The 115,343-nt window shown below is 64.4% G+C and carries 89 protein-coding genes and 2 tRNA genes (1 of these 91 only partly in view); 56 read left to right on the forward strand and 35 right to left on the reverse strand.

Annotation, left to right across the window (positions count from 1 at the left end; genetic code table 11):
* From gnd to KF886_11990, 8 genes are all read right to left on the reverse strand, one after another.
* Window positions 1-392, reverse strand: the beginning of a protein-coding gene (gene gnd / locus KF886_11955; GenBank protein ID MBX3178070.1) for a decarboxylating NADP(+)-dependent phosphogluconate dehydrogenase. It extends 1,066 nt beyond the left edge of the window; the window shows 392 of its 1,458 coding nt (coding positions 1-392); it begins with the start codon at window positions 390-392; the stop codon falls past the left edge of the window.
* Window positions 393-440: 48 nt separating this feature from the next.
* Window positions 441-656 carry a DUF4177 domain-containing protein gene (locus KF886_11960; GenBank protein MBX3178071.1) on the reverse strand — a complete coding sequence of 72 codons (216 nt, stop codon included), beginning with the start codon at window positions 654-656 and terminating at the stop codon, window positions 441-443.
* A gap of 18 nt (window positions 657-674) precedes the next feature.
* Complete coding sequence (locus KF886_11965) at window positions 675-1,961, reverse strand: diphosphate--fructose-6-phosphate 1-phosphotransferase (protein MBX3178072.1); 1,287 nt, start codon at window positions 1,959-1,961, stop codon at window positions 675-677.
* Between the two features lie 32 nt (window positions 1,962-1,993).
* The gene (locus KF886_11970) at window positions 1,994-2,824 is read right to left on the reverse strand and encodes a tetratricopeptide repeat protein (GenBank protein ID MBX3178073.1); all 831 of its coding nucleotides are present in this window, start codon (window positions 2,822-2,824) and stop codon (window positions 1,994-1,996) included.
* A gap of 45 nt (window positions 2,825-2,869) precedes the next feature.
* A complete protein-coding gene (locus KF886_11975) occupies window positions 2,870-4,123 on the reverse strand; it encodes a DUF2088 domain-containing protein (protein ID MBX3178074.1) in 1,254 nt (417 codons plus the stop codon).
* Window positions 4,124-4,265: 142 nt separating this feature from the next.
* A complete protein-coding gene (gene pdxB, locus KF886_11980) occupies window positions 4,266-5,399 on the reverse strand; it encodes a 4-phosphoerythronate dehydrogenase PdxB (GenBank protein ID MBX3178075.1) in 1,134 nt (377 codons plus the stop codon).
* A gap of 281 nt (window positions 5,400-5,680) precedes the next feature.
* Window positions 5,681-6,568, reverse strand: coding sequence for an HAD family hydrolase (locus tag KF886_11985; protein ID MBX3178076.1), 888 nt, complete (start codon window positions 6,566-6,568; stop codon window positions 5,681-5,683).
* A gap of 234 nt (window positions 6,569-6,802) precedes the next feature.
* Window positions 6,803-7,633: an SDR family oxidoreductase gene (locus KF886_11990; GenBank protein MBX3178077.1), complete on the reverse strand. Its 831-nt coding sequence runs from the start codon at window positions 7,631-7,633 to the stop codon at window positions 6,803-6,805.
* A gap of 213 nt (window positions 7,634-7,846) precedes the next feature.
* On the opposite strand from KF886_11990, the gene KF886_11995 reads away from it, so the two are divergent.
* The 5 genes from KF886_11995 to KF886_12015 all read left to right on the forward strand — a co-directional run bounded on the left by KF886_11995 (window position 7,847) and on the right by KF886_12015 (window position 12,951).
* Window positions 7,847-8,608 carry a carbon-nitrogen hydrolase family protein gene (locus KF886_11995; protein ID MBX3178078.1) on the forward strand — a complete coding sequence of 254 codons (762 nt, stop codon included), beginning with the start codon at window positions 7,847-7,849 and terminating at the stop codon, window positions 8,606-8,608.
* Between the two features lie 95 nt (window positions 8,609-8,703).
* Complete coding sequence (locus tag KF886_12000) at window positions 8,704-9,852, forward strand: glycosyltransferase family 4 protein (protein ID MBX3178079.1); 1,149 nt, start codon at window positions 8,704-8,706, stop codon at window positions 9,850-9,852.
* 81 nt (window positions 9,853-9,933) lie between these two features.
* On the forward strand, window positions 9,934-10,743 hold the full coding sequence (locus KF886_12005; protein MBX3178080.1) for a WecB/TagA/CpsF family glycosyltransferase: 810 nt from the start codon (window positions 9,934-9,936) through the stop codon (window positions 10,741-10,743).
* A gap of 106 nt (window positions 10,744-10,849) precedes the next feature.
* Window positions 10,850-11,902: a PAS domain-containing protein gene (locus KF886_12010; protein ID MBX3178081.1), complete on the forward strand. Its 1,053-nt coding sequence runs from the start codon at window positions 10,850-10,852 to the stop codon at window positions 11,900-11,902.
* The gene (locus KF886_12015) at window positions 11,899-12,951 is read left to right on the forward strand and encodes a peptidase M14 (protein MBX3178082.1); all 1,053 of its coding nucleotides are present in this window, start codon (window positions 11,899-11,901) and stop codon (window positions 12,949-12,951) included. Before KF886_12010 ends, KF886_12015 begins: the two co-directional genes overlap by 4 nt.
* A 34-nt stretch (window positions 12,952-12,985) precedes the next feature.
* Here the strand turns inward: KF886_12015 and KF886_12020 are convergent, their stop codons facing one another.
* Window positions 12,986-14,557 carry a DUF2851 family protein gene (locus KF886_12020; GenBank protein MBX3178083.1) on the reverse strand — a complete coding sequence of 524 codons (1,572 nt, stop codon included), beginning with the start codon at window positions 14,555-14,557 and terminating at the stop codon, window positions 12,986-12,988.
* Window positions 14,558-14,607: 50 nt separating this feature from the next.
* Between KF886_12020 and KF886_12025 the strand changes: the two genes are divergently transcribed.
* From KF886_12025 to KF886_12050, 6 genes are all read left to right on the forward strand, one after another.
* Complete coding sequence (locus KF886_12025) at window positions 14,608-15,588, forward strand: aldo/keto reductase (GenBank protein MBX3178084.1); 981 nt, start codon at window positions 14,608-14,610, stop codon at window positions 15,586-15,588.
* Between the two features lie 1,252 nt (window positions 15,589-16,840).
* A complete protein-coding gene (locus tag KF886_12030; GenBank protein MBX3178085.1) occupies window positions 16,841-17,800 on the forward strand; it encodes a MoxR family ATPase in 960 nt (319 codons plus the stop codon).
* A gap of 103 nt (window positions 17,801-17,903) precedes the next feature.
* On the forward strand, window positions 17,904-18,854 hold the full coding sequence (locus tag KF886_12035) for a serine/threonine protein kinase (GenBank protein ID MBX3178086.1): 951 nt from the start codon (window positions 17,904-17,906) through the stop codon (window positions 18,852-18,854).
* 14 nt (window positions 18,855-18,868) lie between these two features.
* On the forward strand, window positions 18,869-20,125 hold the full coding sequence (locus KF886_12040) for a L,D-transpeptidase family protein (GenBank protein MBX3178087.1): 1,257 nt from the start codon (window positions 18,869-18,871) through the stop codon (window positions 20,123-20,125).
* 163 nt (window positions 20,126-20,288) lie between these two features.
* A complete protein-coding gene (locus KF886_12045) occupies window positions 20,289-21,905 on the forward strand; it encodes a sensor domain-containing diguanylate cyclase (GenBank protein ID MBX3178088.1) in 1,617 nt (538 codons plus the stop codon).
* Window positions 21,902-22,441, forward strand: a complete 540-nt coding sequence (locus KF886_12050) for a hypothetical protein (protein ID MBX3178089.1) — start codon at window positions 21,902-21,904, stop codon at window positions 22,439-22,441. Before KF886_12045 ends, KF886_12050 begins: the two co-directional genes overlap by 4 nt.
* Window positions 22,442-22,444: 3 nt before the next feature.
* Here the strand turns inward: KF886_12050 and bcp are convergent, their stop codons facing one another.
* Entirely contained in the window at window positions 22,445-22,936 is a 492-nt protein-coding gene (gene bcp / locus KF886_12055) for a thioredoxin-dependent thiol peroxidase (GenBank protein ID MBX3178090.1), read from the reverse strand.
* Window positions 22,937-23,071: 135 nt separating this feature from the next.
* Between bcp and KF886_12060 the strand changes: the two genes are divergently transcribed.
* Window positions 23,072-23,932: an HDOD domain-containing protein gene (locus KF886_12060; protein ID MBX3178091.1), complete on the forward strand. Its 861-nt coding sequence runs from the start codon at window positions 23,072-23,074 to the stop codon at window positions 23,930-23,932.
* Window positions 23,933-23,942: 10 nt separating this feature from the next.
* On the opposite strand, the gene KF886_12065 is transcribed toward KF886_12060, so the two are convergent.
* Window positions 23,943-24,509: a hypothetical protein gene (locus tag KF886_12065; protein MBX3178092.1), complete on the reverse strand. Its 567-nt coding sequence runs from the start codon at window positions 24,507-24,509 to the stop codon at window positions 23,943-23,945.
* Window positions 24,510-24,672: 163 nt separating this feature from the next.
* On the opposite strand from KF886_12065, the gene KF886_12070 reads away from it, so the two are divergent.
* The 6 genes from KF886_12070 (at window position 24,673) to KF886_12095 (ending at window position 30,151) form a co-directional block, all read left to right on the forward strand.
* Window positions 24,673-26,211 carry a 2-isopropylmalate synthase gene (locus tag KF886_12070; GenBank protein ID MBX3178093.1) on the forward strand — a complete coding sequence of 513 codons (1,539 nt, stop codon included), beginning with the start codon at window positions 24,673-24,675 and terminating at the stop codon, window positions 26,209-26,211.
* 204 nt (window positions 26,212-26,415) lie between these two features.
* Window positions 26,416-26,676 (forward strand): type B 50S ribosomal protein L31, encoded by a 261-nt coding sequence (locus KF886_12075; protein ID MBX3178094.1) that lies wholly within the window; start codon window positions 26,416-26,418, stop codon window positions 26,674-26,676.
* A 118-nt stretch (window positions 26,677-26,794) separates the two neighbouring features.
* On the forward strand, window positions 26,795-27,862 hold the full coding sequence (gene prfA / locus KF886_12080; GenBank protein ID MBX3178095.1) for a peptide chain release factor 1: 1,068 nt from the start codon (window positions 26,795-26,797) through the stop codon (window positions 27,860-27,862).
* Window positions 27,862-28,704: a peptide chain release factor N(5)-glutamine methyltransferase gene (prmC, locus tag KF886_12085; protein MBX3178096.1), complete on the forward strand. Its 843-nt coding sequence runs from the start codon at window positions 27,862-27,864 to the stop codon at window positions 28,702-28,704. Before prfA ends, prmC begins: the two co-directional genes overlap by 1 nt.
* A 107-nt stretch (window positions 28,705-28,811) precedes the next feature.
* A complete protein-coding gene (gene radC, locus KF886_12090; GenBank protein MBX3178097.1) occupies window positions 28,812-29,513 on the forward strand; it encodes a DNA repair protein RadC in 702 nt (233 codons plus the stop codon).
* The gene (locus KF886_12095) at window positions 29,510-30,151 is read left to right on the forward strand and encodes a phosphatidylserine decarboxylase family protein (GenBank protein ID MBX3178098.1); all 642 of its coding nucleotides are present in this window, start codon (window positions 29,510-29,512) and stop codon (window positions 30,149-30,151) included. The genes radC and KF886_12095 overlap by 4 nt, the downstream gene beginning before the upstream one ends.
* A gap of 799 nt (window positions 30,152-30,950) precedes the next feature.
* Here the strand turns inward: KF886_12095 and KF886_12100 are convergent.
* Together KF886_12100 and KF886_12105 are read right to left on the reverse strand one after the other, a co-directional pair.
* Window positions 30,951-32,270 (reverse strand): AI-2E family transporter, encoded by a 1,320-nt coding sequence (locus KF886_12100; GenBank protein MBX3178099.1) that lies wholly within the window; start codon window positions 32,268-32,270, stop codon window positions 30,951-30,953.
* A gap of 134 nt (window positions 32,271-32,404) precedes the next feature.
* Complete coding sequence (locus KF886_12105) at window positions 32,405-34,606, reverse strand: alpha-L-fucosidase (GenBank protein ID MBX3178100.1); 2,202 nt, start codon at window positions 34,604-34,606, stop codon at window positions 32,405-32,407.
* A 321-nt stretch (window positions 34,607-34,927) separates the two neighbouring features.
* Between KF886_12105 and KF886_12110 the strand changes: the two genes are divergently transcribed.
* Window positions 34,928-35,797 (forward strand): hypothetical protein, encoded by an 870-nt coding sequence (locus tag KF886_12110; GenBank protein ID MBX3178101.1) that lies wholly within the window; start codon window positions 34,928-34,930, stop codon window positions 35,795-35,797.
* On the opposite strand, the gene KF886_12115 is transcribed toward KF886_12110, so the two are convergent.
* Window positions 35,794-35,943, reverse strand: a complete 150-nt coding sequence (locus tag KF886_12115) for a hypothetical protein (protein MBX3178102.1) — start codon at window positions 35,941-35,943, stop codon at window positions 35,794-35,796. The genes KF886_12110 and KF886_12115 overlap by 4 nt on opposite strands.
* A gap of 176 nt (window positions 35,944-36,119) precedes the next feature.
* Between KF886_12115 and KF886_12120 the strand changes: the two genes are divergently transcribed.
* From KF886_12120 to KF886_12185, 14 genes are all read left to right on the forward strand, one after another.
* Window positions 36,120-38,675, forward strand: coding sequence for a DUF2339 domain-containing protein (locus KF886_12120; GenBank protein MBX3178103.1), 2,556 nt, complete (start codon window positions 36,120-36,122; stop codon window positions 38,673-38,675).
* Window positions 38,668-39,978 carry a CCA tRNA nucleotidyltransferase gene (locus KF886_12125; GenBank protein ID MBX3178104.1) on the forward strand — a complete coding sequence of 437 codons (1,311 nt, stop codon included), beginning with the start codon at window positions 38,668-38,670 and terminating at the stop codon, window positions 39,976-39,978. The genes KF886_12120 and KF886_12125 overlap by 8 nt, the downstream gene beginning before the upstream one ends.
* Window positions 39,979-40,078: 100 nt before the next feature.
* Window positions 40,079-40,447, forward strand: a complete 369-nt coding sequence (locus KF886_12130) for a hypothetical protein (GenBank protein MBX3178105.1) — start codon at window positions 40,079-40,081, stop codon at window positions 40,445-40,447.
* Window positions 40,437-41,012: a prepilin-type N-terminal cleavage/methylation domain-containing protein gene (locus KF886_12135; protein ID MBX3178106.1), complete on the forward strand. Its 576-nt coding sequence runs from the start codon at window positions 40,437-40,439 to the stop codon at window positions 41,010-41,012. The genes KF886_12130 and KF886_12135 overlap by 11 nt, the downstream gene beginning before the upstream one ends.
* Window positions 41,012-41,533: a hypothetical protein gene (locus KF886_12140; protein ID MBX3178107.1), complete on the forward strand. Its 522-nt coding sequence runs from the start codon at window positions 41,012-41,014 to the stop codon at window positions 41,531-41,533. The genes KF886_12135 and KF886_12140 overlap by 1 nt, the downstream gene beginning before the upstream one ends.
* Window positions 41,520-42,737, forward strand: coding sequence for a type II secretion system F family protein (locus KF886_12145; protein MBX3178108.1), 1,218 nt, complete (start codon window positions 41,520-41,522; stop codon window positions 42,735-42,737). Before KF886_12140 ends, KF886_12145 begins: the two co-directional genes overlap by 14 nt.
* A gap of 5 nt (window positions 42,738-42,742) precedes the next feature.
* On the forward strand, window positions 42,743-43,870 hold the full coding sequence (locus KF886_12150; GenBank protein ID MBX3178109.1) for a type II secretion system F family protein: 1,128 nt from the start codon (window positions 42,743-42,745) through the stop codon (window positions 43,868-43,870).
* Window positions 43,871-44,167: 297 nt separating this feature from the next.
* Window positions 44,168-45,802 carry a TolC family protein gene (locus tag KF886_12155; GenBank protein MBX3178110.1) on the forward strand — a complete coding sequence of 545 codons (1,635 nt, stop codon included), beginning with the start codon at window positions 44,168-44,170 and terminating at the stop codon, window positions 45,800-45,802.
* Complete coding sequence (locus KF886_12160) at window positions 45,799-47,064, forward strand: efflux RND transporter periplasmic adaptor subunit (protein ID MBX3178111.1); 1,266 nt, start codon at window positions 45,799-45,801, stop codon at window positions 47,062-47,064. Before KF886_12155 ends, KF886_12160 begins: the two co-directional genes overlap by 4 nt.
* On the forward strand, window positions 47,061-50,222 hold the full coding sequence (locus tag KF886_12165) for an efflux RND transporter permease subunit (GenBank protein ID MBX3178112.1): 3,162 nt from the start codon (window positions 47,061-47,063) through the stop codon (window positions 50,220-50,222). The genes KF886_12160 and KF886_12165 overlap by 4 nt, the downstream gene beginning before the upstream one ends.
* Window positions 50,223-50,240: 18 nt before the next feature.
* On the forward strand, window positions 50,241-51,803 hold the full coding sequence (locus KF886_12170; protein MBX3178113.1) for an FAD-dependent oxidoreductase: 1,563 nt from the start codon (window positions 50,241-50,243) through the stop codon (window positions 51,801-51,803).
* Window positions 51,804-51,847: 44 nt separating this feature from the next.
* Window positions 51,848-52,018: a type II toxin-antitoxin system HicB family antitoxin gene (locus KF886_12175; GenBank protein ID MBX3178114.1), complete on the forward strand. Its 171-nt coding sequence runs from the start codon at window positions 51,848-51,850 to the stop codon at window positions 52,016-52,018.
* 273 nt (window positions 52,019-52,291) lie between these two features.
* Window positions 52,292-53,482 carry an exo-alpha-sialidase gene (locus KF886_12180; protein ID MBX3178115.1) on the forward strand — a complete coding sequence of 397 codons (1,191 nt, stop codon included), beginning with the start codon at window positions 52,292-52,294 and terminating at the stop codon, window positions 53,480-53,482.
* Window positions 53,483-53,581: 99 nt separating this feature from the next.
* Window positions 53,582-56,287: a hypothetical protein gene (locus KF886_12185; GenBank protein ID MBX3178116.1), complete on the forward strand. Its 2,706-nt coding sequence runs from the start codon at window positions 53,582-53,584 to the stop codon at window positions 56,285-56,287.
* A gap of 13 nt (window positions 56,288-56,300) precedes the next feature.
* On the opposite strand, the gene KF886_12190 is transcribed toward KF886_12185, so the two are convergent.
* A complete protein-coding gene (locus tag KF886_12190; GenBank protein MBX3178117.1) occupies window positions 56,301-59,096 on the reverse strand; it encodes a hypothetical protein in 2,796 nt (931 codons plus the stop codon).
* A complete protein-coding gene (locus KF886_12195) occupies window positions 59,093-60,949 on the reverse strand; it encodes a hypothetical protein (protein ID MBX3178118.1) in 1,857 nt (618 codons plus the stop codon). Before KF886_12195 ends, KF886_12190 begins: the two co-directional genes overlap by 4 nt.
* 173 nt (window positions 60,950-61,122) lie before the next feature.
* Between KF886_12195 and KF886_12200 the strand changes: the two genes are divergently transcribed.
* Window positions 61,123-63,171: an acetylxylan esterase gene (locus KF886_12200; protein ID MBX3178119.1), complete on the forward strand. Its 2,049-nt coding sequence runs from the start codon at window positions 61,123-61,125 to the stop codon at window positions 63,169-63,171.
* A gap of 383 nt (window positions 63,172-63,554) precedes the next feature.
* Here the strand turns inward: KF886_12200 and KF886_12205 are convergent, their stop codons facing one another.
* Window positions 63,555-64,874, reverse strand: a complete 1,320-nt coding sequence (locus tag KF886_12205) for a DEAD/DEAH box helicase (protein MBX3178120.1) — start codon at window positions 64,872-64,874, stop codon at window positions 63,555-63,557.
* A 229-nt stretch (window positions 64,875-65,103) separates the two neighbouring features.
* The gene (locus KF886_12210; GenBank protein ID MBX3178121.1) at window positions 65,104-65,874 is read right to left on the reverse strand and encodes a queuosine precursor transporter; all 771 of its coding nucleotides are present in this window, start codon (window positions 65,872-65,874) and stop codon (window positions 65,104-65,106) included.
* A 170-nt stretch (window positions 65,875-66,044) separates the two neighbouring features.
* Here KF886_12210 and KF886_12215 point away from each other — a divergent pair, with 170 nt between their 5' ends.
* Together KF886_12215 and KF886_12220 are read left to right on the forward strand one after the other, a co-directional pair.
* Entirely contained in the window at window positions 66,045-67,049 is a 1,005-nt protein-coding gene (locus tag KF886_12215; protein MBX3178122.1) for a DUF1080 domain-containing protein, read from the forward strand.
* 114 nt (window positions 67,050-67,163) lie between these two features.
* Window positions 67,164-68,288 (forward strand): hypothetical protein, encoded by a 1,125-nt coding sequence (locus KF886_12220; protein ID MBX3178123.1) that lies wholly within the window; start codon window positions 67,164-67,166, stop codon window positions 68,286-68,288.
* A gap of 51 nt (window positions 68,289-68,339) precedes the next feature.
* On the opposite strand, the gene KF886_12225 is transcribed toward KF886_12220, so the two are convergent.
* The 5 genes from KF886_12225 to KF886_12245 form a co-directional block, all read right to left on the reverse strand.
* Complete coding sequence (locus tag KF886_12225; GenBank protein MBX3178124.1) at window positions 68,340-68,939, reverse strand: type IV toxin-antitoxin system AbiEi family antitoxin domain-containing protein; 600 nt, start codon at window positions 68,937-68,939, stop codon at window positions 68,340-68,342.
* Between the two features lie 123 nt (window positions 68,940-69,062).
* On the reverse strand, window positions 69,063-69,209 hold the full coding sequence (locus tag KF886_12230) for a GIY-YIG nuclease family protein (protein MBX3178125.1): 147 nt from the start codon (window positions 69,207-69,209) through the stop codon (window positions 69,063-69,065).
* A gap of 125 nt (window positions 69,210-69,334) precedes the next feature.
* Window positions 69,335-69,604: a GIY-YIG nuclease family protein gene (locus KF886_12235; GenBank protein ID MBX3178126.1), complete on the reverse strand. Its 270-nt coding sequence runs from the start codon at window positions 69,602-69,604 to the stop codon at window positions 69,335-69,337.
* 58 nt (window positions 69,605-69,662) lie between these two features.
* Window positions 69,663-69,738: transfer RNA gene (locus tag KF886_12240), tRNA-Asn, on the reverse strand.
* Between the two features lie 89 nt (window positions 69,739-69,827).
* The gene (locus KF886_12245) at window positions 69,828-72,833 is read right to left on the reverse strand and encodes a heparinase II/III family protein (protein ID MBX3178127.1); all 3,006 of its coding nucleotides are present in this window, start codon (window positions 72,831-72,833) and stop codon (window positions 69,828-69,830) included.
* A gap of 552 nt (window positions 72,834-73,385) precedes the next feature.
* On the opposite strand from KF886_12245, the gene KF886_12250 reads away from it, so the two are divergent.
* On the forward strand, window positions 73,386-76,415 hold the full coding sequence (locus KF886_12250) for a DUF4861 family protein (protein MBX3178128.1): 3,030 nt from the start codon (window positions 73,386-73,388) through the stop codon (window positions 76,413-76,415).
* Window positions 76,416-76,804: 389 nt separating this feature from the next.
* Here the strand turns inward: KF886_12250 and KF886_12255 are convergent, their stop codons facing one another.
* Both KF886_12255 and KF886_12260 read right to left on the reverse strand, forming a co-directional pair.
* Entirely contained in the window at window positions 76,805-77,464 is a 660-nt protein-coding gene (locus KF886_12255) for a hypothetical protein (GenBank protein ID MBX3178129.1), read from the reverse strand.
* Window positions 77,465-77,934: 470 nt separating this feature from the next.
* Window positions 77,935-78,972: a Gfo/Idh/MocA family oxidoreductase gene (locus KF886_12260; GenBank protein ID MBX3178130.1), complete on the reverse strand. Its 1,038-nt coding sequence runs from the start codon at window positions 78,970-78,972 to the stop codon at window positions 77,935-77,937.
* A gap of 93 nt (window positions 78,973-79,065) precedes the next feature.
* Between KF886_12260 and KF886_12265 the strand changes: the two genes are divergently transcribed.
* From KF886_12265 to KF886_12280, 4 genes are all read left to right on the forward strand, one after another.
* A complete protein-coding gene (locus KF886_12265; GenBank protein ID MBX3178131.1) occupies window positions 79,066-80,256 on the forward strand; it encodes an alpha/beta fold hydrolase in 1,191 nt (396 codons plus the stop codon).
* On the forward strand, window positions 80,253-82,160 hold the full coding sequence (locus KF886_12270; GenBank protein MBX3178132.1) for a hypothetical protein: 1,908 nt from the start codon (window positions 80,253-80,255) through the stop codon (window positions 82,158-82,160). Before KF886_12265 ends, KF886_12270 begins: the two co-directional genes overlap by 4 nt.
* A 482-nt stretch (window positions 82,161-82,642) precedes the next feature.
* Complete coding sequence (locus KF886_12275) at window positions 82,643-84,970, forward strand: hypothetical protein (protein ID MBX3178133.1); 2,328 nt, start codon at window positions 82,643-82,645, stop codon at window positions 84,968-84,970.
* 174 nt (window positions 84,971-85,144) lie between these two features.
* Window positions 85,145-86,083 carry a hypothetical protein gene (locus KF886_12280; protein ID MBX3178134.1) on the forward strand — a complete coding sequence of 313 codons (939 nt, stop codon included), beginning with the start codon at window positions 85,145-85,147 and terminating at the stop codon, window positions 86,081-86,083.
* Window positions 86,084-86,124: 41 nt separating this feature from the next.
* On the opposite strand, the gene KF886_12285 is transcribed toward KF886_12280, so the two are convergent.
* Window positions 86,125-86,784 carry a lytic transglycosylase domain-containing protein gene (locus KF886_12285; protein ID MBX3178135.1) on the reverse strand — a complete coding sequence of 220 codons (660 nt, stop codon included), beginning with the start codon at window positions 86,782-86,784 and terminating at the stop codon, window positions 86,125-86,127.
* A gap of 546 nt (window positions 86,785-87,330) precedes the next feature.
* Between KF886_12285 and KF886_12290 the strand changes: the two genes are divergently transcribed.
* The 3 genes from KF886_12290 (at window position 87,331) to KF886_12300 (ending at window position 93,152) form a co-directional block, all read left to right on the forward strand.
* Window positions 87,331-87,777, forward strand: coding sequence for a CinA family protein (locus KF886_12290; GenBank protein MBX3178136.1), 447 nt, complete (start codon window positions 87,331-87,333; stop codon window positions 87,775-87,777).
* Window positions 87,777-91,301 carry a DNA polymerase III subunit alpha gene (gene dnaE, locus KF886_12295; protein ID MBX3178137.1) on the forward strand — a complete coding sequence of 1,175 codons (3,525 nt, stop codon included), beginning with the start codon at window positions 87,777-87,779 and terminating at the stop codon, window positions 91,299-91,301. The genes KF886_12290 and dnaE overlap by 1 nt, the downstream gene beginning before the upstream one ends.
* 165 nt (window positions 91,302-91,466) lie before the next feature.
* Complete coding sequence (locus KF886_12300) at window positions 91,467-93,152, forward strand: ADP-ribosylglycohydrolase family protein (GenBank protein MBX3178138.1); 1,686 nt, start codon at window positions 91,467-91,469, stop codon at window positions 93,150-93,152.
* A 65-nt stretch (window positions 93,153-93,217) separates the two neighbouring features.
* Here the strand turns inward: KF886_12300 and KF886_12305 are convergent, their stop codons facing one another.
* The gene (locus KF886_12305; GenBank protein ID MBX3178139.1) at window positions 93,218-93,406 is read right to left on the reverse strand and encodes a hypothetical protein; all 189 of its coding nucleotides are present in this window, start codon (window positions 93,404-93,406) and stop codon (window positions 93,218-93,220) included.
* Between the two features lie 298 nt (window positions 93,407-93,704).
* Between KF886_12305 and KF886_12310 the strand changes: the two genes are divergently transcribed.
* Entirely contained in the window at window positions 93,705-94,688 is a 984-nt protein-coding gene (locus KF886_12310) for a hypothetical protein (GenBank protein ID MBX3178140.1), read from the forward strand.
* A gap of 115 nt (window positions 94,689-94,803) precedes the next feature.
* On the opposite strand, the gene KF886_12315 is transcribed toward KF886_12310, so the two are convergent.
* From KF886_12315 to KF886_12330, 4 genes are all read right to left on the reverse strand, one after another.
* Window positions 94,804-94,956 carry a hypothetical protein gene (locus KF886_12315; GenBank protein ID MBX3178141.1) on the reverse strand — a complete coding sequence of 51 codons (153 nt, stop codon included), beginning with the start codon at window positions 94,954-94,956 and terminating at the stop codon, window positions 94,804-94,806.
* Window positions 94,957-95,069: 113 nt separating this feature from the next.
* A tRNA-Pro gene (locus KF886_12320) sits at window positions 95,070-95,148 on the reverse strand.
* A 12-nt stretch (window positions 95,149-95,160) separates the two neighbouring features.
* Complete coding sequence (locus tag KF886_12325) at window positions 95,161-95,511, reverse strand: MerR family transcriptional regulator (protein ID MBX3178142.1); 351 nt, start codon at window positions 95,509-95,511, stop codon at window positions 95,161-95,163.
* Window positions 95,512-95,666: 155 nt separating this feature from the next.
* Complete coding sequence (locus KF886_12330; protein ID MBX3178143.1) at window positions 95,667-97,244, reverse strand: sodium/solute symporter; 1,578 nt, start codon at window positions 97,242-97,244, stop codon at window positions 95,667-95,669.
* 296 nt (window positions 97,245-97,540) lie between these two features.
* Here KF886_12330 and KF886_12335 point away from each other — a divergent pair, with 296 nt between their 5' ends.
* From KF886_12335 to KF886_12350, 4 genes are all read left to right on the forward strand, one after another.
* Window positions 97,541-98,788, forward strand: a complete 1,248-nt coding sequence (locus KF886_12335; GenBank protein ID MBX3178144.1) for a Gfo/Idh/MocA family oxidoreductase — start codon at window positions 97,541-97,543, stop codon at window positions 98,786-98,788.
* A 105-nt stretch (window positions 98,789-98,893) separates the two neighbouring features.
* Entirely contained in the window at window positions 98,894-99,718 is an 825-nt protein-coding gene (locus KF886_12340; GenBank protein ID MBX3178145.1) for an enoyl-CoA hydratase, read from the forward strand.
* A gap of 15 nt (window positions 99,719-99,733) precedes the next feature.
* On the forward strand, window positions 99,734-100,972 hold the full coding sequence (locus KF886_12345) for an exo-alpha-sialidase (protein MBX3178146.1): 1,239 nt from the start codon (window positions 99,734-99,736) through the stop codon (window positions 100,970-100,972).
* A 79-nt stretch (window positions 100,973-101,051) separates the two neighbouring features.
* Complete coding sequence (locus KF886_12350) at window positions 101,052-102,197, forward strand: exo-alpha-sialidase (protein MBX3178147.1); 1,146 nt, start codon at window positions 101,052-101,054, stop codon at window positions 102,195-102,197.
* Window positions 102,198-102,210: 13 nt separating this feature from the next.
* Here the strand turns inward: KF886_12350 and KF886_12355 are convergent, their stop codons facing one another.
* Window positions 102,211-103,101 carry a hypothetical protein gene (locus KF886_12355; protein ID MBX3178148.1) on the reverse strand — a complete coding sequence of 297 codons (891 nt, stop codon included), beginning with the start codon at window positions 103,099-103,101 and terminating at the stop codon, window positions 102,211-102,213.
* Window positions 103,101-103,412 carry a DUF2089 family protein gene (locus KF886_12360; GenBank protein MBX3178149.1) on the reverse strand — a complete coding sequence of 104 codons (312 nt, stop codon included), beginning with the start codon at window positions 103,410-103,412 and terminating at the stop codon, window positions 103,101-103,103. Before KF886_12360 ends, KF886_12355 begins: the two co-directional genes overlap by 1 nt.
* Window positions 103,413-103,599: 187 nt before the next feature.
* Here KF886_12360 and KF886_12365 point away from each other — a divergent pair, with 187 nt between their 5' ends.
* From KF886_12365 to KF886_12375, 3 genes are all read left to right on the forward strand, one after another.
* Complete coding sequence (locus tag KF886_12365) at window positions 103,600-104,349, forward strand: arginyltransferase (GenBank protein MBX3178150.1); 750 nt, start codon at window positions 103,600-103,602, stop codon at window positions 104,347-104,349.
* 1,006 nt (window positions 104,350-105,355) lie between these two features.
* Window positions 105,356-107,002 (forward strand): mechanosensitive ion channel family protein, encoded by a 1,647-nt coding sequence (locus tag KF886_12370; protein ID MBX3178151.1) that lies wholly within the window; start codon window positions 105,356-105,358, stop codon window positions 107,000-107,002.
* Window positions 106,995-107,246, forward strand: a complete 252-nt coding sequence (locus KF886_12375; protein MBX3178152.1) for a hypothetical protein — start codon at window positions 106,995-106,997, stop codon at window positions 107,244-107,246. Before KF886_12370 ends, KF886_12375 begins: the two co-directional genes overlap by 8 nt.
* Here KF886_12375 and KF886_12380 read toward each other — a convergent pair.
* A complete protein-coding gene (locus tag KF886_12380) occupies window positions 107,232-108,164 on the reverse strand; it encodes a diguanylate cyclase (GenBank protein MBX3178153.1) in 933 nt (310 codons plus the stop codon). The two genes, KF886_12375 and KF886_12380, sit on opposite strands and share 15 nt — an antisense overlap.
* 40 nt (window positions 108,165-108,204) lie before the next feature.
* A complete protein-coding gene (nhaA, locus tag KF886_12385) occupies window positions 108,205-109,638 on the reverse strand; it encodes a Na+/H+ antiporter NhaA (GenBank protein MBX3178154.1) in 1,434 nt (477 codons plus the stop codon).
* A gap of 383 nt (window positions 109,639-110,021) precedes the next feature.
* Between nhaA and KF886_12390 the strand changes: the two genes are divergently transcribed.
* The 4 genes from KF886_12390 to KF886_12405 all read left to right on the forward strand — a co-directional run bounded on the left by KF886_12390 (window position 110,022) and on the right by KF886_12405 (window position 115,308).
* On the forward strand, window positions 110,022-111,287 hold the full coding sequence (locus tag KF886_12390) for a citrate synthase (protein ID MBX3178155.1): 1,266 nt from the start codon (window positions 110,022-110,024) through the stop codon (window positions 111,285-111,287).
* Window positions 111,288-111,466: 179 nt separating this feature from the next.
* Complete coding sequence (locus tag KF886_12395; GenBank protein ID MBX3178156.1) at window positions 111,467-112,372, forward strand: ankyrin repeat domain-containing protein; 906 nt, start codon at window positions 111,467-111,469, stop codon at window positions 112,370-112,372.
* A 25-nt stretch (window positions 112,373-112,397) separates the two neighbouring features.
* Window positions 112,398-114,569, forward strand: coding sequence for a heavy metal translocating P-type ATPase (locus KF886_12400; protein MBX3178157.1), 2,172 nt, complete (start codon window positions 112,398-112,400; stop codon window positions 114,567-114,569).
* Between the two features lie 103 nt (window positions 114,570-114,672).
* The gene (locus KF886_12405; GenBank protein MBX3178158.1) at window positions 114,673-115,308 is read left to right on the forward strand and encodes an AhpC/TSA family protein; all 636 of its coding nucleotides are present in this window, start codon (window positions 114,673-114,675) and stop codon (window positions 115,306-115,308) included.
* Window positions 115,309-115,343 lie beyond the last annotated feature (35 nt).

Raw genomic sequence — 115,343 nt, forward strand, 5'->3', positions numbered from 1 at the left:
CCGCCGGAGACGCCGGTGCCGATGAAGAGCAGACCCTTCTCTTCGAGGTACTTCGCGCGGCGGATCGTGTCGGGGAAGTGGGTGTTCCCGCCGTCGATGATGATGTCGCCCGGCTCCAGGTGCGGGATCAGCTGCTCGATGAAGTCGTCCACGGCGCTGCCGGCCTTGACGAGCATCATGACGCGGCGCGGCTTTTCGAGGCTCGCGCAGAGCTCCTCGACGCTGTGGCAGCCCTTGATGTTCTTGCCCTTGGCGCGTCCTGCGACGAAATCATCCACCTTGGAGACGGTGCGGTTGTAAACCGCGACGCCGAAGCCGTTGCGCTCCATGTTCAGCACCAGGTTTTCGCCCATGACGGCCAGGCCGATAAGGCCGATATTCATTTTGTCCATGTTCGCTCTTTCTATGGTTTGTCGCGCATGCCCGCGTATGTATCGGGGCTACGGCTGAAAGCCGACCTTGCGCGTCCGTTCTTCGTTGCGCCGAAAATGATGCAGCAGGGAGGCGGTCTTGCCTTCCACGACCAAGGGGGTCACCGCCACGAGTTCCCAGCCCTGGTTGCCGAGTTCCTTCAGCTGTTCGTCCAAGGTGTTGTCGTGGACATGCCCGTTAATCACATTGACCGACAGCGTCTTGTAATCCCAACCGTCCGGCATCGTCTGCCTCCTCGTTGTTCAGCCTCGCGCCGCCTGCAACGCGTACGCGGGCAGTTTCTTCTCGGCGAACAACGGCGCGAAGCGCGTAAAGCGCTGGCGTCCGTTTACCACGGGCACGCTGGGCCAGTCCTCGCCGATCAGGGGGGTCACATACTGCAGGAAATCATCGGTGACGTCGATCTTGCTCGGGGCGATCCACTGCCTGGGGAAGGTGCGCTCCGAGTTCGCCACCTTCTCCAAGGGTACCTTGTCGTATTCCACGTTGTAAATCAGGCCGGGTTTCCGGAGGATGGTGGACATCCAGCCGTTTTCGCCGCTTGCGGCGATTTCCGCGGCCTTCTGGCCCACGCGGTAGGCTTCGTCGAGGTCGACAATGGAGGCGTAGGCGCAGGTGTCACGCTGGTCGCAGCCGGGGACCTGGCCGCGCGCCGCGCCCCGGGCCGCGAGGCCTTTTTCGTTCAGCAGGTTGACGACTTTCTGCGCCACCGTCAGCTTTGACGCGCCGAACTGGGCGTGGCCGAACGAATCCTTCACCTCGCCCAGCTCGCCGACATCGAATCCTTCGCTGACCACAACCACGCAGCGGCCGTCCCGGCGGAGCTGGTCGTTGATGTTGTCGCACATCTCCTCGGCGGTCACATCGGATTCGCGCAGGTAGATCTGGAGGGGCAATTCGCGCTTCGGATCCGCCAGGCGCGCGGCCGCGGGGATGTAGCCGATCTTGCGGCCCATGGCCTGGAGCACGAGGACCGGGTCGGCGGGGCAGGAACCGGCGTTCTCCTCGTTGGCGTTCTGCACGATACCCATCCAGTAGCGCGCGACGCTGCCGTAGCCGGGCGTGTGGTCGATCAGCTTGAATTCGGAGTCGCCGACGTCGTTGTCGATCGTTTTGGGCACGCCCACAGCGACCAGGTCGAGCCCCTTCTCGTGCGCGAGCTTCGCCACCTTGTTCGCGGTGTCCATGGAGTCGTTGCCGCCGTTGTAGAAGAAGTACCCGATGTCGTGGGCCTTCATCACTTCGATGATGCGGTCGAAATCCTCGGTCTGGCTGTCTTTCAGCTTGTAGCGGCAGGTTCCGATAGCGCCGGCGGCGGGGGTGTAGCGCAGGAGCGCGATCTCTTCCTCACTCTGCGCGGAGAGATCGAGCAATTCCTCTTTCAGCACGCCCTCGATTCCGTGCCAGCCGCCGTAGATCGTGCCGAACTGATCCGGGAAGGCCTTGCAGCCGTCGATGACGCCGCGCAGCGAGCTGTTGATAACCGGGCTGGGGCCACCGGACTGCGCCACAATAACATTCTTACCCATGGTGTAACTCCTTTTCCGCAGACCGGGCGCGGTCACTCGCCCGGGGTATTGTTGCGGTCTTCCTCGGGTCCGCCGTCCGGGGGCGTTTCGCCGCCGCGCTCGGTGAACCACCGCAGGAGGAACCCGCGATCCTTGTTTTGCATGCAGGCCTTCAAATAGAGGGCGGCGGGATGATCCGGGAATCGCGCCAGAAACCGGTTCATGGCCTTCACGCCCTCCAGCTCGCCATGGCGGAGGTAGAATGCAAGCCCTTCCAGCAACATCGCGCGCGAATCCAGCGCTACCTGGTTCCGCATTCGCTCGTACAGGCGCAGGGTTTCGTCGTAGCACCGGTTCGCGGCTTCGCGATCACCCGATTGGTCCCATAGTATACCTTCCAGCAGATGGGCCTGTACAAGATCCGGCGAGCGGGCCGTCAGGGCTGTGCAGATGGCCAGGGCCTCGCCGTACTGCCCGGCCCGGCCCAGCAGCGTGGCCTGGAGCAGGGCGGCGTCGTCGAATTCCGGGTCGGCCTCGGCGGCTGCGCTCGCCTGGCGGATGGCCTCTTCAAGATTTCCCTGGCCGAGGGCGGATTCGGCGCGCTGGTAGTGGTGTTGGGCCGCGTTTGTGGGGTTGTAGGCGCGATCGACGCCGGCCTCATAGCATCCGGCCAGGAGCGGGATGGCGCACAGGGCGAAGCGCCTGACGGGAAGCCTTGGGGACCTGAGGGACGGCAGGGACGGCAGGGACGGCAGGGACAGCAGGGACAGCAGGGACAGCAGGGACGGCAGGGGCTTCAGGAAACTCCGGGAGCGCCGCGAATCTCGGATGGGATGGCCCCCGTTCCGTCGCCGATGTCTCTGTCGTCCCTGGAGTCCCTGCAACCCCGCGGTATCCGCGTGTCTCGCTGCGTCCGTGGCTCCCAATGCCTATTCGCCCTCGATTCGATAGAGGATCTCGCCCGCATTGTGGACCACCAGGATACCCTCGTCTTCGCGGTTTTCGAAATCGGCGATGTTAATCGAATCGATATCGCGGTAGCCGAGGTTGATGGCGTCGCAGACCTCTTCCGGGATGGAAGTCGCCAGGGTTGCCGTCACCCTGGGCGTCTCCACGCCGTTCTCAAACGTGCCCGCGCCTTTCACGTGCGTCGAATGCGCCTTGATCGTGCCGGGGACATCCTTGAAGCGCTCGGCCTGTTTGGTGAAGTAGTCGCGCACGTGGTAGCCGACCGCCTTGATGTGCTTGTCGTGCGTGATGCTCACTTCGTGGATATGGCCGCCGTAGATGATGAGTTCGCCGCCGTCCGCCACCACGGGTTCGAGCTTGTACATGCACTTGCCGGCGACCCAGATTTCGTCGTACATCGGCGGGGCGATGGCGAGGACCTGTTTGAAGGGCTTCTTCTTCCAGACGATGTGGGTTCGGGCCGAGAGGTCCGCGGCCGCGCTCCAGGCATCGAGGGGATGGCCGAAAAAGACCGCGCGGGTGTCCTTGCGGACCACGGTGAGGCAAAAACAGACCGTCTCCGTGGGGATGAGCTTCGCCGCCGCGTTGATCACTTCGCGGACTGGCGTGTTTTTCGTTCCGTTGATCTTGTAGTTTGTGATCAGTGCGCCGAGCCAGTGAAACACGTTGAGGATGGCCTCGCCGGCGACACCGGGGAAGAAGTACTTGTAGCCGCCGCTGAAACCGACCACCTCGTGCGGGAAAACGGGCCCCACGATGCAGATCAGGTCATACTCCAGCACGCGCTTGTTGATCGTCACTTCCACGGACTCGCGCAGCAGGCCGCCGGAAATCTCCGCGATCTGGTCCTCGGTGAGCGTGCCGATGGTGGTGAGGGCCTCCGGATCGCGCCAGGCATGGTTGAAGATTCCGACCTCCGCATACTTTCCGGCGCGATCTTGCGGCGTCAGGCCGAACATCTTGTTGATCGCCTCTTCGGGCATGGGGGGGTGCGTGCCGAGGGCGATGAGATAGTCCATCTTGGCGGCGCGCCCGTGCAGGGCGTCGAAGAGCGTCTCGAAAACCAGCGGGAGCGGCATGCTCCGCGTGCTGTCAGGCACGATGAAGAGCACCCGTTTGCCGTCGGCGGGCATCGTGGCGCAGGCCTCGGTCATGATGTCGCGGATTTCGCTCTCGCTCAGGAAGCCGTTCTCGGCGATCTTCTGGATTAACATGGTTGTCCTCGGTTGGCCGGCGGCCTGTGCTTTTTCGGTAATTTTGCGCCGCTCGCCGCAGGCCTTGTGATACGGCGCTGGCTCGTTCACAACGGGCACACGAACCGGCGTTGCCGGATCGCGTGGCACGCACTGCCTCTGTCTATTGTACGCGAAAACCGATGCCCCGCAGACTTTTCGCCAGTTCGGGGTTTGGCGCCGCCAGGGTGATCGCCGTATTCTGGAACTCGCGCCGGCGCGGGTAGGTCTTCCGGAGCATATCGAAATACGCGCCGCGATCGGCTTCCGGTTCGTCCGCAACACGCCGCATCCGGGCGTCGTCCTCGAGAATCGGGTATGCCGTGTCCACCGCCCGTTTCAGGTCGACATCGGACCCGTCCAGCGCCAGGACGGGATAATCCGGCGCGGGGAGGAGGGTGTCCGGCGTCCAGGCCGCGTTGACACCCAGATGGCGGCAGGCCGCTTCGTAAATCTGGCGCGTCCCGTTCACCTTGCCGTCGAAGGAATAACCCGCAATATGCGGCGTGGCGATATCCACCCGGTCCAGGAGGTCCGCGCGCACCAGGGGTTCGCCTTCCCAGACGTCCAGCACGGCGCCGCGCAACTGGCCGCTGTTCAACGCGTCCAGCACGGCGCTATTGTCGGCCACGGCGCCGCGCGCGGTGTTCAGGTAGAAGCCGCCGGACTTCATCCGCGCCAGGAAGGCCGCCTCCACCAGGTGGTGCGTTGGGTGCGGGCCGCCCTTTGTCAGAGGCACGTGGGTGGTAATGAAATCACACGCCAGAATCTCGTCGAGCGGGCGGTACTTCGGATCGCCCGTGGCTTCCTCAAGCGGGGGATCGTTCAGCACCACGCGCATGCCCAGGGCCTCGGCTTTCCGGGCCACGTTTGAGCCGACATTGCCGACGCCCACGACGCCGATGGAACGGCCCGCGAGCGGGGTGTTGTGCTTCTCGGCCAGGTGCAGTAGCGCGGCGACGATATATTCGCCCACGCTGTTGGCGTTGCAGCCGGGCGCACTCGAAAAGCCGATGCCCCGGCTGTCGAGCCAGACGCGGTCGATATGATCCTCGCCGATGGTCGCCGTGGCCACGAAGCGCACGGAGGAGCCTTCCAGGAGCGCCTGGTTTACTTTCGTAATGGACCGGACGAGGAGCATGTCCGCGTCGCGCACGTCTTCCGGCGTAATCGCGCGGCCCGCGCGCGTCACCACGTCGCCCAGGGAGGAAAAAGCCTCCCGGACGTAGGGGATGTTTTCGTCGGCGATGATTTTCACGGTAATGGCGCTTTGTTGCTTCAGACTATCCAGCGGATTAGATGCGTTGTAATACTTTAGCCGTCTGAAGTAAGGCGTTCGCCGATAGGAGATGCCTCATTTACACAGGATGTATTCGTCATTCCCGCGAAGGCGGGAATCCAGAGGGTTTGCGAGGTCAATGTTGCATGGTCTCTGGATCCCCACTTTCGTGGGGATGACGGTGTTCGAACACCGATAGCCGCTACCGTTGGGTGCGACGAGGGTGGCTACTTCAGACGGCTAAAGAATTGCGATGTGTTTTATTTCCAGGGCGGCGTTTCGGGGAGGTACGTTTCGAACTCGGCGATCACCTTCGCCTCGTAGTCGCCGGCATACTCGCCCGCGAAGAACTTATCGAGGGCCTCATCGTGGAAGCGCTTCCAGGACGCGTCTTCGTGGCCGGGATTGATCGGGTAGAAAAGCACGCCATTCGCCTCGGCCGCTTTCCGATCACCCGGGGCGTCGCCCACCATGATAATGTGCGACTTCGCGTAGCGGCCCTCGGAGGCGTAGGCGATGTGTTCGGATTTCTTGCCCTGTTCCTGACCCGCGATGGTGAAGACCAGGTGGGCCATGTTCTGGCCTTCCCACTCTTCGCGCAGCGCCACGACCGGCGTGGCCGAGCACACCATCAGATCGGCTTTCGGGCCCGCTTTTTCCAGGGATTCGCGCACGTAGGGGAAGGGGGGCAGCCCGGCGCCGACCACGTCCTTGACGGTCGCGTTGACGGCTTCGCTCCAGGCCAGCGTGCGGTGCATGTCGAGGTCGTGCAGGCGCGCGCAGTAGGCCTTCAGGGCGGGATTGCCGAGCATGGATTCGGTCTCGATCCACTTGCGGAGGTTGGGGACGTCCGGCAAGGTCACGCCGCGCGCCTTTACCTCGTCGCGTTCCGCGAGCAGGTCGAAGGTCTGGGTGAGCGCCGGGAAGCGGTTGATGCCCCGCCATTTGGAGTACAGATTGACGAACTCGGCGGCCTCGCGCGCGAACTTCGAGATCGGCTGGAGGTTCCAATACTTGATGATGTTCGGAATGAAGCATTCCTTGTGCTTCAGTTCCATCGTGTCGAAGGCGCAGCCGTCGGAATCGATGCAGATAAGGAAGTCGTGCTTCGGCTGGTGCTCTTTCAGGGGAGCGGCGGGATCGCTCATGTTCGTACCTTTCTTCGTATTGATGCGCACTGTTGTGGGTGCGAAGTTTCCAGTGCTGGCTCCAACCGCCCGCGTCGTGTTACAGGGACGACAGGGACGGCAGCGACTTCAGGGACCTTCCGAAAAACAGGGTCGCTGGCTGTTCAGGTCCCTGCTGTCGCTGGTGTCTCTGAAGTCCCTGTGGTCTGTGTCATGCGCTCACGGTCTTTGGGGATGAATCTCCTCCGGTCGGTATTACACGCCCGAGAAGGCCGAGAAGCCGCCATCCACGGGGATTAGTGTGCCGGACACGAACTTCGAGGCGTCGCTGGCGAGCCAGATGGCCACGCCCTTGAGCTCGTCGGGTTCGCCATAGCGCCCCATGGGGGTGTGATCGATGATGCTCTGGCCGCGCGCGGTCGGGGCGCCCGTCTTTTCGTCCGTAAGCAGGAAACGGTTCTGCTCGGTGAGAAAGAAGCCGGGCGCGATGGAGTTTACGCGGAATTTCGGGTTGTATTCCTGCGCCATGTGCACGGCGAGCCACTGGGTGAAGTTGTGGAGCGCAGCCTTGGCGGCGCTGTAGCCGGGGATGCGGGTCAGGGGGCGCACGGCGTTCATCGAGGTGATGTTGATGATGCTGCCGCCGTCCTCGTTTTCGAGCATGGCCTTGCCGAAGAGTTGCGTGGGGATAATGACGCCCCGGGAGAGGTTCAGGTCCATCACCTTTGTGATCGCGTCTTCCGGAATGTCGAAAAAAGACTGGTCCGGAGAGGTCGTCGCGGATTTCATGTTGCCGCCCACCGCATTGATCAGGATATCGACCCGACCGAAATCCGCGAGCACCGCGTCCTTGCAGGCGACGAGGCTGTCCCGGGAGTAAATATCGAGGGCATATCCCCTGGCGTCGCCTCCCCGGGCCTTAATGCGTTCGACGACGGCGTTGGATTCGTCGAGCGTGAGGCTGGTCACGGCGACGCGTGCGCCGGCCTCGGCCAGTCCCTCGGCCATGGCGCCGCCGAGAATGCCGCCGCCGCCCGTGATTACGGCATTTTTGCCCGTGAGGTCGAATAGGGGATGAGTCTGCATGTATACCTCGCTTGGTTCCGGCGCAACCCGCCCCGTGTGGTATTGGGGGGAACGCAGCTGCTGGTTACGGCTGTCCCGGCTTCCCGGGCCGCGCCGGACAGCCGTGTCGGGGCGCAACCAAAGCGGGACTGGTAGATGTGATAACCCGGAAAAGCGTAGCATATGGGCATCGGAAACGACAAGGCCGGTACCGGCCGAATTTCTGGAGCCGCGATGCCAATCAAGGTGGGAATGGGCCAAATGCTTGTCGAGGGCGGGCGGCCCGAGGCCAATCTGTTGCGCGCCGAGTCCGTCGTCGGCGAGGCGGTCGCCGCCGACTGTGATGTCGTGGTGCTGCCGGAATGTCTCGATCTGGGGTGGACGCATCCCAGCGCGCGGACGCTTGCGGAGCCGATACCCGGCCCGCGCGCCGACGAACTCTGCCGTGTGGCGCGGGACCATCGAATCCATGTCTGCGCGGGGCTGACCGAGCGGGACGGCGAACGCATCTACAATGCGGCGGTCCTGATCGATGATCGCGGTCGGATCCTGTTGAAGCACCGGAAGATCACGATCCTGAGCATTGCCCGGGACCTGTACGCTGTGGGCGATCGGCTGGGCGTGGTCGACACCCCGTTTGGCCGCGCGGGCGTTTTGATCTGCGCCGACAACTTTCCCGAGTCCCTGGAGCTCGGCCAGAGCCTCTGCCGGATGGGCGCAAACTTGATCCTTTCACCTTGCGCGTGGGCGGTCCCGCCCGAGCACGACAATGAGGCGGATCCTTACGGGAGTCTGTGGCGCGATGCGTACGGTAAACTGGCGGGCGACCGCGGTGTCGCGGTCGTCGGGGTGAGCAGCGTGGGCATGATCGAGGCCGGTCCGTGGACCGGATATCGGTGTATCGGCTGTTCGCTGGCGGTTGCGCGGGGCGGCGTTGAAGCGCTTCAAGCCCCCTATGGCGCGGAGGCGGCCGGGCTGTTCACCGTGGCGCTCTGATTGATTTCCTTGCGCCAGTACAGTAGGATCAGGCGCAATTCCGGGGAGCGGGGCGGGCAGATCGGGGGATTCAGCGGGTTTTGGAAGGATTTCGCATGAAAGTTCTGGTGACGACCTTTGGCGGCGACGGCGGCAAGTCTGGAATCAGCCAGTACATCATCCAGTTTCTGAAGTATTGCCGGGAATTTGGGCCCGACATGACCTTTGATGTCCTGTTGTATGAAGACGAAAAGCCGGTCTACACCGATCACGACCCGGGCCTGAACGCGATCTGCCTGGAACCGCGCTGGCGCCGGGCCGCCGCAAACATCCTCTGGCACCAGACACACTTTCCGGGATTCTGCCGCTGCAACGGGTACGATGTCGTGTTCATTCCCGGGGGCAACCGGCGTCTGCCGTGGCGCTCTCCCTGCCCGACGGTTGCCGCGTGCCACGACCTCGGCATACTTCACGTGCCCGACAAGTACGATGCGCTGCACAGCATCTACAACCGGCATGTGCTGCGGGCGCTGCTGCGACGCCAGTCCCACCTCGTGACAATCAGCGAGGCGAGCAAGCGGGATATCGTTTCGTATACGGGCGTGCCGGAGGAGTCCGTTACGGTGATCTATTGCGGCGCCGACACCGATTGCTACCAGCCGGGCGATAAAAACGAGGCGCGGGCGCATGTTTGCGAGAAATTCGGGGTGGACGCCCCGTATCTGCTCTACATATCCCGTATCGATCACCCGGGCAAGAACCACATTCGCCTGATCGAGGCATTCGGGCTGTTCAAGGCCGCGTCCGGGCTACCCCACAAATTGGTGCTCGCGGGCAGCGACTGGAGCCGCGCCGCGGAGGTTCATGCCGCCGCGGAAGCATCCCGGTATGCCGCCGACATTGTATTCACGGGCTTTGCGCCGGCGGCGGACCTCCCCGCGCTTTACCGGGGCGCGGATGTGTTTGTCTTCCCCTCCTTGTTCGAGGGATTCGGCATCCCCGTCGTGGAGGCGATGCGTTGTGGCGTCCCCGTGGCCTGCGCCGATATTTCGTGCCTGCCGGAAATTGCTGGCGACGCCGCGCGCCTGTTCGATCCCTATGACGCCGCGTCGATGGCGGGGGCGCTACAGGACCTGCTTGCGGACGAGGAATTGCGGTCCCGGTACGCCGCGCGCGGCCGGGAGCGGGCATTGCGGTATAATTGGCGAGACAGTACGAAGCAGACGGTTGAGGCAATTCGCCGGACCTGCCAGGGGCTTGCGTGAGGCCTCGCGGCTTTTCATGGCCTCCTGTTTCCGCAGACGGAGGCGCGCCTCCAGTAATTGAAGGAATCGAGACCCCTTAGTATGACGGACACATCCCAGAACGCGCCCGCGGCCCCCCGTTGCGCCGAAGACGGCCTGGACACGGTCAAGCTTTTCAACATGACCATCAACAACGTGGATCTCGACGAGTTTCTTGCGTCCCTTTCCGGGCAGATAGAAGCGGGGACGCCGGGGTATGCGGTTACGCCCAACGTGGATCACGTGGTCGAGTTCGATCTGAATCCCGAGTTCCGCGAAGCCTATCATGACGCCACGTATGTGCTTGTGGACGGCACCTATATTTTGTGGGCTGGCCGGCTTTTCCGCAAGCCATTCAAGCAGAAGCTCAGCGGCTCGGACATGATCTACTGGCTGAGCGAGTATGCGGCGAAGAAGGGCTACTCCATCTTCCTGCTCGGCGCGGAAGAGGGGGTCGCGGACGCGGCGGCGCAGGTGCTGCTTGCGAAGTATCCGGGTTTGACCGTGGCGGGCACGTACTCGCCGCCGTTCGGGTTTGAGAAGGATGAGGCGTCAAACAACCAGGTTATCGAGCGGGTTCGCGATTCCCGCGCCGATATTTGCTTTGTCGCGCTCGGTTCGCCGAAACAGGATCTATGGAGTTGGCGCCACCACCGGGCGTGCGGGGCGAAACTATGCATCGGGGTGGGCGCGTCTATAGATTTTGTCGCGGGTCGCGTCAAACGGGCGCCGGTGTGGATGCAGCGCGCCGGGCTTGAATGGGTCTGGCGGATCATTCAGGAACCCGTTCGAATGGGCAAACGCTATCTCGTACGCGACGCGCACTTTCTGGTGCTGCTGTGGCGGGAATTCCGGGGCGGGACCGGGACCTGAATGGGCCAGTTTCGTATGATGGCGATGATGCGGGAGGCGAGCCAGTTGTGGAATCCGGAGCATCTCCGGGGGCGATATACCAGGCAGCAGGATGGAGAATCGTGACATGGCTCACTGGGCAACGGCCTATGCGGCGCAGTTGGCGGAACATTCCGAGGACGGCATTATCGTGCTGGACGGATCGCGCCGGATACAGCAGGCCAACGCGCGGGCGGCGGAGATGGCCGGGGCCCGCGAGACCGGAGATCTGCTGGGGCTTCAGTTCGGGTGGGAAAGCGAAGCGGCGAGCGTGCGTCTGGACCGCCCCTTCGCCGTTTTGGAGGGCAACGGCAGTGTGCCCTGTACCCTGTCGTCGGAATTTGGCGCGGAGCTTCCGGTCGAGGTGAAGTCTTTCCCGGTGGAGGCGGGCGGGCTCCTGCTTTTGATTGCCGATCGTTCCCGCCGCATTGAACTGGAGCGCGCCGCGATTCAGGCGGAGAAGATGGCGGCCATGGACAATATTGTCGCGGGTATCGCGCACGAGTTGAACAACCCGATGACCGCGATTCTGGGTTACGCGGAACTGCTTCTGGCGACGGAGACCGATCCGAAGAGGAAGCAGCGCGCTTCGCTCATCGCCGAAGAAGCGGACCGGTGCGGCAAGATCATTACCAGTATGCTGACCTTTACCCGGAGTTACGGGAACACCCTGGAGCGCGGCAATGTGAACGCCATCCTCGAAGAAGTCGTCGAGCTCCAGTCCTACCAGCTTCGGGTCGATGGAATCCGGATTCACTCGTTCTACGATCAAGAGATTCCCGACTTCCCCCTGGTTCCCGCGGGGCTGCGACGCCTTTTCTTAAACCTGGTTCACAATGCCCACCAGGCGCTTCGAGCGTCCGCATCGGAAATCCGAAATCTGTGGGTGCTTACCGAGAGCCGGACGGAATCGGTCCTCGTACAGATCGCGGATGACGGCCCCGGCGTCCCGCAGGAGATTCGTGATCGCATTTTCGATCCCTTCTTCACCACGCGCTCACTCGGCGAGGGCATGGGGCTGGGTCTGAGCGTCGCGTATGGCATCGTGCGCGAGCACGGCGGTCGCTTGTGGTTTGAGCCGCGCGTTGGCGGCGGGGCGGCGTTTTGTGTGGAGCTGCCCATTCGAGTGGAGAGCCCATGAGCCGTCTCGACGACCTGTTGGCCGTGCGGTCGCGCGACCGGGATGTGGAGTTCCGTGATACCTGGGCGCTGGGACGCCATCTGCGTGACATCCCGGGGATCCGCGTATTCCCGATCGGCGAATCGCGCGATGGCGAGCCATTATTCGGCTATACGGCGGGGCACGGTCCCGAGACCGTTACCCTGACCGCCGGGTGCCATGCGGACGAGCCGGTGGGCCCGATGACGGCGCAGGCCCTGCCGTGGCTTCTTCAGGAATACGCCCCGGACTTGCTCGAAAAGTACACCTTCCGGGTTGTCCCGCAAATGAACCCGGATGGCGCGCGGCGCAACCGAATCTGGTTTGCGGACCCGCCTGATTTTGAAACGTACGTCCGCGATGCCGTCCGCGAGGCGCCGGGAGACGATATCGAGTTTGGATTTGCCGGGGACGATGGCGCGCGGCCCGAATGCCGCGCCGCGATGCCGTTTTTGTGGGGGGCGGGGCCGGTTGCGGCGCATTTCTCGCTGCACGGCATGGCCTGGGCGGAGGGGGCCTGGTTTCTTCTCAATCCGCCCTGGGCGGGCCGCGCGGCGGGACTGATGGATGCGCTCGCGGCGTTGTGCGGGATGCGGTCGCTGCCGCTCATGGAGATCGATCGCGGCGGAGAGAAGGGCTTCTCCCGGGTTCGAACGGGCTTTTCGACGACACCCAACAGCGTGGCGATGCGGGCGTTTTTCCTGGAACGAAACGACCCGGAAACCGCGGCGAAATTCCGCCCGAGTTCGATGGAGGCCGCGATGGCGGCGGGCGGCGACCCGCTGTGTATGGTCAGCGAATTGCCCATGTTTCTGCTCGATGTTCCCGCGTCCCTTTCCGACCCGGTGCTTTACCGGTTCAAAGCGGATCTGGACGCGGCGCGATCCGCTGGCGCACCCGATGCGCTTCGCAGGGTTGCGGAGAGCTACCGGCTGCGGCCCCTTCCCCTCGGCGAACAGATCGCGATGCAGTTCGCCATGATCGTTCTGGCGCTGGACGCGAGATCCGCGATCAACAGCGCCGGGGGCTGAATCGGGCGGCTGAACCGGGGCCCCGCCCGCACGATCAGCGTCGCCCCTCCAGAAATCCAAGCAGGGGGCAATGCCGGCAGCTCGGATTACTCGCGCACCAATCCTCGTGCATCTGCATCAGGCCCTGCTGGAGGTGAAAGTTCATGCGGGGCGGCTGGTCCCCGAGCACACGGGGCAGCATTCGCTTATACACGTAGTTGTCGGGCTCCATGGGGAGGCGGTGGTAGAACGCGCGTACACGCTCTTCCCACGCTTGATCACCCCGCATTCGGGCTTCGGCCATGGCCAGGGGGACAAATACGTTCCCGATGATGGATCGCACGCGCCCGCCGCCGATGGGGGCGCAAGGCCTGGCCAGCGCGGGGCCGTCAAAGCGGTAGTGTTGCGACCAGAACCCGAGGGGGCGCGGAAACAGGGCCTCGAATGCCCCACGAAGCCGGACGGGGTCCGTGTGTTCCATCCAGATCAGCTCCAGGCTTCTCGCGAGTCCCACCCGCGCGACACGCCCGACGAATCCGGCCAGGCCGGCGATCCGCCGGGCGGGGTAATTGTTGGGGCGCACGCCGGCCACGGGCCAGCCGACGGGAAGCGCCTGTAGGGACGGGAGGTGATCGCCGCGAAGCGCGGCCAGCCGCTGGCCGTGGGGCGGGAGGGCGTCGAGCGCCGCTTCGCCCGCCGGAAGCAGGCCCGCCAGGTGGAGCAGGGCGGCCTCCAGGAGGTGGGGCGCCTGTACGGCCAGATGGCGGGCGCGCTCAAACGGGAGTGCGCGGGCGAGGCGCATAAAGGGCTCCGTGAATGCGCGGTATCCGAGGGCGCGGCAGAGCATTTCGTAGGCGGCCTGGTCCGCGCCCGCCGCGCGGATGCGGGCCTCCATATCGCGCGCCTTGTTCAACAACCGCCAGTCTCCCGAGAGCCGTATGAAGCCATGCAGCGGGCTCTCGTCGCCCAAGGCCAGAAAACGGTTGCAGCTTCCGTGCTCCCGGGGCGCGAGCGCCGGCTGTTCCTCCACATCCGGCAACGTGCGCAGGCCGCCCTCCGCCAGCGCGGGCAGGCTGTCGAGGTTGAGGTGGGGGATGGCGCGCCCCGAGGCCGTTTCGACGCGATAATCCTCGCGGGCGGGCTCCAGCACCACGTGCAGGAGCACGCCGTCGTACCGCGGGTCCCGGTGGTGGCCGTGGGCGTACCAGCTGGGCTGGTCGAGGTGGACTTCCACATCGCCGTGGCACAGCTTGCCGTTGAAGCGGAGCTGGGCTCCCTGAAAATCCGGCCCCGCACAGTGGTTCCACCAGCCCGGCGAAACCACTTCCAGCTTGTGGCCCTCCACGGTGGCGAGCGTACCGCTTTCGGCCGCCCGATCGTACCAGAACTGCTGGATAACGACCTCCGGGACGGGCTCGCGCGCCCGCGCGGCGACCGGCTCACGCGTCCGCATCGCCAGCGCGGCCGTATAGTCGTCTATGGTGAAATGGCTGCCCATCCGGCGCCCCTCGGCGTTGGCCCGAACCGTGCGCGCGCCCGCACGGCGGCATCGGGTGGCGCCGTTCGCCACCCGCGCCAGCATACCGTATTTGTCGCGCCCGCGCCACACGGCTGGGCCTATGGGCATTGGCCCGCCCTGTGTGCTAAGGTAGTGCAGGTAAATCAAGGAGGATCCTTATGCAGTACAATCGACTGGGAAGGACCGGGCTGCTTGTGTCCGAGCTTTGCCTGGGAACCATGACTTTTGGGAACGAAGCGGACGAGCCGACCTCGCAGGCGCTGATGGAACGCGCGCTGGAGCGCGGCATTAATTTCTTTGACGCCGCGCACAATTACAACCTCGGTAAGACGGAGGAAATCGTCGGGCGCTGGATCGGGCCGCACCGGGACCAGATTATCCTGACGTCCAAGGTGTATTTCCCCTGCGGCGGCGGCATCAACGACGAAGGGTGCTCCCGGCGCAATATCATCCGATCGGTGGAGAAGTCCCTTCGCCGTTTCCAGACGGACTATATCGATATCGTTTACCTCCATCATTGGGACGACAACGCGGCCATCGAGCAGTCCATGGGCGCGATGAACACGCTGGTGGAGCAGGGAAAAGTGCACTACGTGGGCGTATCCAATTTTTCCGCCTGGCAGACCATGCGGGCGCAGGCGGTCGCGGAGCAGCGCGGCTACGCACCGATCTCGGTGGTGCAGCCGATGTACAGCCTCGTCAAGCGGCAGGTCGAGGTTGAGATCATTCCCATGTGCGACTACGAGGGCTTTGGCCTCGTGCCCTACAACGCGCTCGGCGCTGGGCTACTTACGGGGAAGTACCTGGAGGGGGGGAGCGGAAGGCTGAACGAGGCGGAGATGTACCGCCAGCGCTATGACAATCCGAACTACGTTGAGATCACCCGCAAGTTCGTCGCGCACGCGCGAGAGCAGGGCGTCTCCCCGGCGGCGCTGGCGCTGGCGTGGGTGATGAGCCATCCCAAGGTGGATTCGGCCCTGTTCGGCGCGCGAAACGTCGAACAATTCGACAATACCCTGACCTGTCTCGATCACCGGCTCAGCCCGGAGGCCCGCCAGGGCATTACCGCGCTCTCTATCGATCCGCCACGCGCGACGGACCGAGAGGATATGGCCGCCATGAAGCAGCGAGGCTGGTAACGCGCGCATCCAGCACGGCAAACGAAAACAGCGCCGCAATGCGCCGTTGGGCTGCGTCCGCTGGCGGGGCTGCGCATAGTACGCGTTGCCGATCGATGCTGGCGCTTCGCCCACGAGCCGGTCGTCAATGGTGGAGAACAACTCGCTGATGTTGCTGGTGGCCGTCACGTCGGCGCCGCCACCGCCGCCGCCAAATCCGCCCTGGCCGCCGAATCCGCCTCCCCCAAATCCTCCACCGCCAAACCCGCCACCGCCGAATCCGCCTTGGCCGCCCTGGCCACCAAACCCGCCGCCGAATCCGCCAGCCTGGACCCCGAACCCGCTACCGCCGACGCCGCCGCCAAACGAACTGCCGCCGAATCCGCCGCCGAACCCGCCGCCCGTCTGGCCGAGGCCGCCGGCGACGCTGAAGCGATTGCGGAGAACAATTTTATGCATGGTGTCGTGGCCTTTGAACTCGTAGAAGCGGGTTTCCACGGGCTCGAAGGCTTCCCGGTGCAGGATCGCGGGGGAACTGACGTATACGATGCCATTTTCGACACGGTAGTCGAGCCCCATCGGGCGCAACATCGCGTCCAGTGCGGAACCCAGCGGCACATCCTTCAGCCGGATGTAGGGCACGAATCCGTCCGAGCGGGGCGCGCCAAGTTCGGAATGACCCCCGTTGCCGCGCAGCCGCAAGGTGGGATTGGACAGGCCGGGGGCTTCCGAAGATGCCGCGAGCGCCTCAATTTCCTGTTTTCGCCGCTCCAGGTCCGCTTGTTCCCGGTGCCGGGGGCTGTTGCCCTTCCAGGCCGCCAGTATGGCTTCGCGCTCCGCCGGATCATCGGATATTTTGACGCTGGCCGGGTCCACCTGGCTCCGCAGCGCGGTAACGACCCGTCCATCGTCCGGCGTTTGCACGAAATACATCGAATCTGTGCTGCGCACATAAACGCCGGTATACAGGACACCATCCACTGTTATCTCGTCGGCTCCGACCGGCAGGCCCGGGCAAAGCGTCATTGCAAGCACGAGCAGGGCTATTCCAGGTTTTACGATGCGAATCATGGGGCGCCTCCAGCGTTTGGGGAATCGGCCATGGACTTTGTCGGCGGCTGCCGTGTATTCAGGATAGCAACGCCGGGGTGGGCTGTCAACCGCCCGCTCGGTCCCGGAACGTGTTTGCTACGTCGAACCGTGGATACAGTTTTGTTGTTTTTCGTGGCTTTCCGCGTTATCATCGGGGCGGGTCTTCCCGCAAGGAGTTGCCGTGGCCGGCTACCGACAGATTATCAAAGACCTTATCGCCAACGTCGAGCGGGTTGTGCTCGACAAGCCGGATGTGGTCAAAAGCGCCCTGGCCGCGTATCTGGCGGGGGGGCATGTGCTTCTGGAGGATGTGCCGGGCGTGGCGAAGACGATGCTGGTCCGCGCGTTGGCGGTGTCCAGCGGCTGCACCTTCAGCCGGGTCCAGTGCACGCCGGACCTGCTTCCCACGGATGTGAGCGGTGTTTCGATCTTTAACCAGAAGACCCAGGCGTTTGAATTCCGGCAGGGCCCGATCTTCTCGCAGGTGCTGCTGGCGGATGAAGTAAACCGGGCCACGCCGCGCACGCAGTCGGCGCTGCTGGAAGCCATGGCGGAGGGGCAGGTTTCCGTGGACGGGCGCACCTACAAGCTTACGCCGCCGTTTACGGTGTTCGCCACGCAGAATCCCGTGGAGCACGAGGGGACCTTCCCGCTGCCCGAAGCCCAGCTGGATCGTTTCATGATGCGGCTCTCGGTGGGCTATCCGAGCCTGCTGGCGGAACTTAAGATACTGGAGCACACGCGGCTGGATCATCCGATAGACCGCGTTGCGCCCGTTACCGATGCGGAGACGATCGTGCAGATGCAGCAACTGGTGCGGGAGATTTTCGTGCATGAAAAGGTGCGGGATTACATCGTCCGCCTGGTTCACCGCACGCGGGATTCGGCCCACCTGACGCTCGGAGGCAGCCCGCGCGCCTCCATCATGCTGTTTCGTGCGGCGCAGGCCCTGGCGGCGGTCCAGGGGCGGAGTTACGTGATTCCCGACGACGTGAAGGCGCTGGTCGTTCCCGTTTTGGAGCACCGGCTAATACTCAATCCCGAGAGCCGGCTGCGGCGGGTTACGACCAGTTCCGTGCTCGGTGATATACTGCGGGAAGTGGCGGTTCCGGCGGGGGTGGGCAGCTGGAAGCAGGGTTAGCCGCCGGGCCCGCGGGCGGTCGCCCGATTCCCCGCCGCGGGCGGGTTGCAAACGAGCCGCCCACGCCCCTATGATGGGGCGTCGCTGGAAGCTGGAGCAAGGCATGAAGTGGTTCAGTAGATTCAAACGCACGGCGGTCGCCGACGGTCACGGGTCCTCGGGAGAGGATAAGGAGGGCTACGACCCTACCGACGAGTCCCAGTTCGAATTGACGCACGTGGGCCCCTACGAGATCATCGCGCCTATCGGCAGCGGCGGTATGGGCACCGTGTACAAGGCGATCGACCGCGCGCACGACCGTACCATCGCCATCAAGGTGCTGGACCGCCGCTACGATCTGGACAAGAAGCGGCGGAAGCGGGACTATCTGGGCCGGGAAATTCTGATTGCCGCGGAACTGAACCACCCCACGATCATCAAAATGCACAAGGAGATCGTGATCCAGGAAGACCGCGCGGGCAACAAGCGGCGCTGCCTGCTCATGGAGTATATCGACGGGTATGACCTGAAGAAGCACATCCATGACCGCGATTTGAGCATGAACCAGATGGTCGATCTGTGCATCCGGCTTTGCCAGGGCCTCGATTTCCTGCATCAGAACAACATTGTGCACCGCGACATCAAGCCCGCGAACTTCCTGTTCTCCCGCGACGGCAGGCAGGTGAAGATCGTGGACTTCGGCCTTTCCAAGTCCAATGCGTCGTGGCGCACGCGCTGGATGAAGGAAAGCGGGGGCACGCGCCTCTACATGTCGCCAGAACAGCTCACCAAGCAGAAGCTGGACGCCCGATCGGACATCTTCTCCTTCGGGATTACGATGTACGAACTGTTCACCGGGCGGCACCCCTGCGATGGCGCCGATACGCGGACCATCCAGAAGCAGATTTGCGATCGGCGTTACAAGTTTGAATCGCCGTCGACCTTCAACCCAGAGATTTCGCCCCAGTTGGACCGTATTATCCTCAAGGCGCTCCGCCGCCGTATTGACCGGCGCTACCAGTCGGTCACCGAAATGCTGTTGGATCTGTCCCGGGCCGCGGAATCCAAGATCTAACCTGGTGGAGAACCATGGTTACGCAGTACTCCGCGCACCGCAATAACGACTCCGGCCTCTCTCGAACCATCCTTCGGCTCGCCATTCTGTTTGCCGTTGCCTTCGCCGTGTTTCAGGGCTATCCCTACCTCCGCGCGCAGTGGGATCAGTGGCGGGGAAACGCCGCCTCGGAAACGCCGATTGAGGCGGCGAGGAACAAGATCCACATGGGCGACGAACCCGCCGCCGCGGCGATTCTGGACCAGGCGATCGCGCGCGAGCAGCGGTCCGAGCCGCTGTACCGCCTCCTCCTGGAGCGGACCCGGCTTGCGCAGGTCGCGGGCGATTGGCCACTTGCCAGCGAACTGCTCAAGCGCGCGCTGGCGGCCTATCCCGCAAGCCCGGACTATCCCGCGGTGCTTGCCCAATACGGGGCGGCCCTGGAAAAACAGGAGCGCTTCGAGGAGGCCCGCAAGCAGTACGAAGAGGTGCTCAGAACCGCGCCGCAGGGTATGCACGCACCCGCGCTGGTCGGGCTGGGGAGGCTGGCGGAGCAGGGCGGGGACCTGGCGATCGCGCGTGACTACCACCGCGCGGCCTTCGCGGATGCCGAGCCCGAATCCGAAACGTGGGACGAGGCGCTCGAACAGATGGGTCGTCTCAACACGGAGCTGGTGTTCGCGCAGCAGGAAACGCCAGAAAGCAAGTATTACACGGTTGAGCCGGGCGACACCTTGACCAGTATCGGCATCAAGCTCAACACCACCCAGGGCCTCCTCACCCGCGCCAACGGACTCACCGACGCAAGCACGCTGCATCCCGGCCAGCGTCTCAAGTACACGCCTAAGGACTTTCGCGTCCTTGTCGAGCGCGATACCCGCCGGTTGTATCTGTTCGACAACCAGGGGCCGTTCAAATGTTACCCCGCGGGCCTCGGGAAGCCCGGTTATGAAACCACGCTGGGCAAGTACACTATTGGGAGCAAGCAGAAAGACCCCACCTGGTTCCGCCCGGACGGCCCTCCGGTGCCGCCGAACGATCCCGAAAATGAGCTGGGGACGCGCTGGATGCCGATGGTGCCGGCGGAGGAGGGCCTGCCCACGGATCTCGGGATACATGGCACCATTGCGCCGGAAACCATCGGGCAATATGCTTCCCGCGGCTGCCCGCGCCTGCTCAATGAATCCGCCGAGGAATTGTATGATCTCATTGTGCGCTCGACGCCGGTCGAGGTCGTCGAGAAGATAGATTGGAAGGCGTTGGGCGCGTTTCCGTGGCGGCGTCCGTCTTGACATGCCGCTCCGACAAAACCAATAATACTGCGCCTGATTGGGCGTGCTGAACGCTCGGGCCGGCCGGGCGGGTTTCCGATCCGTCTGGCTGGCGCGGGATCGCATGGGAAGCCGAACTCGCGTTTTTGGCCCCAGTTAACGAGAAAGCGTCATTTCGAGATCCATGGATTCCTCCCTCTTCGAGCGCGTGAGCAGCGCCACGACAACCGGCCTTTCCCCATTCATACCGCTGCACGACTATTCGGTCTTCGAAGCCCTCGTGGATGCGTGTGTCCGGCGGCTTGAGGGCGCGCAGGGGGGGGCGGCCCGCATCGTTGCGGATCCGGTCAGCGCGCAGCGCGTGGCCGCGACAAAGGCGACACTGCCCGATTCGCTGACCCTGACCATTCTGACGTCGGCCCGTTACGGATTGCCGCCGGGCGCGGGCGGAGACGAGGATGGCGCCATTCCCGTGGACCGTGTATTCGTGTGTCTTGCGCCCAACGTCACCCTCGTTCTGCTGGGGAAGGCGTCCAGCCAATCTGGCGAGCCGAGGTTCAGCGGCGGCTGGTCGTTGCGGCGGGGCAACGCGGGGGCGGTGATCGACGCCCTGGCGGAGAACAGCGAGATAACGCCCGCCGAACGCGACGCGGCGCAGAATCTTCCCGAGCCGGCGGATAGCGAGCTTTCCGCGCTCGCCATGGATTTCATGGCGGTTCACGCGCGCGCCCAGGCGGACCAGCAGGAGAACATCGCGAAGGACAAGGCCGATCTTTTTTCGGTGCTGGCGATACTCAAGGCGATCTCCGCGAAGCGCCGCGCGCACGATATACTTTTTGTGTTTGTGGAGCATATTTCGCAGGTGGTACAGTCCGACCGCTGCTCCATCGTGCGGATCTGGGGCGGCGATACGCAGGGCCACGTCATGGCGTCTCACGAGGACGCCAGCGTTGTGAACAAGACGATCGATCTTCACAAGTATCCCGAATTGACCCAGGCCTTGCGCAACCGGCAGAAGATCGCCATCAAGGACGCCCTGGACGAGTCGAATAGCGAGCCGTTCGCCGCGGGCCTCCGCGGGGCCGGCATGAACAGCCTGGTAGTTATTCCCATTGTGCTGTTCGACCAGCACGTCGGCTCGCTGCTGTTGCGGGCCGCGCGCATCGAGGGCAACTTCACGCCACGCGAGATCAGCTTTTTCGAGATCGTGGCGGAGGCGGCGTCGAACGCGCTGGAGCGCGCGCAGCTGTTTGAAAGCATTCAGATTGCGAACGAGCGCCTGGAGCGTCTGGCGATAACCGACGGCCTGACGGGCCTGTACAACCACCGCCATTTTCGCGAGCATCTGGAGAAGGAATTCGAACGCGCGAGCCGTTACCGGTTGCCGCTTTCGTGCCTGATCTTCGATGTGGACGATTTCAAGAAGTTCAATGACACCTTCGGCCACCTGGTGGGCGACGCGGTGTTAAAGGAAATCGCATCGCGCACGCAGCGCTGCGTGCGCAAGAGCGATCTCATCGCGCGCTACGGGGGCGAGGAATTCGTGGTCATCATGCCGCAGACCGGCGCGGACGGCGCCATGGTCGAAGGTGAGCGTATCCGCGAGATCATTGCCGGATCGCCGTTTGATGGAGCGCAATCCTCCCAGATTGTCACCATCAGCGGCGGAGTGAGCGTGCTGGATCACGACACAATGTTGAATGCCGAAGACCTGCTCCGCGCGGCGGATCAGGCCCTGTACGAAGCCAAAAGAAAGGGCAAGAACCGGATCGTGCTTGCCCAACCCGGGGATCAAGAATGAGAGCATTACCCGCCCTTTTCGCGCTGCTGGCCCTGCTGGCGGCGGGCTGCGCCACCACCACGAACGCGTTCGTCCATTTGCGGCCGGATTACAGCGACCTGCCGGCCGAGCCGTTGCGCGAGGTGGCCGCCGGGATCGAGGAGATCGTGGCCGAGGGGCGGCAGGAGTTCGCGCTGGATTTCGGCGGCGACATTGTCATCGATCTGCCGGAGATCCGCCAGGCCGTCCGGACGCGGGCCATCCGGTCGGAACTTGTATCGGACTTGTTGGATTCGGGCTTCGCCATTGAGAAGAACAACGGCCTGCTCGCGATACAACGATCCTCGGCATACAAGAAGGCCACGAACAGCCGCGAGCGCGACCGGGACGCGCTGATTGTAATGGGCGAGAACCAGAACCGGTGGACGATATACGAGGGGCTTCTGAAGGCCAATAATTGGCCGCCGCGCAGCCTGTCCGCCATCCAAGAGACCTTCTTCCTGGCGCGCGTCTCCTTGTTGACGCCGGGGCAGCAACACGAGGCGGCCGCACCGTAAGGTCTAGCCGGCGGCGCCCGCGTCGATCAGGGCCTTCAAGACCTGTTCCGCATGGCCCTGGGGCCGCACCTTGTGCCAGACGTGGGCGAGCTTCCCCTTCGGGTCGACGAGGAAGGTGGCCCGCTGCACGCCCATGAATTTGCGCCCATAGAGGCTCTTCTCCACCCACACCCCGTATTTTTCGGCGATGGCGTGGTCTTCATCGGACAGCAGTAGAAAATTCAACCCGAATTTCTCGGAGAATTTGCAGTGCGACTCGGCGGAGTCCGGGCTGACGCCAAGGAGGACACCGCCCGCGGCTTCGATCTCCGGGAGGATATCCCGGAATTCCTTCGCTTCGGTTGTGCAGCCCGGCGTATCGTCCTTCGGGTAGAAATACACGACGGCGAAGCGGCCCTTGAATTGGCTGAGACGCACCAGCGTCCCGTCGCTGGCCTTTGCGGAAAAGGCCGGCGCGCGATCACCCGGCTGAAGTCCGGCGTTTAATTCGGGCATGCAAGAACTCCCAACAAGTTACGGCGCAAGTAGTTAAAGGCGGGCTCCGATCCCGCTGCTTGCGTCCGGTAAATTCTTTACGTATTATGACTATAGCGGAGGGGCCGCGACGAACTCCAGAAGGAACCCCCCAACGTGAAGTCTACCGAAATCGAAGAAGCGCTGCGGGGTATCCGCGACCTGCCGACCCTGCCCGCGATCCTGGGCAAGATCCTGCACGCAGCGGCGGATCCGGATGCGTCGGCGATCGACCTGGGCCGGTTGATCGCCGCGGACCAGTCGCTTTCGGCGACCCTGCTCAAGCTGGTGAATTCATCCTACTACGGGTTCTACCGCCAGATTAAGACCGTTACGCAGGCGATCGTGGTGCTGGGCTTTCTCGAAGTGCGAAACCTGGCCCTTACCGCGACCGCGTTTCGCGCGTTTGACGCGTTTCCCTCCCGGTATGACCGGGAGCAGCTCTGGCGGCATTCGCTGGCCGTGGCGCTGGCCTCGGACCGCATCGCCAAGCTGACGCGCCAGAACGGCGACGGCTGTTTCGAATCCGGGCTTTTGCACGATATCGGCAAGGTCGTCCTGGACTGCCTTTATCCGGAGCAGTTCCGCCAGGCGGCGGTGCTCGCCGAATCGAAAGCGTGTTCGATTGCGGACGCCGAGCGGGAGACCTTCGGGCTGACCCACGCGGAAGTGGGCGGGCGTCTCGGGGAGCACTGGAATCTTCCCGAGGCGGTGGTTGAGACGATCCGGCATCACCATTCCGCCCGGGAGGCCGTGATCGATCCCGGGCAGGCGTACCTGGTTTCTGCGGCAAATGCGCTGGCCTACGAGGCGGGCCTGGGGGAGGCCAGCAGCGGCGCGGATCCGGGCCTCGATCCCGAGGTAGCGGATTTTCTAGGCCTCACGGAAGACCACCGGGCGGCGGTAATCGAGGAACTTCGGGAGAATGCCCCGAAGATTGAAGCGATGGTCAGCACGCTGAAGAGTAGCGCCGCGTAGGGGCGGGCGGCTATTCCGCGCGTAGTCCCAGAACGGTATCCACCGCCTGGCGCAACCGGGCCAGATTCACCGGAGCGCCGCGCCCCGACACGGCGGCGGCGGCGTCCAGCACCGCATGGATCAGGGGCGCGCGCCAGCGTTCCACCGGGCGACTGAGTTCGTCGCGCACGTATAGAATGTCGGAAAGCAGTTGGCGTCTGGCGTCGCCATGTATCGGGGCCAGATCGCCCTGGGCCACCAGTTCCTCCAGCAAGAGCGGTATGGCGCCGAGCGCGCCGGCCCCTTCGAGCGGCGCCGCCGGGAATTGCCGGTTGAACTCGAAGCGATTTTCGACCAGATCGATGCCCGCGGCCGTGATCCGCGCGGCGGAGAACATGGGTGGCCGGTATCCCATCATCATTTCGACCAGCTTGCGATCGGCCAGGTAGTGCATGTTCGGCACGATGGAAACCCGGTCGATGAGGGGTGATTCGAAAAAGCGCTCCGGCTCCACCATGCAGAGCGGGTCCGCGAGGTAGGTGTCGTAAAGGATTTCCAACAGTGCGCGGCGCACGGCTTTGTGGTTGATATCGGGCATGCCCCGAGTATAGCAACCCGGGCGTTGCGCCGGAAAACGCCATCAAATTGCGAAGGAACGGGGGCGGGCTTTATACTTAGGGGGCGGAAGGTCTGGAAGCGGCGCAGGCGGCCCGCGGTCCCGGGCGGACCGGGCCATCCCAGCAGCATCAGGAGAGCCTGAAATGGCGGAACGCGTAGAGATTTTTGACACCACCCTCCGGGACGGCGAGCAGTCGCCCGGCGCGAGCATGGACGAGCACGAGAAGGTCCAGATGGCCCTCCAGCTCGATCGGCTCGGGGTGGATATCATCGAGGCGGGTTTCCCGATCGCCTCCAGCCAGGAATTCGAGGCGGTCAAGGCCGTTTCCGCGGCGGTGGAGCGCGCGCGCGTGGCCGCCCTGGCCCGCGCGCTCCCCGGCGACATCGAGCGGGCGGCCGCCGCCATCGAAAATGCGAAGCGCCCCGTCCTGCACACGTTTATCGCCACGTCGGACATTCACCTGGAGCATAAACTGCGCATGAGCCGCCAGGAAGTGCTTGACGCGGCCGGGAAAGCGGTCGCGCTGGCCAAGAGCCTTATTCCCCGCGTGGAATTCTCCGCCGAGGACGCGACCCGCTCCGACTGGGATTTCCTCGTTGAAGTGGCGAAGGTCGCGGTTCAAGCGGGCGCGGATGTGATCAACCTCCCGGATACGGTGGGCTATACGACGCCCGGCGAAATACGCGGCATGTTCGAGCACGTCATCAAGCACGTGCCCGGTTCCGAGAAAATTGTGTTTTCCTCGCACAACCACAACGACCTCGGGCTCGCGGTGGCCAATGCCCTCGCGGCCGTCCTGGGCGGCGCGCGGCAGGTGGAATGCACGGTGAGCGGTATCGGCGAGCGCGCGGGCAACACCTCGCTCGAGGAGGTGGTGATGGCGATGCGCACCCGCAGCGAAATCTATCCCTTCGAGTGCGGCGTGGATTCGAAGGAACTGGTGCCCTCCAGCAGCCTGCTCAGCAAGATCACCGGGCTGGCCATCCCCTACAACAAGCCGATCGTGGGGCGGAACGCCTTTGCGCATGAATCCGGCATCCACCAGCACGGCATGATCGCCAACCGCCTGACCTATGAAATCATGACGCCCGAGTCGGTCGGGCGCAACCGGAGCGAGCTCGTCCTCGGGAAGCACTCCGGGCGCGCGGGGCTCGCCAGCCGCAGCGCCGAACTGGGCTACAAGCTCGACGAAGCGGCGCTGAAGCAGCTTTACGAGAAGTTCATCGATCTGGCGGACAAGAAGAAGGAGGTCTACGACGACGACCTGCGCATGCTCATTGTCTCGCTCCACAACGAGAGCTTTGAGGTGTACCACCTCAAGCAATTGCGCACGTCCGGGAACGACCCGGCCATGGCCCTCGTCACGCTTGGCAAGGGCAATGACACGTTTACCGACACGGCTACCGGCGACGGTCCCGTACACGCGGCCTGCATGGCCATCGAGCGCATAATCGACGTATCGGGGCGTCTCGAGCAGTTCGATATCCGGGCCACGACGCCGGGGAAGGACGCGCTCGGCGAGGCCTATGTCACCGTCTCTTTTGGCGACAAGACCTACAAGGGCAACGGCGCGAGCACAGACATCATCGAGGCCGCCGTACTCGCCTATCTCAACGCGGTGAACAAGTACCTGGCCCTTTCCGAGAGTTTCAAGGTGCTTCCCGTGCCGGCGGGGCCGTAATCCGGGCCTTCGTGTACATGGAGCGGTTTTTTCGCGGCGAATTTGCGCGGCGGCCCCGATAAATGGTATATTCTCGTGTTTTGTCCGGCGTTTCCGCAGGCCTGCGGGGCCCCGAGCGGGTTGTCCGGACCAAAACCGTAACCAATTGGCGCACAAGTGGCCTGAACCCGATTTCGGATGCGAGGCCCACGTAGGAGAGTTGCCGTGAAAGAAGGCATTCACCCGAAGAACTACCGTGAAGTCGTTTTCAAGGACGTAGGTGCGGATATCGCGTGGCTGACGCGGTCCACGGTTTCGACGGATCGCACGATCACCTGGGAAGATGGCAAGGAATACCCGCTGTACACCTTGGAAATCTCCAGCCACTCGCACCCGTTCTACACGGGCAAGCAGAAGTTCGTGGACAGCGAAGGCCGCGTCGAGCGCTTCCAGAAGAAGTACGCGCGTGTGCTGAAAAAGGACTGATTAATCGGGCGCACCTTGACCTGACGGGTCCGGTGCGCCCGGTTTCTGTTTTTCGTTCTCCCCTTCCCACCCGCATCGATCACCATGCGCCAGGCACCCTACATCTATGGATAAGACAATGCGGGAAAAGTTGCGGGCGGTCGCGGCGGAGTCCGACCGGCTCGGCGCCGCCATGGCCACGCAGGAAGTGGCTTCCGATCCGGAGGCCTACCGCAAGCACGCCAAGTCCCATGCGGAACTGGCGGATTTGGTCGCCTGTTTCCGGCGCTACCAGGAGCAGGAGTCGGGGCTTCGCGAGGCGGAGGCGGTCCTTCGCGAGGAAAACGACGCGGAAATGGTCGCCCTGGCGGAGGAGGAGCGGGAAAGCCTTCGGCTTTCGCTGTCCGCCCTGGAGCAGGAGCTGAAAATGCTCCTGGTCCCGAAAGATCCGAACGACGACAAGAACACGATCGTTGAAATTCGGGCGGGGACGGGCGGCGACGAGGCGGCGCTGTTTGTGGCGGACCTGTTCCGGATGTACGGGCGCTACGCGGAGCGCAAGGGCTGGAAGATTGAGGTCCTGAGCTCGCACGAGACGGAACTGGGGGGCTACAAAGAGATTTCCTTCCAGGTGTCCGGCGACCAGGTGTACAGCCAGCTCAAGTACGAGGGGGGCGTGCACCGGGTCCAGCGCGTTCCGGATACGGAAGCGCAGGGGCGCGTGCATACCTCGGCTGTCACGGTGGCGGTGATGCCGGAGGCCGAGGAGGTGGAGCTGGAAATCGATATGAACGATCTCCAGTTCGATGTGTACCGGAGCTCCGGGCCCGGGGGACAGAGCGTCAACACAACCGACTCCGCCGTGCGGGTGACCCACAAGCCCTCGGGTATGGTGGTGACCTGCCAGGACGAAAAGTCGCAGCACAAGAACAAGGCCAAGGCCCTGAAGGTGTTGCGGGCGCGCCTGCTCGATCTCAAGTTGCAGGAAGAGGCGGAGACCCGCTCGAAGGAGCGCAAGTCGCAGGTGGGCAGCGGCGATCGCAGCGAGCGCATCCGCACCTACAACTTCCCGCAGAACCGCCTCACGGACCACCGCATCAAGCTCTCCCTGAGTTCCCTTGATCGCGTCATGGCGGCCGGCGAACTCGACGAGGTCGTGGACTCCCTGATCGCCGCCGATCGCGCCGCGCGCCTCGCGGAAGAGTAATGCCGCCGGTTCGGGAGGCGCTGGCGGACGCGGCGGACCGCCTGCGCGCCGTCACGGATACTCCGGAATTCGAAGCCGCCCTGCTGGCCCGCCACGCGTGGGGCTGGAGCCGGGCGCGGCTCGTGCTGGATGCGCGCGAGCCCGCGGACACGGCATCCCTGGAGCCCCTGATCCGGCGGCGGCTTTCCGCGGAGCCCATTGCCTATATACTGGGCCGCTGGGAATTCTTCTCCATCGATCTGGCCGTGGAGGCGCCCCTGCTGGTCCCGCGGCCCGAGACCGAACACCTCGTCGAGGCGGCGATCAGGCATCTCGGCCAGCGCCCCGCGCGCGTGCTGGACCTGTGCACGGGCACGGGCTGTGTCGCCATCGCGATCGCGCGAAACGCCCCCGTGTCCGGAATCGTGGCTACGGACATCCATCCCGTGGCGCTGCGCGTCGCGGCCTCCAACGCGGCGGAATACGGAATCCCGCTGGACGTTCGCCCGGGCGATCTATTCGCGGCGCTAGCGGATGGCGCGGCTCCCTTCGATGTAATCGTCTCCAACCCGCCCTATGTCGCCGAGACCGCGTGGGACACCCTCGCGCCGGACATTCGAAACTTCGAGGATCGCGGCGCGCTCCTTTCCGGGCCGGACGGCCTGGATTGCATTCGCCGGATTGTGCGCGATGCCCCGTTGTGGCTCAGTCCGGGCGGCATGCTCGCCCTGGAAATGGGGGAGGAGCAGGGGGCGGTGGCCCGCGCGCTGTTCACCGAGCGGGGATTCCGGGACGTCTCAATTCGCCAGGATCTGGCGGGCCACGACCGCGTCATCACCGGTGTTTGGGGCGCGGGCGCGTAACGGCGGGCCGCGCGTCTTTCGACATGGGGTTTGCGCGGGTGCTACACTCAACCCGGCTGGCGCGGGCCGCGGGCCAGGGCGAGGGTAGCAACGAGCGGGGACCGTTTATGAGCGACTTGCCGGAATACCGGACGATGGCTGTGCGGGAAATGCCGGCATCCGACCGGCCGCGCGAGCGCCTCGAGCAGGTAGGCCCGGAAGCGTTGACGGACGCCGAGCTTATCGCGGTGCTTTTCCGCACAGGCACGCGCCAGCACGGCGCCGTGGGGCTGGCCCAGGTGCTGCTTCAGCATTTCGAGGGGTTGCGCCGGCTGAGCCGCGCGAGCCTGAGCGAGTTGCAGCGGGTGCCGGGCGTCGGGCGCGTCAAGGCGATTGAGCTGAAGGCGGCGATCGAACTGGGATTGCGCGTCGCGCGGCAGCAGTCCACGGGGCGCGTGAAGATCACCGGCGCGCGCGATGTGTTTGAGTTGTTGAAATACGATTTCAAGGCATACGAGACGGAGCATTTTAAGACGATACTCCTTAACACCAAGAACGAAGTGTTGCGGACCGTGCGCGTCTCCATCGGATCCATTCAGGAAACGCTGGCGGCGCCGGGCGATGTCTATCGCGAGGCCGTGCGGGATGGCGCCGCGTCGGTCATCGTCGCGCACAACCACCCGAGCGGCAATCCCGAGCCAAGCCAGGCGGACATCCGCCTGACGGCGCAACTGGCCGAAGCGGGCGAGATCCTGGGGATTCCCCTGCTCGATCATGTCGTTTTCGGCGATATGAGATTCGTAAGTTTGAAAGAAAGGCAATTGATGTGAATAAGCCGTTCAGCGGTTGGAAAGAAGGCCTGCCCTTCTACGGTTCCGTGCTCCTTTTTGCGGCCCTGGCCTGGTTTGTGCTGGGAATGGCGTGGCTCGCCACCGTCCTGGGCATCTTGGGCGTGGCCATGGCGTTGTTTTTCCGCGATTTCCCCCGCGCGATCACCGCGGCCCCGAACGAGGTCGTCTCGCCCGCGGATGGCAAGGTGGTGGCGATCGAGGACCTGGAGGAGACGCCGCACTACGAAGGCCCCTGCCGCCGCGTCTCGATATTCCTGTCGGTTTTTGATGTGCACGTGAACCGCGCGCCCTATGCCGGCGCCGTGACCGCGGTGAAGTATGCGCCCGGCCAGTTCAAGGATGCGCGCCTGCCGGAGACCTCCAAGATCAACGAGTCGAATGCGGTGTGGATGGCGACCGACCACGGCCCCATGACGGTCCGCCAGATTTCGGGCGCGGTGGCCCGGCGCATCGTGTGCCCGATTGCGGAGGGCGCGGTGCTGGCAAAAGGGGAGAAATTTGGTATGATACGGTTTGGATCGCGTACCGAGCTCTATTTGCCCGCCGGAACCGAGGTTACGGTTGAACTGAACCAGATGGTGCGCGCGGGCACAACCATCATGGCACGATTTCCGTGAACATCCGCCACTTCCGAACCCATAAGCGCCGCCACCTCGTCCGCCGCAAGCCGATCAACGTGCTGGCGAGCGTCATGACGACGATGAACCTGTATTGCGGCATCGCCAGCATTTTCGCGAGCATCGGGTTCGAGTTCCAGAAGGCCGCCATCTTCATTCTGGTGGGGATTATTTTCGATACGCTGGACGGCGCGGTGGCCCGCATTACCAAGAGCACCTCGGATTTCGGAAAGGAGCTTGACAGCCTCTGCGACATCGTCACGTTTGGCGTGGCGCCGGGAGTGCTGGTATTCACGTCGTACCTGCCGAACGCGCCACTTCTGCATATCGCGATGACGGAGAATACCGAATCCATTATCGGCCGGACCGGTTCGTACATGGCCATCGTGTACATCATCTGCGCCGCGCTGCGCCTGGCCCGTTTCAATACGTTCCAGGCGGATCGCACCGACTACTTCACCGGGTTGCCCTCGCCGGCCGCCGGCGGCACGCTCGCGTCGTTCGTACTGTTCCTGAATTACTTCGAAGATCGCCTCGACAACTACCAGATGGGCCCCTTCGCCTATTACCTGCTTGGGCCGATGGCGGTCATCATGGCCTTTCTCATGGTGAGTACGGTCCGCTACCCGAAGAACAAGTTCAAGTCCTTCGTGCTGGCGCCGCGGCGCGCCTTCATCGCGCTGGGCATGTACGCGATCCTCATCGTCGTCATCCATTATGCGGTGAGCAAGTCGCCGAATATCGTGCTGTTCCCCTTGGGCGCGGCGTACGTTCTCTACGGCATCGGCGACACCGTGTTCTACACCTTCTTCAAGCGCCGCCCCTTGCCCGCCGACGGCGACGTGGAGGAGGCCGAGGGCGGCTTGCGGCCCCTGGAGGCCTTCCCTTCCTCCGCCGGCGTGCCCTCGGAAAAGAAGGCGGATTCGCGGTAGAGGTCCAGCGCCTCGCCGGCGAGCACCTTCAAAACGGCCGCGATCGGTACGGCCAGGAGCAGGCCCACAAAGCCCAGGGCGCTGCTGAACACCATAATCGCCAGGATGACCCACACGGGGCCCAGCCCGACCTGCGACCCCACAATGCGCGGCGTGAGGAAGTTTCCTTCGAGGAACTGAGCGATGGCAAAGGTCGCGAGCACGCCCGCGACGTGCCAGTCGATTGCGCCGTGGTACAGCACCGTCAGCGCCACCGCCGGCCCGATGGTCAGGATCAGGCCCAGATACGGCACGAAGCTTCCCAGCGCGCCCATCAGGGCCAGCATCAGGGCGAAGGGGGCGCCCGAAATCATGAATCCGATCGCGTACATTGCGCCCAGACAGCAGCAGACCGTGAACTGGCCCCGGAGGAACGACCGCAACTGCCGGTCGATGTTCCTCATGATATCCCGGGTCTTGGCGCGGTAGCGGTGCGGCACCAACTCGTCGCACGCGGCCACGATGTGGTCGTAGTCCTTGAGCAGATAGATGGCCACAAAGGCGAACAGCACAAAGTTGCCTATAAAGAGAAAGAGGCGCAGGAAGGTGTCCCCGATGATGCCGAGCATCCGTATAACCGACGTGCTGGCGTCCCGCCACTGGGGGAAAAATGACTGGAACAGTGTGCCGGTGTGATCGGCGATCCGCTTTCCGACCTCGTGGCGAATAATCCCTATGGAGTCCGGATTTTCAGGCTCCAGGCCGTTCTCGTCCACCGGCACCCAGTTGAGGGTGCGCACCACGCTGTCGAGGGCGAGCAGGTCTTCCACTTTGGCGGCCACGCGGCGCCGGAAAGATGCGTCATCGGAAGGTTCCTCGCCTTCCGCCACGACCGGGGGCGGTGGATTGATCATGTTCTCCGCCTGCTCGATGACGCCGGGCAGCACGATGATGGGCAGCAGGATGGAGGCGAGGATCAGGCTGCCGACCAGGGTGACGATGGCCGCGACGCGGGAGACGTGGCGGCCGCGAACCTTGAATCGCTCGATCCGGTCGATGACCGGATCGAAGATGTACGCGACCGCGAACGCGAAGAACAGCGGCACCAACACCGAGCTGAGCAGGTACATGACCACGGAAAGCCCGATAACGGCCCCGAGCAGACCCACCGCGCGAACCCACTTGTTTTGAAAAACTTCGGAGACCATCCATCCAGCCCTCATGGTAGCCCAGACTCGCCCCCCGGAATCCGCGGGGCGAACCAGCAGCATACCGGCGGTATGAGGGGACATACAAGCGGGCTCGAACGATTATTCGTACCGTCCGGGTTCGAGCGCGGGTATTACGGGGCGTGCAGCCCGAAGATTGGGGTGTCCGGCATGGATCCGGACACTGGAGCGATTGCCGGCGTTCCCCGCCACGCGGGATCCGCAAGCACGATGGATTCGCCGGCGCGAAGCCCGAGGGAGTAACGCCCGGCGCCCGTTTCGGCCACGTGCGCTGGGTCCCCCCCAACCACGCGCGGCGGGCCGCTGAACTCCGCCCGGATCCGGCACGGCTCACCCGCAAGGCTGGAAATCCGAACCCAGGCGAGATTCCCGTCCTGCCGCGCCGCGCTCACGAGAAACGCGCCCTCCGCGCGCCACTGGTGGAAGATGATATCGCGCCAGGCGTCCGGGGGCGCGGGGAAGATGCGGATGAGCGGCCCGTCCGCCGCATCCCAACTCTGAAGCAGCATGTCGTGAATGGACTGCGCGGCGGACAGGGGTGTCTCGATGACGGGGCCGGCCTCGCGATACATCGTATTGGGCTCGATGAAGCCCTTGAATGCATTCAGGTAATCGAGCGCGCGATCGCCATCGCCGATGGCCGCCGAGATGGAGGCGCCCCCGGTGAAGGAATAGCCGAAGAGCGCGTCGGGGAAGCTGTGCCAGTGATCCAGCGAGCGCCGGATGCGCGTTTCGCCGTCCGGCTGCTCCACGTTCACCTGGTACAGCGGATAGATCATCAGCAGGTGCGAGTAATGGCGGTGGCTCGAGTCCATGGGGACCCCATCCGCGATAAGAAAACCGTTCTCGCCCTCCGGGAAGGGGGCGAGCCGGTCGAGGACGCGGCGCCATGCCGGGGCCAGGGGCTCATCGATGTCCAGCCGCTCCACCGCGCTCAGCAGGGCGTTCGCGCCCCAGCGCAAGAGCGCCAGATCGTAGTTGCAGTCGGGCCCGCTCTTGTACTCGGGCGACCGCGTGGGCGGCAGGTGGAGCACCCCGTCGGGACCCTCCTGCAGAAAGTGGAGGTAATAGTTCACGGCGCGCCGCAACACGGGGTACAGGGATTCCCGCAGGAGCGCCTCGTCCAGGCTCATGCGGTAGTGAAGCCAGACATTGTGGCAGGCCCAGAGGAGGTTGCCCATCTCATGATCGCCGGGCGTGCCGGGGGGCTCCACCAGGCTGGGGTAGAAGACGCCCCCGGAGAGGCGTGCGGTGGACGATCGGTAGATGGCGGCGGAGTCGTGGCGGTACTCGGGACGCACGCTCGCGATGAGATTCGGTAGATAGGTGCGCAGGCTGTCCGGCAGGGGGCGCGCGAGTTCCAGATGGTTGGCGGTGTACATGGGCCAGTAGGTCAGCTGAACATTCAGGTTCCACCAGATCCCCGGCCAGGGCGTTGGCTGGTCCCAGGGTCCCTGAATGCCCAGGACGACCCCGTCCGACCGCGTGGCGGCGCGCAGCTTGTAGATCTGGTTCCAGTAGAAGCTCTGCCAGTACGGATCCGGTATCGAGAGGTAACTTTGGGCGTAGTAGCTGCGCCACGCGGCCCGGTGGGCATCGAGGAATGTCGGCCACGGTGTTCCGGCCGCGGCCCCCGCCGCGCGCGCGGCCGCTTCCGCGACCTCGTCCGGGCTTCCGGGCCACGCATACTGCGTGCTGGCGAACAGGGTGTTCCAGCCGTCCTCCCGGGACACCACCCAGGCTGTGGCGTACGCGCCTTCGCTCAAGGGTTGTACCCACACCGGCGCGCCGTCCACTTCATTCAAATAGCCCGGCGGGTTGGGGGTCCAGGTTTTCTTTCGCTCGGGGTCCGGTTTAACCGCGAGCCGCGGATGCAGCGCTTCGGCGGGCTCCCATTCGAGCGTGGCGTCCGATTCCCCACCCTCACCCTTCCAGCGCACCGCGATGGCCATCTGATCGGCATGGACCAGCGTCTGTATGGAGATGGATCCCTCGGTGGTCCGTATGGCGCCCGCCGCTTCTGCGCGGAGCAGGTCGAGCCGCAGTGCGCAGCCCTCCAGATCGCCGCGGGTGTGCAGAAGGAAGCGTCCGATGGGCAAGCGACCCATCCCGTAGTTCATCTGGCGATGATCCTCCACATCGCTCCGGCCGACCTGCCATTCCACGGTCCGGTCCCCGGTCTGTCGCACCAGCGTGCCCATCATGCCATTCCCGAGGTAGGGCGCCTCCCACCAGTCACGCGGAAGGCGCGTCCATACGGGATCGGCGCCGGCGAGGAAGCCCTCCCATTCGATGCTGGCGTCCAAAGCAGCCACGGGCGAACACGGGGCGAGCAAAGCGAAAACAAGACAGAGAGCGGGTATCCAGCGACAGGCAGGCGGCGCCAGATGGGGGCGAAGCGAGTTCATGGCGAAATTCTCCCTGTCTGATAGACTGGCAAGTGCTCGGGTTGGTTGCGCCGGCGCTATCCCGGCTTGCAATTTCGCGGGATCCGGCGATATGCTCTGCGTGGGAGCCGCCCGCCTTTCCTGGAAGGCGAATCACGGCGCTGTTCGGACGGGCCCGCAGCCATGCGCGCCTGGATTTCCGCCCACAACCACGCAAGACACCGCCCAGCCGGGACAAAGGATATGCTCATGAAGACCCTCAAGGAAGTCACGCTCGACGCGTTGGATCTGCACGCGTCCTATGAACTGCCCGCGCTGGAGCTGGCGCCCGCGAAAAAGCGGCTCGTCGTGGCGAGCGGCAACGCGTTCCCCACCGCGAAAATCCTGTTTGCCGATGAGCCGGCCATCTTCAGGGGCGAGGGCGACTACCACGACGTTCTCGCCGGCGATCCGGATCTCGATTCGGGGGTCGTCATCTCCGCTTCGGGCAAGAAGCACGCCCCGATTCTGGTGGCTGACATGCAAAAGCGGGGGCTCGACACGTACCTCGTCACCTGCGATGGCGATTCGCCCGCCGCGAAGCTATTGCCGGCCAACCGGGTGCTCGTCACGAAGAGCAATCCGGAACCGATTACGTACAACACGAGCACCTACGTGGGCATGATGCTGCTGAAGACCCGCGAGGACGCGCGCGCGATCAAGACTCACATCGAGACGCAGGTGGCCCCGAGAATTCCCGACTTCACCCGGTACGAGGCGTTCTATATCGTGGTGGATCCCCGTTTCGACCTGGTGAAGGAGATGTTCGTCACGAAATTCGACGAGCTCTTCGGCGGGCGGGTCAACGGGCGGTGCTACACGAGCGAGCAGACGCTGCACGCGAAGACCGTGGTCCCCTGGGATAAGGAGTTGTTCATCAGCGTGGGTTATGACAACCAGCTCTTTGGATCCGAACGGCTCGCAATCCCGCTGCCCGAGGGCGCCGGTTTCGCCGCGATGGTGGCGACCACGTACTACGTCATCGGTTGCATCCAGGAGCAATTCCCGCCGTATTTCTTCGAGAACGCCGAGTCATTCAAGGCGATTCAAGAGAAGTGGTTTCAGGATCTGATGCACTAATTGTTCGGGCGGCGGTTGAGCATGACGATGAAGCCGCCCGCCGCGGCGATCGCGAGCCACCCCCACAGCGGCACGGGCAACGTGCCGAGTGCGACTGGCGCGATGCCGGTGAATATGGATCCGAACGCGACAATTCCGGCTAGCATCACCAACCATCCCAGCATCGACCACATTGGATGTTATCTCCCGTCGTGTTGTTAAGCGCTTCGGACAAGGCGCGAAAACCACAGTATAGGAAGGGCTCCGCCCGAGGCGCAACCGTTGGAATGGGCCGGCGCTTGGGGTAGAATGGGGTCAGCTGGCGGGGGCTGGAATGGCACGCATGGAACCGACATCGCGCATTCGCGAACTAGAGGGCCGGGTCGCCCAGTTGACTGCGCTCGTGAAGCGGCTGGGCGCCGCGCAGGCCGCCCAGCGCAGCGCGGCGCGCGACCATCGTGCCGGCGGCGGTACGGAGCGTACCGCCGCGGGCCCCCGGGGGCGCAAGGAGCACGAGTTCCACCTCGTGGAAGACGTTCGCCGGACCGTTGATCAGGTACTGCTCGCCGAGGAAGACGAGGCCATCGAGACCCACGTGGGCGCGGTGTGGATCAGCCGGCTGGCTGCCGTCGTGCTCATGATGGCGCTCGCGCTGGCGGCGCGCACGACCTTCGCCAACCAGGAAATCGAGGAAATCGGCAAGGCCCTGATCGGCTACGGGATCGCGGCGTTCTTCATCGGGTACGGGTTGATTTTCGAGCGTTCGCGGGATCTATTCGCGCAGGCGATCCTCGGCTGCGGCCTGGCGGTCCTGTACTTTACGACGTACGCGGTCTTCTTCATCGAAGAGATGCAGCTGTGGAACGCGCCGTTCTGGGGAATCCCCATAACCCTCGGGTGCCTGCTCGTCCTGGTGTTCATGGCGCATGTGCGCTCCAGCGAAACCGTAGCGGGCGCGGGGCTCTTCCTGGCGTATTATACGGTGTATTTCAGCTGCACCCGGCTGGAGGGGCTCAGCGGGCCGGTGCACGCCGCCGCCACGTGCAGCCTGCTCGCCGCCGTCGCCCTCGTCTACCAGGCGAGCCACCGCTGGCTGCTCTTCTCGTGGGCCGTTATGGTCGCCACCTACACCGTTCACGGCTATTATTACCTCGATAAGCCCGCCGCCATACCCCTGGACGGCGCGGCGTACTTCTGGGCGTCGAGCGCCCTGTTGACGGCCTTCTTTCTCATTTTTGCGGCGACATCGATCGCGGGGCGGCGCCGGCGCGGGTTTTACCGGCCGATGGTCGCGCCCATGGCGGCGCTGAACGTTGTGGCCTACTACCTGTTCATGTCGCATGCGATCGCGCGGTATTTCCCGGGTCAGTTCTGGTGCTTCCAGGCCGCCCTGGCGCTGTTCCTGTTTCTCTGCGCCTTTCTGTCGGAAACCCGTGGATCCCGGAGCAACCTGCTCTTCCAGACCTATATCCTGGGCGCGATTGCCGTCACCAGCCTGGCGCTTTACGAATCCTTGCCGCCGGAGTACTTCCCCATTGCGCTCGCCCTGGAATGCATCGTACTAACCCTGTTCTACCAGCGGTCGGCGGTCATCGGCTTCAAGTCCATCGAACTCTTTCTCATGCTTGCGACGGCCATCGCGGCGATTGGCGCGGTGGGTATGACCGGGCCGGTTCAGATCGGGGTGTGGCTGGCGCCCGCGAATCGATTCTGTGCGGGCAGCGTCGCGCTTCTGTTCATGTTGAACGCCTGGCTGTACGAGAAATTCACGCGCCACCGGACGCCCGCCGCGCGCACCCGGAGCGGACACTGGTTTCTGGCGGATTCGCGTTTGGATTGGACCGGCAACTCGATGGCGATGGCGCACGCCGCGTGCGGCGCGCTGGTCCTTATGGCGGCGACCATACTCGAACTGAGCGAGGCGCCGGAACTGCCCTTCATCCTTGGCGCCGAGGCGCTGGTTGTCTGGCTCTTCGGCATCATCCTGTTGACGCCGCAGGTGTGCGTTGCGGCGGTACTCCTGCTGGTGGCGGCGCACGTCTGTTTCCATGTCTTTCTCTGGTTGCCGCTGGAGGGCTTCGAGACTCAGCAGTACTACCTGGTATACAGCACGGGCCTCGCGGTGCTCACCTTCCTCGGCGGGCACGCCTGGGAGCGCTACCTCATTCGCTTCCGCCGCCCGGACATCGACTGGGAACACCACCTCATCGTGGCGGTGCCGTTTCTCGTGGGGACTTACCTGCTGACAGCCCTGCTCGGCCGGGAACTGAATCCCCTGCACGTGGCCGCCGCCCAGAGCGGGCTTGGGCTGGGCCTGCTTTTCCTCGGCGGTTTTAACCGCTACACCGGCGTGAAAACCGCCGGCGTCCTGGCGATGATGCTCGCGGTGAGCAGTTTCTACACCGGCCTGAACCACCCCGACGCCCCCCTCGACCGAGAGCCGCTGTTTCTGCTGTATTTCGGCATATTTCTGGGCGCATGCATGGGGGCCGAGCGCGTGTTTGCTTTTCTCAAGAAGCATGGCTCCGCAACGACCCGCATTGAGGATGTCCTCCGGACGGTGCTCGTCTGGATGGCGATGGTGCTGGGGCTGCTGGGCCTCTACCGGTGGAGCCCGCCGGAGAACCTGGTGTTTTATCTGCTTGTGTACGCGGTGATCGCGCTCGTGCTTGGTGTGGTCTTTCGGGAAAGCCGTTACCGCTGGGGCGCCCTCCTGCTGTTCGGCGTGGTGACCTACCGGGCCTTCACGCAGTTCCAGGACCTTACGCCGCCCTATCAGGTGCTGGTCTTCGGCGTTCCCGGTGTCGTGCTGATCGTCGTTTCCTGGGCCTACTCCCGCCGGACGCTCCGCAACAAGAAGCGCGGCCAGGCAGGCCCGCCGGCCCCGACGGATGGGTGACCGCGCGCAGGCCGCGCGCGAGATCTGCGCCGCGCTGAGGAACGCCGGCCATCGCGCGCTTCTGGCCGGCGGTTGCGTGCGCGACATGCTGCGCGGCGCCCCGCCCGAGGACTACGACATCGCCACGAGCGCGACCGCGGCGGAGGTTCAATCGCTGTTTTCCCACACGATTCCCGTGGGCGCGTCCTTTGGCGTGGTCATCGTGGTACGGGACGGCGCGCAGTTCGAAGTGGCGACCTTTCGGAAGGACGGCCCCTACCTCGACGGGCGCCACCCCGCGCACGTCGAGTTCCTGGACGAGATCGAGGACGCGAAACGCCGCGATTTCACGATCAACGCCATGTTTTACGATCCCGATACCGCGTCTGTTATCGACTATGTCGGTGGTCGGGAAGATCTGGCGAACGGCATTATCCGTTGCGTGGGCGATCCCGCCGCCCGTTTTCGGGAGGATCACCTGCGGCTGCTTCGCGCCGCCCGATTCGCCGCGCGCTTCGGGTTCGCGCTGGACCCGGCCACCCGCGACGCCATGGCCAGGCTGGCCCCCGCCATCTCGCGGACGAGCGCCGAGCGGATCCGCGACGAGTTCGTCAAGATGTTGTGCGAGGGCTATGCGCGCCGCAGCCTCGAACTCCTGGACGAAACGGGATTGCTGGCGCAGGTGCTGCCGGAAGTTGATGCGATGAAGGGCGTGGCGCAGCCGCCCGAGTTTCATCCCGAGGGCGATGTTTACGTGCACACCCTGCTGCTCATGGACGGGCTGCCCGCGCCCTGTTTCGCCACGCTGGCTTTCGGCGCGCTGCTCCACGATGTCGGGAAGCCCCGCACGCAGACTTTCGAAGACCGCATTCGCTTCAACGAGCACGAACGGGTCGGCGCCGAGATGGCCCGCCGCATCTGCCGGCGCCTGCGCTTCTCCAACGAGCAAACCGACCGCATCGTCTGGCTGGTCGCGCAGCATATGCGGCTCGCGGCGATTCCCGACATGCGGGAGAGCAAACGCAAGCGCTTCGTGCGGGAGGACGGCTTCGACGAACTGCTTGCCCTGTGCCGACTCGACTGCCAGGCGAGTCACGGAAACCTCGACACGATCGACTGGATCGAGGACTACCGCGCGAATCTGCCCGAGGAGGCGCTCCGCCCAACGCCCCTCCTGACGGGCAACGACCTCATCGCCATGGGCTACGCGCCCGGCCCCGATTTCCGCCGCGTTCTGGGTGCGATCGAAGACGGTCAATTGGAGGGGACGGTGCGCAACACGGAGGAGGCGAAAAGACTCGCGCGATCGCTCTTGGAGCCCTGATACGAACGTGGCCGCTTGTGGCTACTGATGCGATCGTTTGCACCATATGCCTTTCCCGTGCTATCACATCTATACAGCGCGCATGGCAGGGAGTGTGCACATGGCCATCACGAGGCGTACAAACCGAGGTTTTACACTGCTGGAGGTCACCTTTGCCACGGGTATCCTCTTCCTGACACTGGTGTTGATCCTCGGGGCGATCGCGCATGTTGCGCATATGCGCGAACTGGGGGAGCGGCGGCATCTTGCCACCGTCTGTCTCAACCACGTGATCGAGCGGGCGCGTGCGAACCCGGGATGGCAAGCGGACCTGGCTGCGCCGGCTTCCCTGCCGGGATCGTATCGCATCACGGTGGAATCCGAGGCGCCGGGTGTCGCCCGCGTCATTGTGACGACCGAGACCTCCCGCGGGAGCACCGTTATCGTGTCCGCGGTATGTCCAGCAGGGGAGGGGTCCGATGCGCCGTAGCGGGTTCACATTGATCGAGATGCTCGCCGCGATCTCCCTGTTGACCGCCGCGCTCGGGATGATCTGGGGCGCCTGGTTGCAGGCCAGTGCGACGGCGGATGTCCTGGAGCGAAAGACCGACGCGACGGATCGCGCCGTACACGCCATGGCCCGAATCTCCCGAGAATTGCGTGCGGCTTCCCGGGCCAGCCTGTCCGCCTTGCCCGCCGCCGAGATCGCCTACCGGATCCCGGAGGACCTTGACGCGAACGGATTGCCGATAGACGCGGACGGTATGCCGGAATGGAGCGGGCCTCGCCGGATCGGGCGCGACTACAACGACGCCAATGGCGATGGTTTCACCGCGAGCCAGTTGATATTGGAACACCCCGGCGGAGTCGACGTGATTGCAAACGGTCTTCCCGCAGCCGAGCCGCCTGGCGTCTCGCCGAGCGGCAACCCCGGCATCTGGTTCGAAGCGCGGGATGGCGGCATCCTCGTGCAATTGGAGGTGGTCTGCTTGACGCGCCGGGCGCGGGAGGTTCCCGCGCGCGTGGCGCAGTTTATTGCGCTGAGGAATCCGTGATGCGCGATGCCGTGATGGAACGGACGCGCGGGGCCGCGCTGCTGCTGTGTCTCGTATTCATTGCGGCCTCTATTTCGCTCGTGGTGGTGCTAAGCACCCGATCCGCCGCACATCTCCGGCAGGCGGTGTACGCCAGTTCGGGCGTGTCCGCGTTTTCCGCGGCGGAGACCGGGCTGGCGCTTGCCGTAGCGGACCTGGATGCCGGGGGGACCGGCTGTCTTGGCGGCGCCGGGCCGCCCCGTTGGGACGCGCGTGGGCGGGCCATTCTTCCAGAGATCTCCGATGCCAGACTTTCACCCCACGCAATTTCCGGGAGTCCTCCGACCGCATGGTACACCGTGGCGGGCCCGAGGGCGGACCTACCGGATGGCTATGTCGTGGTCTACAGCGTGGCGCGATCAGGCGGAGTCGAGCGGAGGCTGGAGTGCGTTTTGCGCCGCGAGAAGTCTGGCCACGAAATCGTGGTGTGGCGCGAGCTGACGCCATCGGATGCCGGGGAGCGCGCCGATGCCGCTCTTTGAGTACACAGGTGTCGACACGCGAGGCGCCACAGTGCAGGGCTCCGTCGAGGCCGAGTCGGCCTGGGCGCTCATCCCGGAATTGCGGGCCCGTGGGGTGATGGTCTACGCCGTGGCGCCAGAAGGGGGCGCGCGGGGCCTGGCGAATAGACCTCGGTCGATTGAGCTGGAAGATCTAAACCTGTTTGCGGAGCAGCTGTGTTCCTTGTCCCGCGCGGGCATGCCGCTGGCCACCGCACTGCGCGAACTCGCGCACGAGGTTCGGGGCAGGCGATTCCGCAACCTGATCGATACCGCCGCCCGTGAAGTCGCCGGGGGCCGTTCCCTGGGCGAGGTGTTCGAGCGCCATGGGGAGTCCTTTCCGCCACTGTACCTGGCGCTGATACGGGTTGGCGAGCACACGGGCAATCTCCCGGGCGTCCTGCAGCGGATGATCGCCATCGGACATCGCCGCCAATGGCTTCGTCAGCGGCTGATGGTGGCGGTTGCATATCCCGCCTTTCTGCTCGGCGCGCTGGCGGTGTTCTTCGGCCTTTTCGTCACGGAGGTGATAGGCCAGTTTGAGCATATGTATCTGCAGTTTGGGGCCGAGTTGCCGGCTCTTACGGAAGCGGCTCTTTCCTTCGGGAAACTTATGCGCGGCGCCGGACTCCCCGCGATCGCGCTGTTTGCGGGCCTGACCGCACTTCTATACTGGATTCGCGGGTATGTTCTTCCCGGTGACGCCGGCAGGCTTGCGGCGGAAGCGGCCCTGCTTCGCGCGCCCGTTGTGGGCCGTCTCTATCAGGCCATTCTTACGGCGCGGTTCGCCCGGGCGTTGGGCATGCTGCTGGAGAATGGCGCACCCATTCTGGAGAGCCTTCAGCTTGCTGGCATCGCCACGGCCAGCACGCGCTTCGCCCGGGGCATGGCCCGCGCGGCCACGCGCGTTGCGCAAGGGGATCCCGTGGCGCAGACCGTTGCGGCGACCGGTCTATTGCGCCCCATCGATGCCTGGATACTGAAGCACGGCGAATCGGCCGGCGATCTTCCCGGAGCGCTCGCGCGGCTGGCGGAGTCCTGTGATCGCGAGTCGGAGCGGGGGCAACAGTCCGCGCTTGGCGGGCTCGGGGCGGGTCTGGTGATCGTCTGCGGAATTCTAGTGGGATTGGCGGTGATCGCGTGTTTTCTGCCGGTCTTTCAATTTCCCCTGATGCTGCGAGGTTAGGACACATGGAATTCGGCGCACCAGATGAGACTTGGGATAACGGCGGGCGCCCGCTTCCGGATGGCCGCGCGCCCCGCTACCGCACCTGGCTGCTCCATTGGCGCGATCTTCTCATCGCGGTCCGCGCCATTCAGGTTCTCGTGGCGGCGCGCCTGCCGCTTGCCGCGGGCCTTCTGTACCTGAGCCACGATACGCCGAGCCGCCCGCTACGGTATGTGTTCTACGCGATGCATCGCGACATTCAAGGTGGCCTGGCGCTTCACGAGGCCATGGCGAACCGCCCCGAGTTCTTTCCGCCTTTCTGCACCAAGCTTGCCCGGGCCGGGGAAGAAAGCGGGCAGTTGGACGCGGCCCTGGACGAACTCCAGTCCGGCGTTTCGGATGCCGTTTCAATCCGCTACGTCACGTTCTGGCACGCCTGGATGCTGGGGGGTGTACTGCTATTCCCGATACTGCTTGCGGCTGTCATTCTCGTATTCGTCGCGCCACAATTGGAGTCCATCCTGACACATTTTGGAAAGCCGCCGGGGCGTCTGCTCTATTGGGGGCAGTTCGCCAGGGATAGCGGGCTTCTCGCGGGGCTCGCGCTCTTCGCCGTTGGGGTGTTGCCGGGTTGGATTGCGGTCGAATACTCCTGGCTGAAGGGCGGGCCCCTCTCGCGGATCGCGTCGGCGGTTTTCGAGCGGCTACCGCTTGTTGGCCGCCATTTCCGTAAGCGCCATCTGGCCACCGCCGCCGCGGTGGCGGGCCATCTGTTGCGCGCGGGCGCGCCGCTGCCGCTGGCGCTACGGGAGGCCGGAGAAGCGGCGGGGTCGCGGCGCTGCAACACAATCTTCGAGCGTCTGGCGGCGGCGGTGGAGGGGGGAGATGGAATCCGGGACGCGGTGCGCCGCGATCACGGCAATTTACCAGGTTCTTTCCGCGCGCTGGTGTCGCTCGGCGAACAGGGGGGAGGGTTGCCGGACGCGTTCCAGCAGATCGCGGCACTTTACCGCAGACAGACGGATCAATCCGCGCGCCTGGCTATTGAACTTGGTCTGCCGTTGCTCGTCTGTTTGAATGGCCTCATCGTCTTCTGGGTCTACGGGGCCATATTCAGCACGCTGAACGCGATCACCCTCTTGGGATTCTAGCCCACGCGCGATTGAACTGCCTTGGTGGAGGGGGCTATACTTTTCCGTAGTCTCTGGCGCCCGGGCGCTGGCTCACACCGCCTGTTTGTGGCGTCGCCATCCGTGTCCCGCGCGCCGGGCGTATTGTTCCTTCTCTCCTGGCAGCGGGGGACATCGCCGCGCGAGGCGGCGAGGCAGTTTTTCATTTGCGCGGCCCGTTGGGTGGCGGCCAGGCGCTGTGTAGTATTCGCCACGCAATTCAACGGAACGGCTTGCATCCGGAATGCTGGTGCACGCTCATTAGAGGTCCGTCCACGTATGCCCGTAGTACCGTCGCGCTGGATGCCCGTCACGCGCCTTTCCGGACCAATCGCCCGGTATGGCGTGATTGCCGCCGCCGCCGCGTCTCTCCTGGTTCTGCCCAGCTGCGCGCGCTTCACGCCGCCCGATAGAACCTCCACTGAACTTCCGATCCCGGCTGCGTTTTCGCTATACGAGACTGCCGGGGAACTCCCGGACGCGTGGTGGAACTCCTTCGATTCCGGCGACTTGAACGCGCTGGTGGATGCGGCGCTCTCGGGGAACTTCACCATTGCGCAGGCCGCCGCGCGAATACGGCAGGCCGGGGCCGTGGCGCGCCAGGCGGGCGCTCCCCTGCGCCCAACGCTCAGCTACGGCGCCGACGCCAGCCTCAGCCGCCGCCGGACAGAGCTGGGGGGCGGGGAGTCGGGGCTGGACGCCGCAACCCGGCGTCTCAACGCCCTGAACGCGCTGCTGGATGCCGCGTCGGGCGGCGGCGGGGGGACCGGTCCGCTGGGCGGTGCGGTCCGCTCGGCGCAACAGGGCCGGAACGCCGTCGAATCCCTCCTTCAACCTTCTCCGCCGGATTCGCTGACGGTGAACACGGACCAGTACGGTCTCGGCCTGACCGCCGGGTATGAGGTGGATGTCTGGGGGCGCCTGCGCGCGGACGAAGCGGCGGCGCTTTCGGCCCTGGATGCGACGCGGGAGGAGGCCCATGCCGTCGTGCACACGATCGCGGGCCAGGTCGCGCTCACGTGGTTCAATCTACTTGAAACCGCACAGGTGCTGGGCGTGGTGCGTGGACAACTTGAGACCAACCAGACCAATCTTGGTCTGATCGAGCTTCGCTATCGCAATGGTCTCGCCACGACGCTCGACGTATACCAGCAACGCCAGGCCGTGGCCGAAACGGAATCGGCCATCCCGCTGCTGGAAGCGCGGTACGAACTGCTTAAACATACGTTGAATATCCTGCTTGGCCGCGCGCCGCGCGATGATCTGGACCTGACCGAAGCGGCCTTTGCGGCGCCGGGCCCCCTGCCGCCCTACGGGCTGCCGGCCGACCTGCTGGCCCGCCGCCCCGATGTGCGCGCGGCGGGGCTTCGCCTGCGCGCCGCGGACTGGCGGGTGGCGGCGGCCCGCGCCGATCGCCTGCCGCGCCTCCAGTTGAGCGCGGGCCTCAGCAGCGACGCCGCCGCAATCGGCTCGCTGTTCGATAGCTGGATCGCGCAACTCGCGGCAAGCGTAACGGGTCCCCTGTTCGACGGGGGGCGGCGCGAGGCAGAAATCGAACGCGCGCGCGCCGAGGCCGACGAACGGCTCGCCGCCTACCGGCAGATAGTCCTGGAGGCCGTGGCGGAGGTTGAGGATGCGCTGGTCTTGATCGATCGCCAGCAGGCGCTGATCCAGGCGCTCGATCGCCAGCTTGAGGCCGCGCGGAATTCCCATCGCGAGGCGCTCGGCCGCTACCGCAAGGGCCTGACCGATTATCTCCCCGTGCTCACCGCGTTGCGCAATCTCCAGAGCCTGGAACGCGATGTGGTGGAAGCCGCGCACGACCTGCTGGTCTATCGCGTGCAATTGCACCTCGCCCTGGGTGGTGGCTGGATGGCCGGGGCGCTTGATGCCCGAGAAGGAAAGAACGAATGAAGGAATCCACCGTGCCCGCTCCAACGTCTCGGCGCAATCCGCTGGCGAGCGCGCTCATTTTTCTGGTGAAGGCGCTTGTGCCTGTCGCCATTCTGGCCGCCGGAGCCGGCGCGGTTTACGCAATGATGAAGACGGCGCCGCAGCCGCAGCGCGCGCCCCAGCAGCGGCAAGCGCGCCTGGTCGACGTGACGATGGCCGACCACACGTCGCAGCGGTTGCGTGTGGAGGCGGCCGGCAGGGTGCTGGCGGCCCGCGAGATCACGCTGAACCCGCAGGTGGCGGGCGAAATCGTCGAGATAAGCTCCGCGCTTGTGCCGGGCGGCCATTTCGACGCGGGCGACCTGATCGTGCGAATAGACCCGGCGGATTACGAACTCGCCGCGAAGATGCGCCAGGCGGAATTGACCCAGATGGAGGCCCGCCGCGTGCTCGAGCGCGCAAACCAGGATGTGGCCCGACGGGAATACGAAGTGCTGGGCGAGTCTCTGAACGATGAGGAGAAGTCCCTGGTGCTGCGCGAGCCGCAGCTGGCCGCCGCCGCCGCCGACGTGGCCGCCGCGCGCGCGATGCTGGAGGACGCGCATCTCGATCTTCAGCGCACCACGGTTACCGCGCCCTTCGACGCGCAGGTGGTGGAGAAGTTCGTGGATCGGGGAACTCGCCTGACGACCCAAACCCCAATTGTCCGCCTTGTCGGGACCGATGTGTATTGGGTCGAACTGGCGGTGCAGCAAGGGGACCTCCCCTGGATCGCCTTGCCCGAAGGGGATGCGCCCGGATCGCCCGTGGTGCTGCGCCAGCCCAGTGTCTGGGGGCCGGACGCGTCGCGCGAGGGGCGCGTAATCCGTCTGCTGCCGGCGCTCACCGAGCAGGGCAATATGGCGCGCGTGCTGGTCGAAGTGCACGATCCGCTTTGCCTGGAGCCGGAAAACGAGGACAAGCCCCGGATGTTGGTGGGGCAATTCCTGTCGGCGGAGATCGAAGGCCGGGTGTTGGACCATGTGGTCGTTCTCGACCGCGCCTACCTCCGTAACGGCGATTTCGTCTGGATTATGGACCAGGAGGATAAGCTGGACATTCGCCCCGTCGATATCGCGTACCGGGGCGTCGAGCGGGTGCTTATCCGGGGCGGCATCGAGGACGGGGAGCGCATCGTGACCACGGACATCGCGGCGGTCGCCGCCGGAATGAATCTGCGCGTCGCGGGTGAGGGTGAGAAGCCCGGTCGCGGCGGCCCTGACGGCCCGGGAGGCGCGTCATGAGCGCGAACATTCGAGGCCCGATCGCCTGGATGGCGCGCCACGGTGTTGCGCCGAACATCCTCATGGTGTTTCTTGTGATCGGCGGCCTGTTCATGACAACGCAGGTCAAGCAGGAGATCTTTCCAAATTTTGACCCGGATACGGTAACGATCATCGTGCCGTTCCCCGGAGCGAGCCCCGAGGAAGTGGAGGAGGGGATTGTCCTCGCCATTGAGGAGGAGGTGCGCGGTCTCGATGGCGTGGACGAAGTGCATGCCGTCGCCTCCGAGGGGCGCGCCTTGATCACGGTGGAAATCCTTCTCGGGAGTGACCCGCAAAAGGTTAATCAGGACATCCAGCAGGCCGTCGACCGGATCCGCGTGTTTCCGGAGGAAGCGGAAGATCCAATTATCGCGCTCAGCACCCGCCGCCGATCCGTTATCGAGATGCAGGTTTTCGGGCACATGGACGAATGGTCGCTGCGCCAGGCCGCCGAGCAGGTGCGCGACGGGCTCCTGCAGCACCCGGAAATATCGCAGGTCGATCTCGACGGCGTCAAAGACTTGGAGATTCATATTGAAGTGCCGCAGCACAGGCTCCGCGAGCACAACCTTTCCCTCGACACCATCGGGCGGATCGTCCGGCAGTCGGCTTTCGATCGCTCGGGGGGCAAGGTGGAGACGCGCGGCGGCGAGATTTTGCTGCGCGTCCAGGAACGCCGGGATTGGGCCCGGGATTTCGAGAACATCCCCATCATCTCCTCCGAAACCGGCGCCATCGTCCGGCTTGGCGACATCGCAACGGTCCGCGAGGGTTTCGAGGATAGCAATACCTACGCCACCTTCGAGGGCAAGCGCGCCATCGCGATGACGGTGTATCGCGTGGGCGCCCAGACGCCCATCGGCGTGGCGGACGCGGTTTGGGAGTCCATGCCCCGCATCCTGGCGTCGCTTCCGCCGGATGTGGACTTTGCAATTGTCGACGATGACTCCGAAATCTACCGGCAGCGCCTGGAGCTTCTCCTGAAGAATGGTTTATTCGGGCTGTGTCTCGTCATGGGCATTCTCTCGCTCATTCTGGAGTTCCGCCTGGCGTTCTGGGTGATGGTGGGCATTCCCACCGCCTTCCTGGGCACGTTGCTGTTCCTCCCCGGTCTTGGCATTTCGATCAACATGATTTCCATGTTTGCGTTCATCCTTGCGCTCGGTATCGTGGTCGACGATGCGATTGTCGCGGGCGAGAATATCTATGAATACCGCCAGCGCGGCATGAGCCACCTTGACGCCGCCATACTGGGCGCGCGCGACATGGCGGTCCCGATTTCGTTTTCCATTCTTACGAATATCGTCGCGTTTATGCCGCTGCTGTTCATTCCGGGGACCTTTGGAAAGATCTGGGGCGTGATTCCGCCCGTGGTGATCACCGCGTTCGCGCTCTCATGGATCGAGTCGCTCTTCATCCTCCCCGCGCACCTGGCCCACGTGAAGGAAGCCGGGAGCACCGGCATCGGCGGGCGACTCCATGCCTTTCAGCAGGCAATCGCGCGCGGGTTCACCGCCCTTGCGCGCCGCCTCTACGGGCCCTTCATCGATATCGCCGTCCGCTGGCGCTACGCCACCATCGCCGTGATGATGGCCATTCTCGCATTCGTGCTCTCCCTTCCAATGAGCGGGCGGATGGGCTTTATCCTGATGCCGCAAGTCGAAAGCGAGTACGCCCAGGCAACCGCGACCCTGCCCGTGGGCGCGCCGCGGCAGCGCGTGGATGAGGTTGCCGCGCGGCTTGTCGACAGCGCCCAGCGTGTCATGGACCGCCACGGGGGTGACAAGCTGGGCAAGGGGGTGTCCGCACTGGTCCGGGAGAACGCCATTGAGGTGCGCGCCTATCTGGTCGACGCCACCCAGCGCACACTGTCCACCGCGGAGGTCACCAACATGTGGCGCGAGGAGCTCGGCGGGGAAATGCCGGGGCTGGAGACGCTTCGCTTTGCGGCCGACGCCGGGGGGCCGGGCCGCGGGCCGAAGGTGTCGGTCGAGCTGTCCCACCGGAACGTCCGCACCCTGGAACAGGCCGCGGAAGCGCTCGCGGCGCGCCTCGAAGAGTTTGCGGTTGTCAAGGATATTGACGACGGCTACACGCCGGGCAAGGTCCAGTTCGATCTTCGCGCCACCGACGAGGCCCGCACGCTCGGGCTCGATGCCGAACAGATCGCGCGCGGGGTGCGTTCCAGCTTTTTTGGCGTCGAGGCGATCCGGCAGCAGCGGGGGCGCAACGAAGTCACGGTGCGCGTGCGCCTGCCCGAGTCCGAGCGCAGGAGCGAATCGGACCTGGAGCAGTTGTTGCTCGTGACGCCGGGCGGGGGAGAGGCCCCGCTGTACCAGGTGGCGGATGTGTCGCGGGGGCGCGCCTACACCGATATCAACCGGCGCAACGGGCGGCGTGTGGTCACGGTAACCACCAATGTCGAGCCCGTTGGCGAGACCAGCAAGGTGCTCGCGGCATTGCGCGTGGAGGTCATGCCGGAATTGATGGAGTATTTTCCGGGGCTTTCCTATTCCTTTGAGGGACGCCAGGCGGACATGCGCGATTCGCTCACGGCCCTCGGAAACTACTATATCATTGCGCTTCTGATTATTTACGTGCTCCTGGCGGTTCCCTTCCGCAGCTACATGCAGCCCCTCATCGTCATGAGCGCCATTCCCTTCGCGGGTGTGGGCGCGATTCTGGGCCACCTCATCATGGGCTTCAACCTCTCCGTGATCTCGATCATGGGGATGATCGCGCTCTCCGGCGTGGTCATCAATGACGCGCTTGTCATGGTGGACTACGCGAACCGGCGCCGGCGCGAGGGCGCGTCCGCCGAGGAGGCCATCGAGAGCGCGGGCATCCGGCGATTTCGCCCCATCTGGCTGACCACGCTTACCACGTTTTGCGGGCTTGCCCCGATGATTTTCGAAGCGTCGCGGCAGGCGCGCTTCCTCATTCCCATGGCGCTTTCGCTCGGTTATGGTATTCTGTTCGCCACAGCGATTACACTGGTGCTCGTCCCAGCTCTGTATATGGTGGTGGAGGACTTTACAAAAATATGGCAGCGTCTCTTTGGCGTCCTTCACCCCGATGCCACGCCGGCCGATCACGAAACGCCCGAGCACGGCGTAACGGATGCGAGCCTCTCTTGAACCGCGCAGGATCTCGACGTGTCTGACAGCAATCATTCCGCCGATGTATTCGTTTACGGCGCGACGCCCGCGGGCATCGCCGCCGCAGTGGCCGCCGCGCGCGTGGGACGCTCCGTCATCCTGGCGGAGTCGCGCGCCCACGCCGGCGGTATGGCCGCCAGCGGCCTCGGCAAGAGCGACGTGGAGAAGCCCGAATACATCGGCGGCCTGTTCCGCGAGTTCACGTCGCGCGTCCACCGCTACTACGGCGGGCGCTACGGGGCCTACGGCCCCCAGACCCAGCTCAGCAAGCGCGGGTACTACTACGAGCCCCACGTGGCGGAGCTCGTCTTCGACACGATGCTCGCGGAGTGCCGCAACCTCACCGTCCTCAAGCGCCACCGCCTCGAAAGCGCGCATCGGGACGGATCGGCCGTCGCCGCGGTGGCTTTGCGCGATACGGACTCCGGTTTCACGCGCCACATCCAGGCCCGCGTTTTCCTGGACGCCACCTACGAGGGCGATCTCTACGCCGCCGCCGGCGCGGCCTTTCGCCTGGGCCGCGAAAGCCGCGACGAATTCGGTGAATCGCTCGCGGGGCATATCTATTATGACTACGAGAACGGGATCATCCTGCCCGGAAGCACCGGCGCGGGGGATGGGCGGCTGCCCGCCTGGACCTACCGCCTCTACCTCTCCACGGACCCGCAGAATGCCGTTCCGCTTGAGTCGCCGCCCCCCGGCTACGATCGCGCGGTGTACACCCCGTATTTCGAGGATCTGGAAGCCGGGCGTCTCGGCGGCCCGAAAGTGTTCCACGAGGGGCGGGGCTACTTTCCCGAGCATTTCAACACCATGGTGCGCGCGCTCTCCGTCACGCGGATGCCCAACGGCACCGCCGACGTGAACATCAACCCGCGCCCGCTGGCCTTTCCCTTCCCCGGCGAAAATGAGGGCTATGTGGACGGGGATTGGGACGCCCGCGAACGCATCGAGCAGCGCCACCGCGACCTCTGTCTGGGCCTGCTCTGGTTCCTGCAGAACGACGAGGAAATCCCCGCCGATCACCGGCGCCTGGCTCGCGCCTACCAGCTTCCCCGGAGCGAGTTTGCCGACAACGGCCACTTCCCCTGGCAGCTGTACATCCGCGAGGCGCGGCGGCTGGACGGGTGCTACACCATCACCCAGCACGATGTCGCCTTGGGGGAGGGCGGCGCCCGCGAATTCCACCACGACGACGTCATCGCCATGGGCGAGTTTCCGATCGACAGCTTCCCCGCCCAGAGGCGCCAGCCCGGCGATTCCGTCGTGCTCGAAGGCTATCTCGGTATGCTGGGCCACCTCACGCGCCCCTACAAGATCCCCTACCGCGCGATGCTCCCCCGGGAAGTCGACGGCCTCATCGTGCCCGGCGCCCTCTCCGCCACCCACGTGGCCTACTCCTCCATCCGCATGGAGCCCACGTGGATGGCGCTCGGCCACGCCTCCGGCGCCGCCGCCCACCTCGCCATCCAGCACGCCTGTCCGGCCCGCGATGTGCCCATCGAGGAACTGCGCGGCCTCCTCCGCGCCCAGGGCCAGGTGGTCGACCCGCCGAAGTAACGCCGCTGTGGTATCCTTGAGGTAGGCCAACAGGAGGCAGATCGATGAAGACACAGTACACGTTGGAATTCTGGATGGACGGGGGCTGGTATGTCGGCCGCCTCAAGGAATTTCCCGGCGTTTTCAGCCAGGGCGAGACCCTGGCTGATTTGGAGTCGAATATTCAGGATGCCTATCGGATGATGATGGCGGACAGCGCGCCTTCTTTCACGTAGATTCCCCACCCGGAGGTTAGGCATCCCTGCCTGACACAACGCGCGCCCGAGGTTTAACACGGCCCACACCCCTCCCCAATCCACCTCATTCCACCAGCGAATGAGGGACTCAGGCATTCCTGCCTGAGAAACATACTCGCGCACGCCCCAATCCTCTCGCACGCGCCGCAGGCGGATTCGGCATCCCTGCCCGCCCCGCCGATTGATCTCGCCGCCGGTTCCCGGCTACAGTGGCTTCTCCACCGTGGCTTCATTCTCGAAAGGATTCCCGAAATGCTCCCCAGGCTGTCCGGCTGCCATATCTTCACCGCCCTTTTTTTCCTCGCCGCCTCTCCGGCCTTCGCCGCGGACGGTTACCCCCACCCGAAGGACAACCCCGAATCCCCGCTGATGCTCCAGGGCCCGTGGGTTCCCGAGAACACGCACGACATCAACTTCGACACGCTTCCGCGCATTCCCTCGCGGCAGGCCATCGTCAGCGACGCCCGCCCGCACGACGGCGTCAACCAGCACAACTACCTCACCTACTACGGCGGCAAATACTGGGCCATGTGGAGCGACGGGCCGGCGGTGGAGGACATGGCGGGCCAGCGCGTCAAATTCTCGACCAGCCCCGATGCGCTTGAATGGTCCGCGCCCGAATTCATGACGCCGATCCCGCCGAACTCCGCGCCCGATTCCCCCGTCTACAACACGCGATCGGAAGAGGGCTTCCGCTGGATCTCGCGAGGCTTCTGGCAGCGCGACGGCGAATTGCTCGCGCTCGCCTCGCTCGACGAATCCGCCGGCTTCTTCGGCCCGAGCCTCGAACTGCACGCGTTCCGCTACAACAAGGAAACCGGCGCCTGGGACGGCCTCGGCGTGGCCTACAAGAACGCCATCAACAACTTCGCGCCCAAGAAAATCCCCTCCGGCGAGTGGATGATGAGCCGCCGCACCTTCGACCGCCACGTCCACTTCCTCGTCGGCGGCGTCCAGGCCTTCGACCAGTGGGAGTCCTACCCCGTCGTGTTCTACGGCGACGAGCGCCTCAAGGCCGAAGAGCCCTACTGGTGGGTCCTCCCCGACGAGAACATCATGGCGCTCTTCCGCGACAACAACCGGAGCGGCTACCTCTTCCGCTCCTTCTCCACCGACAACGGCCGCACCTGGAGCCCCCCCGCGAAGACCAATTTCCCCGACGCCACCTCCAAATTCAACGGTCTCCAGATGAGCGACGGCCGCTACGTCCTCGTCTCCAACGCCAACCACCAGAAGCGCGACCCCCTCGTCCTCTCCCTCAGCGACGACGGCATGGTCTTCAACAAGATGGGCTACCTCACCGGCGGCCGCCACGTCGACTACCCCCACGTCATCGAACACGACGGCCACCTCCTCGTCGCCTTCGCTGGCTCCAGAAAACAGACCTGTGAAGTCCTCAAGATACGGATCGCCGACCTCAGCGTGCTCGATACGCAGGAATAGGCGGGCGGGGAACGCGGCTGGATTGCAGGCGAGAATTTTGGCACGATAGAGCAGGAATCGCATAGAGCGAATCGTAATCCCATTCAGGAGGGCAATACGATGGGCAATCGCGGCAGTGGTTTCGGGCCTTGGGGCCAATGGGTGGTGTGCTCGATGTCCGCCGGCGTCGTGCTGGTATCCGCCCTCGCGCCGGCGGATGGTGCGACGCCGATCATCCTCGTCGGCGAGCGGGCCGGGGATCAGGTCACGTTCTCGTGGTACGACGTGAACGACCCGTTGGCGGCGGCGCCGAATTTCCTCCTGCAACTGGAGCACGAGGAGGGCCGACGTATACTTGGCCTGCACAATGGCATGTTCTATTTTGTGTCATCCGATCGCGTACTCCAAGGCATCGATCTCGCGACGGGGTCGCGATACAAGCGTGCCGATCCCCTGCCCGAGAGGTACCAGATCCGTGGAGCCGCACTATATCTGTTCTCGGCGCGGGACGTGACTGGGCTTGTGTCGAGTATCGTGGACCTGAACGCCCGAGCGGCCATGGACGTGCCGATCCCCGAGCCGGAAGGAGGTTGGCGCGTACTTGCGCCCGCTGGCGGCGACCTGTACAGATTGCTGCACGGCGAGCTTGCCCAAGCCGGTGACAGGATTACGATACCGCTGCGGATTGAGAGTTTTCGCAGTCCTGGCGCCCTGCCCTTCGACTTTGAACTCGTGCTGCCGGCGCCCGGCTGGCGACTGGGCGGTGGACGCCCGGATGCGCTGGCGGACGATTCACCCATCGCGTTGCACCCCAATAGCCCGCTTCATTCCCTTTCTTTTCAGTGGCTGGGCGGCGGGCGATTTGCGCTTGTCGGTTTGGAGGTGGTGCTCCAGGACTTTCGCGTTCCCGATCCCGCCGGGGAGAGCGTCTGGAACGTCTTTGTCGGCGACGCGGACAAGCGATCCATTCGAAGTTTTCCACTTGCCGGCAACCTGAATGTCTCGCCCGACGGCGGAACAAAGGGAGGAGGCAGTGGCCTGCTTCTGGATACCCGGCGAATGGCGCTGGTTTCGGACAACGCCGATGAGCGATCAGTGTCTGGCGTACACTTCACCGTACCGCGCCGGGGAACGTCCGGCACTATCCTCCACGGATTCGAGTCGCTCCAGCTTGGCCGTCTGGACCCGGTCATATTCTGGAAGCTCGATCCCGGAGAGGAGCGCATTCTGCTCCGAACCCGGCGGGAGGCCGCCTGCTACGACATCTATTTCGGCCGTCACGCCACAGTCCGCGAGCCGGTATACTACGACTTCGCGGACATCGTGGATCTCCAGCATGCGCCTGCTGCTCAGAACTCACCCGGCGCAATACCGCTGTGGGATGAACCGGGCCCGGATCGCGCGGTTGTGGCGGGCGCGCATGCAACTGGCGTGACGGCGGAGATTCATGGTTGGCGTTCGGAGGCCTTCCAGTTCACAGCCATTACCGACCAGAACGCCTATCCAGAAGGGGCTACCGTCACCGTGCGCCTCGAACTGGGCTACACCGGGGAGCTTCCTGTCTGGACGGATCCGCCCGTTCCCGCATTTCCGTTCGTGACCGGTACGTTGCGCGGCCCCCGGGGGTCGGTGCAAATCGCGGCGATTCCAGGATCCACACCCCGTACGATGCCGGAGCCGGTGCTTCTCCGCGGCGGGGGTCGCCTTTCGCATACCCTGGAGTGGGCCGATCTCGGGGTAGGCGAATATGTACTTGCGGCGGCGTATGGCGGGGGCGATGGTTCGGACTGGCGAGGGCTCGCGCGCGCGCCGCTGGTAACGTTTCGGGTGGGCGACGCCGGCGAAGGGGAGACACGCTTGCACGTTGTACTCCGGAAACTAATGGATTCCAGGTCGCCGCATACCGTGATGCCGGAATACCAAGAGTTTCAGGAATCGCGGGATGAGGCGCTCCCGATCTTAATGGAGATGCTGCGAAACGCCAGGGCTTCGGAGTTTGGGTCGGAAGACTATCCCTGGGGAATGCGGTCGATCCTTCAGGAGATCCAGCGAATGAACAATCCGGAAGTGAAACCATTTTTTGAAGAAATGCTCCGATCCGATGAGGAGCCGAAGCGGGATGCCGGCTATGCCGCGTACAAGCATTTCTACCAAAAGGCCCAGAATGACGAGGAGCGCGCGGAACTGCGCGCCGTGGTGCGGGACGCCTTTGAATCGCAGCCGCCCCGCGAGCGCGCGCGTGCGATGGACGACTTCGAAGAGACTTTTTGGCCCGAGATTTATGAAGACGCGAAAGTCGCCGCGGTTGGTCCGCCAACCCTCGCTCAATCGGTGGCGGTAGACGTGCTAACGGCTTACTACGCCAAAACCTTTGATCGCTTCGAGGGAGAAATAGTAGCGATGGTTGAATTGCTGGCGGAGGAAGCCCCGGCGCGTAGCCGGTTGCGGGCGGGGCTGGTGGTTGAGGGTTTTTACCGGCGCAATCTTGATCGCCCCAGGGTGACGCGCGCGATCGACGACTACCGCGTCCGCTACCCCGACCTATTCGGCGAAGACCGGTTCTCCGACCACAACGAACTCTGGGATGTGGAATGGCTCGGTCGCGCCGCCGGGGAGCCCACGGAATCGCGCCTCGACCTGTTGCAGCGATCGCGCGCGGCGCTCGAAGCGCACTGCGGTCCGGCAAAGGAGGGATTTCCCGCGACCTGGGAAGAATTCAACGAACGCGAAGCCGCGCGGGAGGCCTACCGGGAGTCGGTGCGGGCGTGGGAAGAATGCATGAGGGCGCGACCGGCGCCATTCCGCGTCCCGGTGATTTCGCCTTAGCGGGCCGCCGGGCTTAATTGGCCGGCTGCGACAGCACGAGATCCGCGTAGGCATCGAGCACGACGCGATCGACTTCGCGCCCCGCGGTCACCTGGGCCCACAGCGTGTTGTTGCGTTTTGCGCGCATGTGGATACTTTCCGTCGGGCGGAGGTAAAACCCGAGCCCGTCGTGGAACAGGTTCCGCTCAATCGTGATTCCCCGCAGTTCCTGAAGCATTATAAGGAATGCGGAGCGCTCCTTGCTGCCGCCCGCGGTTGCATAGGCGCACATCACGTGCGCCAGAAAAGGTTCCTCGTCCGCCAGATCGCCCAGCGCGCGGCGGGAGACCTCGAGGTTCGCGTTCCAGATCGTCATGGCCTCGTCGAACGACGTTCCGCGCCGCCCGCCGCGGCCGTAGTCGGGCCGCTCCAGGATGCCCTGCAAGAGGCGAAACTCGGCCGCGTCGGGCATACCATTGGGCTTCGGGCTGTCGCCGTTTTTCGTGCTGTAGGCGATACTGTTGCGATCAAACTGGAGCGGGTTTTCCTCGGGGTAGTAGGTCTCCACGAACTTCGTTAGCGCATCCACCAAATCGATTGAGAGCGGCGAGCGAAGCGGTCGAAATTCAAAGTGCAGATTGCAGGATGACTGGAGTTTGAGCGTGAGTCCGTTTCCGGCTTCCGAACGCGCAACCAGGTCCGCGTCGAAATAGGAATCGTTCAACGGAATCAGTTCCCAGCCGGGCTCCGGTTCCGGTGTCAGCGTCACGGTGTGATAGTTCCAGGTCCGGTCCTCATTGAATACCAACCGCGCGAACGTTTGCTTGCCGGGGCCCGGATAGACGTTGCCCTGCCCCTTCACATTCAGGAAGATGTCCGTGGTCGGAATAACGGAAAGGGGAACTTTCCCGGAGGCGTCCGGACCCGCGTTGGGCGCCAGGGCGAGATACGAGGCCGGTGTTTCGGCGTCGGCGATGGCGTCGGCGTACCCTTCGCGCCGTTCGGCCTCGTTTGCGGTGAATAACGACACGAAGGTCCACTCTTCCAGATCGGAATACCCGTCGCCATCGGCGTCCTGGTCGTCGCGCGGCAGAATGGGATCTTCGGGAGGAAGATCACGGGTAACCGCTACGCCGCGGGCTGTAAGCGCCGGAATGTCCTCCCGCAGGGCCCGCGCGGATAGCGGGTTGCCCTCCAGCGCTATGGTGGCGCCGTCGGGCCAGTTCGGGTGCGCAAGCGCCTCCGAGACGTCCTGGATTTTATTTTTCTCCGCCCGCACCCGCTTCAGGTACGGAGAGGCCCCGGCCAGAGACGCGATACTGGTCACTTCGTTTTCTCGGATATCGAGCGACTCGAGCAAGGGAAGCGCCTCTACAAAGCGGATCGACGTAATGCCCGTATCGCGCATTTCCAGGTGAACGATCCCGGCGAGAAAGGCGAGCGAGTTCGCATTGTAGACTTTGGAGCCGTTCAACACCAGGCTGTTCAGCGGGGGCGCGAAGCCGGTATGGAGGGCGAGCAGGACTTTGTTCAACAGGACTGGATTTCCTGGCCAGGTGCTCACTTTGAGCGCGCTCTCAAACGCGGCGTGGGGGGAGAGGGAGTATAGCGTCCCGATCGGGCGCCAGCCGAGGTTCGCGTGCTCCAGGTAGCGCAAAGCTCGGAGATCTTCCAGGCGGTCGAATCGGCTCGCGGAAAGATCGATGCTTGTGATGGCGTCGAGATCGCTTGCGGTGATGGCTGTGTCCGGAATACCGGTCGCGTCGTGCAGCGCCACGCGAAGCAACGGGTCAATCCACAACTTGCCGTCGCCGAGCCGGCTCAAGCGGTAGTGCGCCGTCAGGCGAAGGTCGCGGTCCGGCTGAATTGTCAGCTGATCGTGCGCGCCGGACACATCGCCGGACCACCCCGCGAAATCATGGCGGGCCAGTGGCGGCGCGGTGATAGTGGCCGCAACCCCCGCAGGCAGGACGTACACACCCGCAAGAGGGGCCGCCAGGAGCCTGTGCGGCGTTGGGCGATCAGCCTGGGCTTCGCCCGGGGGAAGAAACGAGACTTCGACCGTGCAGGTGACCGTTCGCGGTGGCGTCTCCACCCCGCCGGCATGGTACTCGTCCCGCGGGGCGCCTTCGGGATCCCAGGTAAGCCGGCGGGCCAGGCGTCCGCCACCGTCCCACAGCGCGATCCGCTCCAGCACGCCATCGGGATACCAGGCGCAAGCCAGCGCGCGCCACTCGAGATCCGACCAGATCATCAAGACAAATTCGCGGAGCTCGTTTCGCTCGTCATACCGCGCGGCGTGAAGCCGCGGGGCGAAGCGGCGAACGACAATGAAATCGCTCCACGTTGCGGGGCGCCCCGGAATGGGCGTGAGGCATTGCACGCCGAAGTAGTTCGGCAGGCGCGGCATCCAGACCCGCGAATTCGGATATTGGATCGCGGCGCGATCCTGTAATGCCAAATGGGGGTCCTTTGGGGCCACGATGCTGGCGCCCCGCCGCGCGAGTTGCTGCGGCGTCCGCTCCCTGCTCCAGTGTTCCGGGTTGTACGCGTGGTGTGTACGCAGCGCGTCGCCGTACGTGTTGCCGAGCTGATCGGGTAATTCCGCCAGGGCTTCCAGCAGCGGGTCGAGCGCACCTTTGGGGGCGGGCCACAGCGTTTCGAGGCGATCCATCGCGGATTCGAGCGGGTACGGCAGCGCGCGCCTGATGTCCTCGTCCAGAACGTCCGCACGCGCGCCGGGCAGTACGAGGGCCGGCCCCAGCACTACAAGCGAACCCAGCGTCCAAAGCGCGCGCGCCAATGGCGGTACTTTCCGGGTCACTGTCATTCTTCTTGTTCCTCCAGAGGGGGCGTGATGTCAATTTTGGGTTGTGGAAGAAAGGGCCGGGCGTCGGCGTGGGCCATGATCTCGCCCATGTCCCGGGTTTCGCCGGGTTCGATCGGGGGGACGAGGCAGGACTCACCCCCCTGGATGAGCAGGCTCAACTCCAACCCCGGAGGCGCCACGTCAAAACGAAAACGGCCGCCCTCGCCGGTCCACGTCACGGCGCGTAACTCGTTTCCCTCGAGGAGGGCAACCTGGCGCGGCACGTTCGGCGTCTGGGAGAGATCCTCGATTCTTCCCACAATGGAACCCGCCTCGGCCAGTTGAATTGTCAACCCGCTGGCGGGGGACTCCGCCGATACATCCAGATGTCCGAACTCCGTCTCCGTCCAGGCGTGGGTTGCGTGGAACCGCTGTGACTGGTTCGGTGGGAGGGCGGGAATGCTCATTGTGAAATCGCCGCTCGCATCGGTCCTGACGTGGAATCCCATCGAGCGAACAGCGGCGCCGGTGGCCGGAGCGCCACCGGCCCGAATGACGCGGCCTGAAAACCGTGTGTGGGGAAGCACGGATATCGTAAAGTCTGGATAGTGCGCGCCGTGCGCCAGCAGCCATTGGGCTTTCGGCGCGTCGATTACGGTGCAGTTCAAGCCGCGGACGTGCACCGATACCACACCGGGTCTGGCCCGGAGATTGATATCACCCGCCTCGAACCGAACGGCAAGGGGCACGATTTCCTCTTGTTCATAGACGAGTTCGATCGCGAGCTCCGTTCCCTTCACCAAATCGCCCATTTCCGAGTGTACAGTACTGCCGGCTATCGTGGCGCCCGGCCCGACAACGATAACCTGGGCCTTCGTGTGTTCGCCCGGAGTTACTTCAACGTTCACCGGCGCCGAATTGTAGGGGCTGGAGTCGACGAAAATGCCCCAGGGGCCGGCGGCGAGGGGCTCGAGGCGAAACTCGCCCGTGGCGTCCGGTGTGGCGTGCACCGATTCGCCCCAGGGAAATCCCATCCGCATGGCTTTGATCCGGACGTCTTCCGGAAGTTCTGTTCCGTCGTAGTAGACGGCGCGCCCGACCACAGCGCCTGGCGCTGGCAGCTGGAGGTTGGGCGCCGCCTCTCCCCTTCGGTGGAGTAGCGGGGGGAATGCCTGCCCACCGGTGTCCAGCCCGCTTTCCACCGCGCCCGCATCCGGGCTCCAGGCGCGCAGCGCAAACGGCGCCCCGGCGGGCATACCTTGAATGGTGAAGCGACCGTCCTGGCCGGTCTGTGCCGATAGTATGGCGGCCAGATCGTATGGCAACGCGACCGGCTTGTCTATCGCGCTTTTCCCTCCGGGCGCAACGATGGCGAGTATAGGCATAACCCTGGCGCCTGCCGCCGGGGCGCCTTCGTGCGTGGTGACGGTTCCGAGAATTTCGGTGCGTTCAGGAAGCTTGTGAATGCTGAAGTGAACAGGCTCGGGATTCGGAATCGCAGCCAAGTCCGACTCTCGGCGCGCCCCCACGTACGGCCGCGCCGCGTAAGGCTCCCAATTGGTCAAGAGTAGCCCGGCGTCCGGATGCTGAATGGACAAAAATCCCGGGCCGTGGATGGGCGGTTGGCGGACGAAGTATCGGTAGCGACCTTCTTCGTCCGTGATTGCGGGCGGCCCTTCCGTTGGGATCAGCGCCCCGGCCCAGTTAGTCACTGGCATCCACCAGCACCGGACTTCCGCGCCGGCGGCCGGAGCGCCGTCCCGATCCCGCACCACGCCATGCAGCAGCAGCGACCGGTGCTCGTTCTGGGATTGCCCCGGGGCCGGCAGACAGGAGAGCGCCGCTGCAAGCAAAAGACCGGTCCACCTCGCCATTGTTGCCTCCCTGGTCAGGATAGTGCCGCATTATTCTTAATCAGCCTAGCCGAATACGGGAAAAACGTCAAGCCCCGATTTGGTTGGTTGCGGAGGCCTTGAATTCTCGTGGGCATGCCCGTAGTATGCAATATGTATCTGTGATTTCTTGTTAATCCAGGGAGTTTGGTCTGATGTTGGTTCTGTTTCGCCGGGTTTTGCTGGCGCTTGTTGTGGGTTTTTCCGGGGTGGCGGGGGCGGAGGATGCGTCGCGGTGGCGGGCGTATCCGGAGGGTTTGCCGGACGGGGCGAACCCGCTTGTGTTCAATATCGCGGCGGCGCGGGCGCCGCTGGCGGCGCATGGGGATCCGGCGGACGCGGCGGCGTGGGCGGCGCGGGCGCCGGGGGTGCGGTCGGCGTTGCGGCGGGGCCTGGGGCTGGCGCCATGGCCGGAGAAGACGCCGCTGAACGCGCGGATCACGGGGCGCGCGGAGCGGGATTTCTACACGGTGGAAAACCTGGTGTTTGAGAGCCGCCCGAACTTCTTTGTCACGGCGAATGTCTACCTGCCGAAAAACGCGGCCCGCCCGGCGCCGGCGGTGGTGGTGGTTCCGGGGCACGCGATGGAGGACGGGAAGAATTACGGGCTCTACCAGCTGGGCCAGCTGGGCCTGGTGAAGCAGGGGATTATCGTTCTGGCGTATGACCCGATCGGGCAGGGGGAGCGCCGGCTTCCGGGCTTCAAGCACGAGCTGGGCTACGGATCGCTGCTTTTGGGGCAGACGAACGAGGGGATGATCGTGTGGGACACCATCCGCGCGATCGACTACCTGACATCGCGGGAGGACGTGGACGCGGGCCGCATCGGGCTGGCGGGGAACTCCGGCGGCGGCGAGAATGTGTTTTACACGATGCCGCTGGACGAGCGCATCCAGGCGGGGGCGTCGTTTTCGTTTGTGTGCTCCTATGATCTCTGGATTGCGGAGGGCGGGAACCACTGCATCTGCAACCACCTCCCGGGCATAGTCCACGAGATGGAGGAATTCGAGATCATCGGGCTGAACGCGCCGCGCGCCTTCCTGGCGGGGAACGGGGAGGAGGACAAGATCTTCCCGGTGGCGGGCTTCCGCGACACGATGGCGCGCGCCGGGCGGATCTACGCGATGCAGGGCGCGGCGGACCGCATCGCCGGGGTGCTGGCGCCCGCGCCGCACGGCTGGAGCCCGCGCCTGCGCGAGGCGGGGGCCGGGTGGGTGGCGAAGTGGCTGCTGGGCGAGGGCGATGGCGGCCTGATCCCGGAGGAGGGGATCGAGGCGGAGGATCCGAAGTCCCCCGATTTCCAGGCGCTGAAGGAGGGCATGCCCGAAGGGGCGGAAACCGTGGTCACGCTGAACCGCCGGCGCGCGGAGGAACTCATCGCGGCCTACGACGCCCCGCCGGCGACCCCGGCGGAATGGGAATCGCGCGCGCCGGAATGGCGCGAGGAACTCTGGGCCGTGCTCGGAGGGCGCCCGGCGGCATTCACCCCAACCGCGCGGGTTGTGTCCCAGTTCGAGTGGGCGGGGATCCACGTCGAAGTGCTCTCCATCACCACGGAGCCCGGCATGGAAGTCGCCGCCGTTTTCGCGCGCTCCGGGAGTGAGGACGCCGCGAAACCGGCCACGATCTTCCTGGGCGGACACGAGGACAAGGGCGCGGCCCTGGAATCGGGCTACGCCCGCGACGCGATCGCGCGCGGCCCCGTGCTGATCCTGGATCCGCGCGGAACGGGCGAGTCCGCGCAGCATGAGAACCATTTGACGAGCGACAGCATCCTCCTCGGGCGCCCGCTCTTCGCGCAGCAGCTGTGGGATCTCGTGCAGGCCGCCCGCTACCTGGAGGGCCGTTCGGAGGTCGAGGGCGTCTCGGCGCACGGCGTGCGCGCGGGCGCGCTTCTCGCGGTCTACGCCGCCGCGCTGGAGGATGTCTTCGTTCGCGTCGAAGCGCGCGATATCCTTGCGAGTTACCGCTACTTCCTCGAAGACGAGCAGCCCCAGCCGATTTCGCTGTGCGTGCCGGACATTCTGAAGGTCGCCGATGTGCCGCAGATCGCGGCGCTCGCCGCCCCGACGCCGCTGGCGGTCGGTGGCCTGGTGGGCTATGGCAAAGCCGCGCTCGGCGATGCGGAGGCGGCTGACTCGTGGGCCTATGCCCGGGCTATCTACGCCGCCACCGGCGCCGCGGATGCGCTTCGGGTGGAGTGAGCCGGGCCGGACGCGGAAACAAAACAAAGTCTGCGGATTGGCGTCTGGGTTCGAGCGCTGTCCTGCGACGCGATTGTGATCCTGCAAGGAAATCTTGCAAGGCTGGGAGCGCAGGCGTCCCCGCCTGCAGTGCACCGAAGGTGCACTCAAGGAGCATCGCAATTGTTCCCGTACGGCCAGAAAACTAACTCGCGTGAAACCTATCCATGCGCCGGTGGCGCATGGAGCAGGCGGGGACGCCTGCGCTCCCAGCCTTGCGCGCTCTCGTTGTAGTATCGGGGCTTGCGGGTACGGGGCTGGACACGTTGTATGGCCAGCGAAAAAAGACGGGCTCCCGCTTGGTATTGCGGGAGCCCGTTTTGTGTCGTGTTGATGGGGCGGGGCTACGCCACCTGCGCGCCGCGACGTCCGCGGCGCGAGCGCCGGCGACCGCCGCTCGGGGCCGCGTGACCGTTGCCGCCGCCGTTTCCGTTGCTGGAGGCCTGCGCCGGGGCGTTGCCGCGTCCGCGGTTGCGCCCGTTGCCGCCGCCGCGGGGTTTGCGGGTGCTTTCGCCCTGCTCGCGCACGCGGAAGGTCCGCTCCACGTCCACCGCGCCGGACCAGTCGACTTCGTCGAAGCGCTTGCCCATGCCGCGCTCGAGGTTCGCCAGTTCCTTCGTGTCTTCCGGCGTCACAAAGGTGATCGCGTCGCCCGTGGCCTGGTTGCGCGCCGTGCGGCCGATGCGGTGGACATAATCGTCGTACTGGCCTGGAACATCGAAATTAAAGACGTGCGTGACGCCCTGGATGTCGATGCCGCGCGCCGCCACGTCCGTGGCCACGAGGATATTGCACTTGCCGGACTTGAATTCGTCCAGCGCGCGCTGGCGCTGGCCCTGGGTGCGGCCTCCGTGAATCGGCTGGGACTTGAAGCCGTGTTTTCGCAGCATCTTCGCAATGCGGTCCGCGCGGTACTTCGCGCGGATGAACACGATTGCGGAGTCCACGTTGGATTCGCCAAGCAGGTCGATGAGCAGCTGCGTCTTGTCGTCATTGCGCACGGTGTAGAGGTGCTGGGTCACGGCGTCCACCGGGCGGAACACGGCGCCGACCTCGATCCGCTTCGGCTCGCGCTGAAACTCGCGCGAAACCCGCGCCATTTCGTCGGCGAAGGTGGCGGAGAAAAGCAGCGTCTGCCGGTCGCGCGGGAGCACCGAAACAATGCGCCGGATATCGGGCAGGAAGCCCATGTCCAGCATGCGGTCGGCCTCGTCAAATACGAGGATGGAGAGCTTGTCAAAGCGGACCGTCCGCTGCTGGATATGGTCCAGCAGGCGCCCGGGCGTCGCGATGATGATGTCCGCGCCGCGGCGCAGGGCGTTGATCTGGGGCTGCATGCCCACGCCGCCGTAGACGCAGGTGCTGCGCAGCTTCATCGCCTTCGCCAGGGGCTCGATCACCTCGTGCACCTGGATGGCCAATTCGCGGGTCGGCGTCAGCACCAGCATGCGGCCGGGGCCGGGCTTGTAGCGCGAAAGCTCGCACACGGCGGGCAGGCCGAAGGCCAGCGTCTTGCCGGTGCCGGTCTGGGCGATGCCCAGGATGTCGTCGCCGCGGCTCGCGGCTTCGAAGGTTTTCGCCTGGATAGGCGTCGGATCCGTGATGCCCTTCTCGTTCAAAACGCGAAGGCACGGCTCGGGAATGTCAAAATCGTGGAAGGACACTGAGGCCCCTTTCATAGTCTGCCGGGATACGATCATTGCGTGTAGCGCGGCGGTTGCGGGTTTTTGCCCAGCTAAACACGCGGCGAGCAACTCGGAGGGGAGGGGCGTCCGGGGGAGAAGTGAGCAACTGCGGGAAATGGTCCCGCGGGCGGGCGTCGAGATACGTCTCAAATGGCCCGACTGCAAACGCAGTATACACGGGCGGCGGTGGGAAAGCAAATACAATCATTCAGCCGGCGCGTGCGTATTCGCGCGGCGTATCCACCCAGTCGCGATCGGACACATCCCAGGTGCGCGCCCAGTAAATGAACGGCGTGTCGATGGCGGCGATGATCACCTTGAAGAAATACTTGGCGAAGGCCAGCTCCAGCGCGGTCTGGAAGTCGAACAGTCCCCACCAGACCACGGTGGAGTAGAGCGCGGTGTCCACGAGCTGCGAGCTCATGGTGGAAGCGTTGTTGCGCAGCCATAGCATGCGCCCCTGCGTCTTCTCGCGCAGGTAGTGGTAGGTCCACACGTCGAGATGCTGGCTGATGAAATAGGCGAACAGCGACCCCAGCACGAAGCGTGGGGAGAAGCCGAAGAGCAGCGCGATCGCCTCGTGGACCGACGCGGCGAAGGCCGCCTTGTCGGGATCCCGCGTGGGGAGGAAGAGCAGGCTGATCGACATGATGGCGAACACGATAATGCTCGTCGCGAAGCCCATCATGACCGCGCGGTGCGCCTCGCGCTTGCCGTATTTCTCGCTCAGGAGGTCCGTGGCGAAGTAGATGCCCGAATAGATGATCATGCCCAGGCTCGTCTCCATCCCGAAGACGGTGGTGAGCTTCGGCCCCTGGAGGTTCATCAGGATGATATTCAGCACGATCACCGCGTAGAGCCCCTGGCGCCCGAAGAAGCGAAACAGCAGCAGGGTCATGCCGAGGTCCGCGCAGACCGTGAAGATCCAGAGCAGATTCTGCTGCTGGGCGAAAAAGTTGGCGATGGCTTCGGGTATCATGGTTTCTCCAGGGGCGGCGCCGGCGGGCCCGCGGCGCGCCCCCATTCTCTACCATATTCGCGGCGCGGATGTCGCCCCCGCGCCATCGGTTGCGGGTCCCTGCCCCGCTCTGTTATAAGTCGGGAGGCCTTGCCGCCGAAACGAACAGCAGTCAAAAGGAGCATACGCCCATGAAGTCGATTTTCGCCGCGATCGCCCTGCTCATTGCCGCGCTGCCCGCCGCCGCGCAGGATCCCGGACCGTTTCTGGGCCGCTGGGCCCTCACCATTCCCTCCGGCCACGCGGGCTGGCTCGAAATCACCCGGGAAGCGGGCTACCTCGACGGGCGCATCCTCTGGGGCGGCGGCAGCGTGCTCCCCGTGGACAGCGTCTACCTCGATGGCGACACGCTCTACGTCACGCGGCTGAACGAGGTTGAGCGAAAGGATTCCGATGGCAGCCTCGTCCGGACGCAGCACTACACCGAATCCATCACGGCCCGCCTGAACGGCGCGGATGCGCTTGAACTCACGCACGAGAAGGTCAATACCGACGGCCTGGGCGTCGTCCGGAACGCCTTTACCGGCAAGCGGATCCCCGAGCTTCCGCCCGCGCCCGATTTGTCGCAGGCGACTTACGGCGCGCCCGTCGTGCTCTTCAACGGACTCAGCCTGGACGGGTGGTCCCTCACCGATCCGGATGCGCACAACGGCTGGCGCGCCGAAGACGGCGTCCTCATGAACGATCCCGTCCAGGAGGAGGGCCAGCCGAAGAAGCACTACGGCAATCTCCGGACCGATGCGGAATTCGAGGACTTCAACCTGACGCTCGAAGTGAACGTGCCCGAGCGGGGCAACAGCGGCGTCTATTTGCGCGGCGTATACGAGGTGCAAGTCGTTGACAGCCACGGGAAGGCGCCGCACGTGCAGCACATGGGCGCTGTCTACAGCCGCATCGCCCCGAGCGAGGCGGCCGAGAAGCCCGCGGGCGAATGGCAACATCTGGACATTACGCTCGTCGAGCGCCACATCACCGTGAAGCTGAACGGGACCACGATCATCGATAACCAGCCCCTGCTCGGCTGCACCGGCGGCGCCCTCTGGTCCGACGAGTTCCGCCCCGGACCGATCTACCTCCAGGGCGACCACACCGGCGTGAAGTACCGGGAGATCGTGCTGCGCCCCGTGGTGAAATAGTTCCGTTACGGACGAGACTTGAGGCGATTCGTCGGAGCGAATGGCGCGGTTTATGGCGGCCATACGCCCGTGGTTGAGGCTGAGCTCGGGAATGCGAACGAGGGAGAGAATCCCATGCGTGTGGCGCCCAATATTTCGTTGTACACCTGGAGGCTGGTCGCGCGGGAAGAGAACCTTCTGCGCTTCCGGCCCACCCTCCACACCGCACTGCGCCGTTCGGCCTTCACGCTACTCTGTTTTCTTATCGCCGGGTTCCTCGAATGGAACCACCTGCGGCGCGATCATCGCCTGTTCGAGCCGGTCGACTTCACCCGGAGCTCATTGAGCCCCGAGGAGCGCGAAGCGGCGCAACGGGATGCGGAGGCCGCGTTCGAGGGCATCCTGGATGAGGCCGCCATGGCGCGGGTCCGCGAGGAGGCCGCCGCCCGGCAGGCGGCTCACCAGCGAAACCTGGCCGAAGAAACCGAGCGCTACAACACGGTCCGTCGCGGGCTGTTTTACGCGCACTATGGCGCGGTGGGCTTTCTGGTCCTGGCCGGCGCTGTCGCGCCGCTGAGCTGTCTCTGGAACCGGGTGACCATTCGCCGCACGCGCGAGGATGAGCTCGAAATCCGGAGTTTCGTCTTCCGCCCGCGGACCGCGCGCTGGCCGTTACACGAATTCTACGGCATCCGCACCTTCGTCAAGGAGCGCTACAGCTTCTACCGAAACGGGCGAATTGCCTCGCACCACTGGGAATGGATCGTGCAGATTGCCCTGCGCGGACAGCCGCAGATGCCCCTGGGCAGCGGGCTCAGCCTGGGGTTCGGCGGCGCCGCGCCGCAGTTCATCGTCTTTCGCGAGAAGCATCAGCCCAGCCTGATCGGGAAAGCCCCCGGGCCCGTCCGCGATCTGGTGAAGGGCCTGCGCGAACTAACCGGCCTCATGGCCGAGCCGCCCCAGATCGTCGAGGGCCAGGTCGTGGGACGCAGAAAGGTGGCCTACCGCGCAAGCATCGCGGAGACGGAAGAGACGCCCGTCGCCACCCGGCGTCACACCTTCCGCCCCGGCGACCCCATACCCGAAGACCTCCGCGCGCGGATTGCCGCCATGACCGGCGACCGGACCGAGGAACTGCCGGACGGCGGCCAGCGCCATTTCACCCAGGACATCGTCGTGACCGACGAGCAGGGCCGCAGCGTCCGCTACGCGAGTATCGACGACCTGCCGGAAGAGGTCCGGCGGCGGCTGGGGCTATGAGGGGCGAGTAGCTCAGCAGCCGTGCCTGAATCGAATGGGATCGGGATATGCTCAAAGAAGCGCCTCCAGATAGGGCTCCATGACGCGTTCCACGCGACAGACCCGAGCGTACTTCGTGAGGCCGTCGATCGGCCCTTTGCGCTGGCGCAGATAATCCCGGAGCGCTTCCGCGGCGATGTCCACCCCGATTTTGTTGCGGTACTTGAAACAATCCGCGACGGTCTTGGCGGCAGTGAACACACGGAGTTCCGTACCATCGACATCATGTGACTCGACGCCGGCCTTCAGCGACTCGCCGGAGAAACGGGCGATGCGAAGCGGCACGTGGCAGGTCCGGGGAATCCCCTTCGACTCGCCGATGGCCAGCCAGACTTCGAATGGATTCTGGGTGGTCATCCCGTGAAACTGGAGCGCGGAAAGCAGGCAGATAACACCATGGGGAATGAGCTTGCAGACTTCCACCAAGCTGCGATGCTCCGTCTGGAGCGCGCCGGGAACAGCGTAAAGACCACGGTCCAGACGTTCGAGCAGCCCCCGATCGCACGCGATAGACAGATACTGCCTCGGGATGCCATGGGCGGCCAGGTCGCGAGCACGGATTAACCCTTTGCTTTCCGCCACGCGCAGAAGGATTTCAAGATGTGTCGTCATCGTGTGTTGATTTTACAAAATCACTGGACTTATTGTCGATTGCATTGATTATGTCAAGCGAGGACGCGCCTTGAACCACCATACAATTCGCGTTTATTCGTGTTCATTCGCGGTTCAAGTCTATTAGGTCGCGGCCAAGGGCTGCCCTGTGTACATCGTGAACGTGTAGTCAGGATCGTTGTGTTGCGCCAGACGTTTTTCCAGGTGGGAGGTCTGCCCGATGTATATCTTGCCCGTTGATTCTGAGCGAAGTACGTACACGTAGTACACGATGAGCGCCCCGTGATAAAAAAGGCCATGCAGGATTACTGCATGGCCTGGGATTGGATGGCACCTCGGACAGGACTCGAATCCGCCTACGGCGGACCTTCGGCCTGTGATTCGCCGCAGGCGAATTAACAGCCACCGTCCTCCTGGAGGAGGTGGGCGCGAATCCATTCGCGGCCCTGGCCCGACTTGAGTTGCTTCTCACGCAGCATAGCCTGGCGGCGGGTTGGGAACATTTCGGTGTGGATGACTACCCATGGTCCCTGATTTCGTTTGGTGTACATGGTGAACGTGCAATCCGGATCGTTGTGTTGCGCCAGACGATTTTCCAGGTGGGAGGTCTGCCCGATGTATATCTTACCCGTTGATGCTGAGCGAAGTACGTACACGTAGTACACGATGGAGCGCCCCGTACCAAAAAAGGCCATGCAGGATTACTGCATGGCCTGAAGATTGTGGCACCTCGGACAGGACTCGAACCTGTGACAGGGTGGTTAACAGCCACCTACTCTACCAACTGAGTTACCGAGGTCTATTTTGGGCAAAGCACCGGCGCAGCCGCGCTTTGATGTCATTATTATGCCAAATGTACGCCCGGGCTTTCAAGTTCATTTTCCCCGCCTACTTCACCGCCCCAACATAAGCCACCGCAGGCACTTCCAGCGCGTCCGCCGCCTGCGCCGGGAAGCGATCCACGAGCACGCGGTCCCCATCAATGCGGTCTATCGGAAAACCGGTCCAGTCTCCGTCGATGCGCACCCGGGCGTAGGCCCGCGCGGGACCGGGGGAGAAGCGCCAATCGGCGGGCGGGGCAGCCTCCGCCCGGTATGCGTCCGCCGATACGTTCGCCACGCCGGTGCGCCATACAGGCGTCCTGTCCGAGATCGCCACACCATCCACCTCCAGCAGCGCCGCTTCGACGGCAAGACACTGCGCCGCGCCTTTCGCGGGGCGGAAGACCAGCGCGAAGCGCCCCTGAAAGTGGATGCCGTCCACTTCGCCCGTTTCCGCGAAATCGTTGAGGGCATAATATGTACCGGCGTCCGTGTCGATCCGGAGCGCGGTCGCCTCGGGCCCCGCATTGGTTGCGATGCGCCGCACCGCCGTAACCGGGAACGGCTGGTCGCCTTTCCGGGAGGCATGCACCGCCAGAAACCGGCTCGCAAGCCCCGCGTCGCCCCGGCGCACGGCGTCCACATAACGCACCCGGCGCCCGGTTTCGTCGTGCGTGCGCTGGCCCGGGCCGTTCGCCGCTTCCACCGCGTCGCACGGCGCGGCCATCCACAGGCGGTAGGCGGCGTCCGCCTGCGACCAGGTGGCATCCCACGCATCGCCCTCGGGCGCGCCCGACCGCACATCGCGGAGCCCGTAGATGTCCGCCTCGGCCAGACTTGCGCCGACGTCGGGCAGCGGCGCCTCCGGGGGCAGGGAGACGCCCCGGAACTCGAGCCGCCCGTCCGCCCCATCGCTCGCGGCGACTTCACTGTAGGCGCGGAAGCGGTGCTCCGAGCCGCCCTGAACCGAAAACAGGTCGATTGCGAAGGTCGCGTGCGCGCCGTGTTTGACCAGCGCGACCCGCCGCCGGTACTCGCCGCATTGGGAGTAGGCCGTCGAGCTCGCCTCCACGACCGACGCCAGGGGAGAAGTAACCATAAACTCAAATGAGGTCGTGCGTGCGCCGAACTCCTGCTCCGCGCCGTCCACAATCACCAGGTTGTGACTGGACGTAGCCTTGATCCATCGATTGACCGGCATATCGCCGAGGTAGCCATGATCGCCTACGATGGTCTGGTCCCCATCGGCGTAAAAGAGCGCCAGGTTGTCATAGTGCCGGTGCCCGCCAGGTGGGTTGAAGGCCAGCGTGAGGGTGTCGGTATCCGCGCCCGCGCCATGGCGCAGGATCGCCGTCTTCCACGCGGGAAAGTAGATTTCATTCAAAGGCAGCGGCTTCTCCTCGTTCAATTCCCCGTCGGAGAGATTGAATACGGCGTATTCGTCGCCGGTGCGCCGGTGGATATTGGGGAGCACCCCGGCGTAAATTTCGGGATAGTGCCGGGCGCCCATTTGAAGGATGTGCGCCGAGGGCTTCGAGTTCAGGCGCGTATCGCTCAGGGGCAGGTAGGCGCCGTCCGGCAGTACGGTGTCCAGCACGGCGCGGTACATCATGCGGAGCTGGGAATCCTGCGCATAAAGGTCGACCGTGCCGCCGCGGCCCGGAAAGCCGTCGGGCCAGGTGTAGCCATGGAGCGACTCCGGCACGATGAGCAGTTGGGCCAGGTACATGTTGGTATACGAGGGGCTCTCGGTGCTGAGGCCGTCATAAAGGAAGGACGCGTCCCGCACCCGCTCATAGCCCCGCAGCGCCACGTCGGCGTATTCCGGGATGCCCAGGCACTTGCCCAGCGCCGCCATGGCGTTGTAGATGCGCGGGGCCTTGTTGTTCTTCTCGTCGGCTCTTCCCGGCCCGCCGATGTAGGGCTCCGCGCCCATGGTCCACTCCAGAAAGAGGTCCCGAACCACCCGATCCCGCGAGGCGTCGTCCCAGATCGGGTTTCCGTCGGCGTCGCGCGCATTGGCCGTGAAATCATAGGCCTGCACCACGCCCGTCAGCCCGCTCACCGAGTCCGTGCTCGGGTGGAAGCGCCCCGCGCCCCAATAATTCTGGAGCATGCGCGCCTTTTCCACCGTATCCTTCGCATAGGCCCCTTCGGAGAGGTGGCGCTTCCATTCGATGGGCAGTTCGCGGTCGTGCCACGCCGCGTAGAGCGGATCGCAGTCCGCGTAGGTGTCCCAATAGTCCCGGTAGGGCCATTGCCGGTAGCACACGGCCAGACGCACGAGGATATCCCGCGCCGCCACCGCGTAGCGCGGCTCCCCGGTGAACAGATACGCAATTCCCAGCGATTGCACCGCATCGCGCATGAACGACACCTTACGCTCGCGGATAATGCCCGTGAAGCTGTTGTGGATGGGATAACCCACCCAGTGCCACGCCAGCTTTCCGCTCCGGTCGTCCGGGTTCGCCTGCTCCGCGGGGTTCAGGTAGTAGCGCACCTCGTGGCCCGTCCGCGGCAGGCGCAACACCTCCGTCTCGGGGTACGCCTCGTTCGGGAAGACCGTCCCACAGGCGCGGCAGCTGAACTGCTCCGGGTTGCGGTAATTCCAGCCCACGAGGGGATCGCCAACGCCCTCCTGGCTCTTCTCGCCCACGCACGCCGGGCAGGTGAAGCCGTAGGCGTGGGAGGGGGCCTCCAGCGGGATCATCTGCTCGATCCAGCCCGCCGGCATGCCAGCCACTTCATCCGCCCGGGCCACCTGGCCGGCGAGCCAATTCCGCGCCCACTCGTGGTTCGCCACGTTCTCCTTCGCGCGCGCGATCGCGTCCGCGCTGTAGTAGGCGGGGTGCGCGGGCCGCGCCCGGGCGATCAGTTCGTCCTTGCGCGCCTCGATCATCGCGCGGAACTCACGCTCCGCCTCCGACACCCCGGCTTCCTGCCAGGGCATCAGCCCCGCGCCGCGCACCACCGCGCGGACGTATTCCGCCTTGCGGTCTTCCTGGGCGTGGACAACGAAGGGAGCGGCGGCGAGCGCCGCGAGTACACATGGGACAATCGGGCTACGAAACATGGCGCTATTCCATTGTGGGGTCACGGGAATGTAGACTAGCACACGTAAAACCCGATTGCGAATGGAGCCCAGAATGATCCGGGAAGATCCCGGCGCATCCGCGGGCCGCAACCGAATTGTTGAACCACGAATGCACACGAATTGACACGAATAAGAGAATTCCGTGTCAACGGCGTAATCCGTGGTCAAAGAAAACACTGCCCCCCGAACGCTTAGCGCAGCCGACGACCGCCAAGAAAATTGGCGCCGCGAAGGCCACAAAGAGCACGAAGGAAGAGATTTTCATCTCGTTCCCAAGCTCAGCTTGGGAATGCAGTCTTCCAAGCTCCGCTTGGCGGGATAGGGAGAGTAAATCGTAGTTGCCAAGACAACTCGGCCGAAACCAAGTGACGTTCGAAGCAGCGCTTGGGAACGAGGAAAAAGCACGAAGGAAGAGAATAGAAGATTACACCCTATTGTAGACGCCGTCTATTCTTCGCCTCCCCCTCTTCTTCGTGTACTTCGTGCCCTTCGTGGTGAAAATCTTGCTTTAGATCCAGAGGAGAATTGACCGTGATAGTGCCCAGAATTTTTCGCCCGCAGGCCATCATTCCCGCGTTGTTGCTGCTCGCGGCGCCCCTCGCCGTTCACGCGCAGGGCGATGCCGTGGGCACGCCGCAGCACACCAGGACCTTCGAGCGCCTCTTCGGCATTTCGCGCCACATCGACCCCGAGCGCGTCGCCGAGGTCAAGGCCCTGCCGCCGGGCGAGAAACTGGAGATCGACACGACTGGCGACGGCAAAATCAACGAGGTCTGGTACATCGACAACGGCTACCGCCACGACAAGGAAATCATCCTCGTGCGTGCAGTGGACGAGGACGGCGACTACGCCGAGACCGGGCGCATGGACCTGGACAGCGACCTGTATTTCTTCGACTGGGACGCGGATGGCTACATCGACGTCGTGATTGACTATGTGGACGACGACGGCGACAACGATCTCGATCAGATGGGCCTCTTCTACAACAAGAACTGGCGCGACGGCAAGGACGACATGACCGTCTGGTGGGCCATGGACATCGGCGACGACAACCTGCTCTGGTACGACGTGAACGGCACCTACTACCAGCCGCTCTGCCAGTGGCGCACGCATTTCAGCGGCGACGAACTCTTCTACCAGTTCCGCCTCACCGTGGACGACGAAAAATGGGTGAACGTGTGGGAGGACCCCTTCGCCTTCTACGATCCGGACGGGGACCTGGCGAGCGAGGTGGTGGTGCGCATCAGCGCCGTGGGCGACCAGGTGAAAAACCTGCGCTACAGCATCGACGCGGACGACGACGCCTACGGGCGCGACACGCACAACTACGATTTCTCGATCACCGCGCTTCCGCCGGAGGAGGGCCTTTCCACGGAAGGCTGGCATTCGGAGGTCCTGACCATCCGCGGCGTGGAGACACTGCCGGTGCTCTCCTGGGACAAGACGAAGGAGTTCGGCCAGCAGGCCAACTGGGGCAAGGCCATGCTCACCTGGGACGAAATCAACAGTAACACCGACGAAAACCCCGCCCAGGACCCCCATGAGCGCTGGGAGGGCATCCTCAACGCCAAATCCAAACACGGCGACTTCGAACAGGTCGGCGGGCCGCCCTCCTCACCCTTCAACAAGCGCGTGGAGGTATCGGCGAATCCTGCTTCGCCGCTGGCACTCTATTTCGACGAAGTCGACCAGCGTTTTCACCTGCTCGGCGCGGACTACGGCTACATGGATGTGGATTATAACCTCGACGGCGTTGTGGACGGCGCGCAGACCTGGAAGGACACCGACGGCGACGGCAAGCTGGATGTGCGCGAGATTGACGTAAACAACGATGGCGTTGTGGACATTGTGCAGGCCCTGAAGCCCGGCGATCGGGCCTTTGCGCTGGAATTCGAGGCGTTTCCCGACACCTACAAGCCCGCCATCGCCCGCGCGCTCGAAGAGGGCCAGGCCTTCATCGACACCGCCGTGGGCGTCCTCGGCGAAACCCCGGCGGACGTACAGGAAATTATCGATTTCTACAGCGGTCCCCTGGCGGCTCACCACCCCGAGACGGAGATCGGATTGCGCATCCGCAACACCCCGGCGGGCGCGCGCTTCTACGTGGAGCTGGTGCGTGATCGCCTTTTTGCGCGCATGAAACGCGATCATGCGGACAAGCCCTACATGGAGGAAGTCGTGCGGCGCTATGAGGCGGGCGACTACGCCGGCGCGACTACCCACCTGCAGAACCGCGCCGGCGTGATTCCGTATCCCGCCGGAACGGCCCCGCTCGCCCGCAACGGCCAAACCTACACCCGGCGAATTCCCGTAACGGTGTCCGCAAGCGTGACGGACGAGGCGCCCCAGTTCTACCAGGATTATCCGGTCAGCATTCCCGTCGCGGACCTCCGCGCGACGGCCCCGGATTTCAATCCCGCAAACTGCGTCGTCGTCGACGGTGAATTCTGGCTGGATTGGCGCGCGGTCCCGCACCAGGTTGATAGCTGGCGGCACGCTGGCCACATCAGCAATTCAGCGAAGAACGACACCGCTCGACGAGGGCGGTCCGAAATACAGCTCGGTAGTGAATGGCTGGTAGGGAATAATGATAGCGCCGCAGGGTTCACAGGTCTGTCCTTCAACGGAGTCAGAACTTCAGGTGGTGCAATGGAACTCTCCTTCGTTGCCGACATTGAGCCGGGTGAGTCCCGTTTGTTCTATGTCTATTACAATCCTGAAAGCGCGCAAGCGCTGGCATACACGAAACTCACCAACGCCGTGCCCGAAAACCCCGGCTACGTGGCCTGGGAGTCCGACGCGGGCGCCTTCCGCTTCTACACGGGCCAGTTCGATTTCTTCGGGAAGCAGGTCCAGCTGCTACCGCGCGACGAGCGGCTGATTTACCCGCTTATCGACGTGAATTACCACGCCCAGCAGGATTGGGGCATTGACGCCCTCCACGTCGGCAAGACCAGCGGGCTCGGCGGCGTCACCGTGTATCGGGGGGATACCGCGTATCCCGTGCAGAGCCCCGCCGGCGAAGGCGATGTGACCTTCGAGTACAAGGTGCTGGGCTCCGGGCCCGTCCGCGCCGCCGTGGAAATGATCGCCACCAACGTATTCCCCGATCAGCCCGAGGCGCCCGTCTCGATTCGCGCGTTCATCTACGCGGGCCGCGCCGAGAGCGAGATCAACGTGCTGCTGCCCGAGGGCCTGGACGGCGCAAGCATCGCGGCGGGCCTCATGCGGCTGGAGGGCGGCGATAGTTTCTCCCGCGCGGGCGCGATCGGCGAATGGGGCTACCACGGCGACGACATCGGAGAGATCGGGCTGGCGCTGGCCTGGAAGCCCGAGCCCTCGGCCGGCGCGGTGCTGAGTCGCGAGGCCGAGCGTCACGTGGTGACCGGCCAGGGCGATCGCGCCACCTACTGGATCCGCGGCGGCTGGCGCCGCGGCATGCAATACCCCGTCAGCTACGATCACCAGAACTGGGAGCGCGAAATCCGCGAATGGGCTGCCGCCCTCCACGCCGACCTGGCCGTGAGCGTGGGGGAGAAGCAGGACACGGACCGCCAATGACGGAACACGACCGGCGCGGCCGCGAGGGGACGGACACGCGCTGACCACACAAAATCCGCGCACGTATACTGGCGTCCCGCGCCTGAGACCGCCGCCGTTCCCGAACACCGCGGGTGCGCGTGCCTGTCCCCATCGGGGTAGCCAGCGGAGGCGTGGTCATAGCGCAACCCGAACCAGCCCCGGTCGGGACGTTGACCCCCATCGGCGCCTCCAGTGGTTCCGCGACCAGGTCGTCATCCGGCGCGGGGTGTTGGGGCAGCCGCTGGCGACGGTCCTGCGCGCGGACAATGCGCCCGTACAGGGCACGGACCGCTTCATCCTGGAGGCGTCGAACGCGTGCCTGGTGGACGACGTGAACATCGGCGACGGGGTGTCGCGTTCGATCGTGGTTATTCCTGGAACATCCGCGCGTTGCGCAGCAGCGTTTCCTCCGAGGCGCGGAAATTGGGCGAGATGGCCTGGAGTTCGGCCAGGTGTTCGCGGGCCTGCTCGCGCGATCCAAACCGCGCCTCAACGCGCGCCAGCTGGAGCGTCGACTGCGCGACGAGCGTGCGGAGGCCCGTGTCGTCGGGCGCCTGGGCGTGCATTTCGCGCGCGACGTCCTTGACGTGCCGCCAGGCTTCGAGCGCGGGTTCCAACACCTCGGGATCCCGGAAAAGCGTCTCGTCCATCAGAATGATCGCGTATTCCCGCGCGCGGTGCAGGTTTGCAGGCTGGAGCGTCCGGCTTGCGTAAAGTTCGGTGCGGACCGCCCGCGCGAGCTCGATGCGCGGTGTCCCCAGGTCATTCAACAAACGGTGGCTTTGCAGGTAGCAGAACATGCCGTATTCATACCGGATCTTGGGGTTTTCCGGATGTGTTTCCGCCAGCTTTTGGTACTCCGCCAGCGCCTCCGCCAGTTTGCCTGTGACAGCGTAGTGTTCCGCGCGCTCGAGGGTCGGCGCCTGGCCGAACAGCTGGAGGCTGCGCGTCATGAGATAGTCCGCGGGCCGCGTCCAGACCGCAAAATTAACCAGCACGAGACTGGCGATGGAGAGGGTGCGCAACATACTGCTACTCCTTTGGCCGGCGTTGCGTGCCGGCCCGTGCGAACGGGGGTACTGCGGGGCGCCCGGTGGATTGGGGGGCAAACGACCGGATGCGCGTGGCCAATTGCCGCACCCGGCGGGCGCCGGGTCATGCGCCGTACTATCTTTGCCGCGCGGCGCGCAATTGAACCTTTCAAAATATTAGCAACTTTGATGCCAATAGTTCAAATTTATCGAAATTGACTGCTTGGAGCCGAATATCCCGCAAAATCGGCCGGTAAACCAATGGCAATGCTGCGCCTCAATCCTCCTGGCCTCCATGCGCACGGCGTTCGTGTGCGCAATCATGGTCATGGATGCGCACACCTCGACCCGGGAAGGTGTGCGGAACGCTCGGCGGCATACCGTGGTGTACGCGACGCGGTCCCCGGGCTACCGACCGGTAGGAATAGGGCCGAATGCGCCGACCAACGTGCGGACGGCGCGCCGCTCTACAGCGTTACCTCGCGGCCCGTGCGGCTCGATTCGTAGGCCGCCTCGGCGATGGCGACCGCCTGTCGCCCGTCCCATCCCGTGCCGTTGCAGTCCTCCGATCGAACGCCGTCCACGAGTTTCTGGAGGGTGGCCGCATAGGTTTTCAGGCGCACGGGATCGAGGAAGCCCTTGCCCTGCCAATCGATCTTTTCCTGCACGGCGCGGACCTCCCAGGCGCCGCCGTGCTCGGCCACGCGGAGCTCGCCATACCAGTCGGCGTCGATCTGGCCCTTTTCCAGGATCACCTGCGTGGAACCGCCGGTGCGCGGGATGCCCGGCGCGGGCGCCTCAAAGGAGCAGAAGACGGTGCACACCGTGCCGTCGTCCAGCGTGAGCATGAGATCGGAGGTGGAATCCACGACGTACGCCGGATCGAAGGCGCGCACCTTGGCGAACACCTTAACAACCTCGCGCCCGGTCAGCCACCGGATCTGGTCGAGGTTGTGGATCCCGTGGCCCAGGAGGATGCCCACGTTTTCCTTTTGCAGCTGCCATGCGGGGGTGGTTTTCATGCCATCGGGGACCACCTGGGTGTTCTGAATGCGCAACACGCGGCCGAGGGCGCCGCTGTCGATGATCCGCTTCATCTCCACGTTGCATACGCGCTCGCGCTGCGTGTAGGTGATATCGCAGCGCAGGTTGATTTCGCGGCAGGCCGCGAGGATCGCGTCGCACTCCGCCACGGTGCAGGCCATCGGCTTGTCGATGAGCAGGTGTTTCCCCGCGCGCGCCGCGGCCAGCCCCTGCGCGCCGTGGAGGCCGTGCGGAGTTGCAATGCAGACGGCGTTCACGTCATCGCGCGCGAGCAGCGCTTCCAGCGAGGTTTCCAGGGGGACGTCGTATTCATCCGCCAGTTCGCCGGCGCGGCTGCCGACCGCAACGGCCGCCAGGCGCGCGCCGCGGACAAGCGTTTGTACGGTCCGCGCGTAGGTTTGCCCCATGAATCCAGCGCCAACAATGGCTATACCCAGCGGGCGATCGTCTTGTGCTACCATGGTTCTCCCTCTACGGGTTCAAATGCGGGCCTCGCATGCGTATACTAGCCGATGGCGGGCCCGGTAGTGCAAGAACAGGAAAGGAAAGACGGGATGTTTCGTCTATGCACATCGCTGGCGCTGCTGGGCGCGGCGCTCGCTTGCGCGGAGAGCGCGCCGGCCTGGCCCGGCTTTGACTGGAACGACTGGCAGGCGCTTACGGGCGTGGAGCGCCCGGATATCGAGAGCCCGCAGGCCGGCCTGCCCGATCTGCTGCCGCTGCTTAAGAACGATCCCGCGGACGCGCGCGAGTTCCCCAGCCTGGTCGTCTGGAAGCGCAAGCGCGACCTGATCCGGCACCGGGTAAGCACGCTGATCGGCACGGGAACCGGGCTGCGCTTCGATGCCGCGGATCCGGAGATCATTGGCGAAGAGATTCTGCCGGAATACAAGCGGTTTCACATGCGATTGCCCGGCCTGCTTGATGAGCCCATTCCGGCCTATCTGCTCATACCGCACACCCTGGTCAGCCGGCCGGCCCCCGCCATGATTGTGCTGCACCAGACCCAGGCCCCCGGAAAACGCGAGGCGGTCGGGCTGGAAGGGGACCCGGAGATGGCCTTCGCCGACGAACTTGCGAAGCGCGGCTACATCTGCCTGGCCCCCGACGCGAAGGGCTTCGGCGAGCGCATCCCGGAGGGCGGCCAGCCCTACGACGGCGCCATGGATTTCTACCGCGCCCACCCCGAGTGGTCCTTTTTCGGCCAGATGAATATCGAGCTGGTACGGATGGCGCAGTTCCTGGCGGCGCGCGGCGACGTCGATGAATCGCGCATCGGCGTTATCGGCCATTCGCACGGGGCCTACGGCGGGATTGTGGGGGCCGCTTTAAACACCGATATTTCCCTCGTTGTGGCAAGTTGCGGCTTCACCACCCTGCGAACCGACCCCCGGCCGGATCGCTGGAGCCACCTGACCCCGCTGCTGCCCCGGCTCGGCTTTTATGTGGACGATATCAAGCAGGCTCCCCTGGACTGGCATGAAGTCGCCGCTATGATCGCGCCGCGCGCCTTCTACAACTACGCCACGCTCGATGACGATATCTTCCCCGAGACGGACAATCTGGCCGAGGTGTACGCGGACCTGGAGAAGCTGTACCGGCTGCACGGCGTGGAGGACAAGTTCCACGGCGAACTGGCGCCGGGAAAGCACCAGTTCCCCAAGGCGGCCCGCGAAGCGGCCTACGCGTGGATCGACCGCCAGTTCAAGGTTGAACGCGCGGCGGGCGGGGCGGCGGCGCCATGACCAGCCGCGCTGCGCACGCGAATGCCGGCATCCTCTGCGCCCTGGCGGCCTCCATCATGGCGTACGGCTGGGGCTATCGCGGCATTGTGGGCCATGAGGGCGGCGCCATGGTCCCGGGCGCGCTGTTGGGCCTGGCGATCTGCCTGGCCTCCGGGCGAGCCGACTGGTACCGCCGCGCGGCGGTTGCCGGTCTCTTCGGGGCGGCGGGCTGGGCCTGGGGGGGCTCCATAAGCTATATGGAGCAGACCTTCTACACGGTCACCGATTCGTTTCCCGATGTCCTCTACGGATACGCCGTGCTGTTCTTTGTGGGCGGCCTCTGGGCCGGCATCGGCGGGGCCGTGCTGGGCCTGGCCTTTACGCTCCCGCGATCGGCGCTCCAGCGTCTATCGGCGCCCTTCGCGGCTATCGGCGCGGTGTATCTGGCCTTATACCTCTACCTGTTTTTCGACCACGCCGCCCGCGATGTGTGGGAGCGGCTTTCGGCCCAGCACTTTCACGACGGCGATTTCCTCGCCGCGCTGATCGCCCTCGTTACCTGCGGGCTCTATGCGCTGGTCCGGAAGCAGGAGCGGGGGGAGGCGCTGCTCTACTGCGCCGTGTGTCTCGCGTGGTTCGCCGGCTATCTCGGCCTCACCTGGATCGGCGGGATTCAGCTGGCCCCGCCCTACCGCAACGAAGGCTGGGGCGGCGTGCTGGGTATGCTCGTCGCATTGATAGTCTATTTGCACAGAACACAGAACCGCGCCGCGCTCCTGCTGGCCTGCTACGGCATGCTCGGCGGCGGCCTGGCCTTCGCCGCCGCCGTGTTTATCCGCCATCCCGTGCGTGTGGAATGGGGGCCCTTCGCTTCCTGGGGCGGCATGATGCAGTGGAAGATCGCCGAAGAAAGCTTCGGCCTGCTCATGGGCCTCGCCATCGCCCTGGGCGCCCTGCGCTTGTTGCGGGGCGGCCTCGCGCCCGCCGAGGAGGATGCGCCGCGCAAGCCCCTCGACATCTTTTCGGTATTCGTGGTGATCGTCGCCCTGCTCTGGATGAACGCGCGGCGCGGGCCGGAGCGCTGGATCTACCGCTACAACCTGATGACCTCGGAACCCGCCGCCGGATTGCCCCCGTGGCTCTGGCTCGCTATCGCCGGTATCGTCATGTCCGGCCTGGCGCTGTACGCCCTGCGGCTCTACCAGCGCGACGCCCTGGCCATCGCACCCCCCACGGCCTTCGGCAAGGGCCAGTGGGTGCTCCTGTTTCTTCTCTGGTCCACCGTCGCCACCGGATTCGCGCAACAACTCCCCGAGGCGGGGTCCCGCGGCTACCCCCTCGTGGAGATGAGCTTCATCCTCTTCGCCGCCGCCGCCACGGCCCTGCTGCTCGGGATGGGGAACCCCGCGCCCGCCGCTTCCCCCGGGAGCGTGCCGCCCTCCGACGCCCGCTGGAAGCTGGGCAAAGGCTTCTATACGGCCTGCGCCGGCGCCCCGGTGATGCTGGTTGTCATTTCGCTGCTCAGCATCGCCATGCAGGATGGTCCGGTGGCGGGTGCGCGCCTGCGTTTCGGGCCCGAGGCATACTGGCGCGAAGCCGCCGCCGTCATGGGAACCTGGAATGTTTCGGGCGTCGCCGCGCGACCGGGCGCCGCCCCCGATCAGCCCGCGCCGGACGGGCTCCATACTATTGATTTCCTGCGCGATCGTTCCGCCATCATTACCTCCGCGGCTGGTGATCGTATCCCGGACGCGCACCGGTGGTATCACGCCGATTCACGCATTCACCTCGATTGGTACGGTCGCCTGCCCGAACACGAAGACAAGGAAACCCTGGTAATGGAGTTGACGGATGGCCGCCTGTACGTGCCCTGGCCGCCCGCGGGTGAACGCGCGGGCTACCTCGTGCTGGAACGCGCCCCCTGATCGCGCCTCGTTCCGCCCGATGGAAAGTGGCGCAGGCCGCCCTCACGCGAAATTGGCCTTGGAGGCCCGTACACGCTCGGTCAGTCGCCGGGCGGTTATTGAGTTTTAGTAACACTCTAGCGGTCTGAAGCGCGTAACAGTATGTGTTTTTGCTAATGGAGCCAGAGTGTATGGAGCGCCGGCGGCCCGCCGGCATTGCACCGAAGGTGCAAGAACTCGTTGCCGGAGTCCGTCGACGACACGCGGCTTCTGATGCAACGGTAACATGTCCAGAACGCTGTATTGCGCCGGCGTCGCAATCTGCCGGCGGGCCGCCGGCGCTCCATAGTTGCACGTAGCCTTTATTCAACGACTCGCCCTGCTCTGGCCACTGTACTTCGCTCGGCTAAAGTGTTCGCGAGTTTCAACGTTGCGTACCGCGGCCACCGCGCCGCGCATCGTCATTTGACGGAAGGAATACCATAATGCCCTTTTTTGGAAGCGTGTCCCGAAATCTTTTGCTGGCCATCGCCGCATGTGCGGGCGTCGCCGCACCGGCTCTCGATCTGTCCAGGGCCACCGTCGTTGTGCGCGGCGGGGACGTTCCCCACGTCGAACGCACCGCCGTCACCGTGCTCGTGGAGGAAGTCGAACGGCGAACCGGGATCGCATTGCCGGTCGCCGAATCCTGGCCCGCCAGCGGCCCCGCGATTGCCCTGCTCTCCGGGGCGGATGCCCAGCTTCAGGGCCGTCCGGCGCCCGCCGCCGAGCGGACGGCTGCGGCGGAAGGCTACGCCCTGGTCACGGCGGAGGACACCCTCTGGATCATCGGCGCGGACCCGAAAGGCGCGCTCTATGGCGTGGGCCGGCTCCTGCGCAATTTGGACTGGGCCCCCGGCAGACTTCGGCTGGCCGCGCCCCTCAATCTGACCACGGCGCCCGACGACTCCATCCGCGGCCATCAGTTGGGCTACCGCACGACGGCGAACAGCTACGACGCCTGGACCCCGGCGCAATACGATCAGTACATCCGGGAACTGGCCCTGTTCGGCGTGAATGCGATAGAGAATATCCCCTTTCAGGACGACGACAGCCCGCTGATGCCCGTCACGAGGCAGGTAATGAACCGGGCGCTCGGCGAAAGCTGCCGGAAGTATGGTGTGCAGTACTGGGTTTGGACGCCCGCCACGGTCGACCTGACCGACCCGGAGAAGCGCGCCGCGCACCTGGCGGAGCACGAAGCCTTCTACCAGGAATCCTCGCACCTGGACGCGGTCTTCTTTCCCGGCGGCGACCCCGGTCACAACCACCCGAAAGATGTGATGCCCTTCCTCGAAGATCTTTCGACAATCCTCGCGAAACACCACCCCGACGCGGGGATCTGGATGTCGCTGCAAGGCTTTGACGCGGAACAGGTCGACTATTTCTTCACCTGGCTGGAAGAACACAAACCGGCCTGGTTCAGCGGCGCGGTGGGCGGCCCGTCCAGCCCGCCCCTGCCCGTGCTTCGCGCGCGCCTGCCGGAGCAATACCGCCTCCGCGACTATCCGGACATCACCCACACGGTCCGCAGCCAGTACGCGACCCAGTGGATCGATCCCGCCTTTGCGTTCACCTCGGGCCGCGAGGGGACCAATCCGGAGCCGGTCTACTACAGCACCATTTTTCGCGCCTTCGCCCAGTACACCGATGGTTTCATCACCTATTCCGACGGCATGCACGACGATGTTAACAAGACTGTGTGGAGCCTGCTCGGCTGGGATGTTGACTACGATGTTCGCGACGGCCTCATCGAGTATTGCCGCGTGTTCTTTGGCCACGACGCCGCCGAGCGCGCCGCCGACGGCATCTACGCCCTGGAGCGGAACTGGGCGGGCCCGCTTGCGATCAACGGCGGGGTGGAGGCGACCCTGGCGCTCTGGCAAACCCTCGAAAAGGCCTACCCTGAACTCCGCGACAACTGGCGCTGGCAGCTGTGTCTCCTGAAGGCTCACTATGACGCCTACATCCGCGCGCGGCTCATCCACGAGGAGAAACTCGAGGCCGGTGCGAACGCCGCGCTTGCCCAGGCCGGAGAGGTTGGCGTGGAGCCCGCCATCGACCGCGCGCTGGCGATCCTGGCGAAGGCCGGGCCCGAATCCCCGCGCCAGGAGCTTCGCGCGGCGATTGAGAACCTTTGCGAGCGCTTGTTCCATTCGATCGGCTACCAGAGCAGCGTCCCGAAATACGGCGCGAACAACGCCCAGCGCAGCGCGGTCCTGGACTTTGTCGATCATCCGCTGAACAACCGCTGGTGGTATGAAGATCAGCTCGCCGAAATCCGCGCCCTGGGTAACGAGGCGGAACAGCTCGCCCGCCTCAAGACCATCTACACGTGGGAAAACCCGGGCCCGGGCAGCTTCTACGACGATATCGGCAACGTCGCCCAGTCGCAACGCCTGCTCCGGGGCGAATCGCTCTACACGGATCCCCTCATGCGCCGCCACATGAACCCCGATTTCATGTGGTGGGACGACGGCCTGACCCGGGTGCGCCAGTCGTGGATCAGCAAGATGGACTGGCCGATGGGCCTTCGCTACGACGGGCTCGACCCCGAGGCGGATTATGTCGTGCGCACAACGGGATACGGCCAGTGCCTGTTGCGCGTCAATGGCGAGCGGGTTACCCCCACCATCGACGGAAAGGACATCGGCGAGATCAAGGAGTTTCCCGTGCCCCGCAATCTCTACCAGGACGGTACCATCGTTCTTACCTTCGACGTGCCCCACGAACCCGGGATCAACTGGCGGCAGATGTCGCGCCTTTCGGAGGTCTGGCTAATCAAGCAATAGGCAGGTCCTGAAACGGACTCAGCATCGAGGGGATTTCCACGGTGGCGTTCCCGCGCGTCCACCGGCGCGCGCGGGCGCCCTGCCGCTCGTGGCCCCCCCGAATCCATTCCCAGCATATCCGCCGCGCTGCTATAATCAAGCGCCGCGACACCTCGAAAACGCGAAGGAGGCTCCATGCCTGTCAGTATCCACATCCAGCTTACGCACTGCATCAACAAAATCATCCAGCTGCAGCCGAAGTCGGTACTCGATGTGGGGTGCGGCTTCGGGAAGTGGGGCTATCTCTGCCGCGAATACCTGGACGTCTTTCCCGGCCGCCCCTACCCGGACCAGTGGATAACCCGGATCGACGGCATAGAGTTCTTTGAACCCTACATCATGCCCCACCAGCGCTTCCTCTATTCCAACATCATGATCGGCGACGTGCGGGACCTGTGCAAGGAGATCGACCACTACGACCTGATTATTGCCGGCGATGTTATCGAGCACATGTTCAAGGACGAGGCCGAATCGGTGCTCGAAACCCTCTATGCCCAGGCGAACAAACTCCTGATCGTGAACATCCCCCTCGGCGAGGGCTGGATACACCCCGAGGAGTACGGTAATCCCGCGGAGTTACACCGAAGCGAGTGGTATGTGGAGGATTTCGAACCGTTCCGCGCCGAATGCGCCAAGTACGGCCTGGAGACCGGCCTGCAATACGGGTCCTTCTTCTGCGAAAAGGGCGTGCCCGACGAGGAGCGCATCGCGGGATACTTGTTTGCGGCGGATTTTCACGCCAAGCGCGGCAATTGGGAAAACGCATCGCGCTACGCCCACGGCGCGATAGCCCTGCAACCGGGAAACGTCAACGCGATCTGTTTTCTGGTGGATCTGGAACTGAACCGGGGGAATCTACCGGCGGCGATCGGCGCGCTCGAAGCGGGATTTGCCGTAAATCCTTCCTTCGTGAAGGCGCGGCTCTATCTGGCGCAGCTGCTCGACCGCGCGGGGCGCAAGGAGGAGGCGCGGGGGCACGCCGAAGGGTTGCTTGCGGATCCGAAGGGCGACGCGACCTTGCGGTCCGAAGCGGAAGCGTGGATGCGGCAGCGCGGCTACACCGCCAGCGCGTGATCGAGAGAATTCGAGGCGCGCGTACGCCGCCCGCCCGGAAATCAGGACCGCTTCACTATTTCCTTCACCAGGTCCTTGCGCACAGAATAGGACCGGCGCCCGAACTCGATGTAGTAGTAAGGGTCCTTGTCCACGATGTTGTCCGCCGGCTGGCTAAGCCCGCTGTGGAACTGAACGAGGTACACGTGCGCGCCCTCAAGCGGCTGGCCGGGGCCGGGCCGCGACGGGGATTCCGGTCGCGCCGTACGGGACTGCACGCCGGACGCGCTTCCGGCGCCCTTGCGGGAAAACACGCTTCGCGACGCGGTCACCGTGCGCCCATCGAGCAGGGACTGCACCTTGACCACGTAGTTCTGGGTTTCCCTGAACGGGGGGATGCCGCCGTACTTCAAAACATTGCCCGGACCCGCGTTGTAGGCCGCCAGGGCCAGGTCGAGGTTGTCGTTGAACATGCCCAGCATCTTCGAGAGATACTGTGTGCCGCCCGCGATATTCTCATACGGGTCGAAGATGTCCTTCACCCCCATGTCCGAGGCGGTCCCGGGCATCAATTGCATCAAGCCGCTCGCCCCCGCACTGGAAACCGCCGTGGCGTTCCAGTTGCTCTCCACTTTGATTACCGCGGAGATAAGGTTAGCGTCCACATTGTACCGGCGTCCCTGTTCGGCGATGAAATCCCGGAGCTCCTCCGGCACGATCATGCGCTGCGTGCGGGATCGTGACGGTTTGCGCCATTTCGGGTCAATGTAGATCGGTTCGAAGTCGATCTCTACTTCCTTGTAGCCCTTCTTCTTCGAATATTTGGCGCCACGATTGGTCAGCGTGACCACGCCCTCGCCGCTTTCAAACTGGCGGAGATTTTGCTCCCGGTACCGTTCCATCGCGTTCTGGCGTCGATTCTGCGCGTGGTTATGCGCAATGGTCCGGGGGCTCATGGAAGAGGATTCCGCGGGTGTCGATTGCGCGGGGAGCAACCACGATCCCGCGGCGGTCAGCACGCTTGCCAGCACCACGCCCCGGAATCGCGCCACCGGGCGACCGTACGGGTGCACGGGCATTTCGGAGAATGCATTGTTCATTGTCAATAGTATACCCCTGGTTCCCGATCCGGGCAAGCCCTTTCTCGCCAGCGGAACGCCCGGATAACCCGGCGTCATCTTGCGTCGAGCCGGAAGACGGTGCTACGGTTAGCCCATTCACCAGAGGATCCCAGGGTGCCCGAGTCACCATCTCCCGAGTCGCAACTTATCCGGTATCTTATCGATACCGGAAAAACCATTGCAACCGCCGAATCGTGTAGCGGCGGCTTGATTGCCCATCGTCTCACGAATGTGCCCGGGGCGTCAACCCCTTTCCTCGGCGGGCTCGTGGCTTACAGCAACGCCGTAAAGGCCGCCATGCTCGGTGTCTCCGAAGCGGTGCTCGCGGAACATGGCGCCGTGAGCGATCCCGTGGCCCGCGCCATGGCCATCGGCGCGCGGGAGCGATTCGCATCGGACTACGCTGTCGCGGTGACCGGAATCGCGGGCCCCGGCGGCGGGACGCCGGAAAAACCGGTGGGCCTCGTATATATGGCGGTCGCCGCCCCCGATGGCTGCCGGGCGGCGCGTTACTTGTTTCAGGGCGACCGCGCGGCCGTTAAACAACAGACCGCGGACGCGGCGTTAACCTTGCTTTGGGAGACAGTTCAGTAATGAGTTCGGACTTTGTACATCTGCACGTCCATTCCGACTACAGCGTGCTCGACGGCGCCTGCAAGACGAAGGAACTGCTCGACCGCTGCCAGAAATACGGAATGGAGGCCTGCGCCCTCACGGACCACGGCAACCTCTTCGGCGCCGTCGAGTTCTACCAGATGGCGAAGTCCCGCGGCATCAAGCCCATTATTGGCTGCGAACTGTACGTCGCCCCCGGCAGCCGGACCGACACCCAGCAGAAGTTTCTCGGCTCCTTCAACAACCACTTTCTCCTGCTCTGTGAGAACGAAACCGGCTACCACAACCTGTGCAAGCTCAGTTCCCGGGGCTACCTGGAAGGCTTCTACTACAAGCCGCGCGTCGACGATGAATTGCTCTACAAGCACCGGGAGGGCCTCATCGCGACCACCTCCTGCCTGGCCGGGCGCGTGCCCCAGGCTATCCTGCAGGACAATATGGACCTGGCCGTCAAGGAGCTTGAGCGCTACATCGAAATCTTCGGCAAGGACAACTACCTCGTCGAACTCATGCACCATGGCATCGAGGAGCAGGACAAGGTCAACCCCGTCCTCTGCCAGTTCGCCGAAGATTACGGCCTGATGCTCATCGCGACCAACGACTGCCACTACATCGACCAGTCCGACGCGGAGGCCCACGAGGCCCTCCTGTGCGTGCAGACGGGCACGACGCTGGAGGACGAGAAGCGCTTCCGCTTCCCGACGAACGTATTCCATTTCCGATCGCCGGACGAAATGAAGGCGATTTTCAAGGATCACCCCGAGGCCATCACCAATACCGTGAAGGTCGCCGAGCGCTGCAACCTGGAGATCCCCCTCGGCGAAAGCCTCATCCCCGCCTACCAGCCCGAAGGCGGGTACCGGGAGGGTGAGACGCCGTTTTCGTACCTGACCGATCTGGTTATGCGCGGGCTCAAGGATCGCTACGGAGATACCCCCGACCCGGCCTATGTCGAGCGCGCGGAATTCGAGCTGGGCGTAATCGAGCGCATGAAGTTCGTCGACTACTTCCTCGTCGTCTGGGATCTCATCAATTTCGCCAACCAGGAGGGGATTCCCGTGGGGCCGGGCCGCGGATCCGGCGCGGGCAGCATCGTGGCCTATGCGCTCAAGATCACCAACATCGATCCCATGCGCTACCAGCTCCTGTTCGAGCGCTTCCTCAATCCCGACCGCGTCTCGATGCCGGATTTCGATATCGACTTCTGCTACAACCGCCGCGAAGAGATGATCGCCTACGCCTATCGGAAATACGGGCGCGAAAACGTCAGCCAGATCATCACCTTCGGCCGGATGCTCGCCAAGAACGTGGTCCGCAACGTCGGCCGCGTGCTCGGCATGAGCTATGGCGAAGTCGACCGCATCGCCAAGCTGATTCCCGATGAGCTCAAGATCAAGCTCAAGGACGCCCGGGAAAAGGTCCCGGAACTCGACCAGATCATCCAGGAAGATCCCCAGGTCGCGAAGCTGTGGCGCCTGGCCGAACGCCTCGAAGGCACCATTGGCAACTGCGGCACCCACGCCGCCGGCGTCGTCATTTGCGACCACGACCTCACCGACCACGTGGCGCTCTACAAGGCCTCCAATTCCGACACCGTGGCGACCCAGGTCGAAATGAAGTGCGTGGAGGAAGTCGGCCTCCTCAAGATGGACTTCCTCGGCCTGCGCACGCTGACCGTGGTCCACGAGGCCGTCCGCCTCATCCGCGAGAACCGCGGCATCCACATCGACATCGACAACCTGGAGCCCGACGACGACAAGACCTACGCGCTGCTCCGCTCGGGCCAGACCACCGGCGTGTTCCAGCTGGAAAGCTCCGGCATGCGCGATCTGGCGAAGCGCATCGGCCTGCAGAGCCTGGAGGAGATGAGCGCGCTGGTGGCCCTGTTTCGCCCGGGCCCCATGCAGTTCATCGACACCTATATTCAGGGCAAATACCACCGGGAGACCATCGAGTACGACCACGAGATCACCCGGCCTATCCTCGAGGAGACCTACGGCATCGCGGTCTACCAGGAGCAGGTCATGCAGCTCGTGCAGGCCTGCGCCGGATTCAGCCTCGGCCAGGCCGATATCGTCCGCCGCGCCATGGGCAAGAAGAAGAAGGACCTGCTCGACGAGCAGAAGATCAAGTTCGTGGAGGGCTGCGCCACCCGGGGCATCGACGCCAAACTGGCCAATGTGATCTGGGACAAGATCGAGACCTTTGCCGGCTACGGCTTCAACAAGTCCCACAGCGTGGCCTACGCCTTCGTGGCCTACCAGACCGCCTTCCTCAAGGCGAACTACCCCGTCGAGTTCATGTGCGCCCTGCTCACCAGCGAATCGGGCAACCTGGATAAGGTGGCGCTGTACGTGGACGAGTGCCGCCGCATGGGCATTGACGTGCTGCCGCCGGACATCAACCACAGCTGGAACCACTTTGCGGTGGAGGGCAACGCCATCCGCTTCGGCATGGGCGCCATCAAGAACGTGGGGGAGGGGCCCACCGCCGCCATCACCGAGGAGCGCACGAAAAACGGCTCCTACGACGACGTCTTCGACCTGTGCAAACGCCTCGACACGCGCCTCGTCAACCGGCGCTGCCTGGAAAGCCTCAACAAGGCGGGCGCCTTCACCGGGACCGGCTGGAACCGCAGGCAGGTCGAGGCGGTGCTCGATCAGGCCCTCGGCGAGGGCCAGAGCGCGCAGCGCGACCGCGACGCCGGCCAGTTTTCTCTTTTCGACATGGACGGCATGGAAGACACCATGGCCACCATGCACCAAAAGCCCGATCTGCCCAATTTTCCGGACCACGAGGTCCTGCAGATGGAAAAGGAGATGCTCGGGCTGTATATCAGCAGCCATCCGCTCGACCCCTACGACCGGATCATCGAGCGCTTCGGAACCGCCAACCTGATCAACCTTTCCGAATACAAGGATGGGGAAATCATCAATGTGGCGGGCGTTATTACCAGCGTGCGGATTCACGTGACCAAGAAGAACGACCGCATGGCCTTCGTCGCCCTCGAAACGCGGCAGGGCCTGCTCGAAGTCACCGTGTTCCCCAGCACCTTCGAGCAGAAGGCCGGGATTATCGCGGCGGACATGATTGTCATGATGCCCGCGCGTGTCAACTACCGGAACGACGAGCCCGGCCTGGTCGCGGAGGATGTCTACGCTATCGAGGACTCGGAGAAGCACCTCACGCGCGCCCTGCACGTGCGCCTGCCCCGCAACGTCATCCGCGACGGCGCCCTGGAGCGCCTGGCGGAACTGCTGGGCAACGCCAGGGGCAATTGCGACGTCTACCTCCACTGCCAGACCGCCGGCGGCGCCGAAGTCACGATTCACACCACCGAGGCCTGCCTCGTCCCCGCCGGGCGCCAGTTCGCCTACGCTGTGGAAAACCTGGTCGGCCCCGACAACGTCTGGTTTTCCGGAGGCATGGGCCTGCCCACGCACCGCCCGCCGGAGATCGTCCAGCGCGAAAAGAAGCCCTGGGAACGAAAACGCGCCGGCTGATCGGCGTTGCGCCGCGAACAGGTCCAGGGAATCAGGTATTCGGTCGGGCGCGCCTTGCAGATCACCACGCATTTCTGCTCCAATGCTGCTCGGAATTATTACACGCGCCCGCGTCCCGCTCGCCCGCCATTCGGCGCGCAGCCGCGCGGCCCTGGAGACCCACCCGTGAAGTACCTCATCGCGCCCCTTTGCCTCGCCCTTGCACCCCTGGCCCTGGCGGAAGACGCCATCCGCCAACTCCCCGCGTCCGAATACCTCAGCCGGATGACCGCCGGTTGGATCGGCCAGATGGCCGGCGTCGGCTGGGGCGCCCCCACGGAATTCCAGTACAACGGGCGGATCATCCCCGCGGAGGAGTTTCCCGAATGGAAGCCCGAGTTTATTAACCAGTTCTATCAGGATGACCTCTACGTCGAGATGACGTTCCTGAAGTCACTCGAAGACTACGGCTGGGACGTGTCCCTCAAGCAGGCGGGCATCGACTTCGCCCGGAGCGGCTACGCCCTCTGGCACGCCAACGCCGCCGGCCGCGCCAACCTCCGCGAGGGCATCGCCCCGCCCGATTCGGGACACCCCGAATTCAACAAGCACGCCGACGACATCGACTACCAGATCGAAGCGGATTTCTCCGGCCTCATCGCGCCCGGCCTGCCCAACGTGCCGATCCGCCTGGGCGAGACCTTTGGCCGCATCATGAACTACGGCGACGGCCTCTACGGCGGCCAGTTTGTCGGCGGCATGTACGCCGCGGCCTTCTTCGAAACCGACCCCGAAGCCATAGTCCGCGCCGGGCTCGAGTGCATTCCCGCCGAAAGCCAGTACGCCGAGTGCATCCGCGACGTCATCGCCTGGTGGAAGGCGCACCCGGACGACTGGGAAGCCGCCTGGCGCGAGATCGAGACGAAGTACAACGAGAACCTCGACTACCGCCGCGCTTCCTGCGGCGGGAAGCGCAAGGAATTCAATATCGACGCCAAGATCAACGGCGCCTACATCGTCATGGGCCTGCTCTACGGCCAGCGCGACCCCGACAAGACCATTGAAATCGCCACCCGCTGCGGCCAGGATTCCGACTGCAACCCCTCCAGCGCCGCCGGCATCCTCTTCACCACCATGGGCCTCGAAAACGTTCCCGAAAAGTTCACGTCCGCCCTCGACCGCGACGCCGTCTTCTCCCACACCAACTATTCCTTCACCAAACTCATCGAAGTCTCGGAAACGCTGGCGCGCGACGCCGTCGTGCGCGCGGGCGGCGAAATCATCCGCGATGGGGAGCGCGAAGTATTTCGCATTCCCCGCCAGAAGCCAGAACCCACGGCGCTGGAGCAGAGCTGGAACCCCGGCCCCATCGCCAACAGCCGCTACACCGAAGCCGAACTCGCCGAACAAATCCGGCCCCAGGAGCTCTCCGACGGCCGCACCGACATGAACCAGGTGATCGCCAGCTTCGCCCCCGGCTGGCAGATAAGAGATTGCGGCCTCGAAATGGACCCCGGCATCCGGCCCGCCTACCGCGGGCGCCAGAACGTGCTCGTAACCCACCCCGACGACGGCGCCACGCCCGCCGTCATCTGGCGCGAGGGCACGATCCCCCAGAATACCCGCGGGACGCTCCGCCTCACCGTCAGCCACCACGACAACGCCGACTGGCAGCTTATCGTCAAGATCAACGGCCAGGAAGTGCACAATCAGCCCGTAAGCGCCGAAACCGTCACCGACGGCTGGCTCACCGTCGACATCGACCTCGCGCCCTACGCCGGCCAGACCGTCAAGGCCGAACTGCTGAACCAGCCCACCGGCTGGTTCTGCGAAGCCGCGTATTGGGGCGAGATCGCCTTGCTCGGCCTGTGATAGCCGGCCCGTTCTTCAGCGAAGGAATCCGGCAGCGGGCGCCGGGACGTTACGGAATGCGCCCCTCAGCGAGACACCGCGAACGCCACCGCCAGCAGCGCAAGAAACACCACCGCCCCGGCAATGGCGAAAGGCCGTATGGGTGACGGCAGCGCAAACGTCGCCCCGCACGTAAAGCAGCGCCCCGTCTTCCGCTTGTCCCCCGGACCTACTTCAAAGACCGTTCCACACCGTTTGCACTTGATACGCCTCATGACCGCGCTCCACGCAGTCCCCTCCCCGAACTGCAACCACACGACACCGGCGCTCCCACCCCCGGGAATACCGCTCCCCGAAAGCCGATCCCTATGATGCGCCTCCCGGGGGTGGAATGCAACACGAAAAAAGGGGGCCGGGGGCATCGAGTGCAAGTATAGTCAGGCCAGGATGCGTCCGAAATTTCGGTGGCGCCCTTATGGTAGACTTGATGCCAAAGGAATAAGCCAATATATGTGTGCGATTCATGCTAATGCCTGGGCTGCGTTAACAAGAGGCAATGTGGGGTGATTTGTCGTGGGAAACAGGAAGCTTACGTATACCGAATTCTCGGTCGCGGCAGCGCTCATCGGCCTGGTGGCCCTGCTGATCTTGCACATGTTCGCAAATACGTACGCCAACCACATGCGCTATTCGTGCCAGCAAAACTTGAAGGCTTTCGGAACCGTTTTCCGTATGTATATGGAGGAATCGGAGGGGGAATTCCTTCCACCGCCGGCACCGTACGCGGATATCGGCGAAGGTGGCTGGTCCAACCTAATATGGAGTGCTCCAAAGGGAATCACCATTTACCCGGATTATTTGAATGACCTCGAAATCGCGCGTTGTCCCTCAGACGGACTGCAATACCCGTACGCGAAAGACCTGTCACCACGGCTCCCGCGAGATGGCGGCACGTATGACACATGGCAAACGAAGGCGCTGTCCGAGGGCGACACTGTTTCATACGACTACTTCTTGAGCGCCGAACTCGCCCAGTCCTATCTGTACACGGGCTATCTCATGTTCGATAGCCCGGCTTATTATGGCTACTGCGGAGCAAGCACTGCGATCGACGATGGGGTTGACGTCGATATTATGGGTGTCGGTGCTCTGGGGGCCAAAAAGTTGAACGATGACCTGCCTATTGACGGAAGCCGCTGGCCTCCCTGGGTCCCTTCGCCTCCCGAAGCAGTTGGATTTGACAACCGACAGTCAATTCTACGTTTACGTAGTGGAATGCAGCGCTTCTTTATTACGGATGGCAGCCGCTGGTACTGGAACCAGGGGAAAAAACCCATGGTCCCATCCTCAAGCAGTGCACCTGTCATGTGGGATGCCTTCGGTCGAAACGACCCGGCAGAAAGTGACCCGGGGCCAGTCCTTTTCAATCACAAGCCCAATGGTGGAAATATCCTGTTCCTGGACGGCCACGTGGAGTATATGCGCTACGGCGAAACGTTCCCGATAATCGACAACCCAACGACTGTCGATTTGTACACGCGCTATGGCGTTCGTTAGACACAACGCTCCTACCGTGACGGTCGTACCCATACGCTCTGGCATCCGCCACCGGCCTGGCGTACCTCGTCGGAAGAACTACGCCCGGGTAATTCACACTTTCGATCCCGCCCGACTACGTCCGCACGTCCAGCGCCTGCAAACCCAACTTATCAAGGAACGCCTTGTCGCGGTCTATGTCGGGATTCTTCGTGCTCAGGAGTTTTTCATCCGCGAAGATAGATTTCGAGCCGACGAGGCGGCGCGGCGGCCGGCTCTCGCAGGTCATGGCCGATCAGCCGGGCTCAGGCGAAACATGATTTCGTACACAGCGCCTGGTCCCAACGAAAAAAGCCCTTTCCGGACTACCCGGAAAGGGCTACAAACGTCGAAGTGCAAAAATGGTCGGGGTGAGAGGATTCGAACCTCCGATCTCTCGCCCCCCAGGCGAGCGCCTTAAGCCGGGCTAGGCCACACCCCGACCGAAACTTGGTCAGTCTTTTTTTTTGGGACCGATCAGCGCGAGCATCGCCCGGACTTCGCCTTCGATGCGATCGACGAGGTCTATCGCTTCCTGCTTTGTCCGGGGACGCCCCTCGCCGTGCATTTCCTGCGCGATGCGCAGGCGCACGCCGTCGAGCGCCATCTTTTCGTGCCGCACGAGATGCTTTACGCGCCGCACTATCTCAATGTCTTTTTCGAGGTAGTAGCGGCGGTTTGCGCGGTCCCGCTTGGGTTTCAACTGTGGGATTTTCTCCTCCCATTGCCGGAGCAGGTGGATGGCGACGCCGGTCATTTCGCTGACTTCGCTGATGCGCAGACGCCGCTCGGGAGAAGTTGGCATGGTACTGGATCTTCGGGGGTAATTTCAAGTTGTTTGCGCGCCGGATTGCTCCGGGCCGGCTGGAAAACACGCCACTTTGGGCGTGTTCGCCGCCAGTGTATGAAAAAACCGCGCCGGCCCGCAAGGGGGGGCGGCGCGGCCTGTATTCCGAGGCGCTACTGGATGGGCTCGTCGTCCTGGGTCCAAACGGTGAGGTTGTGGAGGTCGTCGCGCTTGCCCGGCCACAGGCACCCGACGGCATACCCGAGTACGAACATGATCAGGTGCCCGAAGAGGCCCGTATAGTAGTTGTGGTTGAACGAGAGGCTCTGGGGAACGATGCCGAGGCCAACGAAGGCCATGTAAATGGTGTAGCCGGCCGTGAAAAGAATCGCCACGATTATGCTGCGATCATCGCCCACGCGCGTGAAGAACCCCAGCAGGTACAGGCCGAGCAGGCCGCCCGAAGTCAGCGCGGTGAGCACCGTCGCGACGTCCAGCAGCGTCTTGCTCTGCGCGGCGTAGAGCACCGTGGCGCCGACGATCATGATCACCGCCATGAGGCCGCCCACGGACTTCGCCACGATCACGTAGTGCGCGTCGGACTTGTCCTTGGCGATGTGGCGCTTGTACACGTCGACCAGGGAGACGGCCGAGACCGCGCTGATGCTGGAGGAGAGGCTGGACATCGCGGCGGAGAGCACGGCCGCGATGACGAGGCCGGTCAGGCCCATGGGCAGTTGCTTCGTCACGAAGTAGGGCAGCACTTCCTCCGACTTGCGCGTGCCGTCGAGCATCTCCACGGCGGCGGGGTCGGGGAAGACCTGGTAGTACACGTAGAACGCGGTGCCGAGGAACATGAACATCGCCCAGGTCGGGACGCTGAAGCACGTGCACACCCACATGGCGATGCGGGCCTGCTTGATGCTGGCCGAGGCGGCGTAACGCTGCACCACGTTCTGGTTCGCGCTGTATTCCATCATCCAGTTGCCGAGGCCGACGAGGAGGAAGAGCCATATCGTCTTCTCGTGCACGCTCCCCCAGAAGGGCACGGGCGACATCACGGCGTCGGAGGAACTGAGGAAGTCGTAGATGCCAAATTTGTTATTTTCGGCGCCGACTTCAATGATCTGGCCGATGCCGCCGGGGAGCTGGTAAATGATGACGCCGAGGCAGATCACGGCGCCGCCCCAGAGCACCAGCGACTGAATGAAGTCGGTCCACATGACCGCTCGAATGCCGCCGAGAACGGTGTAGAACGAAGTGATCACGCCGCCGATGAGGATGGCCCAATACGGATTGAAGCCCGTAATCGTGTACAGCAGCACCGTCACGAGGTAGAGAATCAGGCTGACCCGAACGACCTGCATGATGATGAACGCGATTGCCGCATACATGCGCGTGATCGGCCCGAAGCGCGTTTCCAGGTATTCGTAGGCCGAGGTTACCCGCGCGCGCCGGAAGAACGGCAGAAAGAAGAACGTCGCCACCAGCACCGCGAGCGGCATCGTGTAGTTCGGCACCATCCGGTACCAGGCGGTCTTGAAGGAGTCGCCCGGATATCCCACGAAGGCCACGGAACTGATCGAGGTTGCGAACATCGAAAAGCCGACCAGCCATCCGGGGAAGGATCGGTCCCCGAGCAGGTAGCCCTCGGTGGTGCGCCCCTTGCTTGCGAAAAACGGTCCCAGCGCCGCCATCGCGCCGAAATACAGCACGAGCACGACATAGTCAACCCAGGTAAAGTGGTCCACGGTGACGATTCCTCTCTCCAAAATTCAATAAAAAGCCGGTCGCATGGTATCAGGCGCCCCCGGCGGGATCAAGTTCAGATTTCACAAGTTTCGGCCACCTCTTTCCGTATCATGCGCTTGAGGCTCGCGATATCCTCCTCTATAATGGCGTTGCGCGGGCCGGGCGCACCGTGTAGCGCGCGGTTCGCCTGTGGGGATGGGGGAGAAGGGGCCGCCGCCGCCCGCGGAAGCCCGCGTCCAGGGGTTGTAACCACCCGGGAGTTCCTTCCCGGATCGAGAAAGAAGGATATATACCCATGAGCAATTTCAAACTTGGCCTGATCGGCGCCGGTTTCATCTCCAAATTCCACGCGCGGGCGCTCCAGTTCGTTCGCGGCGTGGATCTCGCAGGCGTCTACTCGCTCCAGGGCGGCCCCGAGCTCGCCGCCTACGCCAAGGCCCTCGGCGTCGGGGACTGCACGGTTTACAACAGCATCGCCGAACTCTGCAACAATGTCGATGCCGTCTGCGTGTTCAGCCCGAACTTCACGCGGGTCGACGTGCTTACCGCGATTCGCGACGCGGTCAAGGCCGGCGCCGGCATCCAGGGCATCATCATCGAGAAGCCCCTCGGTCGCACGGTCGCCGAAGCCCAGGCCCTGGTCGATCTCGCGAAGGAAACGAAGCTGCCCACGGCCTATTTCGAGAACCAGATCCACATGAAGGGCATTCGCGCCGCGTTGCAGCAACTCAAGCCGCAGATGGACAGCATGGGCCCGATGACGCTCGCCCGCAGCGCCGAAGAGCACGCTGGCCCGCACGAGCCCTGGTTCTGGGATCCCACGCGCCAGGGCGGCGGCGTCCTCAGCGACATGGGTTGCCACAGTATCGCCGTGGGCTGGTATGTGCTTACGCCGCTCGGGAAGCCGGTGAATTTCCTCCAGCCCGTCTCCGTCACGGCGGAAACCAGCCTGCTTAAATGGGGCACGAAGCACGGCCAGCAGCGCCTGCTCGAAAAGATGGGCGTCGACTACGGCAAAACGCCCGCCGAGGATTTCGCCACCGGCACCGTGACCTTCAAGAACCCCGAAACCGGGCAGTTGGTGAAAGCCCAGTTCACCAATTCCTGGATGTACGACAAACAGGGCCTGCGCCTGCTCATGGACGGCATGGGACCCGGCTACGCCTTCGAGCTGAACACGCTCCAGTCGAGCCTTCAGGTGTTCATCGGTGATGAGGCCGCCGAGGCCGTGGCCGACGCCGAAACTGCGCTGGAGAAAGCCACCGCCTCCCGCGGCCTGCTCGCCGTTGAGCCCAACGAAGCCGACCTCTACGGCTACGTGGACGAAATTCAGGACGCGGTCCGCAGTTTCCAGCAGGGCAAGGACGCCCTGCTCAATTTCGAGTATGGCCTCGAGATCACCAGGCTCTGCCAGGCCGCCTACATGGCCGCCGAGCGCGGTGTGACGCTGGATCTCACCGACGCGAAGGTCCAGGAGGATCTGAAGACCTACACCTCGCTGATCGCACAGGGGCGTGGGCGGGAGATCCTGCACGTGATGTAATCCATCCGGGCGGGCCGCCGTGCGTATCGGTGGCCCGCCTTCCTGTTTGGTGGCCCGCCCGATTCATGCTATGCTCAGTCCCTGCACGGAGGAGACCGAGGATTCATGGAATATCGCGAAATCTTGTTTTCCGTGGCGGATTATATCGCCACCATCACCCTCAACCGCCCAGACAAGCTCAACGCGTGGACCCTCCGCATGGAGGCCGAATATCGCCACGCCATGGCGGATGCGGAGACCCGGAGCGATGTGCGGGTCATCGTCGTCACCGGCGCGGGCCGGGGATTTTGCGCGGGCGCGGACATGAGCCTCCTCACCGCGGTCCAGAGTGGCGAACTCGATTTGGAAGCCGCCCCGGCGCCGGCCGCCGATGCTCCGGGCGCCGGCGGCCGCGACGATTTCCAGAAGCCCTACACCTTCCCTCTGGGGATACAGAAACCCATCATTGCCGCCATCAATGGCCACGCGATGGGCCTGGGCCTCGTGCACGCCATCTATTGCGACATCCGCTTTGCCAGCGACCAGGCGAAGTTCGGCACGGCCTTCTCGCAGCGCGGCCTGATTGCCGAGCACGGCCTCGGCTGGATGCTCCCGCGCCTGATCGGCGTGGAAAATACGCTCGATCTGCTCTATTCCGCGCGCATTGTCGGCGCGGACGAGGCAAAGGCCCTCGGGCTGGTCAGCCGCGTTGTCCCCCACGAGGAATTGCTCCCGCGGGTATACGAATACGCCGCCCACCTGGCCACACAGTGCTCGCCGCGCGCGCTGGGAATCATCAAGCGCCAGGTGTACGATTCCCTGATGTCCGACCTGGGCCCCGCCACGGACATCGCCATTCGGGAGATGATCGACAGCTTCGGCACGGAGGACTTCGCCGAAGGCGTGGCCTCGTTCCTCGAAAAACGCCCGCCCCGATTCACGGGCAACTGACCGGAGATCGTAACCATGAGTCTGCTCTTCACCGCCGCCGTAATGGCCTGCGCCGTGTCCGGGACGCCCGGACTCGAAAGCGCGCTGATCTTCCCGCCGGAAAAAATGCACAACCACAGCGCCTCGATCGTCGAAATGCCGGGCGGCGATCTTCTCGCCGTCTGGTTTCACGGGCGCGGCGAGAAGAGCGACGACACGCTCGTCTTGCAGGGCGCCCGCAAGCCGAAAGGCGCCGCCGCGTGGAGCGCGCCCTTTGTCGTCGCCGACAATCCCGGCCTTCCCGACCAAAACCCGGTGGTCTTTATCGACCCCGACGGGGTGCTCTACCTCTGGTGGATATCCGCCCTGGCCAATACCCGCGAGACCTATTTCCTGCAATACCGCACCGCGACGAACTACGAAGGCGAGGGCGCGCCGAAGTGGGATCGAAGCGGATTCATTACCATTCCGCCCCCCAATCTCGCCGCGGCGATGGACGCCATGGCCGATACCGTGGACGCGAAGTTCGGTGCCGCCTTTGATTCCGAGAAGAAGTACCGCGAGCGCCTTATTCACGGCCAGCGCATGGCCCGGTTCGACGAGACCTACATCGACGACTGGGACGAACCCGTGATCGGGCGCCTTGCGCACATGCTCTCCTGGATGCCGCGCTGCCAGCCCATTATGCTTCAGGACGGCCGCCTGACGATCGGCCTCTATTCCGACGTCTACATGACCTCGCTCGCCTGCTTCACGACCGACGGCGGCGCCACCTGGACGTACGGCGAGCCTATGCCAGACTACGGGCTCATTCAGCCCGCCTTTTTGCAGCGGAAAGACGGGACCCTGGTCGCCTATGGCCGCGACAAGGGCCCGCTCAAGAAAATCCGCGCGGCCGAATCTTCCGACGCGGGTCAGACCTGGACCAAATTCTACGACTTGCCGATCGACAACCCCGACTCCAGCCTCTCGGCCATCGTCCTGGCGAGTGGTCGCTGGCTCATGATCGCAAATGACCTCACCGGACAAGATGGGCGCCATGGCCGCTCGCGCCTCGTGGCGTTGCTCTCCGAAGACGAAGGCGCGACCTGGCCCTGGAAGCGCGCCATCGAGGACAGCACCGCGCCGCCCGAGTTCAAGCCGCACGCCTCGTATCCCACGGCGATTCAGGCGCGGAATGGCGCCATTCACATCGTCTACACGTATACCCCGGTGGAGGGAGAATGCATAAAGCACGTAACCCTTTCCGAAGACTGGATTCGCGCCGCGGAATAATACGCGGGGAAGACAGTGCACGCCGGGACCTCCTCGGGTTCGCGGCACAGCGTAACGTTGGTCTACCAAGGAGAACCCCATGTTTGGAATCGGATTGGCCCTCGTGGCCCTCGGCATAACCTCCGGAGCGCCGGATCAGGTTATACTCCAGGATGTGCAGCACGTGACCGTGTATGGCGAGCCGGGACGCTTCGGCGGGTGGCCGGCGAATCACGGCATGTGGATCTGGGACAACGAAATCCTCGTGGGCTACAGTCGGGGCCACTACCTCGATCGCGGCGACCGGCACCATTTCGATCCCGAGAAGCCCGAAGAGCACCGGCTTGCCCGCAGCCTGGACGGCGGCCTCACCTGGACGCACGAGCACCCGGCGGACAACGGCGACCTCATCCCCGAGGACGGCGCGCTTCACGGGACGCCGCTGCCCGGCGTCACCGTGCCCGCCCCGACCGATTGCCCTGGCGGCATCAACTTCACCCACCCCGACTTCGCCCTGACCATGCGCATGAACAGCGTGCACGACGGCCAGTCGCGTTTCTACTACTCCTATGATCGGGGCAAGACGTGGGAGGGGCCCTTCAAGCTGCCCAGCTTCCATACGCCCGGGACCGCCGCCCGCACGGATTACATCGTCGAGGATGCCGATTCCTGCCTGTTCTTCAGCACCGCAGGCAAGGCGGATGGCCGCGAAGGGCGTCTCTTCTGCTTCCGCACCGACGACGGCGGTAAGTCGTTCCAGTTCGTTTCCTACATCGGTGAGGATCCCGGCCAGCCGGGCCATTTCGGCATCATGCCGTCGTCCGTTCGCCTCAATGAAAACGAGTTGATCGTCGCCGAACGCCACCGCGAAGGACCTATGCGGAACATCGCGCTGTACCGTTCCACGGATAACGGCAAGACCTGGACGCGCGAGGCGGACCCCGTGGATACGGTCGGCGCCGGCAATCCGCCGGCCATGATCAAGCTCGCGGACGGTCGCATCTGCCTGACCTACGGCTACCGCGCCGAGCCCTTCAGCATGTGCGCCAAAATAAGCGCCGATGGCGGCAAGACCTGGGGTCCCGAGCTCGTGCTGCGCAACGACGGCATCACCAAGGACATGGGCTACCCCCGCACCGTGCAGCGGCCGGACGGCAAAGTCGTCACAACCTACTACTTCGCGGACGGCAAGATCGGGCCGGAGCGAACCATCGAAGCCACCATCTGGATGCCCCCGGCGCCGTAAGGTGCGCGGCGCGTCACTGCAAATCCATCGCCTCCATCCGGCGCTGCTCCGCTTCGGCGTAGCGGCGCCGGATCATTATATACCCAATCCCGAAAATCGCGCCGATCAGTCCGCCGCCATAGGCCGTCGGATACCACGCGTCCCACGTCGCGCCCGCCGACCACAGGATCAGTCCCGCGAGCATCATCAGCGCGCCCAGAACCGCGAAAGCCGCCGTCCCCGCCAGCACCCCGCGGCGTCCCCGCCCGCGCGAAGCGAGCATGCCCGCCACGCCGCCCCAGATCCCGCCCGCGGCGCCGAGTATCCCAAAGACGACCCCGGCCCAGGCGCCGATGGGCCACGTTGAATCTGCTTCCCAGAGCGCCAGATTGCGAATCGTCACCGTGCCCGGGCCTTCGAAGCGGACCCCCAGCCGCGCGGCTTCCGCCTGGTCGCTGTCCTTGAAGAAGAACGGCGCAGATGTCGGTCGAAATGCCTGGGTCCCGCTAAACCGATCATTCAGCGCCCGCGAGAAATAGGCCTGCCCGCCCGAAACGACGTGCATCTCCAGGCAGGCGCCGCCCGCCGTAGACTCGCACGCCATCTCGGCTTCATAGACCAGCCGCCCGGGCAACGGCGCCGTAAGCGGCACTTCGGCAATCGTAACGGAGATCGACTCGCCGCCGGTATACGTCAGCCGCAGTGCTGGAATGCCGCCGGAATCGATCAGGTCGCTTTCGATGGCGTCCGGGGCCTCGAACGACGTCAAGTCCGCCTCGCCGATGCGCGCCAGAAGGTTTCCGTGCGAAAACGCGCCGGACACGGTCTCCGCGATCTGCGGGCGCCACGTATCGCCACCGCCGTTTGCGAGCGCCGCCGCGCACAGCATCAAGCTCCCGGTAATAAACGCGATCCTGGTTTTCATCACGTGTGCTCCTCTGTTTCCAGGCTTTCCCGGTGCGCGCGCAGCAGGCGCCGCGCCAGGTCCCGGTTCAATTCGCCCCCCGCGACCAACTGTCGAACCAGCTGCTGCATGGGGTCCCCATCGGATGCCTCTTCGAGCGCTTCGACCTTTGCGATGAGCCTATCGAGCCGGCTGCGCACGGTAGGGTACGACACCCCGTAGGTTTGCGCCAGGGCCTTGAGCGATCCGGACGCCAGGATGAAACGGCGTACGAAGTAGAGGTCTTCCTCCTCCAGGGCGAGAACCCAGGGGGGCGGGGTGGGGTGTTTCATACGATGCTCCATTAACTTTATTAACCTTCAATTCAATTATATTCAATATCACCAAATATGTCAACATTATTAAACCACGATTTAATAATATTTAAGCCCGCCGCCGGATCGGATTCCGGGGAGTGGGAATGGTATAGTACGAAAAGGGACGTGAATTCGCCTCCGAATACAGGGTTAAGGCCGCCAAATGAAGCTCGAAATCAACCGGGACGAACTCGAATCCATCATCCACCTCGGCGACATTACCGATCCCTGTCCCTATCTGTCCGATCGCGTCGCCACCTTCCGTTTCGGAAATGGCAAGCTCGCCGGCAGCCATTACGAACAGCTGCTGGACTGGGGCTATCGCCGCAACGGCAACTATGTGTATCGTCCCGTGTGCCGCCATTGCCGGGAGTGCTGGGTTTTGCGCGTGCCGGTGGAACAGTTTCGCATGAGCAAGTCGCAGCGCCGCGTATGGAACCGTGGACAGAAGCATTTTGAGGTTCGCTGGGGTTCCGCGCGGTACACGCCCGACAAAGCCGCCATGTACGAGCGTTACCTCGCCTGGCAGCATGGCACGAGCGAGGGCCCCATGGACCCCGATCGGTACCGTGCGTTTCTCGTGGACACCTGCCTCCGGCACGAGACCCTTGAAATGCAGTACCGGGTCGAGGGGCGCCTTGCCGGCGTCGGCATTGTGGACCGGCTCGAACACGCGCTGTCCACCGTGTATTTCTTCTTCGATCCCGATTTCTCGCACCTCAGTCCCGGCACCTGGTCGGCCCTCTACGAAATCCAGCAGGCCCGAGACTGGGGGCTGCGCCACTATTATCTTGGCTACTACATCGCCGGCTGCGGCTCCATGAGCTACAAGGCGCGTTTTCAGCCCTGCGAAATCAAACAGCCCGACACGCCCGGCTGGTCCCCCTACACGCCGACAGCAGTCCCGGAATGATACAAATCGGCGTCCCATTATAGGAATCGGGATTGGAATTCCCCGCCATATTCGCTCACGAACTTCCTTTGCGCATCGTGCGAACACCAGTCATGCCAGCCAGTTAGCCGGGCTGTCGCACCCAATATGGCGCTTCGGCGCGAAACTTGCTCCCTTGCTTCCGGGCAGTAGTCTCCGGTGAGGCGCGTCCAATCGCCTGGACGCCACGCAGGGTCCAGTTGCAGGGGAGGGGGCTCCTGCAACTGGACCGGGGGTGCGGACCATGCCGGCATTCATGACCGACCGGCGTTTTCGCCCGCCACGTGTCCCCGCGTAGCATCCCGGCTTGCATCACCCCGCAACGGTCCGTAGAATCCCTTGCAGGCGCAGCGCCAGCGGGGGCATTGATACTACCGACCGTGCGACAGGAGCCGGGCAGGCCTTGCATAATCACCTACCACGCAACATATTCCTTTTTTCGCTTTTCCTGCTCGCGGCGTTTGCGCGCGCGCAGGCCCCCGAGCGCGCGGATGCCGCCCCCGATTCCGTGGCGGAGGCTGCGCAACCGGCCCAGGGATCGCCCCGCGCGACGGTCCGCACCTTCTTCGAATCCATGCAGGCCTTCAGATCGGGGAATGAACTGCGCCTGCTTGATGCGGTGAATTGTCTCTATCTCGGCGACGGGCTCACGGATGACGTGCGCGTGAACCAGGGGGCGAGCCCCGCGCAGACGATTTACGCCGTGATGGAGCAGGTCCAGTTTGACCTTGGGGCCATCCCGGAGGCGCCCCAGGGCGACGACTATACCCTGCGGCTGGGCGCGGGCGATGGGGCGCCCGTGCTCTACCTGCACCGCTACGAAGACGATGGGCTCTGGCGTTTCAGTTCCCGCACCCTGGACCCGGCCCACCTCGATCGGCTCGCCGCGCACGCCGCGGAGCGCGCCAGCGCCAGCGAGCCGGAGTTGGCGCGTTTTGTTCCGCGGTTCCGCTCCCCGCGCGCGGCGCTGGAGGTTTTTATCAAGGGGATGCGCGGCGAAGACGGCTACACCCGCGCGGACGCGATCGGCGCCCTCGATCTTTCCGCGGTAAACCCGGTCGATCGGCCGGCGGTGGGGGAGAGCAAAGCCTCGGATCTCCTGGCGGTCATCGAGCGCACCCGGCCGGTCATTCTTGCCGAGATCCCGCCGGATTCGAGCGGCGAAACCTACGTCTATTTTCAGGATCCGTTGGGCGCGGGCAGTATCGTGCTGGCGCCATTGCCCGATCTGGACGAACCGGAATTGCGGGCCTGGCGCTTCACGAAGGGCACCCTCGAGCGCCTGGAGGCGCTGTACCTGAACTACCGGGACCAACCGCCGCTGGCCGGAGCGGGCGCGGCCTCCGCGCAGCGCCCCTGGTCCAACCGGATCCGGGACTGGATACATCAGTACAACCCGGCGCTCATGGAGTCGCCCCTGTACCTGCGGAACTACCAGTGGCTGGGCCTGCTGCTCCTCGTGGGGCTCGGGGTGCTCGTCAGCCGAATGCTCACACTCCTCGTCGGGGTGTTTCTGCGCTACTGGTTCCGGCGCAAGGGCTACGCCTACGACCGTCGCCTCGAGCGGGAATTCATTCTGCCGATCCGGATCTCGCTTATGGTCTGGGTCTGGCTCCTGGGCCTCACCCTGCTCGGCTTGAACCCCGCCGTGCTTCAGTATCTTCGCGTCGCCGCGTTCTTCGTGACCGCCGCCGGGGCCGTGTGGGCCAGCTACCGCCTGGTCGATATCGTCGGGCGCTACCTTTCCCAGCGCGCGCAGGCCACCCCCAGCAAGTACGACGACCTCCTCGTCCCCATTGTTGTGCGGACGCTCAAGATCTTCATCATCGTTGCCGGCATTGTCGCCTTCGCCTACCAGTTCACCACCGATCCGGCCGGGCTTATTACGGGCCTCGGCCTCGGCGGCCTGGCCTTTGCGCTTGCGGCCAAGGATGTCGTCGCCAACGTCTTCGGCTCCATCACCATTTTGATGGACCGCCCATTCCGCATTGGCGACTGGGTCACGATCGGCACTATAGACGGGACCGTGGAGGAGGTGGGTATCCGGAGCACCCGCATCCGGACCTTTTACAACTCGCTGATAACCGTCCCGAATTCCGCCATAACCAATACCCATATCGACAATATGGGCCGCCGCCGCTACCGCCGCATCAAGACAACGCTCGCGATCGCCTACGATACGCCGCCCGATGCCATTGAGGCGTTCTGCGAGGGCATCCGGGAGCTGATCCGGCAACATCCCTACACCCGCAAGGACTACTATCACGTCTATCTGAACGATTTCGGCGCATCGTCGCTCGACATCCTGCTATACTGCTTCGTCGAGACGCCTGATTGGGGGACCGAGCTGCGGGAACGCCATCGCCTGCTGCTGGATATTGTCCGGCTCGCGGCGGACTTGCGCGTGGAGTTCGCGTTCCCGACGCGCACGCTGTACATGCGCGAGGATGCCGCCCCCCAACGGGATATAACCTCGGATGAACGCGCCGCTTCCGGCGCGGAAACCGGTCTGCGCGCCGCGCGCGGCATTCTGCGCCGCCACGGCGGCCCGCCCGGCGTGATTCCGCCGCCGGTCTCCTACGAGCATCCCGAGTTCAATGCGCGCCCACAACATGGAGAAGACGACGATGAGTGACCCCGCCGACAAACAGCATGAAACGGCTCCGGAATGGCCCCCGCCGCCTTCCGTTCCGAAGGACGATCCCTACCCGCGCATGATTCTGGTTTGCTTCGCGCTGTTCCTATTGATCGGCATGGTGATCTTTGGGGTGCTGGTCGTGGACATGACCCAGCGCACGCAACGGCGTGTTGGGCCGCCGCCTCCCGCGTCCCAGCCCGCCGTGGAGGCGCCCGCCGCCGAAGGCTCAGGCCCCGGCTGACTCTTCCGCCGGAGCCAGGCCGATGCCCCACTGGTACACCGAACCCGGGCCGGATTCCGCTTTCGCCTGGTTTAACGCCTGTTCCAGCCGCGGGAGGAGGGTGTCCAAATCGCCGCCGTCCTCCGGAAGGCCCACAATGCTCGCGCTGAACGTCAGCTCAATGCCCGCGACCGCGGTGGCGATCGTCGCCAGTTGCTGCTGAATGCGGCGCGTGAGAATCGCGGCCCCCGCGCGGTTCGTCTCCGGGAGGAACAGGATGAATTTTCCGCCTTGATGCCGTCCCGCCGTATCCATCGCCCGGATGCTCGTCAAGATGACGCCCGCCAGGCAGGTCAGCAGCAAGTCGCCCATCGCCACGCCGCCATCCTCGTTCACAATCGAAAATGAATCGACATCCAGCATGACCAGGCTTGCTTCGCGCTTGTAGCGGGCGGCCCGAAGCAGCTCCTCCTCCAGTTCCTTTTCCAGCGCCGGCCGGTTCAGCAGCCGGGTCAGCGGGTCCACCCGCACCATCTCCTCGTAGGACCGGCGCCGTTCCAGCACGGCCTGAACCCGGGCCACGAGAATCACGGGGTCGAATGGCTTCGTGATACAGTCGTCCACCCCGCTCCGCAGCGCGCGGACGTGGCTCTCCGTCTGGCCTCCTTCGACCAGGTACAGGAACGGAATCTCGCGGGTCACGGGATTCATCATGCACTTCTCGCGCAATCGGGCTCCGTCCATATCCACGATTGCGTGTTCGGTTACGATGAGATCAACGGGCCCGTCCTTCAGCCGTTTCAGCGCCTCCCAGCCATCCGAGGCGGAACGCACCCGGAAATTGGCCCGCGTGAGATAATCGCGCATGAGGTGCAGCGCATTCGCATCGCCTTCCACTACCAGAACACTGCGCTGGCGGGCGTCGGGTATACTTGTCATTGGGTACTTCCTGTTACGCGGGGCGCGCCGCGCGCAATTCCTAATGGTGATCGTGACCGTGCGTCTCCGATGAGGCGCGATCCGCCGGGCGTCCCGCCAGCAGAAGCACCGCCGAGCCGCAGACGCCCGCAACCAGACTGGCCGCAAGCGTCCCTACTTTCGCTCCGGTAAGCATCTCCACCACGTGGCTCGCGGTCTCCACGGAGCCGTGGCCCGCGTCGTGGCCCGCCGGGAAGGCCAGCCCCCCGATAAACAGCGACATCGTAAATCCGATGCCCGCAAGCCACGACACGCCCCAGAGCTGTAACCAGCGGACACCCTGGGGCAATTCGGCCAGGCCGGACCGCACCGCAAGCCACGACGCCCCCATGATACCCGCCTGCTTGCCAAGCAGCAACCCCGCCGCGACACCGAGGGTTACGGGCTCCAGCAGCAGCGACCCAAGCTGTGAAAACTCGAGATGCACCCCGGAATTTGCGAAGGCGAAGATCGGCATGATGATGAAAGCCGTAATCGGGTGCAGCTTGTGTTCGATGCGTTGCAAGGGAGCCTCCACGTGCACGCACTCCTCCTCGATCGCGCGCACGACGCGCTGCTGCTTTGAATTGACCTGCAATGCGCTTTCACTTCGCTCGGCTTCACGGAACCGGTCGAGCAATTGGCCCACCCGGCTGATAAACAGGGGCGACTCGTAGCGGGCATCGGCCGGAATCGTGAAGGCGAAAAGCACACCCGCGACCGTCGCGTGTACGCCCGAGAGGAAGAACTCCACCCAGATGACAACAAACATAAGCGTGAACACGAGCGCGTTGCGCACCCCGATCCGCGCAAAGAAGAACGAAAGCACGATCATGCCCAACCCCACGAGGAGCGGGCGCGTGGCGATTGTATCCGTGTAGAACAGCGCGATTACCGCCACGGAACCGAGGTCGTCCACGATGGCCAGCGCGATAAGAAACACCGCCAGGGAGGGCGGGACGCGCCGCGTCAGAAGCCCCAGGATCCCCGCGCAGAAGGCGATGTCCGTGGCCATGGGAATGCCCCAGCCCGGCGCGCCATCGCCTCCGATGTTGATCGCGCTATAGATGATCGCCGGGCACGCCATGCCCCCGATCGCCGCGAGAATCGGGAGTAGCGCCTTCCGGAACGACGCCAGTTCCCCCACCAGCAGCTCCCGCTTGATTTCCAGCCCCACCATGAAGAAGAAAATCGCCATGAGCCCGTCGTTCACCAGGTGGTGGAGCGATTTCGCGATTACTTCCCCGTGAATATAGAAGCCGAGGTTGACATGCCAGAGTTCCGCGTACCACTCGTATACCGGAACACCGAGGACCTTAATGCCGCAATTCGCCAGGAAAAACGCGCTGGCCGAGGCCGCCAGCAGGAACACCGCCGCCATCGCGCCGTGGTGCAGCAACTTCTGCAGCGTGGAGACCTGGTCAAGCGGCGGCGGATTCGGGGACTTGGCTCTCATTCCAATAAGGTTCCTGACTGGTCGGGTATCGCCGGCTGAACCGCCTGGCCGCCACGGATTGCGGGCCGGGCCGTAAGCCTGTGGCTCGACATCGGCTGAGGCGCGTATTCTTGTGCATTCAATGGAGTAGTGTCAAGCTACTTTTGCGTTCCATGCGTGTGCGGCGGGGTCTGTCCGCGCCGCACCGTTGCGCCGGCCCGGCCATTGGCGGAGGCCGCCGCGCACCCGTTGCACTCCCTCAAATGCTTGGTATATACTGGGGCTCCCATGGCGGGTACAGCAGTTCGATCGCCGCCTGGCGGCGTACGGTACGGCTCCAGGGCGCGGCGATTCAGGTTCGGGGATGCTGCTCTGGGGGGCCCGCATCACGCACGGAGAATGTCATGAGTAGTGCCACAATAACGGTGGGCGATAAGGAAAACACCTTTCCTTCTTTCGTCGGGTCGGAGAACGAGGTCGCCATTGATTGCACGCACCTGCGCAAGTCAACCGGCGCCATCACCTACGACCCCGGTTACGGCAACACAGGATCCTGCAAGAGCGCTATCACATATATTGACGGCGAAAAGGGAATCCTGCGGTACCGCGGCTACCCAATCGAGGATCTCGTCGGGCGGCTTCGATTCTCCCAGGTCGCGTACCTCCTCATTCATGGCGAATTGCCCGATGAGGCCCAGTTCCGAAGCTGGCGCGACGAACTCACCCGCAACAGCCTCGTGCACGAGAGCCTGCTGAAGTTCTTCGACCACTTCCCGGTCACCGCGCACCCCATGAACATTCTGGCCTCGATGATTTCGTCGATGTCGTCCTTTTACCCCTATGACGCCGAGGACGAACAGCACATTAACCTCAACGTCATGCGCCTGCTGGGCCAGGTAAAGACCCTCGCCGCGTTTTCCTACAAGAAATCCGTCGGCCAGCCCGTGGTCTACCCGCTCAACGAACTGAGCTACGCCGGCAATTTCCTGCGCATGATGTTTGCCCAGCCCACCGAGGAGTACGTTGTCTCGCCCGTGCTTGAAAAGGCCCTCGACGCCCTTCTCATCCTGCACGCGGACCACGAGCAGAATTGCAGCACATCCACCGTCCGCATGGTCGGCAGCAGCCGGGCCAACCTCTACGCCTCGATCTCGTCCGGCGTTAACGCGCTCTGGGGGCCGCTGCACGGCGGCGCCAATCAGGCCGTGCTCGAAATGCTCGAACAGATCCAGGCCGACGGCGGCGACTACAAGAAGTACGTTGAAAAGGCCAAGGACAAGGACGACAGCTTCCGGTTGATGGGATTTGGCCACCGCGTATACCGCAACTTCGATCCGCGCGCCAAGCTGCTTCGCGCCTCCTGCGACGCCGTGCTCAATGAACTCGGCATCAACGATCCGCTCCTCGATATCGCCAAGAACCTCGAGGAAATCGCCCTGCACGACGATTTCTTCATCGAGCGAAAGCTCTACCCGAATGTCGATTTCTACAGCGGCATCATCTACCGCGCGCTCGGCATCCCCACCGAAATGTTCACCGTGCTCTTCTCGATCGGGCGCATGCCCGGCTGGATCGCGCACTGGCACGAAATGCGCGCCGATCCCGACTTCCGCATCCACCGCCCGCGCCAGATTTACGTCGGGCCAACCCTGCGCCGCCTGGATTCCTGACCCCGCCCCGCGCAATAGCCATCGAAGTACTTGCCGCCCGGTAGCGACGAACACGCTGCCGGGCGTTCTTGTATGGCGCGCCCCGCGCATAGCCCGCTTGAACCGGCGCGGCCGCGCGCGGCACACTCTAAGCACAGGCCATAGCGCCGCGCCCGCGGCAAACGGAAAGGCAGCGCAACGTGTCCCTGAAAAACCGCCTGGCCGCCTGGTTCGGCAAAGAGAATCCCGCCGGCGCGGAAAGCTCCGTTGCGGCCGGAACCGAGGAAACCGAAGCAGCCCCGCCGCCGCCCGCCTCCGAAGCAACCGATGGCCCGGCCATGCCCGCGCAGGATTTTCCCGAGCCCGCCTCCCTGCACGAGCTGGCGGCGATTACGGGATCCGCCGGGCGCATCGAGGCCGCGTTGGAGAAGGGCGCGGATCCGGCGCTCCGCGACAGCGAAGGGAGGACCCCGCTGCACATCGCGGCCATGAATGGGAACGCCGAGTTAATCGATTTGCTCAGCGGCCACCTGATTTCGGTGGACCCCTACGACAACTACCGGATATCGCCGCTCCTCTACGCCCTCCGCTCGCCGCATCCCGGGGCGCCGGAAGCCGCGACGCGCCTCATCGCGAAGGGCGCCGTGCTCACGCTCAATGTGGCCTTCCGCATGGGCGACCTGCACCTGATCAACCGCCTTTTCTCCGAAAACAAAGACGCCCTGAAGTCCTGCAAGGCTCCCGAGGAACTCCTCACGGACCTGGTGGCGGCGATTCGCGGCGCGTGCGACGAGAAAATCGCCGCCAGGAATGCCCGGGGCGACGACGCGGCCGTGGAAGCCATCGAATCGGAGGTAATCGAACGCTACCTGCCCGTCATCCACCGCGTCGCCGATCAGGGTGTTCACCCGGATACCTTCGATATGGCCGGCCGTCCCGCGCTGTTCGAGGCGATCCGGTTTTCGAGCACCGTCCTCGCGGAATTCCTCCTGAAACTCGGCGCCGATCCCGATTTCGAAGCGGCGGACGGCCAAACACCGGCGCAGGCCGCCGGCGGCGCGCACCCGCGCATGCAGGCCCTGTTTCAGGAGTGTGGCGCGGAGTAGACTTAAGGATTCGCGGAAAGTCGCCATGAGCAAGATAGCCCTCAAAATCCGCGGCATGGACTGCGCCGAGGAAATCGCCATCATCAAACGCGCGCTCGCGGGCCAACTCCCCGAGTCTTCTCTCTCCTTCGATCTGATGAATGGCCGCCTCTTCGTCGAGGCCGGCGGGGAGGAGGTCCCGGCGATCATTGCCGCCATCAACGGGACCGGCATGCGGGCCATCCCCTGGGCCGATCATGTGGCGCGGCAGCAGGCCGGCGATTCTTTTTGGGAGGCCCACGGGCGAAGCCTCAGCGCCGCCGCCAGCGGCTTGTTGATCACCGCCGGATACCTCGCGCACGCCGCGCAGGCGGGTCCCCTTGCCGCCTTGGCTGGTGGGGGCGACGAAGGCGGCTACCCGGTATTCTCCATCGCCGCATTCGTGTTTGCCATCGCGACCGGGGGCTGGTTCATCTTCCCCAAGGCCGTATATGCGGCGCGCGCGATGCGCCCCGATATGAACCTGCTCATGGTAACCGCCGTGATCGGGGCCGGCATCCTCGGCGAGTGGTTTGAGGCCGCGACCGTCACCTTTCTCTTCGCGCTGGCCCTGCTCCTCGAATCCTGGAGCGTCGGCCGCGCGCGAAGGGCGATCGGGGCACTTATGGACATGGCGCCCGCCACCGCGCGCTACATCTGCCCGCATGACGGCGATATTGAGACGAAGCCCGTCGCCGATGTGCCGCCCGGCGTCACCGTGCTGGTGCGGCCCGGCGAGCGCATCCCGCTGGACGGGACCGTGACCCGGGGCGAGACCACCGTGAACCAGGCCCCAATCACCGGTGAGTCCGTTCCCGTTTCCAAGGGCCCCGGCGATACCGTCTACGCCGGCACAATTAATGAGGACGGGGCCATTGAGTTTCGATCCACGGGAGCGGCGGAGGACACCACCCTCGCGCGCATCGTGCGCATGGTGGAGGAGGCGCAGCAGCGCCGGGCCCGGTCGGAACAGTGGGTGGAGACCTTTGCCCGCTACTACACGCCCATCATGATGGCGCTCGCCATCGCCGTCGCCGTGCTGCCGCCCCTGACCTTCGGTGGAGACTGGAGCGCGTGGTTCTACCAGGCCCTCGTGCTCCTCGTAATCGCTTGCCCCTGCGCCCTCGTCATTTCGACGCCGGTCAGCATCGTCGCCGGCCTCAACACCGCCGCCCGGGCGGGCGTCCTCGTCAAGGGCGGCGTTTTCCTCGAGGCTCCATCGCGTATCCGCGCCATTGCGCTCGACAAGACCGGAACCCTCACCCGGGGCCGCCCCGAAGTCCAGCGGATCGTTCCCCTCAACGGCCACACCGAGAAGGAAGTCCTGGAACGCGCCGCCGCGCTGGAGCAGGGCAGCGAACATCCGCTTGCCCGCGCCGTGCTCGCGCGCGCGCATGCCGCCGGCGTCGCGCCACCCGCCGCCACGGGCTTCCAGGCGCTCCGGGGCAGGGGCGCCGAGGCCCAGATCAACGGGCGTGATTTCTGGATTGGAAGCCACCAGCTGCTGCACGAGAAGGGCGCGGAGACGCCCGGCATCCACGACGCCGCGCTCGCCATGGAGGATGCCGGGCACTCCGTGATCGCCCTCGGCAACGACGACCACGTATGCGGCCTCATCAGCGTGGGCGACGCCGTGCGTCCGGATGCCGCCGAGGCCGTGCGCGCCATGAAGGACGCCGGGATCGATCACGTCGTCATGCTGACGGGCGATAATCGCGGAACCGCCCAGGCCATCGCCGAGCTCGCTGGCGTGGACGATTTTCGCGCGGAGTTGCTTCCCGAGGAGAAAGTCGCGGCCGTTCGCGACCTGGTGGCGCGGTATGGCCAGGTCGCCATGGTGGGCGACGGCGTGAACGATGCCCCGGCCATGGCCGAAGCAAACCTCGGCATCGCCATGGGAGCCATGGGGACCGACGTCGCCATCGAGACCGCTGATATTGCCCTCATGGCCGACGACCTGGAAAAGATCGCGTGGCTCGTGCGCCATTCCCGCCGCACCCTGGCGGTCATCAAGCAGAACATCGCCTTTGCGCTCGGGCTCAAGCTGCTGTTCGTCCTGCTGGCCATGGGGGGATGGGCGACGCTGTGGATGGCGATCGCGGCCGACATGGGCGCTTCCCTGCTCGTGATCTTCAATGGTCTGCGCCTGCTTCGGGATCCGGCCGCGACCTCCTCCTGACCCGCGATGTTTGGCGAACTTGACTCCGGAGAGGACGCCCGGCGAATATACCGTCGGAGAGCAGCGGGCAGAGTCGAGGCAGTGTCCGCCGAGGAGATCGCCCATGTTTGGCAGGACCGGTCTGTACAGCATCTTATTTGTGGCGCTTGTTGCCGCGGCGCTCGCCATCGCCGCCAGTTCCGACAACCGGCCTGACCCCGCCGCAAGCGCGGAAGAGGCCAAACCAATCCAGCCCGGATCCGCCCTGCCCGATGTGGACGTGCGCACGGAAAGCGGGGAAACCGTCAAGATTACGGCGGCCCTCGCAGGCAAACGCGCCGCCATCGTCTTCTACCGCGGACACTGGTGTCCGTTCTGCGTCAAGCACCTTGCCGAGCTGCGGAAAATCGCCGCCGAACTCGCCGGCATGGACGTCCAGTTGGCTGGCATATCCCCCGACAAGCCGGAATACCTTGTGGAGGCGAAAAAGAAGGCCGATCTCGACTTCCCGATCTATTCGGACAGCCGATTGGACCTGGCGCGGGCCATGGGCGTCGCCTTCAAGCTCGATCCAGAAACCGCAAGCCGCTACCGGGATCACCTCGTGGAAAGCACCGGCCACGATACCGGCCAGCTGCCGGTTCCCGCCGTGTTTCTCATTGATGAATCGGGCAAGGTCGCGTGGGTCTTCTCCAACCCGGACTACAAAGTGCGGCTGTCCAACGAGGATCTCATCGCCGCCGTGAAGAAAGCGTTCTGACCCAGTTCGAGGCTCCGATTCTCCGCCGCCAGCGC

The sequence above is a fragment of the Candidatus Hydrogenedentota bacterium genome (assembly GCA_019637335.1).
In the GTDB taxonomy this organism is placed as follows: Bacteria; Hydrogenedentota; Hydrogenedentia; order Hydrogenedentales; family JAEUWI01; genus JAEUWI01.

What these genes read in the sequence shown, in the direction of transcription:
- KF886_11960 (MBX3178071.1), bottom strand. Translation starts at nt 656, where the DNA reads ATGCCGGACGGTTGGGATTACAAGACGCTGTCGGTCAATGTGATTAAC.
- KF886_11965 (MBX3178072.1), bottom strand. Translation starts at nt 1,961, where the DNA reads ATGGGTAAGAATGTTATTGTGGCGCAGTCCGGTGGCCCCAGCCCGGTT.
- KF886_11975 (MBX3178074.1), bottom strand. Translation starts at nt 4,123, where the DNA reads ATGTTAATCCAGAAGATCGCCGAGAACGGCTTCCTGAGCGAGAGCGAA.
- KF886_11985 (MBX3178076.1), bottom strand. Translation starts at nt 6,568, where the DNA reads ATGAGCGATCCCGCCGCTCCCCTGAAAGAGCACCAGCCGAAGCACGAC.
- KF886_11990 (MBX3178077.1), bottom strand. Translation starts at nt 7,633, where the DNA reads ATGCAGACTCATCCCCTATTCGACCTCACGGGCAAAAATGCCGTAATC.
- KF886_11995 (MBX3178078.1), top strand. Translation starts at nt 7,847, where the DNA reads ATGCCAATCAAGGTGGGAATGGGCCAAATGCTTGTCGAGGGCGGGCGG.
- KF886_12000 (MBX3178079.1), top strand. Translation starts at nt 8,704, where the DNA reads ATGAAAGTTCTGGTGACGACCTTTGGCGGCGACGGCGGCAAGTCTGGA.
- KF886_12005 (MBX3178080.1), top strand. Translation starts at nt 9,934, where the DNA reads ATGACGGACACATCCCAGAACGCGCCCGCGGCCCCCCGTTGCGCCGAA.
- KF886_12010 (MBX3178081.1), top strand. Translation starts at nt 10,850, where the DNA reads ATGGCTCACTGGGCAACGGCCTATGCGGCGCAGTTGGCGGAACATTCC.
- KF886_12015 (MBX3178082.1), top strand. Translation starts at nt 11,899, where the DNA reads ATGAGCCGTCTCGACGACCTGTTGGCCGTGCGGTCGCGCGACCGGGAT.
- KF886_12020 (MBX3178083.1), bottom strand. Translation starts at nt 14,557, where the DNA reads ATGCCCATAGGCCCAGCCGTGTGGCGCGGGCGCGACAAATACGGTATG.
- KF886_12025 (MBX3178084.1), top strand. Translation starts at nt 14,608, where the DNA reads ATGCAGTACAATCGACTGGGAAGGACCGGGCTGCTTGTGTCCGAGCTT.
- KF886_12035 (MBX3178086.1), top strand. Translation starts at nt 17,904, where the DNA reads ATGAAGTGGTTCAGTAGATTCAAACGCACGGCGGTCGCCGACGGTCAC.
- KF886_12040 (MBX3178087.1), top strand. Translation starts at nt 18,869, where the DNA reads ATGGTTACGCAGTACTCCGCGCACCGCAATAACGACTCCGGCCTCTCT.
- KF886_12045 (MBX3178088.1), top strand. Translation starts at nt 20,289, where the DNA reads ATGGATTCCTCCCTCTTCGAGCGCGTGAGCAGCGCCACGACAACCGGC.
- KF886_12050 (MBX3178089.1), top strand. Translation starts at nt 21,902, where the DNA reads ATGAGAGCATTACCCGCCCTTTTCGCGCTGCTGGCCCTGCTGGCGGCG.
- bcp (MBX3178090.1), bottom strand. Translation starts at nt 22,936, where the DNA reads ATGCCCGAATTAAACGCCGGACTTCAGCCGGGTGATCGCGCGCCGGCC.
- KF886_12065 (MBX3178092.1), bottom strand. Translation starts at nt 24,509, where the DNA reads ATGCCCGATATCAACCACAAAGCCGTGCGCCGCGCACTGTTGGAAATC.
- KF886_12070 (MBX3178093.1), top strand. Translation starts at nt 24,673, where the DNA reads ATGGCGGAACGCGTAGAGATTTTTGACACCACCCTCCGGGACGGCGAG.
- prfA (MBX3178095.1), top strand. Translation starts at nt 26,795, where the DNA reads ATGCGGGAAAAGTTGCGGGCGGTCGCGGCGGAGTCCGACCGGCTCGGC.
- prmC (MBX3178096.1), top strand. Translation starts at nt 27,862, where the DNA reads ATGCCGCCGGTTCGGGAGGCGCTGGCGGACGCGGCGGACCGCCTGCGC.
- radC (MBX3178097.1), top strand. Translation starts at nt 28,812, where the DNA reads ATGAGCGACTTGCCGGAATACCGGACGATGGCTGTGCGGGAAATGCCG.
- KF886_12100 (MBX3178099.1), bottom strand. Translation starts at nt 32,270, where the DNA reads ATGGTCTCCGAAGTTTTTCAAAACAAGTGGGTTCGCGCGGTGGGTCTG.
- KF886_12110 (MBX3178101.1), top strand. Translation starts at nt 34,928, where the DNA reads ATGAAGACCCTCAAGGAAGTCACGCTCGACGCGTTGGATCTGCACGCG.
- KF886_12115 (MBX3178102.1), bottom strand. Translation starts at nt 35,943, where the DNA reads ATGCTAGCCGGAATTGTCGCGTTCGGATCCATATTCACCGGCATCGCG.
- KF886_12120 (MBX3178103.1), top strand. Translation starts at nt 36,120, where the DNA reads ATGGAACCGACATCGCGCATTCGCGAACTAGAGGGCCGGGTCGCCCAG.
- KF886_12125 (MBX3178104.1), top strand. Translation starts at nt 38,668, where the DNA reads ATGGGTGACCGCGCGCAGGCCGCGCGCGAGATCTGCGCCGCGCTGAGG.
- KF886_12130 (MBX3178105.1), top strand. Translation starts at nt 40,079, where the DNA reads ATGGCCATCACGAGGCGTACAAACCGAGGTTTTACACTGCTGGAGGTC.
- KF886_12135 (MBX3178106.1), top strand. Translation starts at nt 40,437, where the DNA reads ATGCGCCGTAGCGGGTTCACATTGATCGAGATGCTCGCCGCGATCTCC.
- KF886_12140 (MBX3178107.1), top strand. Translation starts at nt 41,012, where the DNA reads ATGCGCGATGCCGTGATGGAACGGACGCGCGGGGCCGCGCTGCTGCTG.
- KF886_12145 (MBX3178108.1), top strand. Translation starts at nt 41,520, where the DNA reads ATGCCGCTCTTTGAGTACACAGGTGTCGACACGCGAGGCGCCACAGTG.
- KF886_12150 (MBX3178109.1), top strand. Translation starts at nt 42,743, where the DNA reads ATGGAATTCGGCGCACCAGATGAGACTTGGGATAACGGCGGGCGCCCG.
- KF886_12155 (MBX3178110.1), top strand. Translation starts at nt 44,168, where the DNA reads ATGCCCGTAGTACCGTCGCGCTGGATGCCCGTCACGCGCCTTTCCGGA.
- KF886_12160 (MBX3178111.1), top strand. Translation starts at nt 45,799, where the DNA reads ATGAAGGAATCCACCGTGCCCGCTCCAACGTCTCGGCGCAATCCGCTG.
- KF886_12165 (MBX3178112.1), top strand. Translation starts at nt 47,061, where the DNA reads ATGAGCGCGAACATTCGAGGCCCGATCGCCTGGATGGCGCGCCACGGT.
- KF886_12175 (MBX3178114.1), top strand. Translation starts at nt 51,848, where the DNA reads ATGAAGACACAGTACACGTTGGAATTCTGGATGGACGGGGGCTGGTAT.
- KF886_12180 (MBX3178115.1), top strand. Translation starts at nt 52,292, where the DNA reads ATGCTCCCCAGGCTGTCCGGCTGCCATATCTTCACCGCCCTTTTTTTC.
- KF886_12185 (MBX3178116.1), top strand. Translation starts at nt 53,582, where the DNA reads ATGGGCAATCGCGGCAGTGGTTTCGGGCCTTGGGGCCAATGGGTGGTG.
- KF886_12190 (MBX3178117.1), bottom strand. Translation starts at nt 59,096, where the DNA reads ATGACAGTGACCCGGAAAGTACCGCCATTGGCGCGCGCGCTTTGGACG.
- KF886_12195 (MBX3178118.1), bottom strand. Translation starts at nt 60,949, where the DNA reads ATGGCGAGGTGGACCGGTCTTTTGCTTGCAGCGGCGCTCTCCTGTCTG.
- KF886_12200 (MBX3178119.1), top strand. Translation starts at nt 61,123, where the DNA reads ATGTTGGTTCTGTTTCGCCGGGTTTTGCTGGCGCTTGTTGTGGGTTTT.
- KF886_12210 (MBX3178121.1), bottom strand. Translation starts at nt 65,874, where the DNA reads ATGATACCCGAAGCCATCGCCAACTTTTTCGCCCAGCAGCAGAATCTG.
- KF886_12215 (MBX3178122.1), top strand. Translation starts at nt 66,045, where the DNA reads ATGAAGTCGATTTTCGCCGCGATCGCCCTGCTCATTGCCGCGCTGCCC.
- KF886_12220 (MBX3178123.1), top strand. Translation starts at nt 67,164, where the DNA reads ATGCGTGTGGCGCCCAATATTTCGTTGTACACCTGGAGGCTGGTCGCG.
- KF886_12225 (MBX3178124.1), bottom strand. Translation starts at nt 68,939, where the DNA reads ATGACGACACATCTTGAAATCCTTCTGCGCGTGGCGGAAAGCAAAGGG.
- KF886_12245 (MBX3178127.1), bottom strand. Translation starts at nt 72,833, where the DNA reads ATGTTTCGTAGCCCGATTGTCCCATGTGTACTCGCGGCGCTCGCCGCC.
- KF886_12255 (MBX3178129.1), bottom strand. Translation starts at nt 77,464, where the DNA reads ATGTTGCGCACCCTCTCCATCGCCAGTCTCGTGCTGGTTAATTTTGCG.
- KF886_12260 (MBX3178130.1), bottom strand. Translation starts at nt 78,972, where the DNA reads ATGGTAGCACAAGACGATCGCCCGCTGGGTATAGCCATTGTTGGCGCT.
- KF886_12265 (MBX3178131.1), top strand. Translation starts at nt 79,066, where the DNA reads ATGTTTCGTCTATGCACATCGCTGGCGCTGCTGGGCGCGGCGCTCGCT.
- KF886_12270 (MBX3178132.1), top strand. Translation starts at nt 80,253, where the DNA reads ATGACCAGCCGCGCTGCGCACGCGAATGCCGGCATCCTCTGCGCCCTG.
- KF886_12280 (MBX3178134.1), top strand. Translation starts at nt 85,145, where the DNA reads ATGCCTGTCAGTATCCACATCCAGCTTACGCACTGCATCAACAAAATC.
- KF886_12285 (MBX3178135.1), bottom strand. Translation starts at nt 86,784, where the DNA reads ATGATCGTGCCGGAGGAGCTCCGGGATTTCATCGCCGAACAGGGACGC.
- dnaE (MBX3178137.1), top strand. Translation starts at nt 87,777, where the DNA reads ATGAGTTCGGACTTTGTACATCTGCACGTCCATTCCGACTACAGCGTG.
- KF886_12305 (MBX3178139.1), bottom strand. Translation starts at nt 93,406, where the DNA reads ATGAGGCGTATCAAGTGCAAACGGTGTGGAACGGTCTTTGAAGTAGGT.
- KF886_12315 (MBX3178141.1), bottom strand. Translation starts at nt 94,956, where the DNA reads ATGACCTGCGAGAGCCGGCCGCCGCGCCGCCTCGTCGGCTCGAAATCT.
- KF886_12325 (MBX3178142.1), bottom strand. Translation starts at nt 95,511, where the DNA reads ATGCCAACTTCTCCCGAGCGGCGTCTGCGCATCAGCGAAGTCAGCGAA.
- KF886_12335 (MBX3178144.1), top strand. Translation starts at nt 97,541, where the DNA reads ATGAGCAATTTCAAACTTGGCCTGATCGGCGCCGGTTTCATCTCCAAA.
- KF886_12340 (MBX3178145.1), top strand. Translation starts at nt 98,894, where the DNA reads ATGGAATATCGCGAAATCTTGTTTTCCGTGGCGGATTATATCGCCACC.
- KF886_12345 (MBX3178146.1), top strand. Translation starts at nt 99,734, where the DNA reads ATGAGTCTGCTCTTCACCGCCGCCGTAATGGCCTGCGCCGTGTCCGGG.
- KF886_12350 (MBX3178147.1), top strand. Translation starts at nt 101,052, where the DNA reads ATGTTTGGAATCGGATTGGCCCTCGTGGCCCTCGGCATAACCTCCGGA.
- KF886_12355 (MBX3178148.1), bottom strand. Translation starts at nt 103,101, where the DNA reads ATGAAAACCAGGATCGCGTTTATTACCGGGAGCTTGATGCTGTGCGCG.
- KF886_12360 (MBX3178149.1), bottom strand. Translation starts at nt 103,412, where the DNA reads ATGAAACACCCCACCCCGCCCCCCTGGGTTCTCGCCCTGGAGGAGGAA.
- KF886_12365 (MBX3178150.1), top strand. Translation starts at nt 103,600, where the DNA reads ATGAAGCTCGAAATCAACCGGGACGAACTCGAATCCATCATCCACCTC.
- KF886_12370 (MBX3178151.1), top strand. Translation starts at nt 105,356, where the DNA reads ATGCGCGGCGAAGACGGCTACACCCGCGCGGACGCGATCGGCGCCCTC.
- KF886_12375 (MBX3178152.1), top strand. Translation starts at nt 106,995, where the DNA reads ATGAGTGACCCCGCCGACAAACAGCATGAAACGGCTCCGGAATGGCCC.
- KF886_12380 (MBX3178153.1), bottom strand. Translation starts at nt 108,164, where the DNA reads ATGACAAGTATACCCGACGCCCGCCAGCGCAGTGTTCTGGTAGTGGAA.
- nhaA (MBX3178154.1), bottom strand. Translation starts at nt 109,638, where the DNA reads ATGAGAGCCAAGTCCCCGAATCCGCCGCCGCTTGACCAGGTCTCCACG.
- KF886_12390 (MBX3178155.1), top strand. Translation starts at nt 110,022, where the DNA reads ATGAGTAGTGCCACAATAACGGTGGGCGATAAGGAAAACACCTTTCCT.
- KF886_12400 (MBX3178157.1), top strand. Translation starts at nt 112,398, where the DNA reads ATGAGCAAGATAGCCCTCAAAATCCGCGGCATGGACTGCGCCGAGGAA.
- KF886_12405 (MBX3178158.1), top strand. Translation starts at nt 114,673, where the DNA reads ATGTTTGGCAGGACCGGTCTGTACAGCATCTTATTTGTGGCGCTTGTT.